This window comes from bacterium, from assembly GCA_020444065.1.
In the GTDB taxonomy this organism is placed as follows: Bacteria; Sumerlaeota; Sumerlaeia; order SLMS01; family JAHLLQ01; genus JAHLLQ01.
On record JAHLLQ010000005.1, the window covers coordinates 115,344 to 230,686 of the forward strand.

General features: G+C 60.3%; 84 protein-coding genes and 1 pseudogene (2 of these 85 cut by a window edge). 56 read left to right on the forward strand and 29 right to left on the reverse strand.

What is annotated here, in order from left to right; all coding sequences use genetic code 11:
* Nucleotides 1-1,924, forward strand: partial view of a right-handed parallel beta-helix repeat-containing protein gene (locus KQI84_13390; protein MCB2155870.1) — the 3' portion only. 332 nt of this gene lie to the left of the window's left edge; only the last 1,924 of its 2,256 coding nucleotides appear in the window; the start codon falls outside the window, past its left edge; its stop codon occupies nt 1,922-1,924.
* 14 nt (nt 1,925-1,938) lie between these two features.
* The gene (locus KQI84_13395) at nt 1,939-2,445 is read left to right on the forward strand and encodes a hypothetical protein (protein ID MCB2155871.1); all 507 of its coding nucleotides are present in this window, start codon (nt 1,939-1,941) and stop codon (nt 2,443-2,445) included.
* Between the two features lie 43 nt (nt 2,446-2,488).
* Here the strand turns inward: KQI84_13395 and KQI84_13400 are convergent, their stop codons facing one another.
* The 5 genes from KQI84_13400 to KQI84_13420 all read right to left on the reverse strand — a co-directional run bounded on the left by KQI84_13400 (nt 2,489) and on the right by KQI84_13420 (nt 10,449).
* Complete coding sequence (locus tag KQI84_13400) at nt 2,489-3,211, reverse strand: hypothetical protein (protein ID MCB2155872.1); 723 nt, start codon at nt 3,209-3,211, stop codon at nt 2,489-2,491.
* Nucleotides 3,208-5,265 (reverse strand): hypothetical protein, encoded by a 2,058-nt coding sequence (locus KQI84_13405; GenBank protein MCB2155873.1) that lies wholly within the window; start codon nt 5,263-5,265, stop codon nt 3,208-3,210. Before KQI84_13405 ends, KQI84_13400 begins: the two co-directional genes overlap by 4 nt.
* Entirely contained in the window at nt 5,262-5,849 is a 588-nt protein-coding gene (locus tag KQI84_13410; protein ID MCB2155874.1) for a hypothetical protein, read from the reverse strand. The genes KQI84_13405 and KQI84_13410 overlap by 4 nt, the downstream gene beginning before the upstream one ends.
* Complete coding sequence (locus KQI84_13415) at nt 5,846-9,961, reverse strand: tetratricopeptide repeat protein (GenBank protein ID MCB2155875.1); 4,116 nt, start codon at nt 9,959-9,961, stop codon at nt 5,846-5,848. Before KQI84_13415 ends, KQI84_13410 begins: the two co-directional genes overlap by 4 nt.
* Before the next feature lie 131 nt (nt 9,962-10,092).
* On the reverse strand, nt 10,093-10,449 hold the full coding sequence (locus tag KQI84_13420; GenBank protein MCB2155876.1) for a hypothetical protein: 357 nt from the start codon (nt 10,447-10,449) through the stop codon (nt 10,093-10,095).
* 230 nt (nt 10,450-10,679) lie between these two features.
* On the opposite strand from KQI84_13420, the gene KQI84_13425 reads away from it, so the two are divergent.
* Genes KQI84_13425 through KQI84_13440 form a run of 4 tightly spaced genes read left to right on the forward strand, consistent with a single transcriptional unit; the run spans nt 10,680 to nt 13,131 of the window.
* Complete coding sequence (locus KQI84_13425) at nt 10,680-11,027, forward strand: STAS domain-containing protein (GenBank protein ID MCB2155877.1); 348 nt, start codon at nt 10,680-10,682, stop codon at nt 11,025-11,027.
* Between the two features lie 19 nt (nt 11,028-11,046).
* The gene (locus KQI84_13430; GenBank protein ID MCB2155878.1) at nt 11,047-11,496 is read left to right on the forward strand and encodes an ATP-binding protein; all 450 of its coding nucleotides are present in this window, start codon (nt 11,047-11,049) and stop codon (nt 11,494-11,496) included.
* Between the two features lie 9 nt (nt 11,497-11,505).
* Nucleotides 11,506-11,814: an STAS domain-containing protein gene (locus KQI84_13435; protein MCB2155879.1), complete on the forward strand. Its 309-nt coding sequence runs from the start codon at nt 11,506-11,508 to the stop codon at nt 11,812-11,814.
* A gap of 3 nt (nt 11,815-11,817) precedes the next feature.
* The gene (locus tag KQI84_13440) at nt 11,818-13,131 is read left to right on the forward strand and encodes an HD domain-containing protein (GenBank protein MCB2155880.1); all 1,314 of its coding nucleotides are present in this window, start codon (nt 11,818-11,820) and stop codon (nt 13,129-13,131) included.
* A 496-nt stretch (nt 13,132-13,627) separates the two neighbouring features.
* Here the strand turns inward: KQI84_13440 and KQI84_13445 are convergent, their stop codons facing one another.
* The 3 genes from KQI84_13445 to KQI84_13455 are packed head-to-tail and all read right to left on the reverse strand — an operon-like array spanning nt 13,628 to nt 17,397.
* Nucleotides 13,628-14,077 (reverse strand): hypothetical protein, encoded by a 450-nt coding sequence (locus tag KQI84_13445; GenBank protein MCB2155881.1) that lies wholly within the window; start codon nt 14,075-14,077, stop codon nt 13,628-13,630.
* Entirely contained in the window at nt 14,074-16,779 is a 2,706-nt protein-coding gene (gene xdh / locus KQI84_13450) for a selenium-dependent xanthine dehydrogenase (protein MCB2155882.1), read from the reverse strand. The genes KQI84_13445 and xdh overlap by 4 nt, the downstream gene beginning before the upstream one ends.
* A 51-nt stretch (nt 16,780-16,830) precedes the next feature.
* A complete protein-coding gene (locus KQI84_13455) occupies nt 16,831-17,397 on the reverse strand; it encodes a DUF2752 domain-containing protein (GenBank protein MCB2155883.1) in 567 nt (188 codons plus the stop codon).
* A 321-nt stretch (nt 17,398-17,718) separates the two neighbouring features.
* On the opposite strand from KQI84_13455, the gene KQI84_13460 reads away from it, so the two are divergent.
* From KQI84_13460 to KQI84_13540, 17 genes are all read left to right on the forward strand, one after another.
* Nucleotides 17,719-18,126, forward strand: a complete 408-nt coding sequence (locus KQI84_13460; protein ID MCB2155884.1) for an NADH-quinone oxidoreductase subunit A — start codon at nt 17,719-17,721, stop codon at nt 18,124-18,126.
* Complete coding sequence (locus tag KQI84_13465; protein ID MCB2155885.1) at nt 18,117-18,629, forward strand: NADH-quinone oxidoreductase subunit B; 513 nt, start codon at nt 18,117-18,119, stop codon at nt 18,627-18,629. Before KQI84_13460 ends, KQI84_13465 begins: the two co-directional genes overlap by 10 nt.
* Before the next feature lie 12 nt (nt 18,630-18,641).
* Nucleotides 18,642-19,214: an NADH-quinone oxidoreductase subunit C gene (locus tag KQI84_13470; protein MCB2155886.1), complete on the forward strand. Its 573-nt coding sequence runs from the start codon at nt 18,642-18,644 to the stop codon at nt 19,212-19,214.
* Between the two features lie 41 nt (nt 19,215-19,255).
* A complete protein-coding gene (nuoD, locus tag KQI84_13475; GenBank protein MCB2155887.1) occupies nt 19,256-20,467 on the forward strand; it encodes an NADH dehydrogenase (quinone) subunit D in 1,212 nt (403 codons plus the stop codon).
* A gap of 21 nt (nt 20,468-20,488) precedes the next feature.
* On the forward strand, nt 20,489-20,827 hold the full coding sequence (locus tag KQI84_13480; GenBank protein ID MCB2155888.1) for a hypothetical protein: 339 nt from the start codon (nt 20,489-20,491) through the stop codon (nt 20,825-20,827).
* A 15-nt stretch (nt 20,828-20,842) separates the two neighbouring features.
* Nucleotides 20,843-21,313: an NADH-quinone oxidoreductase subunit NuoE gene (nuoE, locus tag KQI84_13485; GenBank protein MCB2155889.1), complete on the forward strand. Its 471-nt coding sequence runs from the start codon at nt 20,843-20,845 to the stop codon at nt 21,311-21,313.
* 44 nt (nt 21,314-21,357) lie between these two features.
* Entirely contained in the window at nt 21,358-22,710 is a 1,353-nt protein-coding gene (nuoF, locus tag KQI84_13490) for an NADH-quinone oxidoreductase subunit NuoF (protein MCB2155890.1), read from the forward strand.
* Between the two features lie 53 nt (nt 22,711-22,763).
* Nucleotides 22,764-25,472 carry an NADH-quinone oxidoreductase subunit NuoG gene (gene nuoG / locus KQI84_13495; GenBank protein ID MCB2155891.1) on the forward strand — a complete coding sequence of 903 codons (2,709 nt, stop codon included), beginning with the start codon at nt 22,764-22,766 and terminating at the stop codon, nt 25,470-25,472.
* Nucleotides 25,473-25,600: 128 nt separating this feature from the next.
* A complete protein-coding gene (gene nuoH / locus KQI84_13500) occupies nt 25,601-27,001 on the forward strand; it encodes an NADH-quinone oxidoreductase subunit NuoH (GenBank protein MCB2155892.1) in 1,401 nt (466 codons plus the stop codon).
* Nucleotides 27,002-27,106: 105 nt separating this feature from the next.
* Nucleotides 27,107-27,643 carry an NADH-quinone oxidoreductase subunit I gene (locus KQI84_13505; GenBank protein ID MCB2155893.1) on the forward strand — a complete coding sequence of 179 codons (537 nt, stop codon included), beginning with the start codon at nt 27,107-27,109 and terminating at the stop codon, nt 27,641-27,643.
* Nucleotides 27,625-28,176, forward strand: a complete 552-nt coding sequence (locus tag KQI84_13510; GenBank protein ID MCB2155894.1) for an NADH-quinone oxidoreductase subunit J — start codon at nt 27,625-27,627, stop codon at nt 28,174-28,176. Before KQI84_13505 ends, KQI84_13510 begins: the two co-directional genes overlap by 19 nt.
* A gap of 9 nt (nt 28,177-28,185) precedes the next feature.
* The gene (nuoK, locus tag KQI84_13515) at nt 28,186-28,491 is read left to right on the forward strand and encodes an NADH-quinone oxidoreductase subunit NuoK (protein ID MCB2155895.1); all 306 of its coding nucleotides are present in this window, start codon (nt 28,186-28,188) and stop codon (nt 28,489-28,491) included.
* 51 nt (nt 28,492-28,542) lie between these two features.
* Nucleotides 28,543-30,225: an NADH-quinone oxidoreductase subunit N gene (locus KQI84_13520; protein MCB2155896.1), complete on the forward strand. Its 1,683-nt coding sequence runs from the start codon at nt 28,543-28,545 to the stop codon at nt 30,223-30,225.
* Between the two features lie 9 nt (nt 30,226-30,234).
* On the forward strand, nt 30,235-30,555 hold the full coding sequence (locus KQI84_13525; GenBank protein ID MCB2155897.1) for a hypothetical protein: 321 nt from the start codon (nt 30,235-30,237) through the stop codon (nt 30,553-30,555).
* 28 nt (nt 30,556-30,583) lie between these two features.
* Entirely contained in the window at nt 30,584-32,815 is a 2,232-nt protein-coding gene (gene nuoL, locus KQI84_13530) for an NADH-quinone oxidoreductase subunit L (protein ID MCB2155898.1), read from the forward strand.
* 24 nt (nt 32,816-32,839) lie between these two features.
* On the forward strand, nt 32,840-34,549 hold the full coding sequence (locus tag KQI84_13535) for an NADH-quinone oxidoreductase subunit M (GenBank protein MCB2155899.1): 1,710 nt from the start codon (nt 32,840-32,842) through the stop codon (nt 34,547-34,549).
* An 86-nt stretch (nt 34,550-34,635) separates the two neighbouring features.
* On the forward strand, nt 34,636-34,929 hold the full coding sequence (locus KQI84_13540) for a DUF493 domain-containing protein (GenBank protein MCB2155900.1): 294 nt from the start codon (nt 34,636-34,638) through the stop codon (nt 34,927-34,929).
* A 10-nt stretch (nt 34,930-34,939) separates the two neighbouring features.
* Here the strand turns inward: KQI84_13540 and KQI84_13545 are convergent, their stop codons facing one another.
* Nucleotides 34,940-35,314, reverse strand: a complete 375-nt coding sequence (locus tag KQI84_13545; GenBank protein ID MCB2155901.1) for a cupin domain-containing protein — start codon at nt 35,312-35,314, stop codon at nt 34,940-34,942.
* A 160-nt stretch (nt 35,315-35,474) separates the two neighbouring features.
* On the opposite strand from KQI84_13545, the gene KQI84_13550 reads away from it, so the two are divergent.
* The 3 genes from KQI84_13550 to KQI84_13560 all read left to right on the forward strand — a co-directional run bounded on the left by KQI84_13550 (nt 35,475) and on the right by KQI84_13560 (nt 38,382).
* Nucleotides 35,475-36,788 (forward strand): hypothetical protein, encoded by a 1,314-nt coding sequence (locus KQI84_13550; protein MCB2155902.1) that lies wholly within the window; start codon nt 35,475-35,477, stop codon nt 36,786-36,788.
* A 129-nt stretch (nt 36,789-36,917) separates the two neighbouring features.
* A complete protein-coding gene (locus KQI84_13555; protein MCB2155903.1) occupies nt 36,918-37,358 on the forward strand; it encodes a DUF4870 domain-containing protein in 441 nt (146 codons plus the stop codon).
* Between the two features lie 4 nt (nt 37,359-37,362).
* On the forward strand, nt 37,363-38,382 hold the full coding sequence (locus KQI84_13560; GenBank protein ID MCB2155904.1) for a hypothetical protein: 1,020 nt from the start codon (nt 37,363-37,365) through the stop codon (nt 38,380-38,382).
* A gap of 4 nt (nt 38,383-38,386) precedes the next feature.
* Here KQI84_13560 and KQI84_13565 read toward each other — a convergent pair whose 3' ends face one another.
* Nucleotides 38,387-40,243 carry a tail fiber domain-containing protein gene (locus KQI84_13565; GenBank protein ID MCB2155905.1) on the reverse strand — a complete coding sequence of 619 codons (1,857 nt, stop codon included), beginning with the start codon at nt 40,241-40,243 and terminating at the stop codon, nt 38,387-38,389.
* Between the two features lie 143 nt (nt 40,244-40,386).
* On the opposite strand from KQI84_13565, the gene KQI84_13570 reads away from it, so the two are divergent.
* On the forward strand, nt 40,387-40,710 hold the full coding sequence (locus KQI84_13570; protein MCB2155906.1) for a hypothetical protein: 324 nt from the start codon (nt 40,387-40,389) through the stop codon (nt 40,708-40,710).
* A 3-nt stretch (nt 40,711-40,713) separates the two neighbouring features.
* Here KQI84_13570 and KQI84_13575 read toward each other — a convergent pair whose 3' ends face one another.
* Nucleotides 40,714-41,046, reverse strand: a complete 333-nt coding sequence (locus KQI84_13575) for a hypothetical protein (protein MCB2155907.1) — start codon at nt 41,044-41,046, stop codon at nt 40,714-40,716.
* Nucleotides 41,043-41,498: a hypothetical protein gene (locus tag KQI84_13580; protein ID MCB2155908.1), complete on the reverse strand. Its 456-nt coding sequence runs from the start codon at nt 41,496-41,498 to the stop codon at nt 41,043-41,045. The genes KQI84_13575 and KQI84_13580 overlap by 4 nt, the downstream gene beginning before the upstream one ends.
* Nucleotides 41,499-41,590: 92 nt before the next feature.
* Here KQI84_13580 and KQI84_13585 point away from each other — a divergent pair, with 92 nt between their 5' ends.
* The 6 genes from KQI84_13585 (at nt 41,591) to KQI84_13610 (ending at nt 46,925) form a co-directional block, all read left to right on the forward strand.
* Nucleotides 41,591-42,547, forward strand: coding sequence for a hypothetical protein (locus tag KQI84_13585; GenBank protein MCB2155909.1), 957 nt, complete (start codon nt 41,591-41,593; stop codon nt 42,545-42,547).
* 9 nt (nt 42,548-42,556) lie between these two features.
* Nucleotides 42,557-43,459: a hypothetical protein gene (locus KQI84_13590; protein ID MCB2155910.1), complete on the forward strand. Its 903-nt coding sequence runs from the start codon at nt 42,557-42,559 to the stop codon at nt 43,457-43,459.
* 17 nt (nt 43,460-43,476) lie between these two features.
* The gene (locus tag KQI84_13595) at nt 43,477-44,397 is read left to right on the forward strand and encodes a hypothetical protein (protein ID MCB2155911.1); all 921 of its coding nucleotides are present in this window, start codon (nt 43,477-43,479) and stop codon (nt 44,395-44,397) included.
* Nucleotides 44,394-44,792, forward strand: coding sequence for a hypothetical protein (locus KQI84_13600; protein MCB2155912.1), 399 nt, complete (start codon nt 44,394-44,396; stop codon nt 44,790-44,792). The genes KQI84_13595 and KQI84_13600 overlap by 4 nt, the downstream gene beginning before the upstream one ends.
* Nucleotides 44,793-44,929: 137 nt before the next feature.
* On the forward strand, nt 44,930-45,382 hold the full coding sequence (locus KQI84_13605) for an ABC transporter ATP-binding protein (protein MCB2155913.1): 453 nt from the start codon (nt 44,930-44,932) through the stop codon (nt 45,380-45,382).
* Nucleotides 45,383-45,455: 73 nt separating this feature from the next.
* Nucleotides 45,456-46,925 (forward strand): phospholipid carrier-dependent glycosyltransferase, encoded by a 1,470-nt coding sequence (locus tag KQI84_13610; protein ID MCB2155914.1) that lies wholly within the window; start codon nt 45,456-45,458, stop codon nt 46,923-46,925.
* 10 nt (nt 46,926-46,935) lie between these two features.
* Here KQI84_13610 and KQI84_13615 read toward each other — a convergent pair whose 3' ends face one another.
* Nucleotides 46,936-49,269 (reverse strand): hypothetical protein, encoded by a 2,334-nt coding sequence (locus KQI84_13615; GenBank protein ID MCB2155915.1) that lies wholly within the window; start codon nt 49,267-49,269, stop codon nt 46,936-46,938.
* Nucleotides 49,270-49,414: 145 nt separating this feature from the next.
* Between KQI84_13615 and KQI84_13620 the strand changes: the two genes are divergently transcribed.
* Nucleotides 49,415-50,017 (forward strand): hypothetical protein, encoded by a 603-nt coding sequence (locus KQI84_13620; protein ID MCB2155916.1) that lies wholly within the window; start codon nt 49,415-49,417, stop codon nt 50,015-50,017.
* 3 nt (nt 50,018-50,020) lie between these two features.
* Here KQI84_13620 and thiE read toward each other — a convergent pair whose 3' ends face one another.
* The 10 genes from thiE to KQI84_13670 all read right to left on the reverse strand — a co-directional run bounded on the left by thiE (nt 50,021) and on the right by KQI84_13670 (nt 66,096).
* Nucleotides 50,021-50,668, reverse strand: coding sequence for a thiamine phosphate synthase (gene thiE, locus KQI84_13625; protein MCB2155917.1), 648 nt, complete (start codon nt 50,666-50,668; stop codon nt 50,021-50,023).
* 81 nt (nt 50,669-50,749) lie between these two features.
* Nucleotides 50,750-52,813 (reverse strand): hypothetical protein, encoded by a 2,064-nt coding sequence (locus tag KQI84_13630; protein MCB2155918.1) that lies wholly within the window; start codon nt 52,811-52,813, stop codon nt 50,750-50,752.
* Between the two features lie 110 nt (nt 52,814-52,923).
* A complete protein-coding gene (locus KQI84_13635; GenBank protein ID MCB2155919.1) occupies nt 52,924-53,163 on the reverse strand; it encodes a hypothetical protein in 240 nt (79 codons plus the stop codon).
* 213 nt (nt 53,164-53,376) lie between these two features.
* Entirely contained in the window at nt 53,377-54,225 is an 849-nt protein-coding gene (gene nadC, locus KQI84_13640; protein ID MCB2155920.1) for a carboxylating nicotinate-nucleotide diphosphorylase, read from the reverse strand.
* A gap of 21 nt (nt 54,226-54,246) precedes the next feature.
* Nucleotides 54,247-54,897 carry a hypothetical protein gene (locus tag KQI84_13645; protein ID MCB2155921.1) on the reverse strand — a complete coding sequence of 217 codons (651 nt, stop codon included), beginning with the start codon at nt 54,895-54,897 and terminating at the stop codon, nt 54,247-54,249.
* A 12-nt stretch (nt 54,898-54,909) separates the two neighbouring features.
* A complete protein-coding gene (locus KQI84_13650; GenBank protein MCB2155922.1) occupies nt 54,910-56,154 on the reverse strand; it encodes an ABC transporter permease in 1,245 nt (414 codons plus the stop codon).
* A gap of 6 nt (nt 56,155-56,160) precedes the next feature.
* A complete protein-coding gene (locus tag KQI84_13655) occupies nt 56,161-57,099 on the reverse strand; it encodes an ATP-binding cassette domain-containing protein (protein MCB2155923.1) in 939 nt (312 codons plus the stop codon).
* A 29-nt stretch (nt 57,100-57,128) separates the two neighbouring features.
* Entirely contained in the window at nt 57,129-58,370 is a 1,242-nt protein-coding gene (tal, locus tag KQI84_13660; GenBank protein MCB2155924.1) for a transaldolase, read from the reverse strand.
* A gap of 440 nt (nt 58,371-58,810) precedes the next feature.
* Nucleotides 58,811-58,969, reverse strand: coding sequence for a hypothetical protein (locus KQI84_13665; protein ID MCB2155925.1), 159 nt, complete (start codon nt 58,967-58,969; stop codon nt 58,811-58,813).
* A 140-nt stretch (nt 58,970-59,109) separates the two neighbouring features.
* A complete protein-coding gene (locus KQI84_13670; protein ID MCB2155926.1) occupies nt 59,110-66,096 on the reverse strand; it encodes a hypothetical protein in 6,987 nt (2,328 codons plus the stop codon).
* Between the two features lie 263 nt (nt 66,097-66,359).
* On the opposite strand from KQI84_13670, the gene KQI84_13675 reads away from it, so the two are divergent.
* The 14 genes from KQI84_13675 to KQI84_13740 all read left to right on the forward strand — a co-directional run bounded on the left by KQI84_13675 (nt 66,360) and on the right by KQI84_13740 (nt 86,375).
* Nucleotides 66,360-71,489, forward strand: coding sequence for an FG-GAP repeat protein (locus KQI84_13675; GenBank protein ID MCB2155927.1), 5,130 nt, complete (start codon nt 66,360-66,362; stop codon nt 71,487-71,489).
* 241 nt (nt 71,490-71,730) lie between these two features.
* Nucleotides 71,731-72,696: a methionyl-tRNA formyltransferase gene (gene fmt / locus KQI84_13680; GenBank protein ID MCB2155928.1), complete on the forward strand. Its 966-nt coding sequence runs from the start codon at nt 71,731-71,733 to the stop codon at nt 72,694-72,696.
* A 33-nt stretch (nt 72,697-72,729) separates the two neighbouring features.
* Nucleotides 72,730-73,917, forward strand: a complete 1,188-nt coding sequence (locus tag KQI84_13685; GenBank protein ID MCB2155929.1) for a DUF1385 domain-containing protein — start codon at nt 72,730-72,732, stop codon at nt 73,915-73,917.
* On the forward strand, nt 73,914-74,321 hold the full coding sequence (locus tag KQI84_13690) for a DUF393 domain-containing protein (GenBank protein ID MCB2155930.1): 408 nt from the start codon (nt 73,914-73,916) through the stop codon (nt 74,319-74,321). The genes KQI84_13685 and KQI84_13690 overlap by 4 nt, the downstream gene beginning before the upstream one ends.
* Before the next feature lie 112 nt (nt 74,322-74,433).
* On the forward strand, nt 74,434-74,802 hold the full coding sequence (locus KQI84_13695; protein ID MCB2155931.1) for a LysR family transcriptional regulator: 369 nt from the start codon (nt 74,434-74,436) through the stop codon (nt 74,800-74,802).
* A gap of 78 nt (nt 74,803-74,880) precedes the next feature.
* The gene (modB, locus tag KQI84_13700; protein MCB2155932.1) at nt 74,881-75,561 is read left to right on the forward strand and encodes a molybdate ABC transporter permease subunit; all 681 of its coding nucleotides are present in this window, start codon (nt 74,881-74,883) and stop codon (nt 75,559-75,561) included.
* 213 nt (nt 75,562-75,774) lie between these two features.
* The gene (locus tag KQI84_13705) at nt 75,775-77,958 is read left to right on the forward strand and encodes an acyl-CoA/acyl-ACP dehydrogenase (GenBank protein MCB2155933.1); all 2,184 of its coding nucleotides are present in this window, start codon (nt 75,775-75,777) and stop codon (nt 77,956-77,958) included.
* Between the two features lie 162 nt (nt 77,959-78,120).
* On the forward strand, nt 78,121-79,950 hold the full coding sequence (locus tag KQI84_13710; GenBank protein ID MCB2155934.1) for a 4Fe-4S ferredoxin: 1,830 nt from the start codon (nt 78,121-78,123) through the stop codon (nt 79,948-79,950).
* Nucleotides 79,951-80,036: 86 nt separating this feature from the next.
* The gene (locus KQI84_13715; protein ID MCB2155935.1) at nt 80,037-80,843 is read left to right on the forward strand and encodes an electron transfer flavoprotein subunit beta; all 807 of its coding nucleotides are present in this window, start codon (nt 80,037-80,039) and stop codon (nt 80,841-80,843) included.
* 28 nt (nt 80,844-80,871) lie between these two features.
* Nucleotides 80,872-81,900 carry an electron transfer flavoprotein subunit alpha gene (locus KQI84_13720; protein MCB2155936.1) on the forward strand — a complete coding sequence of 343 codons (1,029 nt, stop codon included), beginning with the start codon at nt 80,872-80,874 and terminating at the stop codon, nt 81,898-81,900.
* Between the two features lie 154 nt (nt 81,901-82,054).
* Nucleotides 82,055-82,945, forward strand: coding sequence for a mechanosensitive ion channel family protein (locus tag KQI84_13725; protein ID MCB2155937.1), 891 nt, complete (start codon nt 82,055-82,057; stop codon nt 82,943-82,945).
* 60 nt (nt 82,946-83,005) lie between these two features.
* The gene (locus KQI84_13730; protein MCB2155938.1) at nt 83,006-83,695 is read left to right on the forward strand and encodes a PHP domain-containing protein; all 690 of its coding nucleotides are present in this window, start codon (nt 83,006-83,008) and stop codon (nt 83,693-83,695) included.
* 96 nt (nt 83,696-83,791) lie between these two features.
* Nucleotides 83,792-84,922, forward strand: coding sequence for a glycosyltransferase (locus KQI84_13735; protein MCB2155939.1), 1,131 nt, complete (start codon nt 83,792-83,794; stop codon nt 84,920-84,922).
* Nucleotides 84,923-84,962: 40 nt separating this feature from the next.
* A complete protein-coding gene (locus KQI84_13740) occupies nt 84,963-86,375 on the forward strand; it encodes an alkaline phosphatase family protein (protein ID MCB2155940.1) in 1,413 nt (470 codons plus the stop codon).
* Nucleotides 86,376-86,387: 12 nt separating this feature from the next.
* Here the strand turns inward: KQI84_13740 and msrP are convergent, their stop codons facing one another.
* Nucleotides 86,388-87,386, reverse strand: a complete 999-nt coding sequence (gene msrP / locus KQI84_13745; GenBank protein MCB2155941.1) for a protein-methionine-sulfoxide reductase catalytic subunit MsrP — start codon at nt 87,384-87,386, stop codon at nt 86,388-86,390.
* Nucleotides 87,387-87,811: 425 nt separating this feature from the next.
* Here msrP and KQI84_13750 point away from each other — a divergent pair.
* From KQI84_13750 to KQI84_13760, 3 genes and pseudogenes are all read left to right on the forward strand, one after another.
* Nucleotides 87,812-88,006 (forward strand): annotated as a pseudogene (locus tag KQI84_13750) (prepilin-type N-terminal cleavage/methylation domain-containing protein).
* Nucleotides 88,007-88,714: 708 nt separating this feature from the next.
* A complete protein-coding gene (locus KQI84_13755; protein MCB2155942.1) occupies nt 88,715-90,898 on the forward strand; it encodes a hypothetical protein in 2,184 nt (727 codons plus the stop codon).
* Nucleotides 90,899-90,995: 97 nt separating this feature from the next.
* Complete coding sequence (locus tag KQI84_13760; protein MCB2155943.1) at nt 90,996-92,609, forward strand: alpha-amylase; 1,614 nt, start codon at nt 90,996-90,998, stop codon at nt 92,607-92,609.
* A gap of 382 nt (nt 92,610-92,991) precedes the next feature.
* Here the strand turns inward: KQI84_13760 and KQI84_13765 are convergent, their stop codons facing one another.
* The 3 genes from KQI84_13765 to KQI84_13775 form a co-directional block, all read right to left on the reverse strand.
* Complete coding sequence (locus KQI84_13765; GenBank protein ID MCB2155944.1) at nt 92,992-93,966, reverse strand: S26 family signal peptidase; 975 nt, start codon at nt 93,964-93,966, stop codon at nt 92,992-92,994.
* 99 nt (nt 93,967-94,065) lie between these two features.
* Nucleotides 94,066-94,776: a class I SAM-dependent methyltransferase gene (locus KQI84_13770; protein ID MCB2155945.1), complete on the reverse strand. Its 711-nt coding sequence runs from the start codon at nt 94,774-94,776 to the stop codon at nt 94,066-94,068.
* Entirely contained in the window at nt 94,773-95,792 is a 1,020-nt protein-coding gene (locus KQI84_13775) for a GNAT family N-acetyltransferase (protein MCB2155946.1), read from the reverse strand. Before KQI84_13775 ends, KQI84_13770 begins: the two co-directional genes overlap by 4 nt.
* 140 nt (nt 95,793-95,932) lie before the next feature.
* Between KQI84_13775 and KQI84_13780 the strand changes: the two genes are divergently transcribed.
* From KQI84_13780 to KQI84_13790, 3 genes are all read left to right on the forward strand, one after another.
* On the forward strand, nt 95,933-96,484 hold the full coding sequence (locus KQI84_13780) for a dCTP deaminase (GenBank protein ID MCB2155947.1): 552 nt from the start codon (nt 95,933-95,935) through the stop codon (nt 96,482-96,484).
* On the forward strand, nt 96,481-97,509 hold the full coding sequence (locus KQI84_13785) for a phosphatase PAP2 family protein (protein MCB2155948.1): 1,029 nt from the start codon (nt 96,481-96,483) through the stop codon (nt 97,507-97,509). Before KQI84_13780 ends, KQI84_13785 begins: the two co-directional genes overlap by 4 nt.
* Before the next feature lie 136 nt (nt 97,510-97,645).
* Complete coding sequence (locus KQI84_13790) at nt 97,646-100,618, forward strand: tetratricopeptide repeat protein (protein ID MCB2155949.1); 2,973 nt, start codon at nt 97,646-97,648, stop codon at nt 100,616-100,618.
* 3 nt (nt 100,619-100,621) lie between these two features.
* Here the strand turns inward: KQI84_13790 and KQI84_13795 are convergent, their stop codons facing one another.
* Complete coding sequence (locus KQI84_13795; protein MCB2155950.1) at nt 100,622-103,459, reverse strand: hypothetical protein; 2,838 nt, start codon at nt 103,457-103,459, stop codon at nt 100,622-100,624.
* A gap of 112 nt (nt 103,460-103,571) precedes the next feature.
* Nucleotides 103,572-104,561, reverse strand: a complete 990-nt coding sequence (locus KQI84_13800) for a hypothetical protein (protein ID MCB2155951.1) — start codon at nt 104,559-104,561, stop codon at nt 103,572-103,574.
* A 144-nt stretch (nt 104,562-104,705) separates the two neighbouring features.
* On the opposite strand from KQI84_13800, the gene KQI84_13805 reads away from it, so the two are divergent.
* Together KQI84_13805 and KQI84_13810 are read left to right on the forward strand one after the other, a co-directional pair.
* Nucleotides 104,706-106,109 carry a sodium:solute symporter family protein gene (locus KQI84_13805; GenBank protein MCB2155952.1) on the forward strand — a complete coding sequence of 468 codons (1,404 nt, stop codon included), beginning with the start codon at nt 104,706-104,708 and terminating at the stop codon, nt 106,107-106,109.
* A 183-nt stretch (nt 106,110-106,292) separates the two neighbouring features.
* Nucleotides 106,293-115,343: the 5' portion of a hypothetical protein gene (locus tag KQI84_13810; GenBank protein MCB2155953.1), read on the forward strand. Its footprint extends 3,051 nt past the window's final position; the window shows 9,051 of its 12,102 coding nt (coding positions 1-9,051); it begins with the start codon at nt 106,293-106,295; the stop codon falls past the right edge of the window.

Below are 115,343 nucleotides of genomic sequence, written 5' to 3' on the forward strand. Positions count from 1 at the left end.
CGGCGGCAATGTCACCGTGAGAGGGGGGACCCTGACGCGTTGGGATGGCGATGGAATCGATGGTGCGTCCGATACGCTCGGCGCCCTGTATGTTCACGACGTCAGCGTTTCATCCTGCAAAGGCAACGGGATCTCGATCAGTTCCGGTGGTGTCTACGACTCCTCGGTGTCCTCCTGTGCAAGGAACGGCGTGTCGGTCGGCTGCCCCAGCGGCTCCTGCGGTGGCGGGGCCGTCTATCTCGAGGGCGTTCGCTCAACGGGCAATGGCTTCTCGGGCATCAGCAGTTCCAACGGCCCAGAACTGACTCTGGAACGTTGCGTCTCGAGTGGAAACGCCAGCCACGGCGTGTACATGTTCTACGATTCGACGCCGGCGCGCGCGCAGGATTATAACTCCTCGCGAAGCAATAACAGCAGCAGTATCGACAATGGTGGCGACGGCTGGTCGGTCGAAACCGTCGAAGGTGTCAGTGTGGCGTTGAGCTTCGACGGTTGCGTCTCCTCCGGAAATGTCGGGGCGGGCTTCCGCACCGTCTGCGAACCGCTCGACGACGTTTCCGTCAGTTTGCTGCGCTGTGAAGCTGACAAGAATGGCCAGGAAGGCGTTCGCGTTTCCGAGGCGGCACTGCGCATGGATGGCGGTTCCAGCAGCCGGAACGGCAGTCATGGCATTTGGATTTCATCTTCAGGTTCCGCGACCAAAGCCCAAGACTATAATTCATCTCGCAGCAATACGACCTCGGCTGTCGATGTCGGCGACAACAGTGGCGACGGCATCCTGCTTGAAGTCGCAGAGCCATTCCTCGATCCCGGTCTCGATCCGTTCGGCGTCGAGACACTTGATCTGAGCAGTTGCCGCCTGGTCCGCAACACCGGCAACGGACTGCGAATGAGCGGAAACGCAGTCGTTTCCTTCGATCGTTGTGTCGTGTCCGAGAATGACGGCGCAGGCCTTTCCGTTTCGACAACATCTTACAGCTCCGGCCTGTCTAAGGCCGACTCGAAGCGCAGCTTCTTCAGTTCCAATGGTGGCGGTGGCGCCGTTTGCCCCAGTGCCAGCGCAACCGTGGAATGGTCGTTCAGCGAAACGGAGTTCTCCCGCTGCGGCGCGGATGGCGTGCAACTCGCCGCCGGCCAGAACGCATCGGATCTTCGCCTCTCCCTGGACCGCTGCGTTGTCAGTCGTTGCGATGGAGATGGCGTTGCCTTGAATGCGAGCTACGGCGGCGGTCCCGCCTGCCCATCATCGCTCTTACTCAGCAGTTCCAGCCTTCGCGACAATGGCGGCGTTGGTGCGAGCTGCGTGTCTGAAACGGCCTCGGTCACGAGTTCGCGTTCCAGCGGCAACGGCGGTGGCGGCATGGTTTGCGGCACAACGAATCACTTCGTCGCCGGTGGCAGCGGCTTTGATGGAAACACGAGCCCTGGCCTTGTTGTCGTCAGTCCGGTCACCGTGCTGAATGACGTGCGATGCGTCGGAAACGGCGGCGACGGAGCGGATCTCACTTCCGATTCCTCCATGATCTCGTCTTGTGTGTTCAGCGACAACGACCTTCGGGGCATTCGCAGTCGCACGGGCGGTGGGCGCATCAGCTCCTGCGTCGTTTCCAGCAATGGCGACAGCGGAATCGTCGTCGAAGGCAGCGGCATGGACGTTTGCGAGAACGTCGTGTCTGGCCACCAGAACGCTGGAGCCACAGCCTCCGGCATCGATGTCGTCGGCACAGGGAATCGCGTTCGCGGCAATATGACGAGCAGCAACGACCGCGGTGTGTCGCTTCGCTCGAACGGCAATCCGGTTTACGAGGGAAGCAGCACGGGCGGTGAGAATCCGTTGTTTGAAGATGCCGGCGTCTCCGGCAATTCGAGCGGCAGCACGACGATCGATGCTGCCTCCAATCCATTCGACTTGATCACGCATTAAGAAAGGAGTCGGCCATGAAAGGCAGAACTTGCGCCGCAGTCGGACTGCTCGCGCTTCTTGCCGGCGGAGCGTTGGCTCAGTCCAACATCGATCCGAGCCACTCCTTCGCGTGGAGCGAGAACCTCGGCTGGATCACGCTCTATCCGTCGGCTCAATACGGCGTTGTTGTGACGGCCGATCACCTGAGCGGCCATGCATATGGAGAAAACGCCGGTTGGATCTGGTTCGGTGACGGACCGGATAACGGAACGACGTACACCAACGTCGGCACCGATCACGGCGTGAACGTCGATCCCAGCGGCGACCTTTCCGGATACGCCTGGGGAGAAAACATCGGCTGGATCAACTTCGATACGACTTCGGTCGGTGCCTCGCAGGTTTCGATCGACATGGGAACCGGCGAGTTCAGTGGCTTCGCCTGGTCGGAGAATTCCGGCTGGATTAACTTCGGCGATGGATACACGCAAGGACTCAGCTACTTGCCCAACACGGGCATCGATGACTGGGCGATTTACGAGTGAAATGAATCAACGGCCCGGAGCGGAAGAGCGCTCCGGGTCGATTCTATTTCGCGAGGCTCTCCCTGATTTTCTTCGCGTGCCGATGCACCGGACTCAATCCGCCTGTGTCCCAAAGCGCTTTGTACATCGGATCGTGCGAGGTCATGATTGTGACGAACAAATCGAAGTGCAACCGGTCAACCGGCTTGGCCTCGATGATCATGATGTGACGGCTCGATCGCCAAATGAAGACATCGTTTATCTGGCTGCCCGTGTTCGACGAAGTGACACTCGCAGATGGCGTTCGCCATGTACCTCTCACGCGCCCCATCAGTCTTGTTTGCGCGTCGTTGGGCAGATTTCGCCTGATCAGGTAGATCCGAGTCACGTTGCCGTCGTCATCTGTCTGGTACACTCCGCCAAGGCCCGATTGCTCATGGACGACCTCCGCGGGGCGTGGCGACTTCCAGTCGCGCGCCTGGGAGATGACATCCTTCTCGTTCGTGCCGGCCCGCAGGCCCGCGAAAGATACTGTTTGGCCCGACACCATTGTCGGTCCAATGTAGATGGCTCTCACGAATTCGTTCATGACCTGACGGTCCGCATAGGAGCCAGGTCTTCCCTTTGCGGCATAAACCCCCGCGCCCAGCAGCAACGTGATTCCCGTGGCCAATGCCCAGAGGACAATGGCAACGATCGACCACAGGACGATGCGCGTGAATCTCCGTACCAGGCGCCGGAAGAAGCCTGGTCCCTTTCGGCGTTGCACTGGCGACTTGCCGGTCATTCGTAGAGGCGCCGTTCTCGTTGATCAGGATCGAGCGGGATCAGAACCGGTGCGACATCGAATCCGGGCAGCAGACTCCCTTCGATGCCGATGGGAATGCGTTTTCGCGGCAGCGGTTCGTCGAGTTTCTCCAGCACTGCCGTCGAGTGCCGCAGAGGATAGAGCCACTGCATCGTGCGCTGCATTGCGCCGGGTTCCAGCGGTACGATCAAGCGATCGCCCGTTGCCGCGTCACGATATGCCATTCGTTCGCCGGTCAGCAACTCGACGCCCGGCTTCGCGATCTCGCCGTTGCCCTTGCGGCCATCGAGCAAACGGGGATCCAGGAACAGGCCCTGGCCGCGCCAAAGCTCCGGCCACGCTTTCAGTTCTTTCGGCGATATCGTGGCAAGTAACGACATATTGTCGCGTGCCTTCTCCAGCTTCTTCTCGACTTTCTCGCGGCGCCCGTACGTTGGATATCCATCGAGGATTCGTTTGTACAAGATCGATTGAGCGCGCGCTGACGGCGTACGATCGGCCTGGCGTTCCAATGTCCGTGCTGCCTTGTGGCGCATCTTCAATGCCTTCGCTGTTTCGCCCAGGCGATCCCATGCCTCTGCCGATTGGCCGAAGCGCTTGCGACTTGCATAGGCCTTCGCGACTCGCGCCAGCCAATCTTGCCCTGCATCGGTTTCGTAGAATTCCTCCGGCGCCGTCTCTGCCGCTTCGAACAACTCGTCCTTGGGGAATGCCGGCAACAGCGGCAGCGTGATTGTTCGTGAAATCACATCGAAGACGAACAACGAACGTGCGGCGCGAATCCAGTTCGCTTCCTCGATGCGGGCCTGCTCGGGCGAAAGCGATGCCGTCAGGATGCTCGGGTCTTCGCCATAGAGGAGATACTCCCAGCGCCGATCGGCGATGGCATCCATCGCCTGCTCAAAGGCGACTTCCGGATCGAAATCGGCCCGCGAGGCATACTGCGTTGCGCGATCGACCCATGGGCCGGTGCTTTTGCGTGCCAAATGCTCCAGACTGATACGAGCAATGCTGCGTTGGCCGCGTTGGCTGTAGTTTGCCGCTTCGGCTGCACGCACATCATCCGCCGCGGCAGAGATCGGATAGTTCGCCAGGAACTTATCGATTCGCTCTGGCAAATCCGCCGCGGCCGGATCGAGGACGAACGCGCGAAGCAACTCCGAATAGGCCTGAAAGTGCGCTGGCTCGCGCAACGCTGCGTCTCCATCGACGACGGACACCGCCTGGTTCTTGCGCGCCTGGCGAGCAGCCAACTCGCGCAGGACCTCGCGATGTTCCTCTCGAAACGGTTCCCGAGTGCCCGTCAGCATCACTTCTCGCTCGTACCACCAGGCCGATGCCTCGAGGCGATTCTGCTCGCGGGCGCGCTCTGCATTCTCCTGAGCCTGAAGTGCGGCCAGAGCCCTTCGCCTTGGAGCCAGTTTCTCCGCCGTCGCAATCGGCGCGAACGGTTTCTTTTCCAGCAGGGGATCTTCCGCGACTTTGCGGGCCGTCCAAAGCTCCTTGCGCTGTTCTGGCGTCAGGTACTTTCGCCCGACCAGCATGTACTCCGTCAGATCCAGCGGCGGTTGCAGCAGGCGAAAGAATTGCAGCGTGAGAACCCCATTGGCGGCATTGACCATAGAATTGAAGACACGACGCCACGACTCGTAGCGACGATCCGCGCGCGCCTGATAGTAGCGCTCACGCGGTTCCTGTCGAATCAGCAAGCGCATCACCGTTTCGACTTCAGCGTCGGAATCGAAGTCCTTCAGAATCGAGCGAGCTTCCTTGCGTGTCATCATCGGGCGCTTCGTTGCTGCCGCGAGGGCCGCAACATTCTCGCTCAACTTTGCCGCACCCGGCGTGTCGTGCTCGAATCGCTCTCGCAATCGCGCCAACGTTGTCAGTTGATCCGCATCGCCCAGCACGGCCGCACGGAGCGCCGCCTGTGTGACGCCGTCATCCGTCGTTACCGCTTCACCGAGATTCGTCTGGGCGAATGCGGACACGCAAAATAGAAGAATAAGAAAAGGAAGGACGAGGAGTCTCACTGGCCCACCTCCGCTGCGCGTGCCGCGCGGAGAAGCTCCACGTCGTCATCGCTCAGGAAACCGGCGTTCCGCATGTCTTCCCAGTCGGTTTCAGTCTTCTTGAGGAGGCTCTCCAAGCGCTCCGGAAGGCGGGGACGGGAAGGCGGGGGCGGTTCGCCGGGTGCATCAGGCGGGGGAGACTCCGGTATCTTCGGTTCGCTCTTCTTGGCGACGAGATCGGATTCCGCACGCTCTGCTTCCATTGCGAGCGCTTCAAGCGCAGAGAATCCCTTGCCGGTTTCTGCGGGTTTCGATGCCTCCGCCTGGCGCTCGACAAACTTGCGGGCCATCGCCTCGCGAACACGCTTCATCTCTTCTTCGGAGAGCAAGCCGCGCTTCTTCAACTGGCTCAACTCATCCAATCGCTCCTCCTCGCCTCGTAGACTGCTGCTGCGTTTCTGCACGGACTGGCGAATGAAGTGTTGAACGAACATCAGAATGATAATGCCTACGACGAAGGCGGCTCCCCATTTCAGGAAGTACTGATCGTTCGGATCGTTCAACGAGAACTGTCCGAGAAGCACTATGGGAACAAGCGTTGTCATTCCGTCGTTGAAGAGGAGGAGAATTTCTCGACGACATTGCGGGCGGTTTCGGCATTCAGCGGTTCTTCGCCGATCTCGTTTTGCAGCAGGAGCTGGTGGAACGCACCTTTCATTTCGCGAACATTGGAGTCGACGTGTTCTGCAATGACTTCCAGGGCATCCTCGGGAATCTCGCGATCGGGATGCTCCTTTGAAAGTTGGCGCAGAATCGCCATGCGGGTTTCGCGATCGGGCGATTGAATATCCACGATGACGCCGGCACCGAAACGTGACTTCAGGCGCTTCTCCAGATGGGCAATTTCCTTTGGCGGACGATCGGAGGTGACAATAATCTGTTTCTTCGATTGGTACAACGTGTTGAAGATGTGGAAGAATTCCTCCTGCGCGCGTTCTTTACCGGCCAGGAATTGCACGTCATCCAGCAGCAGCACATCGGTACTCTTGTGCCGCTGGCGGAACTTGATCACGGTGTTGTTCTGGATGGCGTCGATCAGTTCGGATGTGAAGTCCTCCGAGTTTGTATAAATCACCTTCAGCTTCGGGTGGTTCTCGAAAATGTAGTTCGCGACGGCGTGCAGGATGTGTGTCTTGCCGAGGCCGACATCGCTGTGAAGGAACAGCGGATTGTGCGGCGTGTGTCCCGGCTCTTTCGCCACCGCGATGGACGTGGCCCATGCGAAACGGTTGCGATCGCTGACAACGAAGCGATCGAAGTCGTATTCCGGCAGGACGTTCAGTTGGGTCGTTTCCACTTCAGGCGACGAAGGGCCGCGGCTCTGCGCTGTCTTCAGCAATGGAGCCAGCGCACGCCACTCTGTCAGCGCCTTCTTCTCGTCGCCGGACTCCTCGAAGAGCTGCGCCCGCAGCGTACGCGCTTCGACATGGTCGGCATCGAGCTCGACCACTTCGTCCAAGACGCCGAGCGACTCTTCTGCGCCTTCCGTTTCACGGAGACGCTCGGCCAGAAGCATTAACTCCGCGACAGCATCCTGTGTCCGATCGGCTTCCTGCAGTTCACTGATCAGGATGCGACGCAACTTCGTGTCGCCGGGTGTGAGTTCGATCGCTTCTCGGCGCGCCGACAGGCTTTCGTCTGTATTGCCCTTAGACTTGTAGGCGCGCGCCATCGCATCCAGCTCATCGAGCGCCATCTCGACGTCCTGATGATCTTCGTGCAGGCAAACATCAACGATCTGGCGACGAACGCCTGTGTCGTTCTCGTCGATTTCAAGGGCTTCATAAAGAGTCGTCAGTGAATCGTCGAATTCGCCCTTGCGCGCCTGGACGGCTGCCAACTGCCGCAGATGCGCGATCGCCTCCATAGGCTGTTCGCGAGCCAGTTCCAACTTCACGAGACCGCTGTAAGTCCCAACGTGCTCGGCGTCCAATTCGAGCGCTTCTTTGTAGACCTCTTCCGCTTCGTCGTAGCGTTGGGCGTCGGCGTGCGTTTCGCCAAGCGTCAGCAACTCCTCTAGGGCTTCCTCCGTGCGATCGTTCTTGCGCAGCGCCTCGATCAATCGCCTGCGCGAGTCTGCATCGTTGGATCGAATCTCCACCAACTTCTGCAGCAGCGTGATCGCTTCTTCTTCCTGGCCATTCTGCTCGTGGATCGCGATCAGCGTGCGCATCTGGTCGACCTGTTCATCGGCCTGGCCGATGGATTCGAACAGGCCGATCAACTTGTGATGAAGCCCAGCGTTCATCAGGTCCTTTTCGGTTAATCCGCGCAGCGTCTCGACGGCGCGTTCAACCACTTCGGCCTCGCGACAGGACTCAATGTACTCATCCAGCCGAATCTGCAACTCGCGCTGTTCGTTCGCTTCCTGCAGGAGATGCAGAAGTCGCTCGATTGCCTCGAAGTCATCGCTCTGACGCCGGATGAGCTCTTCGAGAACCTCGCGCTCGCCCTGCAGATCGCGGCCTTCGTGCAGCAGGTCGGCGAGCTTCCAGCTTTCCTCGCGTGCCCGATCATGCTGCTCGTTGATTGTGTAGAGCTCGATCAGCTCACGGCGCGCCGACGCATTGGCGGGACGGCGCTCCAGGAGTACAAGGCCTTCCTTGATCGCGTTGTCGTAGTCGCGACGGAGCTTGTAGAACTGCATGCGCCGCAGCCGCGCATCGATCAGGCCTTCCTCGTCTTCGAGCGCTTCGCAACAATCGCGCAACAGGTCCAGTGCGCCGAGATCGTTCGGATTTTCGTCGAGAAGATTCCCGAGCACTTCGCGGCACTTATCGTAATCTTCCGTATCGTGCAGAACCGCGGCAAGATTCCCCAGAAGCTGGCGAGCTTCATCCTTGCGTCCCTGGCGATTGAGCGTTTCGGCCAGTAACTCGATCGCTCGTGTCCGATGGTCGTCCAGTTCAAGAATGAAGCGAAGGTGCTTCTCTGCCGTTCCGAACTCGGAGCGTTCAATCAGCAGTTCGCACGCCTTGATGCGTTCGATGTAGGCTTCGCCCCACTTGCCGAGATGGTCGAGCGCCTCTGCGTGGTCCATCATCAGGTGCGGGTTGTCCGGCTCGATCTCGAACGCGTGCTCGATGTTCTTGACCAACGCCGGTACATTGCCACGTTCCTTCAGAATCGCGCACGTGCCGGTGATCACTTCCAGCGCCTCGTCGGGATGTCCTGTTCGTTCAAGCAGAACCCGCAAGTCTTCGCGCACGCCGAGGTCCTGCTCGTCGATGATCTGCATCTCGCGGTACAACTCAAGCGCCTGCTCTAATTCCTCCGCTCTTTCGTAGACGTTTGCGATCGTGCGCAGGCGTTCGATCGCTTCGGCCGAATCTTCCTCTTCCAGTGCGATGTCGGCGTACGTCCGCAGGGCCTTCAGATCCTCAGGGAACGACTCGAGAATCTCATCGAGCAGGAAACGAGCAGACATGAAGTCATCCGCTTCGCGATAGAGGTTGATCAGTTTGTATTGGAGATCGGCGACCATGTCGTGATTGCCGATCTGGCGATGTGCCGTGATCAGTCGCTCGATCAGCGCTGAACTGTCCGATTGCACATTCGCCAGGCTTTGCAGGCCCTCGACCGCTTCCTCGAACGCCTCGCGTCCCATCAATTCGTCGATCAACTCGACGGCTCGTGTGAAGTCCTCGTGCGGCAGACCGCGCTGGATAAACAGATCGATCATGTCCAACGCAACCTGATCGTTCTGTGGCTGGATCGCCAGAATCGCATCGAGTGTTTCGGCGGCGGCGACCAATTCTGCGTCGACAATCTGCTTCTTCGCGACCGCGCGCAAATCCGCGACGGCTTCATCGGGCCGTCCGAGCGTGATCAGCAACTGAGTGATGATCGGGCGGACCTCGACGCCTTCGGGCGCAATGGTTTCCACGTGGCGATAGGCTTCAAGAGCACGCTCGTACTCCTGGGCCATCTCCGCGGCATCTGCCAGCAGCATCAATTCCTCGAAGGCTCGCTCGTCGTGCCCTTCGGCTAGGTAGTGCCGCGCCATCATCTCGCGTACGGCGACGGACTCCGGATCGCGATCGAGTTGCTCCTGCGCCAGTTCCAGGAATTGCTCCGTGTTGCCGGCCTGGCGTTCCGCCTCGATCAGGCGGAGGCTGAATTCTTCCGTCTCGTTGCTACGACCGGTTTCCTCCAGCAGACGGATTTGCACACGCAGCGCTTTTGGATGATGCGGCTTGCTGTTCAGAATCCGCCGCAGCCTCTTTTCCGCTTCTTCGCGGTACATGCTGCGATGCTTGTCTTTCAGCGATAGGAGTTCGACGAAGTTCTCCGCCTCCTCGACCATCGCATCGATGTCTTCCGTTTCGGCGCCCAGCAGGATATCGATCTCGTACTCATCGACCAGGCGCTTCAGGGCCGCGTCGTAGTCCCAGCCGCGCGATCGCGCGACAAGGTCGATCAGATCTCCGCCGCCGGACCCGTCGCATTCCGCATAAGAGCACCGGTATGCCCGGCGCCCCTCATCCACCGTCAGCGTCCGGAACACCTGTTCTCCATGGATCGGACAGTAGCACCGAATCACGCCACCGCCGCGCTGGATCGACTCGGTGTGGTAGTCGACGAACTCCAGCACATCGAGCGCTTCCAGCTCGCTGAGGACCTTCTGAATGATGTTCTCTGGATAACCGCTGCTCATGGGTGCCAGACTCTCACGGCGACCGGCACATTCCCCCCCGGCAGCCGCGGCTTAGGATCGACTTCTAGGAGTACGCTGTGTGGGAAAACGTGTCAAAAGGAAGTGCGCTGGCGAGCGAGGCGATTATTGGTCTACGACATCAGCAACCCCAGCAGGATCAGCCCGATCACGGCGAACAGGGTCATTCCTGAGCAGCCCAGGCCGCACCCGCCGAGAGCCTTCTTTCGATTCTGCTGAAAAAGGGAGGCGACCCCCAGCAAGAACGCCACGATATCGATCATCATCAAGCCGATGATCGCCAGGCCGAGCAACATTGTCTGCGGCGTCTCGCCCTGCATGGAACCGGGAGAAGCCATCTCGGCCGCCGTTGCCACCGCAAAGACCAAGATAATCCCCAGCCCGGCAAGCAAGCTGATGACCAGCGACCAGATTCCAAAACCGGAGTGCTTTGGCTCCGGCGGATACTCCTGCCACCCCCACTGTTCCATGGCGACCTCCTTCATTTTCTACATAGACGGCTGGCAAAGTCAGGAGAAAGTGTGGGCCGTGCCCCGCAAGGGGAGCAAGCGCGAACGCGCAGATAGGAGAGACCCCGCAATCCGTGCGACTTCCCGCCGTGGGGGCCTGCCTGCTCAAAAACGGTTGCGATGCTCTCGTTGAGGGGCAGACAATGGCTAAACGGTAGGCCATCCAGTCTTTGCCAGGGAGAAGGCACACTATGGAGTTTCAAATCGACGAGAAAGGCGCCTGCGAGGTCATCCGCATGGAGGGCCGCCTCGACTTGGCCGGAGCGGAGGCCGCTGAGGGCTTCTTCAACGAGTTCCGATCCAAGCCCATGAAGGGGCGCCAACTGATCGTCAGCTTCAAAGACGTTCCGTACATCAGTTCCAGCGGCTTGCGGGTCCTTGTGGCTGCATTGAACGACATCCAGGAAAAGGGCGGCGCCATGGTCCTCTGCGACATGAACGTTGCTGTCGAGGAAGTTTTCCAATTCGCCGGCCTGGACACCGTCTTCCGCATCTATCGCGAGGAGGACGAGGCCTACTCGGAGTTGGCCAAATCCTGAGAAGGGCGGTCGCCAGGCCATGGGTCCTGACCGAAGTCTCAAAGTTGAGCTAAATGCCGACCCCTGCATGCTGGTGGTCGTCTGCTCCGCCGTGCGGCAGTTCGCGGAGGCTTGCGGCATGGACGAGCGAAACAGCCAGCGCCTCGAACTCGCGACCGACGAAATCTGCTCCAACATCATCTGCCACGCCTACGGCCAGGACCCCTCCGAGACCTTCCGCCTGGAGGCCGATGTCGAGGATGAGATCCTGGAGATCCGGATCTACGACCACGGCAAGGGCTTCGAACTCGAAGACGTGAAGAAGCCCGATATCACCTGCCCGCTGAATGAACGCCAGATCGGGGGCCTGGGGATCTTCCTGGTCCGCAAGGTTGTCGATTCTCTCAGTTACGGTTCCGTCGAAAGCGGCGAGAACTGCTTCCGATTTACCAAACGGATTGAAACCCTGCCCCACGCGGCGGAGGCCTGAGACTCAGCCATGAAATTCTGCCTCGAGTTCGAACAGGACACCGCCCACCTGCGCCTGATCGGGCGGTTCGATCTGGCGGCGGCCAAGCGCTTTCGTGGCCTGGCCCAGTGGATCGGCGACAGCGACGTGAGGTCGCTTGAAGTAGAACTGAGCCAACTGCAGTTCCTCGATTCCTCCGGCATCGGGGTACTCCTGCTGCTGCGGAACGGCATCGAGAAGAAACAGGGCCGTATGTCTCTGCGCAAGATTCCGCCGGCCATCAATGAAACCCTCTACAATGCCGGCCTGGAGGAAGTCTTTCGCCTTGCCGACCCGTGACCCATGGCCAGAGAAAAACTCTATCGCGATTCCGTACACGACCTGATCCTGCTCAATCTGGACGACCCCAGCGACCACTTGCTGGGGCGCCTGATCGATAGCCGGGAATTCCAACGACTCCGCCGCATCAAGCAGCTCGGCATGGCCCACATGGCCTTCCATGGCGCCGAGCATAGCCGCTTCTGCCACTCCTTCGGCGTGATGCACCTGACGCGGAGGCTGATCAACCGCCTGCGCCAGGACAACCCGATCGAGGACAGCGAAGCGCTGGCCGTGATGTGCGCCGGCTTGCTCCACGACCTCGGCCACGGGCCGTTCAGCCACGTGATCGAGAAGTACTTCCCCGAGGGGCACGAAACCTGGACCCAGCGGATTATTCTGCACCCCGATACGGAAGTGAACGCGATCCTGGAAAGCTACTCCCCCGGCTTCTCCGCGCATGTCGCCGCGGTGCTGCGCGGCGAGGCCGAACCGCGCTGGCTGAACTGGCTGATCTCCAGCCAGCTCGATGTCGATCGATTCGACTATCTGCTGCGCGACAGCCACATGACCGGTGTGAAGTACGGCGTGTTCGACCTCGAGCGCCTGATGCTGATGCTGCGCGTCAGCCCCGATGGCGACCGCATCGTCGTGTCGCCCAAGGGTGTCCTGCCGGTCGAGAAGTACCTGCAGTCGCGCTATCAGATGTACCGGCAGGTCTACTTCCACAAGACGGTGACGGCCGCCGAGGCGATGCTGATGGGAGTGCTTGGGCGCGCGAGCGAGCTGGCGCGCGAGAACGGCGCCTGTCCGGAGGTCGCAGCCGACTCACCGTTCGGCCGCATCCTGCGCGGCGAGCAGGATCTCGAAGTCGCCGACTACCTTCAGCTCGATGACTCCGTAATTCTCGGCGCGCTGAATCACTGGTCGCGGACGGACGATCCCATCCTGCGCGACTTGTCCTTCCGGCTGCTCAACCGGCGGCTCTTCAAGTCGCTGGAAATCGCCAATTTCGAAGAGCATGACCTTGAGATCAAAATGCGCATCGCCGAGGCGGAAAAGATCATCAGCGATGCCGGCCTGGATCCGCGATACAATCTTCTCTATTCGATGAGCGCCGACACGCCGTATCGCCCCTACAATCCGCGGACGGACAAGACTGGTGCGGTGATTTGGGTAGAAGATCCCGTCACCGGCCAGTTGCGCGACGTCAAAGACGTCTCGCCGACGATCCGCGCCTTCACCGAATCGCCCTACACGATCTGGCGCGTCTTTTTCCCCGAAGCCGCCAGCGACATCCGGGTGCGCGAGCGAATAACCGAAGCGTTTGTTGGGTGATGTGATCGATTGGTCGGGCCTTCAGCCCTCTGTGAGAATGACTCGCCGAAACCTGGCGCTGACGCGCCAGGCTGGAATTGGGCGCGCCGTTGGCGCTGAGTTTGGCGGCCCAATCGAAGAGGGGCAACGCCCCGGTCCATACCAGGCTTGGGCGACAGCCCAAGTACAGTGATTGATGAGTCAGAGGCAACATCAGGGCGGATGCAGATGGGCCGAACGAGACGAGAGGACCGTGCTTAGATTCGGAGCTGAATCGCAGAGGGGCAACGCCCCGGTCCATACCAGGCTTGGGCGACAGCCCAAGTACAGTGATTGATGAGTCAGAGGCAACATCAGGGCCGATGCAGATGGGCCGAACGAGACGAGAGGATCGTGCTAAGATTCGGAGCTGAATCGCAGAGGGGCAGCGCCCCGACCCATACCAGGCTTGGGCGACAGCCCAAGTACATGGAGCGACGAGAGTCCGAGCGCTGAAAGCGCGACCCACCGATTTCCCCTAAACCTGCGGCCTTCCCGAGAACATCGGTTCGCCTTTGAAGAACTGTGTGAACAGGACGCCCGCCAGCACGGGCACGCGGTAGATGCCCTTCTTGAAGAGGGCCGCCACGCCGCCGATCAAGACCCCGAGCGCGATAGCGCTCGTCGCCACCGCGGACCAGATGGGGTTTGCCCCGAAGCCTAGCATCAGGAACTGCCCCAGGAACCCCAGGACCAGCAGGCCGAGCTCGATCGCCGCCAGTTGCGTCGCCAGGAATCGTGTGCCGCCCGCCCGTGGCATCGAGATAGCCAGGAAAATGATTCCCGCTACCGGCGATAACGGCGCGATGCACAGCACTGGCATCAGAACCAGCGGCACCAGCGCCAGGTGCGCCGCCGCAAGCAGACCGCGATCATCGGAGTTGGACTCCAGATCGTCGATGGTTTCGTAGACTTCTTCTTCGCTCACTTTTTCTTCCCCAGAAGCGCCTTTGCCTGCGGACTATCGCTCATCGGCAGACGAATACGCAACTGTCCGTCGAAGCGGCGCATGGCCCCGGCGATGGCCGGCGCGGTCGGGACCAGCCCGATTTCGCCGACTCCCTTTGCGCCCCACGGCCCGTTGGGGTCCGGCTCCTCGATCAGGATCACATCGATATCCGGCGTCTGGTGCGCGCGCAGAACCCCGAAAGCGCGCAAGTCCTTCGCCTGAACGTGACCGCCTTCGGATGGGCAGTCCTCCGTCAGCGCATAACCAATGCCCATGTGGACGGAGCCCTCGATCTGGCCCTCGCACAGAATGCGGTTCATTACGCGCCCGACGTCGTGGACGGCGATCACCCGATCCAGGTTTCCGTCGTCGTCGAGGATCGCCACCTGCGTTGCATAGCTGAACGCGAGGTGCGTCTTCGGCGGGCCGCCATCTTTGCCGCGCCGCTGGCCGAGGGGAACGGTTTCGTCGTAGACATATTCGCCGCGGAAGATCCGGCCAACGAGGCCGGCAAGATCACTGGACTTCAGAGCCTCAGCGAGCTTCTCGCCGGCGAGCCGCACGGCGTGCCCGCCCAGGACCGTCGCGCGGCTGGCCGTCGTCATTCCGCACGGCGTGGGCCGGCTCGTATCGATGACGACGCGCACGCGGCGCGCTTCGACGGGTGCCGTCTCGCAGAGCGCCTGGATCAGAATCGTCAGCAGCCCCTGGCCCATCTCCGTGAAGCCCGTGAAGATCGCGAGGCCCGGCTGTCCGTCGGCCCATTGCTCGACGACAATCTCTGCCTCGCCGCTGTCCGGCATCCCATTTCCGATGCCCGTATTCTTGATACCACAGGCGATTCCGGCGTACCCAGCTGCAAAGTATTGAGACTTGACGGCTTCAAGCGTTTTCTTCAGCCCAACGCCGCCCTCCAGAACCTGGCCCGTGCAGAATGTGTCGCCGTCTTCGAGCGCATTCGCATACCGAATCGTCCACGGATCGGAGCCGACCTTGGCGGCCAGCAAATCGAGGCACTGCTCGATCCCCCATGCGACCTGATTGACGCCGAAGCCCCGCATCGCCCCGCACGGAACGTTATTCGTGTAGGCCGCGATAGCCTCGACATCCACGTTCGAGACTCGATACGGACCGCAGGCATGGCCCGCTGCGCGCTCCAGCACCTTAGATCCCACCGAGGCGTAAGCCCCTGAATCGCCAACGATCCGCGCCTTGACTGCTTGCAGATTTCCCACCGCATCGCAGCCCACCCAATACTCGATCGTCATCGGGTGGCGCTTCGGATGGAGCCGAATAGACTCGGCGCGCGAAAGCGTGATCTTCACCGGGCGCCCGGTTGCCACCGCCAGCAGAGCCGTTTGGCCCTGGACAGAGAGGTCCTCCTTGCCGCCGAACCCGCCCCCGTTGCTGATCAGTTCGACTTGAACCTCGTCTTCGGAGAGACCCAGGAGCGAAGCAATCTGGCGACGATCGTCGAAGACGCCCTGTCCTTGCGACAAGACATGTAGCTTGACAGAATCGCTGGTTGGCCCTTCGAAGTGTTCGTACGGTGGAGGCGTCTCATGCAGCCACTGCTCCGGCATGGCAAGGCAGGATTCGGGCTCGAGGAAAAGGTGCTCGATGCGCTGGGTCTCGAAGGACTCGTGAACGACGTGTTCGCAAGCGGCGAGGGCATCCTCGATCGGATCCCCCATGCGGACTGCGGACCGGCTGAGGACGTTGCCGTCCGGATGAATGTCCGGGTGGACGAGTGGCGCACCCGGAGCCAGGGCCTCCTCCGCAGACGTCACGGGATCCAGAATCTCGTACTCAACCACAATGGCATCAGCGGCCCGGCGTGCGGCGGCGGGGGAGTCCGCGGCCACCGCAGCCAGCACATCGCCGGCGCAACGCGTCACCTCGCCCTCAGCGATGAAGACCGGCCAATCCCGGTAGACGAGTCCCTGGCGCCGTTCGCCCGGAACATCGAGCCAGGTCACGATCTGGTGAACGCCGGGCATCAACTCCGCCGCGGCGGTGTCGATGCGTTTGATCACGGCTCGCGGGTGATCGGAGAATCGCAGCGCCCCGTGGAGCATCCCGGCGACCTTGATGTCGGCGATATAGCGCTTCTCGCCCAGAGCGAAGGCCTCGCCCTGGAAGCGCGGCAGCCCCGAACCGAGCTTGCCGGACCAGTCGGCCCCGGGGATGGACTTGCCCTGACAGGCATCCCGATACACCCCAATCGCGTCTTCGATCTTCTTGTAACCTGTGCAACGGCAGAGATGCATCATCAAGCCGCGGCGGATATCATCGAGATCTGCCTCCGGCTTCTTCTCGATGATTGCCTTGGCCCGCATCGCGATACCGGGGATGCAGAACCCGCATTGCAGGCCGCCGGTCACGTGAAATGCAGCCGCCAGTGCTCGGCGGTCCGCCTCGGGCAATCCCTCCAGCGTCGTCACAGCCTTTCCGGCCGCGCGAGAAGCTGGCATCACGCACGAGACCATCGGCCGCCCATCGACCAGAATCGTGCAACATCCGCACTGACCCATCGGCTGGCAGCCATTCTTGGGCGACACGATATCGAATCGTTCGCGGAGAACGTCGAGCAGCTTCTCGTCGGGTTCGATCTGGGTGGTGACTTCGCGTCCGTTGAGCAGGAAGGTCAGCGTTTCAGTTTCAGTCGTGGGTGGGTTCATGAAGGAATTTGCGTCAAGCAATAATGCTTGTCTAGATTTGGGCGAGCTACGCTATGGCGACGTGATGAATGGAGGATCCTGTGTGCCGCTGGTCAGCCACCACGCCAGCGGCGGATAGTGCATCGCGACAAGGATCAGCCGGATGATTCCGTAGGCCACCATGGCGATCAGCACGACCATAAAAATCCATGCCACGACAGCATCCCGCTTTTCGAGCCATTGCATGATCGGCTCGCGGTACCTCTTGGGGAGGACGGCCAGAATGGTCAGGAAGACAAAGAACAGCGCTATGATCGGCCCGAAGGGGTGATAGTGCCAGGCCCAACTGAAATGGCCGTGCAGAAAGCTGGTGACGCTGCGGGTCAGCCCGCACCCCGGGCAGGGCAGGCCGGTGGCGCGCTGGAGGGTGCACATGCTCGGGCCGGAGCCCGTCGGGCTCAGGATGAACGCGCCCAGGACGGTTCCGATAGCGCCGCCGATGGCAACCGGCCGCGAGAACAACGTCCTGGAGACTCCGCGGAATGAGTCGACAAAGCGCATCTTCGGGAGCGGCTCAAGGGGCCGCTCCTGGACGGGCGTTTCGGGGGATTCGGCGATGGATGGAGAATCTGGAGTCATCGGGTCCGATTCTTTCTAGTCAATCGGGTGGCAACATTGGTGCCGAGGGCATCCTCCACGCAACCCCGTTTCGCGGGTCGAAGGACCGAAAGGCGCCGCTTTCTTTGCCGCAAAAACCGTCCAGCCGACGAGGTTGGAACCGCTCAAATCGGACAATCCGGGACAAATATTAGCCGATTTGGCAAGAAACTGCCCCAACTATGGGCATACAACATCGGAAGTGGGGCTTTGAGATTGACGGCGCCCGCGGCTCTGGTCTGAAATGCGCGGCGTTTCAGAAGGGGCCTCTGCGCCCCACCCCCGAAGGCTTGATAGACGCTTATGAATCCAGCATTTACACTCGCCTACACGCCCGTCAACGCTGCGTACCTGCCCGTCCTGATTATGCTCGTCGTAGCCGTTGGTTTTGCGATCGGCAATCTGATCCTTTCATGGTTCCTTGGGAAGCGCCGTCCAACGGCTGTGAAACTGGAGCCCTATGAGTGCGGAGTGCCGACGGTCGGCAGCGCGCGCTCTCAGATTAACGTCCGATTCTACCTTGTCGCGCTGCTCTTTCTGCTGTTCGACATGGAAATCATCTACATCATCTCCTGGGCTCTCAGCGTGCGACAGCATGCCGCGGTTCCCGGCTATATGGGATTCGGGCTCGTGCTGATGGCGATCTACATGGTCATCCTGTTGGTCGGGCTTCTGTACGAGTGGAAGAAGGGGGCACTGACATGGAACTGAAAACGAATGAAGAGACTTCGGGCGAATTCCTGACAATCCAGGAGCCCGAGGGTGCACTGACGAAGACACTGAGCGAGGCGATCTCCTACTGCCGCCGCAACTCGATCTGGCCGGTGATGATGGGTCTGTCCTGCTGCGCCATCGAGATGATGGGTGCGGCCGGCTCCCGGTACGACCTTTCGCGCTTCGGCTCGGAAGTTTTCCGTCCGTCCCCTCGCCAGGCCGATCTGATGATCGTGGCCGGCACCGTTGTTAAGAAGATGTCGCCGGTTGTGCGCCGCGTTTACGACCAGATGAGCGATCCGAAGTGGGTGATCGCGATGGGCGCCTGCTCGTCCTGCGGTGGAATGTACAACGTCTACAGCGTGCTGCAGGGCGTCGACGAGATCGTGCCCGTGGACATTTATGTGCCCGGTTGCCCGCCGCGTCCCGAGGCGTTGATCTACGGAATTATGCAGCTTCAGAAGAAGCTCAAAAAAGAGCCCATCTACCTGTTCCAGTAAGGCATCGAGATCATGGCGTTCGATATTGGCAAGTTCAAGGAACTGCTGCAGAACAAACTACGTGAGCGTTTTGGCGAGAAGATCGTCGAGATCATTGAGGACCGCGGCGAACTGACGCTGGTCGTCGAGCGTTCGGCGGTGAAGGAAGTCGCGCGCGTCCTGCATGACGACGTGGACTTCCAGTTGAACTACCTCAGCCACGTCACTGCGGTGGACTACATGGCGCTCGGGCGCGACGTGCGCTTCGACGTCGTGTACCACATGGTGTCGGTTCCCCAGGGCCATCGCCTGCGCATGCGCGCCGCGGTGCCGGAGGACGATCCGACGATCGATTCCGTCTGTGAAGTGTGGAAGGCTGCGAACTTCCACGAGCGCGAGACCTTCGACATGTTCGGCATCATCTTCCAGGGGCACCCGGATCTGCGGCGCATCCTGATGGCCGACGACTGGGAAGGTCATCCGCTGCGCAAGGATTTCCCGCTCGGTGGCGTGAAGAGCTTCTACTTCAAGCGTGAGACGGATCCGCATGCGGGCGAGCCGGAAGACCTGGTGCCGCGCATTCGCGTGCAGCGCTCCGATATCTGAGAACCGAAGACCACCGAGGGAAGGAAAAGGACTCGAATCATATGGCGACCCGCCGCGTAGTCGAGAAAACCTACTCAAATCTCGAGTCGATGACTCTGAACATGGGCCCCCAGCACCCGTCGACGCACGGCGTGCTGCGCGTGATTCTGGAGTTGGACGGCGAGAACGTCCTGAAGACCACGCCCGTCGTGGGCTATCTGCATCGTGCGAAGGAAAAGCACGCCGAGTTCAAGACCTATCACCAGTTTATTCCCTACACGGATCGGTTGGATTACATCTCACCGATGAGTAATAACGTCGCCTACGTTTCGACGGTGGAGAAGGCGCTTGAGATTGAGATCACGCCGCGCTGCCGCTACCTGCGGACGCTGCTGTGTGAACTGGCGCGCATTTCGTCTCACCTGCTGGCCATCGGAACGGGCGGGCTCGAACTGGGCGCGATGACCATCTTCATGTGGACGTTCACCCAGCGCGAGAAGCTGTACGACATCTTCGAGTACATCTCGGGTGCGCGCTTCACCGTTTCATACATGCGCGTTGGTGGTGTCGCACGAGCGGATTATCCGGAATGGCACCGCCGCGTGCGCGAGTTCCTGGACGGCATCATCGAAGTGATCGAAGAAGTCGAGACGATGCTGAACGAGAACGAGATCTTCCTGCAGCGCACGGTCGATGTCGGCTACATCTCCGGCGAGGACGCAATCAACTACGGCCTCACCGGCCCGAACCTGCGCGGTTCCGGCGTCGATTGGGATCTGCGTCGCGACAATCCGTATTTGGCTTACGAAGAACTGGACTGGGAAGTTGCGCTGGAGACGAAGGGCGACTGCTATGCGCGCTACCTGGTTCGTATGAAGGAAATGCGGGAAGCCTGGCGCATCTGCAACCAGGCGCTCGATCTGCTCGAGAAGCACAGCAACGAGCCGATGAACATCGACAACCCGAAGGTTGTCTTCCCGCCGAAGGAAAACGTGAAGCGCTCGATGGAAGACTTGATCCATCACTTCCTGCTCGCGTCGGAAGGCATCAAGGTTCCGCCGACGGAAGTGTACAACGCCATCGAAGCGCCGAAGGGCGAGCTTGGTTTCTATCTGAAGTCGACGGGCGGGCCGAAGGCCTATCGCCTCGGGATTCGGAGCCCAAGCTTCTGTAATTTGCAGGCCCTCGACCAGATGTGTAAGGGCGCGTTGCTGGCCGACGTCGTGGCTATCATCGCCAGCCTGGATCCCGTGCTGGGCGAGGTGGATAGATAATTTCGGATAGGGACGCCGCGTTTGTCCTGGATCATCGCCATACTGGCCTTTGGGCTGTTCTTTCACCAGGTGATCGAGTCAATCGTGTGTTCCTCCGGAAACCGGGGACGGAGAAAGTGGATCAGTGATCTGATTACGTCGGCGGTGTTTCTGCTGGCGCTGGCCGTTGGTTGGGGACTCGCCCTGGCGCGGCCGGAGTTTCGGGTCCAATTCGGTGCCCTGGTGTTTTTTGGAACGCCGTTCGTACTGTTGGCAGTCGGGGCGTTCCTGTTGATGAGCCGCCGGGCTTACGAGGAGGGGGACTTCGACGAGATGTTCTCCGATTCCGACGAGGCCGACGGCCCTCAAAATCACGAGTAAGGAATTCGACCGTTCATGTCTGCGATCTTGAGCGATTCTCAGCAGGAAATCGATAAGGTACTTGCCCGCTACCCGTCGCGGCGTTCCGGTATGCTGCCGGTCCTCTGGATGGTCCAGAAGAAGACCGGCTGGGTATCGCAGGAAGCCATGGCGGAGGTGGCCGAGATCATCGGCTGCACCACCGCGGAAGTGTATGAAGTCGTTTCCTTCTACACGATGTTCCAGCAGAAGCCCACCGGCCGTCATCACATCGCGCTGTGCGACACGCTGGCCTGTGCGATTTGCGGCACTTTCGAAATCGTCGAGTACCTGAAAGAGAAGCACGGCATCGAGAAGAACAAGGTAACCGAAGACGGCCGGTTCTCGCTCGAGTTGGTTGAGTGCATTGGCGCCTGCAATTTCGCGCCGGCGATGTTGCTGGGCGAAGACCTTTACGGCGAGCTGACGCCCGAGAAAATCGATAAGCTGCTGGACGAGCGCAAGTAACACGAACGCGGAAGACTGACAGGAGTTCCTCCCCTATGCCGGCAATGGCAGAAAACGAAAGAGTCCTTCTCCCGAACATCGAGAAAGACGAAACGGAATGGATCGACGCCTACGAGAAGCAGGGCGGGTACGACATGGCCCGCAAGTCTCTCGAGATGGAACCGGAGAAGATCATTGAGATCGTTAAAGATTCCGGTTTGCGCGGCCGCGGCGGCGCCGGTTTCCCCACGGGCATGAAGTGGGGCTTCCTGCCGAAGGGTGTCTTCCCCCGTTACCTGACCGTCAACGCGGACGAGTCCGAGCCGGGTACGTGCAAGGATCGCCCCTTGATGGAGCAGCGTCCGCACTCGCTGATCGAGGGCATCATCTGCTCTTGTCGCGCGATCGAGTCGGAGCAGGCCTTCATCTATATCCGTGGCGAGTATTACAAGTCTGCGAAGATCATGCAGAAGGCCGTCGATGAGGCCTACGAGAAGGGCTATCTGGGCAAGAATATCTTCGGCAAGTCCGGCGTGAACCTGGACCTGGCTGTGCATCGTGGCGGCGGCGCGTACGTCTGCGGCGAGGAGACCGCGCTGCTGACGAGCCTGGAAGGCTATCGCGGCTATCCGAAGCTGAAGCCGCCCTTCCCGGCGGTTGCGGGCCTCTACAACAAGCCGACCATTATTAACAACGTCGAGACGATCGTGGACGTGCCGCATATTCTGCGCAAAGGCGCAGAGTGGTTCAAGAAGATCGTCCACGAGCGCACCACCGGTCCGCGCTTGTACTCGGTCTCTGGCCATGTGAAGAAGCCGGGCGTGTACGAGTTGCCTCCGACGGTGACGTTGCGTGAGTTGATCTACGACATCTGCGGCGGCATCCGCGCCGACCACGATCTAAAGTTCGTGATCCCGGGCGGGTCGTCGGTGCCCTGGCTGAAGCCGGATCAGATCGATATTCCGATGAGCCATGAAGGCGTGCAGGCCGCGGGCTCGATGCTCGGTTCCTCCGCCGTCATGGTCTGCGATCAGACCGTATGCCCCGTTTGGGCGCTCTCGAATCTTTCGCACTTCTACCACCACGAATCCTGCGGCCAGTGTACTCCCTGCCGCGAGGGCTCGGGTTGGATGCACAAGATCGTGCGACGTATCGAGCAGGGCGGCGGTCAGCCCGGCGACCTGGAGACGTTGCGTTCGATCGCGGGCGAAGGAAAGCCCGGATCCGGCATGATCAGCGGCAAGTCGATTTGTGCTCTCGGCGATGCGGCGGCCTGGCCCGTCGGCAGTGCGCTGACACAGTTCTGGGATGAGTTCGTGGAACACATCGAGAAGAAGGCTTGCCCGTATGGGAATAAGCGCTTTTGGATGGCCGACGGCAAGTTCGTGAACGAGTCCTTCAAAGCACCGACGATCTGACAGGTTGTCTGAACACTGAAACAACACGCGTTAGGACGATTGGAACGACGACTATGGCGAAAGTAACCAAGGGACAGGCACCGGGGACGGGGGCGACGGTCGCTTATCCGGAACCAGCCGGCAAAGTCCGCGAGGCGCTCAAGAGCGCCTCGGAAGAAGACATTCTAACGCTGACTCTGAACGGCCGCGAAGTGAAGGCCGTGAAGGGTGAGACGATCATCGAGGTCTGCCATCGCGAGGACGTTTATGTGCCGCACTATTGCTGGCACCCCTCGCTGAGCATCGCCGGCAACTGCCGTCTTTGCCTCGTCCACGTCGAGAAGGTTCCGAAGCCCGTCATCGCGTGCCAGACGACCGTCGGCCCGGGCATGGTAGTGAACACCGAGGGCGCCGAGGCCAAAGACGCGCGCAGTTGGATGATGGAGTTCCTGCTAATCAACCATCCGCTCGATTGCCCGATTTGCGATCGCGGTGGCGAGTGCCAGCTTCAGCGCTACAGCGTGGATTACGGTATTCCACACGCCCGCATGCGGGACAAGAAGCGCAAGTTCGTCAAGCCGCAGGCGGATCCGCTCATCGATATCGAGCGCAATCGCTGCATCATGTGCACGCGTTGCGTTCGCTTCACCGAGCAGGTCGGCGGTGAGCGTACGATGGGTGTGTTCGACCGCGGGGATGGCAACTACATCGGCACGTTCGGCCAGGGCCCAGTGTCGAACCTGTTCTCCGGCAACGTGATCGATCTTTGCCCGGTGGGCTGTCTGACCAATCGGCCGTTCCGTTTCAAAGCCCGTCCGTGGGAACTGCGCCAGACGCAGTCGACCTGCGATCAGTGCTCCGCAGGCTGCAAGGTGACGAGTTGGACGCGCAACGATCGCTTGTATCGCACGACGCCGCCATCCCGGAAGCGCCACACGCATTTCACGATCAACGAAGATACCGAAGAGTTTCTCTGCAACCAGGGCCGGTTCGGCAGCGACTATGGCCAGCACGAATCGCGTCTCGATGAGTCGACGATTCGCAAGGCCGATCGCCTGACGCCGGCTGCGTTCGATGAAGCCATCGAGGCCGCCGCAAGCGGATTGAAGAAGGCTGTCGATGGCGCGAGTTCCGACGCCGTGGCAATGCTTCTGAACCCACGCCTGACGATTGAAGAAGGCTACCTGGCGCGTCGCCTGGCCGGCGAAGTACTGCACACGCCGTCCATCGATTGGCGCCTCGGCCGCGCAACGGCGCAGATCGCCGACGCGATTTCGCAAGCTCTCGATGCAGCAGACGGCGACCTGGAGAAGGACCCCGACGTCATCGTCGTGCTGAACGGCGAGATCTACTCGCAGTCGCCGGTGTTGGCGCTGCGGATCCAGGAACTCGGGCGGCGACTTGGCAAGAAGATCGTCATGCTGGGTCACCATCACGATCACTATATCGGCAAGCACGCCGATGGTCAGTACCACAACCTGCCCGGCAAGACGGCCGACGCGCTGAGCGATCTCGCAAAGCTGGTCGGAACGACGACGCCGGATGCGGAGACGCTGGTTCACCTGGCGCACAAGCTGAATACGACCGGCGACGCGCTGAAAGCGTTGATGTCGGTGTTGAAGGGCGCCGAGCGCGGTCTGCTCGTTCATGGTCTCGAGGACTTCGGCGGGCTCTACGCACCGCAGGAAGTTCCCGCGGCCATCGGACTGCGCAAGGCTCTCGGCGATAAGTGGAGCTACCTGCCCGTCGTGACGGATCGTAACGCTGTCGGTCTGCATGCAGTCGGTGCAGAACCCGGCGCCGAAGGCGTGGCCGCGGCGGATCTGATCAAGGCGATCGAAGACGGCAAAATCCGCAGCCTGCTGGCGCTTGGCGCCGACGGGCTGGCTGCCGTGCGCGACGACGCGCGCGTGCTGGCGGCGCTGGACAAGTTGGACTTCTTCGTTCTCGCCGATCACTTCCAGAGCCCCTTTGCCGAAAAGGCGGACGTCTTCCTGGCGCTGGCGACGAACCTCGAACGCACCGGCGTTTACGCAGACATCGAGGGCAACCTTGCCGTGCTGAAGCAGGCCGTCAGCAAGCCGTCGGGCGATGCCCGTGGCGCTAGCGAAGTGCTCACGGCTCTTGGGCGGGCGCTTGGCGACGCGACGTTCGGCGCGGACACGCCGGAAGAAGCCTGGCAAGATGTGCTGGCGCAGTTGGCGCCCGAGTCCAAGGTCACGTTGAAGGACCTGGAACTTGAAGGCGGCTTCAACAACGCGCATTACGTGAACATTCGCCCGCAGGGCGGCGCGCGCAATCGCTCCGCCGAGTACAACCCGGGCAACTACCGCACGGATGGTCTTCATCTGCGCGGTTCATCGTCGGATGTTTCCACGACGGCGGCCGGCGCGGTGGAGGAACTGCCCGCGGGCGACGGTCCGTTGCTCGTCTGGGGCGGTCACGTCTCGGGCAGCAACTACATCACGCACCGGGCGGAGATCTTCAAGATCCTCCAGCCGAAGCCCTTCCTGGAAGTGCATCCATTCGACGCCGAGAAGTTGGGCGTGGAGCACCACCAGTTTGCGGTGCTGCATGTGGAAGGCAAGAAGACGAAGGTTGGAATCAAGATGAACTACGCTCCCGCGCCGGGTACGGTGTACCTGCCCGCGGGTGCTGCAGGCGCGATCGATCCGGCGGAATTCGCGAAGCCCGTTCGTGTGAAGATCGAGCCTTTGGATGAGCGCGTTCCCAGCCAGGGCGAGGCCTTTGCGGAGGCTGACGCTACGGGGGATACGCGTTGACGTAGGTTCCGGGGCTGGGAAGACTCCCGGCCCTTTGAGCCCGTTTGTGCATTTTTTCTCAAAGTAGGCAGAACGGCTACGAGAGGCGACGAATGACCCTGATTAACTTACAGCCCTTGTTCGACTTCATGGGCCAATTTGTGGGTGGTCCCCAGAACGCGTTGATCATCGTGGGAGCGATCATCAAGATCCTCGCAGCGATCGGCAGTGTGATGGGGGCGGTTCCCTTCATTGTTCTCGCCGAGCGCAAGGTCATCGGCTACGTGCAGGACCGACCCGGTCCGAACCGCGCCGGCCCCTGGGGCATTGTCCAGGGCATCGTCGACGGTCTGAAGCTGCTGGTGAAGGAAGATTTCATTCCCGGCGGCGCGGATCGCGTGCTCTACCTGCTTGGGCCCACGCTCGTCACCATCCCTGCCTTCCTCGCGATGTGCATTATTCCCTTCGGCCCGATCATCGAGGGCCAGGCGCTGCTTGACTGGCTGACGCTTTGGGGACTGCAGGGACTCTACACACCGTCCAGCCAACTTGCGCTGGCAATCACGAATCCGAACATCGGCATTCTGTACGTTTTCGCCATCACGTCGGTTGGCGTTTATGGTATCACGCTGGCGGGTTGGTCATCCGAGAACAAGTGGTCGCTGCTCGGCGGCATCCGCGCTTCTGCCCAGATGATCAGCTACGAACTCAGCCTGTCGCTCTCGATCATCGGCGTGCTGCTGATTGCCGGCGATTTGAATCTCTACTCGATTCTCGACTCCCAGAGCGGCTGGTTCTGGCATTGGAACGTGTTCGCACAGCCTGTCGCCTTCCTGCTTTTCCTGACTTCGATGTTTGCGGAGACGAACCGTCTGCCGTTCGACCTTGCGGAAGGCGAATCGGAACTGACCGGCGGCTTCCACACCGAGTATTCCTCGATGAAGTTCGCGCTGTTCTTCATGTCTGAGTACATCAACATGGTCACGGTTGCGGCGGTCTGTACGACGCTGTTCCTCGGCGGCTACTTTCTCGTGCCGGAATCGTGGGCCGTCGGCGCGTTCGATTGGGTCTACGCGGCGATCGCCGATGGCGCGGGCATGACGTTGCCGAGCACCTTGGGAGTCATCACCGCCTCGTTGCTGGCCCCGATGGGATTGGCGATCAAGCTCGCCGGCTTCATTTTCTTCTACATTTTCGTTCGCGCCTGCTGGCCGCGTTTCCGTTACGACCAGGTGATGAACCTGGGCTGGAAGGTCCTGCTACCGGTCGGCCTGATCAACCTCGTCGTGACGGCCGTTGGCGTTGCCATTATCTCTGGTATCGCCGGCCAGTCCGCTGCTGCTGCGGGCGCCTCGCAGTCTGAAATCCAGGCCGCGATCACCGAGGGAATCAAGAACTACAAGATCCTCATCGGCGTTGTGACGTTTGGTCTGCTGGTCGTGGTGGAAGTGATCGTCACGGCTCGCCGGCGCAAGATGCTGAAGCGGGACTACCGCAATGTGTACTACGAGAAGCAACCGGCCCGTAAGGCCCGGGCCGTACCGACTTGAGAATTGTCATGGAGAGGACTCGAGGGAGCCGAACGAATCGACTGCAAGGCAAGCGTTGACGGTCAGTCAGACGGGTAAACTCCCCCGGGAAGGAAGTAACCAACCATGTTAGTGGAACTGCTCAAAGGATTCGCCGTCGCCGGCAAGCACATCGCGCGCTATGCGGCTGGCAAGGGCAAGGTGACCGTCGAGTATCCGGAAGTGCGGCGCGAACAGCCGCTGTTCTTCCGCGGTCGGCATCGGTTGCAGCGTTACTCCGACGGACTGGAGCGCTGCGTCGGCTGCGCGCTTTGTGCCGCCGTTTGCCCGAGCGAGGCGATTTACCTCGAAGCGAAGGAAAACAACCCGAACAACCGGGTTTCGGCGGGCGAACGCTACGCCGAGATTTACCAGATCCATTTGCTGCGCTGCATCTTCTGCGGATTCTGCGAAGAGGCATGTCCGGAGAATGCGATCGTGATGGGGCCGACCTACGAGTTGGCGAATCACCGTCGCACAGACTTCATTGCGCAGAAGCAGGATATGCTGGACGCGCCGGAGAAGGGCTTCGGCGACTATCACGAATACGATCCGTACGTTTCGCACGTAACACCCGAATCGGACAAGGAAGCGAAGGCCGACCCATGGGCGCTGAATTCCTGATCTACGCAATCTTGTACCTGGTAACGATTGGCGGCGCCGTGATGGTGATCGCCAGTCGTGACACGGTGCGCTCCGCCATGGCGCTGGTGCTCGTGATGCTCAGCCTGGCGGCACATTACTTCTACCTGGGCCAGGAATTCGTTGGCGCGATTCAGATCATCGTGTACGCTGGCGCGATCATGGTTCTGTTCCTCTTCGTGATCATGTTGCTGAACGTGCGCGAACGCGAAGTGGCTCCTTGGTACATGCGCAGCCCCAGGTTCTGGGGCGGGGCGCTCGCGCTGTTATTCTTCGCCCTTCTGGCCATTGGCATCAACATCTTCGCTGCCAGTTCGATGACGACGTCCGCCCACTCCGGTGAGGCGCCGACGATCGTCGACCTGGTGACCTTGCTGATGACGAAGTACAGCCTGCCGTTCCTTCTGACATCGATCCTGCTGCTGGTGGCGGTGATCGGGGCGGTTGTGATGGGACGCCGGGTCGACCCGGAAACGGGCGAGGAATACATTCCCGATGAATCCGAGATTGCTTGAGGCGATTGAATGGAACCGACATTTATTTACACGCTGATTCTAGCCGGGTCCGTCTTCACGTTGGGTGTTCTCGGCGTTATGTGGAAGCGCCACGCCGTTTCGCTGCTGATGTGCGTGGAGATGATGCTGAACGCAGGTAACCTGGCGTTCGTGGCATTTGCGCAGGAGTACGGCCTGATGCAGGGCGGACTTCTCGTTTTGTTTGTGATGACCGTTGCCGCGGCGGAAGCCGCTGTCGGTCTGGCGATCTTTATCGCGATATTCCGGGCACGGCGCCATATACGCGTCGACGAACTGGATATGATGCGGGGTTGATCCCGCCACCCCAGGTCCCTCGAGGTCTTCCAAACGCTGATGATTTCACAAGTGACTGCTTACGTTCCGCAAATCAGCATCGACCAGGTCGCTCCTTTCCTGATCCTGGCCGTTGCAGCGCTGTTGGTCCTGGCGCTCGATGCGCTGCTTGATATTCTGGTAAAGGGCATCACGCGCGAACGGCGCGACATGGTGCTGGCGATTGTCGCCGGCGCGGCCCTGGTTGTGACCGGCTTCACCTTCTATGTGGATGTGCTGGGTGCGACCGGCCGGCCGTTCTTCGAAGGTGCGTTGCGCGCCGACGAATTCGGCAACCTGGGTGCGCTGACGATTCTCTTCTCCGCGCTCGTCTTCCTGATCATGGCGCCGCGCTTCGTGAAGAAGTACACCCTGCCCGCGGGCGAACTCTACGCGCTGCTTCTCTTTGCCGTCTTCGGCATGACGATGCTGGCCGTGGCGAATGAATTGATTACCGCCTTCATCTGCATCGAGATCCTCTCCCTTTCGCTCTACGTGATGGCCGGCATCAATCGCCGCAGCCCGAAGGCCATCGAGGCCTCTTTCAAGTATTTCATCCTTGGCGCATTCGCATCGGCTTTCCTGGTGCTCGGCATCGCGTTCATCTTTGGCGCGACCGGAACCACACAGATGTTCGGTGAGAACAGCGTGATGGAGTCCCTCCAGGCGCAGCGCGCGGCTGGACAGGTTGTGCAATTGCCCTCGGATGTGGCGACTTATAACCTCGGCATCAACGATGTGCTGTACGCCGGCGAACGCCTCGCGAATGCAGTCGTTCCGGCCGCATCGGTTGTCGACGGGCAGGTCCTTGCGACGCCGAACCCCGAGTTGGTTTCACTGCCGATCAATCCGATGTGGGTTTACCTTGGCTTTACGCTGATGCTGGTTGGGATCGGCTTCAAGCTCTCCCTCGCGCCGTTCCACATGTGGGCGCCGGATGTTTACGAGGGAGCGCCGACGATCACGGCGATGTTTATCGCCACCGCCTCGAAGGTTGCGGCGTTCGCGTTCCTTGTCCACTTCGTCGAAGCGATGTCCTTCTGGCGTTACTTCCCCGTCGGGACCTCGTTCGTGATTGGCGCGATCGCGTTGATCTCCATGCTCTGGGGCAATCTCGCCGCGCTGGTGCAGACAAACATCAAGCGCATGCTTGCGTACTCGTCGGTTGCCCACGGCGGCTATATGGCTGTCGGCGTGACGACGTTGCTGACGCAGAGTGTGTTCTCCGATCCGCTGCGCCAGGCCGATGTGCGCAACTCGATCATCCTTTACCTGTTTGCATACACACTGATGAACGTCGTGGCGTTCGGTATCGTTGCCTATCTTGGCAAAGAAGGCGAATCGGACATCGCGAACTATCGCGGTCTTTCGAAGCGCCGCCCCGGCCTCGCGGCTGCGATGGCCATCACGATGATCAGCCTGACCGGCATTCCGCCCACGGTTGGTTTTGCTGGGAAGTTCTTCATTTTCAAGGAAGCGATTTCGGCGGGCCTGATTGAATTGGCCGTCGTTGCGATGATCGCCAGTGCCATCTCCGCGTTCTACTATCTGCGCGTGGTCGTGGCGATGTACATGCAGGACGAAGAGGAAGAGGCAACGATCGCCGGCGGTGTGTTGCAGACTGCCGGTGGCTATCAGTTTGTTGTTGGGCTGAGCACGACGATGATCTTCGTGTTCGGCATTCTGCCGGCGCTGTTCCTGGCGCTGGGACGGTAAGGACGACGTATGAACGCCAAGTGCCTCTGCACACCGGAAGCGGCACGAGCGCTCTGTCAGGCGATGGGGTTGCCCGCCGCCGATGTTGTCGAAGCAGAGATCGAGTTTCGCGAACTTCCGTACTGCATCGTCTCGCGCTCGCGCGAGCAGTGGACGGAAGCCCGCGGCGACATCACCGCCTTGCAGGTTGTCGCGATCGGCGATCGCGGCCTGGTGCTTGATCCGGGCAGCACGACGTCTGATGGACAAGATTCCGCCCGGCGCACGCTGATCCCGTGGACGAATATCCTCAGCCTCACGGTCGCTCCGGCGTCCGCGGCTGCGCAGTAAACCTTAGAGTTCGGAGACGAGTGTCCCGATGATTGCCTATGTCTGGTTGATACCGCTGGTCATGCTCCTGGCCGCCTTCATTAATGGCTTGGGAGTACGCCGGCTTGGCCGCTTTGCCGGCCACATTGCCTGGATTGCGATGGCCATCGCATGTGCGACGGCGTTCGCGATTCTCTTCCAAGTGATTGGGCTCGCCCATGACCCGCATTGGCACGGCGAGACCGTGCGGCTGTGGAACTGGTTCCACATCCCCAATGCGTTCGGCAGCGACCGGACCTTCAACATCGACATGGCCTTCCATGTCGACCAGCTCACCGCCATTTACCTCTGCTTCGTCTCGTTCATTGGCCTGCTCGTGTTCATCTACGCGACCGGCTACATGAAGGAGAAGCACCACGGGCACCTGGAGCTCGATCCGGGATACGCGCGCTTCTTCGCTTATCTGCCGCTGTTCGCCGCGTCGATGTTCACGCTCGTGCTCGGAGACAATCTGGCCGTGATGTTCATCGGTTGGGAAGGCGTGGGCCTGTGCTCCTACCTCCTGATCGGCTACTACTTCGATCGCCCCTTCAGTGAAATCCTCTCCTGCGCCGACGCCGGTCGTAAGGCGTTCGTGATGAACCGCATCGGCGACGCCGGAATGATCGTCGGTATCGGCCTCGTCTTCTGGGGCCTCGGCACAGTGAACTTCCAGGACATCAACCACGTTCTCGAAACCGGCAAGCTGCTGAACGGCAATCCGATCCCGGCGTCGTTCAAGTACGGCGGCATTCTGGTGACGGTCGCTGCCCTTGCGATGTTCCTCGGAGCCACTGGCAAATCTGCGCAGATTCCCCTGTTCACCTGGCTGCCGGACGCCATGGCAGGCCCCACACCGGTGTCTGCCCTGATCCACGCCGCCACGATGGTGACCGCAGGCATTTACATGGTGGCGCGTTTGAACGTGCTCTACTTCCTTTCGCCGGCGGCGATGGCAGTGGTTGCGATCATTGGTGCGCTGACGGCCTTTGCCGCAGCGACGATGGGTCTGACGCAGCGCGGTATCAAGAAGGCGCTGGCTTACTCAACGGTTTCACAGCTCGGCTACATGTTCCTGGCGCTTGGCGTCGGATCGATGGCGGCCGGTATTTTCCACGTTTTCACACACGCGTTCTTCAAAGGCTGTCTCTTCCTTTGCGCCGGCTCTGTGATTCACGCGATGCACCACGAAGAAGACATGTTCAAGATGGGCGGCCTGAAGAAGTACATGCCGTCGACGCGCTGGACTTACCTGTTCGCGACGCTGGCGATTTCCGGCTTCCCCCTGACGAGCGGTTTCTTCTCGAAGGACGAAATCCTCTACAGTTCCTTCATCTCGTCGGGCGACGGCTTCCCGTTCCTGTGGGTGATCGGCGTGATTACCGCGCTGTTGACCGCCATCTATATGGGCCGCACCTACTTCTTGACGTTCGAAGGGCCGGAGCGCTTTGACGAGCACACGCGTGAGCATCTGCACGAGTCGCCCGCGAATATGACCGGGCCGCTTTGGATACTCGCCATCGGCGCGCTGGTGTTGGGTTTTCTGAACGTGCCGGCGGCGATGGGGAAATTCATCCCGGTTCCGAGCGGCATGTTCCACCACTTCCTGGCCCCGGTCGTTGACCGCGGTGCGGAACTGGTCGCGGCACACAACATGGGCGTTCACGTCGACCACGCTGCCGGCGAAGCGATCAATGGTTCGCTGGTCGTTGCCGGCGCGACTGCAGAGCAGATGGCCGAAGAGCACGGAGGCCAGGAACTCCTGCTGGCGCTGCTCTCCATCGTTGTTGCGCTGATTGGTTTGGGCATTTCGTGGGTGCTGTATGTCAGTGGTATTTCGGAGAAGGCCAAGGCCCTCGGCCGCAGCCTGCGCCCACTGTGGAGCGTCTCCTTCTACCGCTGGTACTGGGACGATTTCTATAACAAGGTCTTCCGCGATGGAACGTGGAATGCCTCGAAGGCCGTGTGGCAGTTCGACGCGAACATCATCGATGGAATCGTAGTTGGTTCCGGTCGAGCGGCGCGGCGAATCGGTCGCGCATTGCGCACGCTGCAGACGGGACAGGTTCAGGTCTATGGCCTGGTGATGTTCTTGGGAATCTGCATGTTCCTTCTCTATTACGTGGTCGGAATGTCGGACTTCCTGCAGAAGTACTATCCGCGCACGGAAGAACAATCCAAGCAGGTGAGAGTGGAGGCGCGGCCGCATCACGAACCGCCCATCCAGATTGCTACTCACTAACGAGCGACGACGAGGTCTGATTGCATGTTACTGACGTTGATGATTCTGACTCCGCTGGTTCTTGGCCTGCTTGCCTTGTTGGTTGTGCCGCGCCAGCAGATGAAGTTCGCCGCTCTGGCGATCACAGTGCTCGACCTGCTGCTCTCCATCGTGGCGGCGTTCAGCTTTGAATGGGCCGGCAAGACCGAACAGGTCGCCTTGTTCGGCAAGATGGTGACAACGCACTTCCAGTTGGCCGTGCGCCAGCCCTGGCCGCTGCTTGAGCAATTTGGCATCAGCTTCGCCGTCGGCGTGGACCACCTCAGCATGCTGATGGTCCTGCTGACGACGGCGCTTGGCGTGATTGCGATTCTCTGCTCTTTCTCTGCGATCACCGAGCGCCAGAAGGAATACTACTTCTTCCTGCTGATTCTTCAGACTGGTATTCTTGGTACATTCTGTTCGCTCGATATGTTCCTGTTCTACATTTCATGGGAACTGATGGTGATTCCGCTGTACTTCCTGATCGGCATCTGGGGCTCGAAGAACCGCGTGTACGCGACGATGAAGTTCGTCATCTACACGCTGGTCGGTTCTCTGATGATGCTGCTGGCCATTCTGTGGATGTACTACAACGGACCGCACACGTACTCCTACGAGCGCATCCTTGACGAAGTTCAGAACGCGCACATCTGGCGTGGAGCGATGTGGCCCTTCCTCGGGCTGATCCTCGCCTTCCTGATCAAGGTGCCGTTGTGGCCGCTGCATACATGGTTGCCCGATGCGCACACCGAGGCCCCGACGGCCGGCTCCGTGATTCTTGCCGGCGTGCTGCTGAAGACCGGCGTGTACGGCATCTTGCGCTTCTGCATTCCGCTGTTCCCGCACGCGGCAGTCAGCTTTGCGCCTCTGCTGACGTGGCTCTCCGTGATCGCGATCATCTACGGCGCGATGACCGCCATGGTACAGACGGACATGAAGCGCCTCGTCGCCTACTCCTCCGTCAGCCACATGGGATTCATCGTCCTCGGTATATTCAGCTTCAATGGCCCCGGCATCAGCGGCGCCATTGTTCAGATGATCAACCACGGTATCTCGACCGGCGGACTCTTCCTCGCGGTCGGCATGATTTACGAACGCCGTCACACACGCGCGATGGCCGACTTCGGCGGCCTGGCCCACACGGTTCCCGTGTACGCGGCATTGACGATGATTATGGTTCTCTCGTCCGTCGGCCTGCCCGGTCTGAATGGCTTCGTCGGCGAGTTCCCGATCCTGATTGGCGCAATGCAGAACGTGCCGATTCAAGAACTGGCTCGCGAGTCCGGAACGATCTCGGCCTTCCTGCACCAGGCGAACTACACGTGGGTTGTTGCGGGGCTCGCTGCCACCGGTGTGATCCTCGGCGCGGTCTACCTGCTGCTGATGTACCAGAAGGTCTTCTACGGCAAGGTCACGAAAGAAGAGAATAAGACCCTTACGGACCTGAACTTCCGCGAGATCTTCCAGCTCTCCGTGCTCGCCATTGCGGCGCTTGTCATCGGCCTGTTCCCGCGCGTGGTCTTCACGCCGGTGAACCACAATACCGAGATGATCCTGGCCGCCGTTCAGGAGCCCCTTGGCCTGCAAAAGAACGAAGAATCGGAAACGGCTCCCGTGCAGCACGAAATGCACGAAGAACACGCTCCGGCGGGGGAGGAACACCACGCCGCAGTCGCGACAGATGACGTCGACCTGGCCGAAGTGGTGGACTGATCGCGTTCGTTGAATTGAGCCTTGCCAGAAACGTCCCTGCGCCCGACACTCTCCATTGAGACGTGTCGGGCGAAAGGTTTTTAGCCGTGGAAGAGAAGTCCGTTTTCAAAAACCCGGAGCAGATGAAGGAGCAACTGAATCTGCCTGCAGTTGTGGCCTACAGCTTCGTCGGTCCCTCGACGCCGCAGTACCACGCGCGCGTCGAAGGTATTGTAACGCAAATCGTCGGCGAAGAAAACATCCGCAAACGCACCTTCCGTGAAAGCGCAGGCGGCAAGTACACGGCCTACAAGTTTGAGATCTACCACACCGAATTCGAAGACGTCGAAACGATGTACCGCGAGGTTATGGCCCTCGAGGGCACTCGATTTGTCTTGTAGCGCAGCGACGTTATTTCGCGCAGTTTTCCAGTGACGGAATCAGGCAGATGAACTTCAGCGTGCCGCCGCCAGTGTTGCGGAACTGGTGCAACGAGTTCGCCGGCACGTAGAGCGCATCGCCCGCCTTGATATTGCGCGGACCTTCGCTGGTTTCGATCTCCGCTTCGCCTTCCAACACATACACCTCGTGCTCGTAGTTGTGATGATGCAGCGGCGTGTGCCCGGCGGGTTCGACTTCGAAGATCCGCATGGCGAAGTTCGGCGCTCCATCGCGCGACGTGATCACCTCGCGGATCGTGGCGCCCTTCACACCGTCCATCTCGACGGGCTTGGCGGGAAAGGCCTTCGTGTCGATGATCTTTGGGACCAATGTGCGGTCGAGCATGGAATCGGGCATGGCGGGGCTCCTGAGATTGATGATGGGCGGACTTTCCAATTCCCGTGGCCTTCCGGTCAAGAGAAGCCCCATTCGATTTGCCGATTCGTCCCATTGACCCGAGAGCCTCCCTCGGGCTTACTGGAGCGGAATCTCGCAGGAGCCCTTCATGCGCCCGCCCTCTCAACATAATCTGGACACCATCTGGGGCCACGAGCCTTTGCGCAAGCTGGTTCGTCGGCTGGTCGAGACGGACCGCGTGCCGCACGCGATGCTGCTGCATGGGCCCGACGCGGTGGGGAAACGATCGCTGGCGTTCGGCATCGCGAAGCTGATCCTCTCCTCCGGTTTGCCCATCGAGGATTCGAGTATTCAAGCGCCTGACGCGGCACCAATGCGCGTCCGCGGCTTCGAGCCAGATCGCAGCCCCGACGACGATCTCTTCGGCGGGATGGACGACATGTTCGGGGAAGAAGCGCCTGACATGTTCGGCGACGCTCCCGAAGAACCAGCCCCACCAGCCGCGGAGCCAGAACCGCCGCCCCCCGAGCCCGAACCTGCTCCCGCGCCCGTCGCGAAGAAGAAGAAAGCGAAGCCAAAGACTGCCCCCGCGCCCGAACCTGTGCGCCGTGGGCCCGTGGAGATCGATCGGCGTGTCGACAAACTGGTCGCGAAGTCCTATCCGGTGAACTACGATTCTTCCGGCCGGCCGATTATGGAGGGCTTCGTCGATCTGAACATCATCGAGCCTGCGGACAACTCCAAGGTTATCAAAGTCGAGCAGATTCGCACGTTCCAGGACGTCGCGGCGCTGCCGCCGATCGAAGGCCGGTATCGCGTGATCATGGTGTTCGGCGCCGACACCATCAGCGTCAGCGCCGCGAATTCGCTGCTGAAGTGGCTGGAAGAGCCGCCGTCGTACCTCGTGATGATTCTCGTCACGAATCACTACTACCGCGTGCTGGAGACGATCCGATCGCGATGCGCGTCGCTGCTTTGCCATCCCGTGGAGCGCGAAGCGCTTGCCCAGCGCTTGATCGAGGACGAAAGCGCCGAGCCAGAGTTGGCGCACGTGGCGGCCGCTCTCTCCGAAGGCCGACCCGGGCTGGCCGTCGAAATTCTGTCCGGCGCGTTCTTGAAGAAACGTCGTGACGTGTTCGAAGCACGCCTCGCGATCGATCGCCACGGGGCCGTAGCCTTGCCGATGGCCGTGGATCGCGCGCTGGCAAGCGGGGACTCGATCAGCCAGGCGGCCGTAATGCTGCTCTCAATGGCGCGCGATCGCATGGTCAGGCGACTGGCACCGGGCGACGACCGATTGCTCGTGAACGGCGATCTGGCGACCATGCTGGATGAAGTCGAACTGGAACCCGAGCACCTCTTCGCAGAGGCGGAACGGCTGTTGGATGCTATGCGCGCGGACGACCACCCGGCTGTTCCGGCAAGCCAACTGCCGCTTGAACTGGCGCTCTGGCCGGAGTGAAGGCCTTCTACCAGCCAGACACATCGGCAGTCCGACTCTTCAATTCCCCCAAGGCCCGAAAACCATTGACAGCAGGCGGCTCCGTCCCTGCCATAGGTCAACGGATATCTATAGTAATCCGAGGCATTCATGGCTCGAAATGAGGTTGAGCAGTACGTTCTGGTTCGCGAGGAGGAGCGAGGCTTTGCGGCCTTGATTCATCTGCTGAACGCCGTCCCGCTTTGGGGCGTCGTCTTCATCACGGTGATCTGGATCTACTTCCGCGAACGCAGTCGCGAGCTAATTTTCCATGCACAGCAGGCGATGGTCTTCCACATCGTCTCGCTGGTGATCTTGTTGGTGTGGCTGATCATTGGGATGATTACGCTGCCCGTGCGTGTGTTAAGCGAGAACGTCGCCTCGGTGATCGAGACGGCGAATCTGGCGGTTCTGATTGTCTGTTTGTCGATTTACGGAGTGGTGTGTCTGGCCGGGGTGGGTTTGACTCTCGCGGGGCGTCCGTTCTTGTACCCGGTTCTGGGTCGGCGTGTGCTGCGGGGGAGTGTACGCAAAACTTCCACGGAGGAATGATCGCATGGGAAGAGATGAGCTGAGTACCCAAGAGCAACACGCCGTCGATACGATCGTGCGGCACATGCAGGAGTACATGGACATGCGCTTTGCGCAGTCCTGTCGAGTGAATCCGCGATTCGAGCAGATCTGGCCCGACCTGGCGTGGCAGCAGATGCGCCAGCTCCGCAACACGCTGGAGAACAAGAAAGCGTGGGGCCCGACCCGCTTCTGCATTGGCGCATTGTTGGCGAGTGACGACTACGCCAGAATCCACGACATCTTCAACCCAACGCACCAGTCCTCGATCCAGGTCGAGATCGTCGAGCAGCAGGAAGACACCTCGAAGGGCCGTCGTGCGGAGGTGCTCGAGATCCACGACTTCCGCACGCTCTACTCAAACATCGACAAGGCGGTCGCCACGATCGCCATGGTGATGCAGATCTTCCTGTGGTGGGACTTGCCGGACGCCGCGGATCTCGCCCGCTTCGATCTCAAGATGGAACGCCTGAGGAAGCTGGAGCAAGGCATCAGCGACGAGATGCGGTCGTCCTACGCCGAGATTATGAAGGACCTGGATCATGTTCCGACCGACGATGATATTCTGACCTTCGAACTGCGTTTGCTGAAGAAGGCCGTCGATCGTTTTGTGGGTCGACGCGAGAACGAGCCGGGTTACAAGGTGATCATCGCACGCAAGCCCTCCGAAGGCATGGACGCGGTGGATCGTCTGATCGGAGCGATTGCGCGCGAGCAGATTCTCCTGCGCAACCTGGAACACGGCCAGGAACTGGACGAGAATCTGAAGCAGCAATTCTCGAAAGCTCTCGGCGTTCCGGCGGAATCTCTCAGCACAAACATGGAAGCGGACTACATCCATCGCATGATCGCGGAGCACAAGAAGAAGCTGCGCGGCGCGATGACTGGCGAGATTTCCGGCGAACCCTACGACTACAAGATCGCACAGCGCGACGCAATCTTGCGCAAGAGCACCGCTCTCATCGGCGATCGCGATCTGTCAGTGAAGGAAGTGAAGGAGGAGTAATCCTCTACTTCGCCAGCTTTTCTTCGAGCGCCGCCAACCGATTCTGGAGGGCGGCGTTCGTTTCTTTCAGGTCATCGATTTCGCGCTGCAACTGTTCGATCGTCTTTTGCTGTTCCTGGACACCTTTGACCAGGTGCGGTTCAACAGCGCTCGGATCGAGGAACAGAAAGCCTGTCTGCGGATCTTCGATCACATCCTCGGGCAGAATCGTCTGATACTCCTGCGCGCGGTAACCGAAATAGCGTTTCTCTCTGGCTTTGCCGTACAGTTCATCATGCAGAGTGTTGTACTTCCATGACACGGGGTGCAGTCTCTTGAGGAACGAGAGACCGGAATCGATTGGTTCGATGTCATCCTTCAACCGCTCATCAGAAAGACCCGCCCATTCACCCGCAGTGGACTTCGCAGCATCGCCGTTGACTGCCAGTAGAAATGGAGCTGGCACATCATCGCGCCCGACAGCGACCTTGCCTGCGGAAATCGTCGGATCCGAAACGTCGCCACCGCCGACCGAATCCTTGAAGAAGAACGTGTTGTTCTTGTACCCGATAAAGTCCTCGCTCGAGCCGGAATGGGCAAAGCTGATGTAATTTCCAGCAAGGCCGACATACGTGTTGTTAATCGGGAACGATCCCGGAAATTCGATCCCGACGGGATGCAGGACACTCGTGAGATTCGCGGAACCGTCAATGGTGACACTGCCATCGATCGTCGAGCCCACGCTGAGATGTCCGTTCGTCAGATTGACTGAAATCGGAGTGACATCGGAGCCCTCGATGAAAACACGGAACGGCGAATCCCAACCCGTGCCGATGCTGGATCGTCCGTCGGCGTAGGGGTTTGTGGACGTGGTCCACCAGTGCGTGTTGTTGTCATCGAGACTCTGCAAACGGATCGTATAGAGTTGCCCCGCGGTGATCGGAATGCTTTCTGGGAAAATGGCAGTCTCCCATCCCGCTGGATAGTCCATGCTGGTCTGCGAGAGCAGTGTTCCGTCCGTTCCTTCGCCTTCGTACAAATAGACGCGCAGATGATCCTGGATCGTGTAACGCCGATTGATCTGCACGGCGACGAGGTTGCCCGTGTTGATGGCCGTGAAGCTCTGCCAACTATCCTTCACGGAGTTCAGCGTAGCGCCCAGCGATTCATTCGACGCGTCGAGAGTCAGTAGGTTCGTTTGAAGCAGAAGCGATTGATCGATGATTTCCAGCGATGCCGCATCGCCGAGACGAACGCCTTGGTATCCGGCGCGAATCGCTCCCTCGGGGACGAGAACCTCGCCATAGTCGGTGGTCTGAAGCGCCACCGCTGGATCGCCGTCGGGGGAACTTAGCGCAGTGAGTCGAACAGTCCCACCGCCATCCGAGAGCGTGACGCTGCCGGCCCCGCCGCTCAAAGTCTGCAGTTCATTAGTTGCACTGGCATCCCCCACGTCATCAGTGCCATCGGCAAAGCCCGCCGGCACGTTTGAGAGGCCGTCCCAATTGGCCTTCTCCGAGTACAACGAGTACGGCGCGGGAAGCATCGGGATGCGGTTGTTTAGAGTCTGGAAGTTGTCGGTCCCGCCATTGGAATCCACGGAGATCTCGAGCCAGCGAGATGAACCATCGAACACGTCACCGAAGTCGAGGATTTCCTCGACCACACCGCCCTGAATGATCCGATCGACCACCTGAAGCGTTCCCGTAACTGGGTTGTCTCCAGCAGAAGTGCTGTGAAGTTCAAAATGGAAGCTGCAAAGCCCATCGATCGGCGCACCGCTTTCGGTCAGGCGACCCTGGTACGTGAAAGCCGTCCCCGGGTCGGCCCAGGCGGCGGATACAGTCACGACCATGGCGGCGACAAGTGTGCATCGGCGCATGGCAACGTTCTCCTGTAGGATGATCCAATAGCCGGGCAAATTCCACGCCATGTGCTTGTAGCGTCCCTATCGCCTCGGAAAGCCAATCGCTCCCACTTCCAGGAATCACCAGAATCTGAAAGTAAATGCCCTGGGAGACTGGGATGTCCGAGAGATGTCTTCGTTTTCGATCGTCGAAGTTCCCCGCCTGCGAGGACAGGGAGGAGACCATCAATCCGAACCGGTGGGGGAGACGGCTGGCAGAGCACCTGGCGGCGGAGATCGATGTGCAGAAGCTCTGGGTATGCTGTGGAAATGCCGATGGGGAGGACGACGGTTTCGTCTGCTCTGTTGCGCCGCGTTTCTCAGCCCGGGGCCTTTTCCGGAAACAGGCTCGGGCGGACGCGGCGGCACGCGTTTTGGAGACGATCCAAGAGATTCTCGCCGCCGATCCGGATGTTCACGATATCTGTTTGGAAGAGGAGTAGCGCTTACTCTGTCGCCACGTAGAAGCCCGCAATCAAGACGGCCGCCACGAGCGTGCTCCCGACCAGGAGGCGCATAGCGGCCGTGTTTGTCTTTACCCAGCGGGCAGGGAATGGAGTCCGTGGCAGGGCAATGGCTCCGACGAAGAAGACCGCCGCAACAATCGCCACGTGTGCCGGCCAATGGTGGCCACCCAGCGAAGCCATGGCGCTCTTCAGCGGATCGATGACTTCCTTGGCAATCGTCAGGACAGCGTTCAGCAGCGCGGCTGCCGAGAACGCCAGTACAAGGGCTCCCGCGGCAGGTTGGATGGCATTCTTGGACTCGTGATCGGTCATTGGCTTAGCCCCAGTCGAATTCCGTAGGAAAGGATGGCACCGAAGCCTTCCATTGCCAAGCCAAGAAAGACGATCAGGCCCGCCATCGCTCGCGCAACGCGCAGATTGCCGGGCGACGTGCGGAGGGCCTTTTCCGCGACGACGAGCGGCAATGCAGACGCAAGCAGCGGCAGCAGAATCGCCCAATGCTCCTTAGTCTCCATGACCACTTTATGCGCCCATGGCCACGGACCATCTAGAATAATCGCCTTGTCCGGTCCGTAGAGAGTTACGTAGAAGGCACCACCGGCAAGGAAAGCCAGCCAGATCAGCAGCGCCGTCGCGGCGGAAAACAGGCGCAGGCGCCGGCCGTCGGGATCGGAGCCGAGCGTCTCGATATAGACGGCAAACGCGGCAAACGTTCCCAGAACGCCAAACACGACATGAGGACTGCTGAGGACTTCCGGTAACACGAGGCAAAACCCTCCGGACAACGTTGTACGACCGCGATTCGAGCGGTCCCGGGGGAAGAGCAAGAACGGTTCCGGCGACAGGAGACGCGAGTATGGCGACCAGGAAAGCCGACAAGACATCCGCAGCGAAGGCCGGCGGATGCTTCATGATCGTATTCGGCCTGCCGTTCCTGATCGCCGGCGCCATTGTCTTCACACAGGCGCTACGGATACTCCTCGGTTTCAAGCCTGCGACCGAGGGGATCGGCGGGCTGATCATGATGATGTTCGTTGCGTTGATCTTTGGCGGCGCGGGCGGCGTCTTCATCTACATCGGCATCAGGGGCGTGCGCGGACAGTGGAACGTCGGCTCGCGGCCGAAGGGGAAGATCCAGGAGACCAACTGGCAGAAGAGCAAACTCTTCCCGCAGCAAAAGAAGCGAACCTTCGGCCCGCGCCGCGGGATCGCTCTGAAGCCTGAATCCACGGCGATCAGTTCGTTCTTCGTCCTCGCGTTCATCTCTGTGTTCTGGAACGGAATCTCTTGGACGGCGGTAGTCGTTATTCTTCGCGAGAACGACGGCCTCGCTAAGTGGGGGCCTCTGATCTTTCTCAGCATCTTTGTGCTCGTGGGGCTGATCCTCGTCTATGCGGTCTTTCACAAGTTCTTCCGTGTCGTCCTCGTCGGAACCTCGATCGTCGAAATCGACATCGAACCGATGGCACCCGGCGACCGAGCGCGGCTGCGCGTTTACCAGAAAGGCGACTTCGAGATTACAAGCGCGCGCCTGGAGCTGGCCTTTCGCGAGCGGGTTACCTATCGCCAGGGTACAAGAACCGTGACGTCCGACCGGGATGTGCACACCGAGACTCTGGCGGAAGTCGGCTCCTGCCGCGCGTCGCGATCGGTGCCGATTATGGAAACCGAACTCGTCATCCCCGAATGGGCGCCACACAGTTTCGAAGCCAACAGCAACAAACTGCAATGGGGCGTGCGCCTGCACATGGACATCCCCAATCGCCCCGATGTGAAAGACCTTTTCTTCTTCAGAGTGAAACCCGGGAGGTGAGGGAGGGACATGAATTTCAGCCTCGATGATATTCGAGAGTACTGGGCAACTTCGAAGAGCTTCTTGGGAATCTCTCCGTCTTGGATTCTGGGTGCTCTTGTGCTTCTTGTCTTGTTAAAGATTCTCTTCGGTATTCTTGGCCGATACACCAAACGGCGAACAAGGAGGACGCGACTGGATGCAAGACAGGGCAGTTGGGTAGGGTGTTCGACGCAGAGGAATCGCTTCTTTCCGAAGCGTCCGGCGCTTTGGCCAAACCGTGGGGGACGGATCGAACTCCTGCGTCATCCTCTGGAACTGATCGCAGATCTTGGCAAGTCCGGCTTCCTGCTGATATTCGTACTTATTGTACTCTTTCTGATGAACCCACTTGGCGATGGAGTCGTTTCAGGCAATGAGTTCCTTTCGCTCCCAATCGTTGGCATCTTCCTTCTCGTTGGTTACTACAGCATCAAGCCAGTTGTCGTCGGATTGCAGAGAAATCTCTGGAAAGTTGAACTTGAGGCGGAGCCGCTCGAGGTTGGAGGCTCGACCGCCTACAGCATTTCGCAGAGACTTCCATTCGAATGCGGATTCCTCTCGGCGCATCTCGTTCTGTTCGAGCAAGTGATGTCGGATCTCTGGCCGGGATTTGTGCCTGACGAGACGGGTCGAGTCGCAGTCGTCTACAAGAAGAAACTCGGTGAGTGTAGAGAGTTTCGTGGAACCCGTGGTACCCCGATACTTCAGGGCACACTCGAGATTCCCGAATGGGCGGCGCATAGTTTCGCGGCGGCCGGCAACCGACTGACTTGGGCCATTCAAATCGATCTCGAATTGGATCATGCCTCACCATTGATCGACGATACGCCGTTGATCTTCCCCATTCGAGTCGCTCCGTCATCCTCCGCAGAGGAGGTTCAAAGAGTATGAATCTCCTCATCGCCACATTGACCGGCGGCGATATCATTGGCATCACGCTGGCGCTGCTGAGCCTTGGCGTTATGCTCACTCTCACTGTTCGATTCCTCCTACCCCCAGGCACAGAAGCGTATCAAACAGGCCGATCGAAGTCCCTGGAACTGACAGGAGCGCAGAAGCTTCGAAAGCGAATTCGGGGCAGGAAGTCGGGTCGAAGGATACTGCACTGGAAACCTCGCATGTGGGGAGAGGGCTGGTGGAGCAATGACTTCTTTCCTCGGCTGGGCCTCAGGCGCAGCGGGCGAGATGGCTCGTGGATACTGCCATCTGAAAATCGCGATGAAATTGAAGGAAAAGGATGCGGATTCATCAGCCTGGCATTTGCAATTGGGTCGATCGGCGCGCTGCTGACATTGCTGACAAATCACACCCCACTCGGAGAAGACGCCAAACTGGCAGCAGCCACAGTGGCGTATGCAATCCTTGCGTGGCTTTCTTTTCTCCTTACTCGGGCCATCCGCAACGACTTCGATCGGAAGAAAGGGACGATCGTCGAGCTGAGCGATGAACCCCTGCTTCCCGGTCAGGAAGCGGAACTGCGCGTCTACAGAAATGAGAAGTTCCCCTTCAAAGGCATGGCCGTCTACCTTGTGCTATACGAGGAAACACGAGAGGAACGAGACAACCAATCAGCTGCGACCAAGAAGAAGATCGTCTTAAAGAAACGAATCGCACGATTCAAATACAGACAATGCCAAAGCGATGAGCCAATACACCGCTCCTCCTTCTCCATTCCAGACAGAGCGATGCACAGCCTCGAATCCCGCCACAGCAAATTGTCTTGGAAGATCATCCTGAGAATTAAAGAATCCAACAAGAGAACATATACGATGGCCTATAACTTCAGAGTCGCACCCCAACTACTTCCCGATACCGAGGACGTCGCATGAGCAACCTCAAAGTCAACATTGAGCTCGACAACGAGCAGACCACCTTTCGGCCCGGTGAGCGCATCAGTGGCCGCGTGAGTGTGGAGGCGCCTTCGATGTGGGAGGCGGATTTCCTGGAGCTCATCATTTTCTGGCGCACGGAGGGACGCGGGACCGAAGATACCGCGAGCATTCTGCACGAGAAATACCACGATGGGATGCAGAACGTCTCACCGCAGTTCCAGCAGTCGTTTGCGGTGCAATTGCCCGACATGCCGTGGACCTACTACGGCGATCTGATCAAGATTCACTGGTACGTTGGCCTTTACGCAAAGGAGAAGGGCGAAAGCGAAGAGTACCTGGAGGTCAACTTCGTCCTGCATCCGAATCCCGAGTTGCTCTCCGTTCGCAAATGAGCCCATTTGGATGTGCGCATAATCCGTTTTCTACTCGGCACACGGGGCCGGATGGTACGTCATATCTTTTTCCACCGGGACAGACAATCGAGGCGTTTGCCGACGCGATTGCTGCGGAGGAATGGCGCGCGGAGTTGGTGGGTCCCCACGGAGCAGGGAAATCGACTCTGCTTCGGACTCTCTTTGCAGAAGTCGAGCGGCGAGACCTTCCGACTGTGCTTTTCTCCTTCAACGACCAGCGGCGGCGTCTGCCGTTCGGTTGGAGAAGGTGCATTGCGCGCGGCGGGGTCTGCTTTCTCGACGGAGGCGAAGTTCTGCCAGCGTTTGCGCTGCGGCGATTGGACCGTGCAACGCATCGCCACGGGTGTGGACTGATTGTCACAACACATGCTCCGTTGGGCATCGCCCCGGCTCATCAGGTCACGCCCGATCCCGAGACGTTCGCGCTCCTCGTCAGCAACCTGCTAATTGACACTCAGTATGTCGTTTCGGACGAGCATGCCATGCAGATTCTGCTGGCTCACGGCGGGGATGCTCGGGAAGCATTGTGGGCCCTGTACGACGAGTTCGAGTCTTTTGCCGTCGAATAGATTCTGGCATACGTTATGCACCGGCTGGACCGTCTTTGTGCTTCGCCTTGCGGAGCATTGGAGGAGACAGCGAATGATTGAACAGTTCCGCAACGAAAACGACCGCTCGCGCCATTGGCTGACGGCCGGGGCATTGATTTTTTTCCTGGTCGTATCCTTTTTTTTCTGGGGCCAGCGTGCTCTGTGGGAATCCAGCGAGGGGCGCTACGGCGAAGTCGGGCGCGAGATGCTGGCATCCGGCGACTGGCTGGTTCCCACAATCGCCGGACACATTCACGTCACAAAACCTCCGTTCACGTACTGGATGATCGCCGGCGGGATGAAGATCTTTGGCATGAACGAGTGGGGCGCGCGGTTCTTTCTCTGCTTTGCATTCCTGGGGACGGCCCTTTGCGTTGGTGAACTGGCCTGGACGGCCGGTTTCAAGAGGCGCGACGCGCTTCTTGCCGCTGTCATTTATGCAACGGGAGCAATGACCTTTGCTGCCGGCAGGGTGTTGACTACCGACGGCTTCCTCGTCTTCTGGGAGACGCTTGGCATACTGGGGGCATGGAAAGTCTGGTGGGGTGCAGAGGAAACGCGATCGCGCTGGCGGTGGGTTTTCTGGCTGGCGTTCGGAATGGCGTTCCTGACGAAGGGACCTCCAGGGTGGTTGCCGTTTCTAGCGATCGCGGCGTTCGCAGCGATGCGCCGCGGACAGAAGCGCCCGAAGCTGTTCGCGATCCTTCCGTTCATCGCCTTCCTGGCCGTCTCACTCTCATGGTATCTGATCCTGATCGCCCACCGGCCGGAATTGCTCGAGTACTTCCTGAAGGACGAGCTGATCGATCGCGTTGCCACAACCGAGCACCATCGGAACGCGCCCTTCTACATCTACTTCCCGATCCTTCTGGCGGGGCTTGGTCCTTGGATTATTCTGTGGCCGGGTGTATTTCGGCGAGCACGTTCCTCGTGGCAGGCGGCGCGTACACAAATGGAAGACTGGAAGCTTTTTCTTGTGCTTTGGATCCTGCTTCCCCTGGTCGTCTTCGTTCTCGCAAAGTCGCGTTTGCCACTCTACGTGCTTCCGTTATTTGTCCCTATCGCGCTCGCCTTTGGACGTGTCGCCATCACAGACATCGGGAAGTTGCTGGATAAGTCGCGCAGTTGGCGGATTGGCCTCACGGCGCTTGCCAGTATCTGGGTGCTCCTCATGGCGATCATGTGCGTCGCCCCGGACAATTTGCCCAATTCCAAGAGCGAGCGACCAGAAGGCCGCATGCTTCGCGAAGCGATCGCCCAGGTATCCGGCCCGAAGACTATCTACTTCTTTGAGATGCGGCCTCATCACTCGCTGGCCTACTACATGAGACATCGAGTTCTCGACATCGGTCTCATCGACGATGAAGCCAAGGATCTGATATCCAAAGAAACTAACAAGCCTGGTCATTTGCTCTTCGTCTCAAAGACAGATAAGGTCGATCATCTGACGCATCGCCAGATTCCCTTCAAAGTCTTGAAGGAAGCCGGTGAGTACTCGCTGGTGGAGATTCCGAAGAGCTGATTCGGATCGGCTATTGGTTTGCTTCGTAAATCCATGTCGGTCGCACCGTGGCGCCGGTTTGGGGCATCATCAACTCGGGGTGCTTGTCGGGTGGCAGCACGGGGCCGAGTTTGTGGTAATTGCTCTGCATGACACGCTGGAAGTCGCCGGTCATCCATTCGTACTGCAGGTCCATCATTGTAATGATGTAGCGCGGTTTCTTGTTCTTGATGCGATCGAGCAGTTTCTGCGGCGTCGGCTTCGGATAATACGTTACGTCGCGAATCGAATCGATGCTGGGGCCGGGTTTGGCGCCGGCCAGGACAGCCACGAAGTTCTGGTGGGGCAGGTAAACGCCACCATCCTTATTCAGTTCTGCGACCTTGTCGACGAATGCCTGCCACGCTTCGCGAGCCCCTTCCGGCGGCATCTGCTTGCCGTACGGTTTCGCGACAGGCTCCGGCCACCAGGGGCGAGCGGGATAGTGATAGCGTAGACCATCCGTTTCGAACGCTGGGAATTCCTCATTCGGTCGGCGGTCCCACAGCGGATAACCGATCTCCGTCGCGACGTTGTAGTAGCGCCGCACATCCAGTTGATACTCGCCATCCTGCAGTTGCTTCTGTTGGCGTTCGAGGTCGTCGAGACGACGTTCAGCGTTCTGGATCTGATTCTCGAGCGTCATCGTGCGGGTGGAATCGCCCTCCAAGTCGGCCAGTTCCGATTTCAGATCGGCCAATCTGTTGCGCGAACCTTCCAGGTTCTTCGTTAGTTCTTCTGCCTTCTTATCCTTGTCCTCCTCGAGAGCCACCTTCAGGGCTGGCTTCACGTGGAATGGCACCATCGTGCCGTTCCATGTCAGCCACGTCATAGCAATCAATCCGAGCGTCACGATGTGGCGCGTCCACGAACGACGTGTCGACTGGTACAGCCAGGCCACGGCCAGTCCGGCGGCGACGCCCTGGATGACGAACAGCGGCAGGAAGTTGTTGATGTAGCCGCCGATCTTGACCCATGTGACCGCGGCGATGTGCTGGGCGATGAAGAGGAACGCAAGCCAATGCACGCCGCGCAGCGGCGTCTTCGCGGTCAGCCAACGCACAATCCAGACTGCCAGACCGCCAACCGTCAGTCCGAACGCCCAACGAATCGGCAGCGTCCATGTGCCGGCGACAAACTGCATCGCGGTCGGCGAGATCATACCGGGCTTGTGTGCTCCCCAGTGCGCGTGGCCGGGATGCGGCAGATCCACTCCGCCGCGCACCCACATCACTGCAATGATCGATGCCAGCAAGCCGATTCCGATTGCCATCACACGCATTGTCCACGGCTTCCAGCGGCGCGTCAGGGCAGACACCCACAGTGCTACCGGAATCAGCCACACGGAGAATGCGTAGTACTGCCACAATTCCTGCGTCCCGCGATTGCGAATCGTGTCCCAGTAGATCACGTGCTTCGACGGCACCTCGTACAGGTAGAAGAGGAAGTTGCTGTACGCAGGAAGACGCAGAAGATAGATCGCATTTCCGACCAGCAACAGGAACGGCGCGAGGACGATGATCGTGTGGCGCGGCTTCGGCAGGAAGCGGTGATACTTGCCGACCAGCGACTCCGTCGGGTCGGAGCGTTTCGTCAGTGCGGAGGCGATCGTGAACGTGATGCGCATCATCACTGCGCCGGCGGGAATGAAGACGGCGGTTTGCTTCGTGAATTGCGCCAGGAATCCCAGCGCCAATCCAATGGCGAGCTGCCACCATCGCCCGGGACGAGCAAGGATGAAATACCCCGCCCACAGTGCCAGGCAGTACGCGAAGCTGTCCACACGATACAGATCGTACCAGTAGCCCGATGGCTTGAAGAACATCGGATACGTCAACGCCGCAACCAGCGCGGCGAACCACTGGCGCGTGTGGTTGTGGACGATCGCCGCCATGGCCAACATGATGCCTAATGTCGACAGGATCGAAACCAGTCGGCCCCAACCGAGATTCATCGAATCGAAGATCGCAAAGAACGGCGCGACTGCGATCTGGTAAAGCGGTGGGTAGAGGTGGGGAACGTACTGACCGTTCTCGTATGGCGGATAAAGATGCGCCAGGCTGGGTTCATCGAGGAACCGGACCGTATACATGGCCAGTTCTCCTTCGAGCCACTCGGACTCAAAGGGATACGTGACGCGGCTGTGGGCGACTTTGAAGAAGTGAATCGTCGGGATGGCGAGCAGAAGCAGGAGCAGGCACCGCAGCACGAGCCCGATTGCCAGGTTCACGCGATCCGAAGTCGAGCGCCTGGGAGCGGCCTGTGCAGGCGTCGCTTCCTCGATGCGAGGCTCTTCAGCAGGAATCTGTTCGTCCGCTACGGACACGAAAAGGGCTCCCATTCGACGATGAAAACCAGTCTCAGTGCCTCCGGCGCAGAGTCAACGGGAAGGACGGTAACCAACGACGAAGAGCTTGCAGCCTGGAGCACAGAGGCGAGAGCCTTGTGCGACCAAACTGGGAGACACTTGTATGGATGCTTCCGAACCCATCACCGATCGGCGCATGACAGGTCGCGAAGTCCTCCACCGCGACGGCATCCCCCTGGAGGACGCTCCGAGGCTTATCGACTTCTGGAGTTGGTCGTCCTCTCAATTGGTGGGCAATGCGCTGCGCGGGATTCTGGCCGAGTTCATCGTTGCGAGCGCCTTGGGTTGCGCAGAAGGAGTTCGCAGGGAATGGGATGCCTATGATATTCTCACTCATGATGGCCTCAAGATTGAGGTGAAGTCCTCAGCATACATACAGAGTTGGTCACAACCTCGCCTCAGCACCATTTCCTTCGATATCTCCCCCAAGAGAGCATGGGATGGGAAGAGCAATACAACGGCGAGCATCCCGGTCAGATCCGCCGACGTGTACATCTTCTGTCTCTTGAATCACAAAGACCGGATGAGTATTGACCCATTGAACCTTTCCCAATGGAGGTTTCACGTCCTCTCCCGGCAAGTGCTTGACTCAAAGGGCCCCGGTCAAAAGACGATCACACTCTCATCTCTGACCAAGTTGAATCCCCAGGCGGTCCAGTATGAGGAGATCGCGGGAGCCGTTCGCGATGAGGCGAATCGTATATAGAGATCAATCGTCGACAGAATGGTCGCGCCGCAGAGCTTCCAGTTCTCGCAAGGCCGCGCCGATCTCCGGTGCCTTCATAATAGCGCCGATCACCGCGGGGATCACGCCTGGGGCGACGGCCATCAACCGCGCCAGGTTGCCGGCGTCGATTCCGCCGATCGCGACCAGTGGCATACGCCCGTCGAGGCGTTCCCAGGCCTCGGCCACGAACTCCAGCCCGGTCTCTGGATCCGCATTGTCCTTTGTTGTCGTTCCAAACACGGGCCCGACGGCGATGTAGTCCACCGGCTCATCGAGCGCTGCGAGAAACTGCTCCACGTTGTGCGTCGACACGCCGACGATGCGATCCGGACCGACAATGCGGCGCGCTTCGGCGGGGGAGAGATCGCCCTGGCCGACGTGCACGCCGTCGACATTTGCTTCGACGGCCAGTTCCGGATCATCATTCAGGATCAACGTGGCGCCCACCGCGCGGCATCGTTTCGCCGCCAGGCGCGCCTGAACGAGGAGCTCTCCGGCAGGCAAGGACTTCTCGCGAATCTGGATCAGTCGAGCCCCAGCAGAGATGAGGCGATCCACCTGCTCCACGTGTGAGAGGCCGGAAAACTCGCGGTGCGTGATGGCGTAAATCGAGTGAGGAATCGTTGGCATTGGCGACGTCCTTGATGGGCCCAAAAGGAAACCCGGGGCAGTTTGCGCCCCGGGCTTGGTTTCTTGGCTTTCGTGTGCAGCTCAGTAGCGCGTCTCGCTCGGCGGTGTGTCGCTCGGAGGCGAAGGTGGCGTGTCTCTGTCTCCGCCGCCGCTGCTTCCCCCGCCGGTCGATCCCGATCCGCCGATCATCTGGCGGGTCCAACTGGAATCGCGCGGCTTGCGCGGGTTCTTCGTCGGGGCGCCCTGTTCACGCATCAGATCTTCGATCTCTCCCGCGGCGTCCCCGCTGGTCGAGAGCAGGTCTTCTTCGCTGACGCTGCCTTCTTCCTGGAACTCTGCCTCATTGTCCAGGTCATAGGAGCCCGGAACGCGCTCGTAACCAGTAATGAGCCGGCCGCGGCGACCATCCTCGTTCAGGTTCCGCGGAATCACGTCCTCGACGATCGTCGGGGTGATGAACATCTGCAGGTTGCGGCGATCGTCGCTGCTCGTCTTACGGCCGAAGATGGCGCCGAGGTAGGGCAGGTTTGCCAGGAACGGCAGGCCCGAATTGCCCTTTACGCCGGTATCGCTCAGCAGACCGCCGATCACGCGCGTCTGGCCGGACGGCATGGTCAGCACCGTCTCGATGCTCTGGCGTTCGCGAGCAACAAGGTCCGTCGTTGTGCCCTGCGATGTCACCGGTTCGCGGTTGGCGTTGTCGTTGTCGATTTCGATCTCCATCTCGATCAGGTAGCTGTTCGAGATACTCGGTGTGATCTGGAAGTCGAGACCGTCGCTGACCGTACTTTGCGTGGTAGAGCGAATCGTGTTGTCGCCTTCATCGTCGTAGATCGTGGTCAGGAACGGAACTTCCGAACCGACGAAGATGCGCGACGTTTCCTGGTTCTTGACCAGCAAACGCGGCTGCAGCAGGACCTTCGTGTCCTTGTTGCTGAACGTTGCCTGATAGGAGGCGAACGCCTTCTGACCCAGGTACGCGCCGGAAATGACCGGAGGCGAGGCCGTGAAGAAAGGGTACTCTGCCGTAAGGTTGGTAATGCCGAGAACGCTTTGGGCACCGGGGACCGTTGCGAATCCGTCGTCGGCGTACGCGAAGGAATTCAATCCGTAGTCGAAAGTGTGCTCGAAGGTGGTCGAGAGAATCTCGCCCTGGATCAGCACCTGCTTCACTGGCTGGTCGAAGCCTTCGAGGATCTGCTCGACGCGCTCGTGAACTTCCGGAACGTCTTCGAGAATGAACACGCCCTGCTTCTCGTTGACCTCGAACAGCAGGTCCTTCGTGCGGATTTCTTCAATAATCGTCTGCAGGTCTTCCAGGTCCTCGCCATCGAGGCCGATGTTATTCACGTCGTAGATGACGATCTCCGGCCCGATGTCGAGAATATCGATCAGCAGTTCCATCTTCTTAATGTTCGCCAGCAGATCCGTCACGATGATCTGGTGCGTTTTCTCGTCGACTTCGATGGTGCCTGGGTCGCTCTTATAGGTTTCGATCTTTGCGGCGATGTCGGCCACGTCGGCATGGCGAATGTAGAAGACGCGCGTGAAGAGCTGCACGTCGATCTCGCGGATCAGTCGCTCGATGCGCTCGATCACGTCGGGCAGGTCCGTCACGATCAGTTTGTTCGTTCGATCGTCGGCGGTGACGCTGCTGATTCCGGAGGTCAACATGGGGCGAATCGCACGCTCCAACTCTGAGGCTTGAACGTGATCCGGCCGGAAAGTCTTCGTGATGACGAGACTGGGAAGGATGTTCGCCTTGTACCACGCCTCGTCGGCTACGCCATAGCCACCGTCGTCCTGCTTGAACCAGATCCAGCCCTTTGGCTGGGTGATCGCGCTCAGGACTTCCTCGAGTGGCTTGTCCTTCATGACGACCGAAACACGCTGACCGGGGACTTTGCCGAATGGTGTGACGGCAATGCCGGTCGAATTTCCGATCACCTGCAGGACCTGCTCGACCTTGGCTTCCTGGAAGATGGCGGTCACCAGGTGCTCGTTGCCGGCATCCTTCGCGGCATCGTCACCGGCATCCTGCGCCGGCACGACGCTCGGCAGAGCGGTCAAGACGCTCAAGACCATCAACATTCCAGCGAGCGCCCACTGGCGCACATTCGCCACAGAGGACCGTTCGATTCTCATCCCAATACTCCGGCTGGCAGGTTGCATCCCCCCGAAACGGCAAGCCGCCCCCCGGGAAGAGTCATTCCCGCAACCCTTGTCGTTGATCGGTGAGGGTGTCACGCGAAAAGTCACTGGGCGGATTTCTCATCCGCGGGCGCCGGAGCCTGCGCGACTTCGGCGATGGGAAGCGCGGTTTCGTCAGTGCTCGGAGCTGTGGCCGGAGCCGCCACCGGCAGCACCGGCGGTGTCTCCTCGATCGCCGCAGGGCCCTGGATTGCCAGCACCCCGAATATCCCTACCGCACCCGCCAGCAATGCGACCGATCCCATCATGTACGGCTTCTTTCGGCGATTCTGAAACAAGGCCATTCGCTGGACTCCCCAGATGGATTGTGGGGGACCGCCGCGACGGGACAGGGCCATTGAACCCGCCGGCGGCAAGCGTCCCCCATCAGCCCCTAATGCGAGAGCCGGGCCACAGATTTGCATCTGGCTATAGAATTGAAAATAGATGACTTAGATGGTTGGTGTGACGAGGAGGCTCGATTCGCCAATCGTGACTTCGCGGTTCGCTTCGTGGGATTACGATCCCAGATCGATCCGCATCGAGAAATCCAGGGCCACGGCCGAGTGCGTCAGCGCGCCGATGCTGACCCGCTCAACGCCGAATTCAGCCAGTCGGCCGATCGTCTGCAGGTTCACACCCCCGGTGATCTCGATCGGCACCTGACCGGCAATCAGGGCCACGGCCTCGCCGAGTGCCTCATCGCTCATGTTATCGAGCATCAGCAGGTCGACCTTCGCGGCCAGTGCCGCGTGGACCTCCTTCATATCGCGCGCCTCCGCGGCGACCTTGAGGCCCGGGCGCAGCGGCTCCACGCGGCGGAGCGCCTCGGCGAGTCCCCCTGCGCCGTCAGCATGCGTGTCCTTCAGCATCACCATGTCGAACAGACCGAACCGGTGGTTCGTTCCGCCCCCGCAGGCCACGGCATACTTCTCCAGATCGCGCCAGAGGGGAGTTGTCTTGCGGGTGTCGCACACGGCGACCCGACCGCCGCTGGCTTCGACGAAGGCCGCGGTCAGAGTCGCCACGCCGCTCAGGCGCTGGAGGAAATTCAGCGCGAGACGCTCGCCGGAGAGGAGCGAACGGGTTGTTCCCTCCAGCCTGATTGCCAAGTCGCCTGGCTTGACTTTTTTTGCATCCTCAATCAGCCGCTCAACCTTCACATCCGGATCGTGCAAGCCAAACACGGCTTCCACAATCGGTCCGCCAGCCATGATGCCGTCGGCCTTCGCAACAATCCGGGCGTGCGAGCGATGTTCGGCGGGGAAAACCGCATTGGTTGTCACGTCGCCGGCTTCACCGAGGTCCTCGGCCAATGCGAGAGTCAGGCGGTCGCGCAGATCGTCGAGAGTCGGGCAGGCTGTCATGAATTTCCCCTCCAGGGCGGGTTAGCGACTGGGCAGTTGCCCAAGAACCCATTCGGTAAACCCCGGGCGGGCGGCGCGGTCAACCAGTTCGGTCAGCGGCACGCGCGGCAGCAGCGCCTTCAGCACGGCCCGGTACTCCGGATAGTGGCCGCGCGCTTCGGCTTGCACAATCTCGCGCATGCGCTCCGGCGAAAGCGTCGGGGTGGTATCCGCAAACTGATCGACCGCCGTGATGGCGAAGGCTTCGAAGAACCAGATCGGTCCCATCGCATCCTCATCGCCATCCAGAATCCGGATGTGCAGACGATGGGCGATTTCATGGGCGAGGAGCTTGGCGAAGGCCCCCGGTTCGTCTCCGGCGGGGTAGAGCTTGCGATAGATTTCCGGTGCGACGGCCATCAGACGGCGCTCTTCCAGCGCTCCCGTGTGGGTCGGGTGCACCGGCTGATCGGGCGGAATGTCGAAGATCGCCCGAATCTCTGCGTCGAAGGCGTCCTTGGAATCATAGATGTGCGCGCTGTCGGCGAACGGCTCGCGAATCAGGTCTTCCCAGCCGTGTTCCGCTGCGAACCGAGCGATGATCGATTGGGCCTCGCGCAGGGTGCCCTCGAATTCCGCGCGGCGATGTTCGAGGGACGCTGGCAGTTCGAGTGGAATGGCCTGCTGCTCCATCCGGTATCTCTTTCAGTCGAATCGGAATCGCCACCAGCCGATGACGAAGGAGACGGCAGCGAAAATGGCCAGCACACCGACTTCCGGCAGAATTGCGGTGAATGGTTGATTGTACCAGAGCAGATCCTTGAACCCGCTCATGCCCCACGCTGTGATGCTGACGAAGTAGGCGAGCTTCTGCATGAACGGCGGCGTCATTTCAAGCGGCCACCAACTGCCGCCGATCGCCGACATGAACAGGATCATCAGCGTTGAGATTCCACTCAGTTGACCTTCGGACTTCACAAAGGCTGCCATCAGGATGCCCAGGCTTGTCACCGTGAAGGCGACGGCGGCGCTCAGGAGGATCAGTCCCGGAATCGAACTGCCCAAATCGATCCCGAAGACAAGGCGCCCGAACGCGAAGAAGACGAAGAATTGAGTCATCGCCAGCGCAAATACGGCGAGGAGTTTCCCGGCTAGAATCTGCGCGCGCCTGATCGGAGCGGCCAACAATCGCCGGAACGTTCCCCAGTCCTTTTCCTTCAGCAGTGACACGCCGCCGAGTTGCATCGTGAACAGCGCGAACATGATCGCGTAGCCCGGCACGGTTTGCTTGACCATATCGATCTTCGGAGCCTCATCGCCCTCGATCTTCAGATCGACGGTCTCCACTCCGACGGGAGGATTGTTCCACATCTCGTCGGAGTTCTCCATGATGCCGCGGGCGATTTCCTCGGGGTCGCCTTTGCCGCGAGTCACAACCATTCCGAAGATCACGCCGACCTGCACACGCTGCAGATCGGCAGAAAGGCGCGTTGCGACACCATTCAGAATGCCCTGTGCGACACCGGGTGTGACCCTCTGGCCGGGATCGCGTAGCAGGCGGAACTTCGTTGGTTCGCCATTCAAGATCGCGTCTCCGAAACCTTCTGGGATCACGATCACGGCAGAGCGATATCCCTTCTCGATCCACTCGGTGGCGATCTCTTCGGTGAAGGACGTCAGCTTGTCATCTTCGCGAATCGAGGTTTCGACCTTCAATCCATCCAACCCCGTCAGCGCACGAACGATTTCTCCGGAGATTTTGCTGCGATCCTGGTCGACGATCGGAATGCGAATCTGCGGCCCCCCGCCCCCGCCTCCGAACAGGTTGCCAAACGCAGCCACCACAATGGCAATCACCACCATGGGGACGATAAATGCGTGAACCAGCGCCGTGCGGTCGCCGAAGTAGATCCGCAGGTCCTTCATCATGACTGTCAGCATTGTTTGCATGATTTGTCAGTCCCGCAGCGACTTTCCGGTAAGGTGGAGGAACACGCTCTCAAGATTCGGTTCGCGAATAGCAAGCGACTCGATCGCGACGCCGGCCTGCTCCAGCGCGGGCAAGACTTCCAGCAGGGCATGGTTCGCACTCGGCGATTCCACACGCAGCGTCTCGCCGTTTCTGCGCGCACCCCGCACGGTTTCTAACGACTCGATGCGAGCCAGCGTTTCATCGCTTACCTCGCGCACGCCAAACTCAATGATCCCCTCGCCGTGCTGTCGGATCAGGCTTTCCGGAGCATCCATCGCGATGACTTCGCCCTGATCGACGATCGCCACGCGCTCGCACAGAGACTGTGCTTCTTCCATGTAGTGCGTTGTGTAGAGAATCGTCATGCCGTCGTCTTGAAGGCGACGGATGTTCTCGAAAATATGATTTCGCGACTGCGGGTCGACGCCGACGGTCGGTTCATCGAGGAACAGAATCTTCGGCCGATGCAGCAAGCCCGCGGCGAGATTCAGACGGCGCTTCATTCCGCCGGAGAAGCTCTCGGCCTTGTCCTTCGCGCGATCCTTCAGGCCGACGATTTCCAGCGCGTGATCGATGCGTTCGTTGAGTTCCTTGCCGTGCAAACCGTAGATGCTTCCGAAGAAGCGCAGGTTCTGAATCGCCGGAAGCATCGGGTAGATCGCCAGGTCCTGGGGGACGATTCCAATCAGGCGCTTCACTGCCATGGCATTGCGACCGACATCGTATCCGCCGATTCGCGCAGACCCGCCATCGATATCGAGCAGACACGACAGCATCGAGATCGTTGTGGTTTTGCCGGCGCCATTTGGCCCCAGCAGCCCGAAGATCTCGCCTTCACCGATCTCGAACGATACGCCATTCACGGCAAGCAGATCGCCGAAGCGCTTCGTGAGGTTGTCGACTTGAACAAAGGGTTCAGGCATGAGGATTCCTGGCTCGCCGGACGTGGCCACTAGCCACTCGTCAGTTCTTTCCCAATCGTCTCAAACAACGAATCGAAGCTGTCTGCGAAGGCCTTCAGTCCATCGTCCTGCAACTTCTGGCAGATCGCCTTCAGGTCGATTCCGTAAACTTCGAGGCCGCGCAGCAGATCGTCCGCTTCTTCCAGTCCTTCGGAGACGGCGTTCATTCGAACCTGGCCGTGATCCATCAATCCATCCAATGTGGACCGAGGGATCGTGTTGACCGTATAGGGCGCAACCAACTCTTCGACATATAGTACGTCGCGCAGTTTCGGATCCTTCACGCCGGTGCTTGCCCAAAGTGGCCGCTGAACGCCCGCGCCGGCGCGGGCCAGATCCTGGAAGGGTTCGCCGAAGAACAGCTCTCGGAATTCCGCGTAGACTTGCTTCGTGTTTGCGATGGCAACCCGATCGCGGGCGGCCTGGAGGAACTCGCGCTCCTCGTCATCCTTTGCAATTGCCAGCTTCGCATCGATCTCCTTGTTCACTGCCACGTCGATCCGGCTGATGAACATACTGGCGACGCTGCGGACGTCGTGGGTCGGATTCCCGGCGGCAAGGCGCGCGCGCAGGCCGCGAACGTAGGCCGCCGCGACATCGCGATAGTGCTCCAGCGAGAACATCAGCGTCACATTCACGTTCACACCCAGCGCCGTCAGTCGCTCGAAGGCCGCGATTCCTGCCGGCGTCGATGGCACCTTGATCATCAGGTTTGGACGGTCGATTTTCTCGAACAGGCGAACGGCTTCTTCGACGGTCCCTTCCTCGTCGTGGCCGAACCGCGGCGGGACTTCCAGAGACACGAAGCCATCATCGCCACCCGTGCGATTGTAAACCGGACGCAGGATATCGAGAGCACGCTGGATGTCGTTCAGCACCATCTCCTCGTACGCATCTTCGACGGAGGCACCGCGTCCGCGCAGCGATGCCAACTGCTTCGGATAGCTGCCTACGCCATGGCCGATGGACTTGTTGAAGATCGTCGGGTTGCTGGTCATGCCGCGGATGTTCCACTCATTTGCCAGCCGCTCGAGTTCACCGCTTGCGATCATGCGATCGTTAATGTCGTCGAGCCATGGGCTTTGCCCGAAACGAACAAGGCGTGCGGTGGGGAGATTGCTGACGGTCAGTCGATCCAGCCCATCGATCAAGTCCACGCGCCGTGCATGGCGGCCACCACCGAACGTGGCATCCAACCACGCCAGAACGACCTCGCCGATCTCGTCAATCATGTGGTCCGCCGCTAGGACGAGAACATTGGCGCAGTTGTGTTCGCGAGCCAACTGAGCCGTAGCTTTCTTCATCGCCAGCGCTGCACGAACGCCCGGATAGCGGTTCGCCACCATCATCATTCCGTTTCCGGAACGACACAGAATCACGCCAAGATCCGCAGCGCCGGTGGAAACGGCCTGCGCCACGCGCCCGGCGAAAATCGGATAGTCCGTCGACTCCGGCGTGTACGTGCCGCAATCGATCGGCGCGTAGCCTCGCTCCACCAGGAATTTCCCGAGTGCGTTCTTCTCCTCGAAGCCGCCATGATCTGTTCCGATGGCAATGCGAAGAGCCATTGTTCGATACTCCCTGAATCAGTGAATCGTCGTTATCCAGCCCAATGGACCTAACGAATCGGGCTGGGCGGTGTCGAGCCTGTTTGGGTGGCTTTCGCCAGACCTCACGCTCGCGGCGGAGATTCCATCTGAACGGCCATGGCGCTCAGGCTTTCCACTTCATCGCGCTGCGAGGTGACGACACTGTACACTTTGTAGAGGATGAACGCTGCGACGATCAGCCCCAGGATCGCTGCCAGAACATAGAGGTGAGTGCGTCGCATGGCGGTTCTCCCTTGCGGATGACCGTATGCGAACACCTCGGCGGCACAAGTGCAAGGATCAACCCAAGACAGAGCCCGGCGCCAGGGGAGGTCCCAGCGCCGGGCAATGGTGGGGAAGGGGGACTACCCCGGGCCAAGCGTCAGCGCAGCATCCACATCGGGTTGCCGGCGGGATCGCTCTGCGCTTCTATCGTCATGTGCTGATCGATTGTCACATCGATCGGGTTTGTCAATTCACCGCCCGCGGGCACGTCGCCAATCCAGCCGATGAACTCCCAGTTGGGATCCATTACTGCTTCCAGGCGAACCGTCTCACCATAATCGTACAACGACTTGTCCGGCTGGCGCGTGACCTGGCCATTTGTTGTGGATGTCAGCAGCGTGTACGTGTTGATGGCGAACAGCGCCGTCAGGCTCTTGTTCCCATCCATCAGCAACGGCAATGGATTCGTGGACTCGGAGCCCGGTGGCACATCGCCGGTCCAATTCGTGAAGTGGAACCCGTCGGCTCCCTTCGCGTTCAGTTGCACGGTGCTCGCTGGGGCGTAACCGGGCTGACTTGGATCGGTCGAAACCGTACCGTTTGTCGCTTGCACATCCAGCGAGTAGTAGTTTGTCGGAGTCGGCGTGGGTGTCTCTGTTGGACCAGGAGTTGGTGATGGCGTCGGAGAAGGCGTTGGCGGAATGATCGTCCACAACTCGAACGCCATATCCATGTCCTGACCATCCAGTCGATGACCCGACGGCCATGTCATTGGTGACCATCCGCCGCCGATATCGATCATGGCTGCTGCCATGTGCCCATCATCGCTGTTCAGCCAACCCCAGCCGTGCTGAATCAAGCCATCCCCGTAGACGGCTTGGATGGACAGGAAGTAGCGCTCGTTCGGCGCAACCTCCCACGGGGAATTGAATGTAGCTTGGTAAAGGTACTCATGCTCGTAGGAGCCGGGGTATTGCCATTGCTCGACCGCGCCGGCCCACGTTTCGGTGTAATTGCGCACCTGCTCCTGGATCAGCAACTCGCCCGGATGCGGCGCTGGATCCTCATTTGACGAATAGACCTGGACCTCGAAATACAGTGGCCGCTCGACCGGCCAGGGATCTCCAGGCGAAGCGTTCGGATCGATCCACGCCGGAGAGTTCACCTCATCCGATGTCGCGGTCTGCCAGCTTGCGTAGGAACCCCACCACTTGAGCGCCTGAACTGTCGAGTCGGGCGGAATGGCGAAGTCGTCTGCAACCACCTGGCTGAACGTATTTCCAACATCACGATAGGACTGCACGTCATAGCCATCAGTCATGTTGGGAGCCTGTTCTCCCTGCAGATCGTAGACATACGGCGTCGGCGTTGCAGATGGAGTCGGCGAGGGCGTTTCGGTTGGCGTTGGCGTCGGAGCCGGCGCGGAGAACTGGAACGCCATGTCGACTGCCTGACCCTCCTGCGGGTGGCCGGGTGGCCAGACTTGTTCTGTCCACTCTCCACCGTCAACTTGCTGCACCGACGCGGCATTCCACCGCGAGTCGCTCGTGTACCAGCCCCACTGATAGTCGGGGAAGGCCGTGCTATACAGCGCACGGACCGAGAAGAATCCCACTGCACCTGCCGGCGGAACGAATGGCGTTGTCAGTTGGCATTCATACCGGAAGACATGCAGATACTGTCCAGGCTGATCCCAGATGGAATAGCTGGCAACATAGGTCTCATTGTAGACGGCCGAGAGTGCTGCATGCGTCACCGGCCCAGGCACGGGCAATCCTGCTGCAGTCGTGAATTCCATCCACTGAAGTTGGAACTGCTCCGGCCGCATCGTGGGCGCAATCACAGGCCCGGCGAATCCGGACAGATAGCCTTGGTAGCCACCGTAGAACGTCACTGTCCCGATCGCCTGTCCGGATCCCGAGTCTTCCCAGTCGTCCGCCGTCGAGTACATCGGCAGCGAGCGGGGCGAGACCTCTCCCCACGAGAGTACTAGCTCGCCGTCTTCTTCCGACGGGGGTTGATTCCAGGACATGTTGTCCGGTGTCGGTGATGGGGACGGGGTGGGTGTGTCGCTCGGAGTTGGGGACGGAGTCGCCGACGGGGTTGGACTCGGAGAAGGAGATGGCGTCGGGGAAACCGTAGGAGTCGGGACATTCTGGAAGTGCATAGCGAATGAGGCGTCGATCGGCTGGCTCTCCAATCGGTGGCCCGGCGGGTAGTTCAACTCGGTGAAGAAACCGCTCGTCTCACGCAGGGCCGCACTTCCCCACTCGTGCTCAGAGGTCAGCCATCCCCATGGGTACGTGATCATGCTATCATCGAAGATGGCCTCGATCGAGAGGAAGTACTTCTGGCCGGCGGATTGTGTGATCGTTGTGGGCAGGCTGGCCTCATAGCGATACTCGTGCTCGTAGGTTCCAGGCATGGATCCGGATCGAACCGCGTAGCCACCGGATTCGCTCCATGATTCAAGGACCTGGGTTGTGAGCAGAGAGCCCGGACGCGGTGAACCTCCTGAATCCGACCACTCGTACGCGCGAATCAGGAACTGCCGGGGTCTGTTTGCCGGAGGAGGAATCGTTGCGGGATCATCCATTCCGTAGTTCAAGTAAGACCCCCACCATTCCAGTTTCACGATGGGCGAACCGTCCGTGCATTCCCAGTCGTCGTAGATCTTCTCGCCCATCGTTCCGGCGAAGTCCTTGTACGAAGCCATATCGTAGCCATCGATGAAGTTCGGCAATTGTGTCCATTTTGAGTCCGGATACGGCGTCGGCGTCGGTGAAGGTGTTGGAGCAACCGGCGGTACACGATCGCCGAGAATCTCGAATGCCATATTGAACGGATGGCCGTAGAGACGGTGTCCGACCGGCCATGCGAGTTCGACAGCCGGTCCGCCGCTGACGGACTGTTGCGGCGCCACGTTTTCGTCCTCATCGCTGTTCAGCCAACCCCACTCCTCCGAAGGCGCTGAGCCGCCATAGTGCGCCTGGATTGCCAGCCAGTACATCTCTCCATCTACAGGTTGCCATGTTCCGGGCAAAGCCGCCGTGTACACGAACTCATGCTCGTAAGTGCCAGAACTGCTGCTGTAGATGGAATCATCCCAATCCTCGCTGTACGAGTAGATGGTGTATTTGCCTTGCTGCGCACCAATCGTCGGGGGCGTTCCATCGATGTACGAGTACCACGCGATATCGAAACTGGAGGGACGAGTTTCAGGCGCGCTGACCGGACCCGCTTCGCCGGTCCGCCAGTTTGCGTACGATCCCCACCAGCGTATGGCACGCACTTCCGATCCATTGGATCCCCAGTTATCGATAATGATTGTCTGTCCGCTTGTGTCGACGTATGCTGACGTATCGTAGCCGTCCGTCAGATTCGGCGGCTGCGACCAACTGGAGTGCATCACATAGCCTTCATCGCCATTGCTGTACTTGCTGGGGCACTGGCCATCGTATGTACGAGATGCCTGCACCCAGTAGTAGTAGGACATATTCGGCTGCGCGGTGGTGTCCTCGTAGCTGATGCCCTCAAACCAGCCGCTCAGATCGGTCTTCTCACCGAGCAGCGAGACCGATCGCGAAACACGGTAGTAACGCGTTTCGGCGCTGGGACTCCAGGAGATGACAACCTTATCGGTGTATGTACCATCTGTAGCCTCGACGGGGGATGGGCCGTTTTCCGCTCTGTATCCCATTACCGGTTCGCTGTAACCATTTGCGCAACCGCCAGAGCTATTTCCAGCCGAGCGCACCCAGTAGTAGTACGGAAGGCCTGCAGTCAGAGAGAAATCTTCATCCACATATCGTGTTTCCGTGTCCCAGGAAGTGATCGCGATTCGCGCGACGCCCGCAATGTTGTCGGCGCGATACACCTGGTAGTAACTTGTCTCGAAGACGATCGGCCACTCCACGACAATGGAATCCAGATAGGTTCCCTGAGACGCAGAAACCGAATGAGGTGGCGGCGTGTTGTAGGAGCCTGCGCTGGGGCCGCCGCGCTCGCTTGAACCATTGGATGTGTGGGCACTGACCCAATAGTAGTAATTCTGGCACAAGTACCCTGTTCGATCGACCACTTGGTTACCGCTGACATGTTCCATAATCAGAGATGGAAGAGGATCCAATGGATTGACCGACCGCCATACTCTGTAGAACTCGGCACCGTAGACGGTATCCCAGGTGATCTCCACGCCGCCCGTATATGTCCCAAGGGTAGCATCTACGTTATACGGTGCCTGCAGACCCGTCCATCCCGCAAATGGGCCGGCCTGCGAACTCTTGTAGACCCCGCTCGAGCGCGTTCCACATGCGATCCAGAAGTTGTAGGTCCTTCCAAAGACACTGGGCGTGTACTCGAACGATGTCGACGTCATCGCCGATGATTCCCAGCAATCGTCGCACGTTTCGCCTTCTGAGACATAGACCCAGTAGTAACTTGCCCCTGGTACGGCATCCCAGGTCACGACGATCTTATCCGGATACCCTCCTTGTGTTGCAGCCCCATTGCTTGGGCCGGGCAGAGTACGCCAGCCGGCATTGCGGACTGACAGTTCGCTTTCTCTCGTGCCGCTACTATCTGCCGCCGCACTGACCAGGTAATAGTACGTCGTCATCGCTTCCGCCGTGGTGTCGGTGAACGTGTCGTCATTGATCCAGCCACTGAGCGGAACTGCTGTGTCCGACGTGGTGGCCTGGCGATAGACACGATAGGCACCAGCGCCTGCGACTTCGAGCCACTCGACCTTGACACCGTTCTGGTATTCTCCGTCGGAGGCTGTGACATTCGCAGGTGGCGACAACTTCCGCCATCCCGATGTTGGAGTCGTATACAGACTCATCGCGGTCTCAGATGCATCCGTCGCCCGCCGCAGGCTGTACCAATAGGTTGCGCCTGGAACTGCAGTCTGGTCGCGCCAGTAGGACTGTTGGATCCAATCGCTGATCGGCGCGGCCGGAGCTTCGTAATCGTCCGCCCGGAAGACTCGATAGTAATCCCCATCATTGTCCCATGTGACGTTGACGTAGTCCGCGCTTGTGCCGTCGCTGGCCGAGACACCGGTTGGCACAGGAAGTCGTGCCCACCCCGTATCTTCCATCGCGTAGCTTTCTCGCGTGCCGCTTGGGCTGGCGGCGGCGTAGACACGGAATCTGTAATCTTCACCTGCAACAAGGTTATTGGAATAGCGGAATTCGCGCTCGGTCCGCCAACCCGTCAGGTCAGTATAGTCAGATTCCCCGGGGCGCATCACCATCAACTTGTAGTGCGTTGCTCCAGTAACGGCGGTCCACGTAATGCGAATCTCGTTCGTATACCACCCATCGGAGGCCACAATGCTGGATGGCGGAACGAGTCGATCCAGAACGGGCCATCCGCGAATGTAAACATCGTCGATGTACGCACCCTCTCCAACGGTCGAGTCGCTGTCGCTGTGGAAAAGAAACGCTAACCACACCTGCGGTTTATTGATGTAGTTGTTAAGCGAGAGCGACTTGCGAGTCCAATCGCCGCCGGTTTGTCCCAGCTTCACGGGGGCGAAGTCTGTTCCGTTCGTCGAACCTGCGATCGCAACATAATCATCCGCCGCATCGTTTGTTTGGAAGAAGTACCAGAATGCCATATCGCCCTTCGTCCAACCCAGCGTGCTGAAGGGGCCGTAAACGATGTAGGTATGCACATTCTTGGGATACGGACCAGGTGCGGCCCAATGATCGCCTACACAGTAAAGCGAGTAGTCGTTGTCTCCGCCGGGTGGCCTCGGGTCGTCTGCCGGACCGTGAGCGCGTGCTTGCGTCTCGCCCCAGTATTGTGTACTGCTGCCAGTGCTCAGACCCGTCCACGGGCCTCCCCACAGGCCAGACTCGAAATCATCCGACCAGAGACACTCGTAGGGATCGTCGTACGGGATCACCTTCTGGATCGATTCATTATCCGCGGGCACATTGTCCCAAGCCAGTTCAAATGGTGTATCCTGGTAACGGTCGTTTTTGTAAATTCGATAGTTGTGGTGCAAAAGGAGAATCTTGTTATTGTAGTCCCATTCATCATACCCGGCGGCCGTCGTCGAGTGTGCCCACTCGGGGTACTCGTCCTCGTCGTAGTTCGAATAGACCAGAGGTCGGCCGGCAAGAAGTTCTGCCTTTAGGTCATTCTCCCAACCCAGATACTCGCCCTCGTCTCCCTGTTTGTCCGAAACTCCGATCGGCGTGTTGTTGTTATAGAAGTCGTCGCGCAGGAACTTGCGCAGGCCTGGCGCCATGGCATAATCCCAAGTGCCATTCTCGGGAGAGTAACTCAGCGCGCGCATGAGACGATATACGGCTTCATCTTCATGGCCTGTCTGTGACGAGCCATTGTCGATCAGATTCCCAAAGCCATGATCGTCCCAGTAGCCCATGACCTGTGCACTGGCATTCTCAGCGCAGCAGTTAGCACCATAATCATCCTGGTGGTAGTAGGGAACATCGTTGATATGGAAATAGGATGGATCGGAACGCTGCACATTTGGTGACGGCGGGGGAGAGCCGGTTGCCTTGAAGGCCGCCCAGATATCTTGCGGTGGCGGCATATTCTTGTCTTTCCTCACCGACGGCAATCTTCCGGAACGGAGCGCACGTCCGGACATTTCGAAGACCTTCGAAGCCCACGTGTCGACGAGCCACGCCGGCGCATCGGAATCGGAACGACGGCTGCCGTCGTTCGGCTCATGAAAGACTGCCAGTGCCCCGAGATAGTACGATCGCTCGATCGCGTCTTCGCCGCGCGCAGAGATCTTCGCCAGATCGGCGACGCGATCACCTTGCAGCGTATGAGGCGCTGGACCGACAAACCGCTCCAGCATTGGATAGACGTCCGAGTGTCCTGCCACAAGTACTGTCCCGACGATTCCCGGATCATCGCCTTCTGCGAACTCGACAGCCCAGGCGTTTACTGAACCATCCAGTGCATAGTAGGGCGTAATTGTCGCGACCTGGGCATCGGACCAGCGCTGGTGCGCATAGTACGTTGCCGCCGTCTTGGCGAGATCCGTCGGGATGTCGTCCGATGCCGCAAGCGCTGGACTTGGCAAAATCGACAATGCAAATAGTAGAGCGCCCAGTGCCCCAACAGCACTGCGCACCCGCGCATGAAAAGTACTCATGACGAGATACCTCCTCCAATCCGCAGCGAATGCGGAACATGCTGGCTTTTCTGGTGCATTCAATTGGCTATTCCCGAGTCTCGCAGGAGTCAATCTGCATTAGAGGTGTATCTACACCCGACCATGAGTGGTTTGGCCTTGCCTCGGGCGTTTTTTCCTTTCATGCCCGGAGTGCTTCCTCCTATAAAAACTTCACCATCGAGAAGAATACCCCACCATCGGAGAGTTGCCGCTCCGCGCGCTCTCCGTGAAGGACGCATACCATGAAGCGCTGGTTCGTTTTGCTCCTGGTGGGGGCGGTGGGGGGAATTTGCGCCGCGGCGGAGGCCGCGGAACGCACGAAGGTTGACGGAAGTCTGCTCGTTCTCTTCGACGCAGTTGAGCGCGGCAGGTCGCTCCGGGAATTGGGATCCGAGGCACCCAGCCTCTATCGGAGCGACGGACGCGTCAGCGTCACGATCCGATTCGACAAACCGCTGACGGATCTGGAAGCCGATGCCTACGAGAAGAAACTCGGCATCGAGTGGATGCGCCTTCCGAATTCCAGCCAGATCGCGAACTACGACCGATTCTATCCGGCGTGGATTACCAACGATCAACTTGGCGCTTTGCGGTCAGACACTCGGATCGAATTCATCGAGCCGGGAAAAGGTCTGCACGAGGTTTCAACGCTCGATGTTTCCGTCCCGGAGATCCAGGCCGACATTCGTCATCAGTGGCCGACTGGCACAAACGCATTCGGCAATACGGGTCAAGGCATCCGCGTAGCGGATTGGGACAGCGGAGTCGACGTCACGCATCCCTTCTTCTTCCGCGCGGAGCCATACATTCGTTACGATCTTGTCGATGCCGATAACAACGGCTTCTTCACTCCCGGCGTCGACGGAGTGGACCTCGACGGAAGTGGTGTGTTGGAGTCGGATGAGTACCTCGACTTTGTCGATTCCTTCGCACTTCCGGGCGTCTACGATACGCACACCGATTGGCTGTACAATGATGCGAACCGGAATGGCGAACGCGACACAGGATCAGCGGCAGGTTTCTCCGAATCGGATGCGGCCTATGGCGAGCTCGTCTTCTATGTCGAGGACACAAACGGAAATCACATCCTTGAAGTCGGCGAGAAACTCGCACCATTCAAGGAAAGCAAAATCTACAAAGCGCTCGGCGCGGGTTACATCGAGTATACTCGCGGCTCGAATCTGATCGATACTCCGCCGGACCCTGGTGGTCACGGCACCAGTGTGCTCGGAATTGTTGCGGGGCAGGAACTTGGGTTCGGCCGTGCCTACGTTGGCGTTGCGCCAGGCGCCGAGTTGCTCCCCATCGACAGGAAGAGTAACCCCAATCATATTTCGACGCTCACTTGGGCGCTCACAAATGGAGCTGACGTCTGCCTGTGGGAATTCGGCGGTTGGACCGGCCAATACCTGGATGGGTCCTCCTCACTCGAGATGGCCATTACCCAGGAGATGGAGGGCACTCGTTCCGTCCATGTGATTCCCAACGGAAACCTCGGAACCTCCGATCGGCACGCGCAGCAAGACTTCACCGGCGCGATCACCGAGATGAAGACGCAGACATTGGACATTCCTGCCGATCCCGGAATCAAGTACCTGGCCTTCTCGCTTCTCTACACGGGCGAACTGTCCGACTTCCGTTACGAGATTCGCCAGGGTACATCAGGCGATTGGACTTCCATCAATCCAAACGTTTTGCCAAGAGACGTCGCGATCGGCGACGACCATACAGCCTACGGCGTCATAGAGACCGGCCCCACGGTTCGTGGGACCGTTCGATACGACATGCAGCTTGCTCGAAATGACCGGGCCGCGATGTCGGGCAATTGGCAGTTGCGCTTGGCGAAGTACACCAATTCCGACCGGCGCGTGCATTTCTACGTTGCCGACGATGCCACCTCCTGGAGCGGAGGCGCCTACTGGGTCGACAATTCCACGCCGGCCAGCACGATCACCTGGCCTTCAACGGCAGACAAAGGCATCAATGTCGGCAGCTACAGTGTTGACATCCTCGAAGGCCCCATCAGCGGCTTCAGCGGACGTGGACCGCGCATTGATGGATGGGCGAACGTTCTGGATATCGCGGCCCCCGGCGACTACGACATTCTCACATGCATCAGCACCGCGCAGTTGGGCGACTGGGGTTACTACACGAACTTCGGAGGAACCAGTGCTGCTGGACCGCATGTTGCTGCGGCTTGTGCCTTGTTGTGGGAGGCCGTGCCTTCCTCCACGCCCGCTGACCTCGCCGCTGCAATCAACGACTCCGCACACACCGATTCAGACACCGGAGCCGTCTACAACGACCAGTGGGGCTGGGGGAAACTTCGGATTCACGACGCGTTCTTTGAGCTGGCTGGAAACAAGTGCTCGGCGATCTCCGGAATCAACAACATCTCCCCATCGAACAACGCAACGAACGTCGACTCGACGGGAACGACATTGTCTTGGAGCGACGATCCCGACGCGCAGTTGTTCGATCTCCACTTCGGAACGACGAACCCACCGGAGCTCTTCGTTCCCGGCCTGACCGGTAACTCAATGCCGATCACGGACTCACAACTGGCGGCAAACACAACCTACTACTGGCGGCTCTACGCGCGGAACACTTGCGGCTCTGTTTACGAGACGCCTGTCTGGTCGTTCACAACCGGCGCAGGACCGGAGCCCGACATTGAACTCATTCGCTTCGACGAGAGCTTCAACCGCTACCCCATTCCGTTGAATGGCACTGTTGCTTTCCCGGACACCGCGGTGGGCGACAGCAACAACATCGTTATGCTCGTCAAGAACAATGGGGCGGCGGACCTGCACCTGACGGGAACGCCGACGGTGCAATTCTCTGGTCTCAGCCCATACGACTTCACGGCGACACCGCCGAATCCGCTCGTCTACGCGGGTGGAGCGGAGAACGCCTTCACCATGACATTCGAGCCCTTCGTCGGCGGCCATCGGATGGCGACCGTTTCGATTCCGAACGACGACCCGGATGAGTCGCCTTACACCTTCTACGTCACGGGCATCGGCATCGCGCCCACGCCGACTCCTTCACCAACGCCAACCGCATCTCCTACGCCATCCCCGACCCCCACTGGGACGGCACCACCAACGATTCCTCCGATGCCGACGGCGATCGATCTCTCTCAATCGCCGGGTCAGGAGGGACATCCTCTCACGCGCATCTACGGCGAGTCGGATAATGATGCATTGGGTGGCGACTATCGCAGTACCATTGCCATGGGCGACTTCAATGGCGATGGCTACGATGACCTTTTGATTGGTGCCACTGGGAACGCCTCTGACATTGCGAACCGTCCTGGGCGAGCATTCCTGATCGCCGGCGATGGAACCTTGCCGCTGCTCGATGAACTCAGCCTCCACACGGTTGGAAACAGCCCGCCCTCGAACATTACGGTCATCGAAGGCGACGCGAACAACGCCCGGTGCGGCACCTCCGTCGCCACAGGCGACTTTAACGGCGACGGCTACGATGATGCTCTCGTCGGCGTTCCCGGTTACGACCCCGTGCGGCGATCCAGCGAACTCGGCGGAGCGTTCCTTCTCTTCGGCAACGCGAATGTCTTTGGCCAGAAAGTCACCGCCGCACCCGGACAGGCAGCGGATTCGGTGATGCTTACGACTGGTATCACTAATGGAGAGACCGGCAATACGGTCGCTGCGGGCGACATAAACGGCGATGGTTTCACCGATGCCATCTACGCATCGCGCACTGCGCCATCGGCCGATGGGTCGGTCATTTTCACCGGCGCCATTCAGGTCGAATTTGGTTCTGCGACCTTCCCCTCCCGTCGCCGTGGGACCGTCGACAACACGGCCATCATCCACGGCGACGATCAGAATGACCAGTTAGGCTTCGCGCTGGCCACAGGCGATGTGGATGGCGATGGCTACGATGATCTGATCCTCACATCGCGCAACGGGGAATTCACCGCGATCGTCTTCGGAGACACAATCACGCCCGGGGCCAAGATCGACTTGAATACGGATGATACGATCAGCGCTCTTGGTGAAACGCGCATTTTCGGCGACGACTTCCAGGACAAGTTCGGGTACTCCGCCGCCACCGGCGATCTGGATGGAGACGGCCTGGCCGATGTCATCGTTGGGGCGCCGGAAGCACGTGGACCGACCAACAGCTTCTCCGATGATAATTCCGGCGAGGTATACGTCTTCTGGGGCGACCAGATCCAGCGCGCCACCGCCTACAGCATGGACACCGATGGTGCCATTTCGACGATGAAGGAAACGCGGATCTTTGGCGACGATGGCGGCTTCATGGCCGGCGTCTCCGTTGCCGCCGGTGACATCACAGGCGATGGGCTTTCGGATCTCGTTGTCGGTTCTCCTGGCACCACCGGGAATCAATCATCGATTCTCTATGGTGACCAGCTTCCGAAGAACACAACCGTTCTTCTGAGTTCCGTCGACCACCCCGATGTGGAGGTGTTTGGTGCGGAAGCACTCGATCATTTCGGCGCTTCCTCCAACGCGGCAGGCGACATGAATGGCGACGGAATTGCCGACGCGGCAATCGGTTCACATGCAGGCGTGAATCCAAATCTGACCTCCGGGATGGATGAATCCGGGTACGCGGCGCTGCTCTATGGCGGCGGCGACGCGGTCTCTGCCACTGTCATTGGTCACATCAAAGACGGCGCCGTGCCGCGGCGAGGAATCGGAGGTCATCTCGCTCCGGTCAGCCGAGCGCTTGTCGGGTTCCTTGGCGGTACTGGAACGGGCGTGACAACTCTTATCCACCGTGGCGATGGGGATCTCTCCGGACTGGGCGTCGGTCCCGAAGATACGGCCGACGTGTACTGGCACATTCAGGCGGAACGCCAGAACGCCGGCCAGATGCTCGTTGAGTTCTCTTACCGTGATGTTGAGATTCAGGATCAGGAAGAACTTCTGCTCAACCTGTTCTTTGCCCCCAGTGTCGAGGGGCCCTGGTTCCCTGTCGGCAATCAGTATCAGAACATGAATCGCAACACGATCGGCGGCGAGGTTTCGTTGCTCGATGCGTACTTCGCCCTGTCGGACGCACAACCTGAACCTCTCGATCTGACCGACAGCGACGGCGATGGATTCAGCGATGCCATCGAGAAGTCAAAGGGCACAGATCCGGACGACCCGACCTCCAGGCCCGACTTCGGCGATTATAACACCGATGGCATCGTCAACACTGGCGACGCCGTTGCCTTCTATCGGGCGTTGTCGAAAAACGGAGGCACGCTGGCGTACGACGTGAACCTGGACATCGTTGTCGACCTGGAAGTCAATTACGACGATGCGCAGGCGCTGTACGATTGGGCGATCGGAGGTTCGCCTGAAACCATACCAATCTCCCCGTGATTCTAGGCGGAATGCCCTCGCGGGTATCCCCAGGACCCACGTGCTCATGCTCAGCGCAGCGGTGCTCGTAATCGAGACCGCCCTGCAACGAAACTCGATTACGAGCACGAGCACGGCGAACTCCGACCTGGGTGTTTTCCCGTCGGGCGCATGAGCCGCGACCTACCCCTTGCCTCCCCAGGGCCGGGCAGCTTAGGCTGCTTGCCGGCTCGCAGCCGGACTTTGCCCTGACGGAGATGCAATGAAAGTCGCCTTTTTCGGAACCCCTGATTTCGCCGTGATCACGCTGGAGCGCCTGCTCGCCTCGAGCCACGAGGTCGTGGCCGTTGTGACCCAGCCCGACAAACCTGCCGGGCGTGGGCGCAAGTTGACCCCGCCGCCCGTCAAGGTCCTGGCCGAGCAGTCCGGCCTGCCCGTGCATCAGCCAAAGTCCGTCCGCGGCGAGGAGTTCCGCCGTCAGCTCGCCGATCTCAGCGTGGATGTCGCCGTGGTGGTTGCCTACGGCAAGATCCTGCCCAAGGAGCTCCTCGAAGTTCCCAGGCACGGGTTCCTGAACGTTCACGCATCGCTGTTGCCCAAATACCGCGGGGCGGCGCCGATCCAGTGGGCGCTCGTCAACGGCGAGGAAACCACCGGCGTTTCGATCATGCAGATCGACGAGGGACTCGACACGGGCCCGGTGCTGGCGCGCCATTCTGTCGACATTCTAGAAGATGACGACGCGCGCAGCATGATGGAGACGCTGAGCGTCTACGGCGCCGATCTGATGATTACGGTCCTCGACATGATCGAGGAGCACGGCCATGCGCACGCCGAGGCTCAGGATGACTCCAAGGCCACAATGGCGCCGCTCATCCACCGCGAAGATGCGCACATCGATTGGTCGAAGCCGGCCGAATCGATCATCTGGATGGTGCGCGGGTTCCAGCTCTGGCCCGGCGCCCATACGACGTTCAACAAGGGTCAGGCGCTGAAGATCACCGGCATGGAAGCCGTCGATCCGACCTGGGTGTCGACCGACTGGCAAGACAAGGCCGTTCCGGAAGGCACGGTCGTGGAGACCTTGCGTAACCGAGGGTTCGTCGTGAAGACCGGCCACGGCGGACTGGTACTGGTCACGCGGGCCCAGCCCGCCGGAAAGAAGGAAATGGACGCCCATGCCCTCGTAAATGGCGGCGTCATCGATGTTGGCACGCAGTTTGTCTGAGAAGGGACCAGAACGGGAAGGAAACGGAGTCGAATGCCTCAAAGCGCACCTCATGAAAACGTCAGCGGCACGCCAATCCTTGAGATGGGAGGGCAGGCTGTTATCGAAGGCGTGCTGATGCGCTCGCGCACCGGCTACGCCGTTGGGCTGCGCCGCAGCACCGGCGCCATCATCGTGCGCCAAGTCCCCTACCAGCCGCTGGCCCGGAAATGGGCCTTCCTGAAGCTGCCGATCATCCGCGGTGCCGTCGCGCTGGTGGAGATGATGGCCATCGGCACGCGATCGCTGCGCTGGTCAGCCGAGGAATTCGAGAAAGATCTGGCCCGACAGGAAGCCAACCACGCCGGCACCGACCCGCACGGCGAAGGAGAGGCCGAGGAGAAACCGGCGACGAATCTTCCCACTTCTGCAAAGGACGCCTACAAGCACGCGGGATTCGTCGGGATGATTCTGCTGAGTCTCGCGATCGTTGTCCTGATGGTCGTCATTGCGCCGAACGTCCTGACCACTCTCGTCGGCAAACTCCCCGTTATTGGCCCCTGGCTGGACAGTCTGCACCCGATGGGTTTCGCGGAAGAGAACACGCCGATTGTCTACAACTTGATCGCCGGCTCGTTCCGCGCGATGATCCTGTTTCTGTACGTCTGGGTGATTTCCTGGAACAGCGATATCAAGCGCGTCTTCGAGTACCACGGCGCCGAGCACAAGGCCGTGTTGGCACTCGAGGAAGGGCGCGAAGTCACCGTCGCTCGAGCGCAGGCACACGACACGCTGCATCCGCGTTGCGGCACGACCTTCATCGCCGTCGTCGTGTTCGTTTCGATCGTCTTCTTTGCACTGATTGCCGCGTTCCTCTCTACCCGAATCAGCGGCTTCCCCGATTTCCCGTACTGGGAGAAGAAGCTCATCACCTTTGGCAGCCACATACTCGCCTTGCCGTTGGTCGCAGGGACGGCGTTTGAGTTGATGAAGTTCTGCGCCCGTCGACCGAAGAACCCGATCTGCGCCGCGTTCCTTTGGCCCGGATACAAGTTCCAGCGCATCACGACGCGCCCGCCCGACGACACGCAGGTCGAAGTCGCGATCGTGGCGATGCTGGCGGCGCTTGCGATTCCGACAGACATGAAGGACCCCGCCGAGTATGTTGTCCGCGGCCTCGAAGACGACGAATCGTCTCCCGCTTACAAATCGAAGGCATCCCTCCAGGAGGCAGCCATATGACCGACAGCAAGAAGCTTCTCGCCAAGCCCGTGGTGCTCTACGATGGATCGTGCAAATTCTGCAGCAAGTCCACCGACCAGCTAATGGCTTTGGACAAAGATGGCTGCATCGATTGGCTCGATTTACACGACGAGAAGGTCCAGAAACGATTCGCCGGCATCGATTGGGAGCGCGCGCACGAAGAGATTCACCTGATCCACCGGGACGGAAGAGTCCACACCGGCGTCGGCGCTCTACGCGACATCGCCGAGATGATCGGCGGCGAAGCAGGAAAGGCCATGTCTCGCGCCATGGACATCCCAGGAATTCGGGAGTCCGCCGACCTGATCTACAAAGTCATCTCCGAGAATCGCCATCGCATCTGGGGCGAAGAAAAGCCCGAGCCGCCCATTAAGGATGTATAATTCCCGGCAAGAGAGCGGCCAACTGAACCCACAGGACGTCCCTGATATGGACTCGCCACTCGTCACTCGCCACTTGTCACTCCCCTGTGCCGAGAAGGGTGGCTTCTGAAATATGCCTCGCGATCCATTCGCCGTGCGTCTTCGCCTATACGCCGGGCCCGAAATCGCCATCGGGCCGGGGAAGGCAGATCTGCTTGAGCTGATCGAAGAAACGGGTTCGATCGCGGAATCGGCCCGCGAGATGGACATGTCCTACAAACGCGCCTGGTCCTTGGTGAAGGCCATGAACGAGTCCTTCGCAGAGCCACTCGTTGAGCGCGAGGTCGGAGGGCGCAAGGGCGGTGGCGCGCAGCTGACCGATCTCGGGCGCGAAATCGTGACCGCCTACCGGGCCGCCGAGCGCGCTGCCCACGCCGCAGCCGCCCCCCACATCGAACTCATCAAGAGCCGCCTGGCGCCCTCCGAACCCGATCCACATTGACAGGCCCCCGACCCGTTATGTTTCGTCAAACATAACGCTTCGGCGCCCCGAGCGCCTCCCCGCCCACGAGGACCCCACTTGGATTGGCTTGAACTTCTTCGCCAGGTCGACTGGCACCCCGTCTGGATTTCGCTCAAAGTCGGCATCTCCGCGACCGTGATCTCGGTCGTGCTGGGATCGCTGATCGGTTATGCGCTGGCCCATGCGAAGTTCCCAGGCCGCCGGTGGGTGGAGGCCCTGGTTCTGCTGCCGCTCGTCCTGCCTCCCACGGTTCTTGGCTACTACCTGCTCGTTATCATTGGCCGGCGGGGTCCGATCGGACAGGTTTGGGAGGCCGCATTCGGGTCGCCCCTGGTGTTCACTCTCAAGGCCGCTGTTCTCGCCGCCAGCGCCGCCACCGTTCCGATCGTGACCCGCCAACTGGCCGCGGCTTTCTCGCAGACCGATCCAGAAGTCGTGGAGGCCGCCCGCATCGATGGGGCCAGCGGTTGGAGCCTCTTGATTCACGTCCAGCTTCCCCAAATCCGCACGCCGTTGATCGCCGCGGCGACGATCGCCTTCGCCCGAGCTATCGGCGATTTCGGGGCGACGCTCATGGTTGCCGGCAACCTGCCCAAGCGCACGCAGACCGCCGCCATTGCGATCTGGGACCTGATGAACGCCGGCCGCGACGGCCAAGCCTTCATCCTGGTGCTCATCATCTCGGCGGTTTCGCTCGTGGTGCTGGCTTTCACGACCGGAAAGATGGCCAAAGAGTAGCTGCCCGGATGACTTTGCGTTTACACCGGTAATTATCCAATTCGACACCGGGAATCCGTTTTTTGGGTTGCCTTTGCCCCGGAGCTTGGGACGTATCTAGCCAAACAAAGCGGCCAACCCGGACTATATTTGTCCACTATCAAAGAACCGCAATTATAAGCATGAGGGAATAAGATAATGGCAACGACCTCAGAAAAGGCCCCGAGGGCCGCGATGAGTACCCTGCCCGGCGACGATCTGCGCCAGGTCATGTGGAGCTTTGCCGACCGCTTCGAACTGCACATGCTCGTGCAGGCGGTCCGCTCCGTGGCCCGCGGCCCAGTGGCTCATCTCGTCGCCAATGGCGCCCGAAACAGCCACGAGTGGACGCCCGAGAAGAATGAGCTGCTGAAGGCGTTCGACGAGTCGGGCATCACGGCAGCATTCATGGACACCGAGTACGGCGGATACATCGACGGTCCGAAGAATCTTGTGCTCGCGCTGATCGCGTTCGAGCTGGCCTGGGTCGATGCTGGCGCTGCGACCGGAAGTCTCGCGGGCAATCTGGGTCTGTCGCCCATTCACGAGTGCGGCACCCCCGAGCAGCGTAGCGAGTATCTCAACCGCTGCATCCCGCCGCAGCCCGGCGAAGATCGCAAAGCCGAGCGCGCCGCGTTTGCGCTGACCGAGCCCCTTCCCTACGTCGGTGTTGATACCGGCGTCCTGAGTGGCAAGGTCCGCATCGACAAGTGGGAAGACGGCGCCGAGCCGATGCTCCACGTCGAGAAGCGCGGCCGTTTCATTACCAACATGGACTTCGCGAATATCGTGACCGCCGCCGTCGATTCCGACGACGAACGCATCAAGGGCAGTTGCATGGTGATCCTTGAAGAGGGCGACGAGGGCACGTTCGATCGCGGAGCACCGACGTTGAAGATGGTGCACCAGCTTTCTTCGACGCGCGACCCGATGTTCAACATGAAGGTTCCCGCCAGCCGGATCATCGGCGGCTACGAAATCAAGGACGGCGTCATCGTTCCGAATCTGAATCACAGCCAGGTGATCGAATCCGTCTTCAAGCGCACCCGCGTGACTGTCGGCCTGATGACCGCGGCCAAGCTGCTGTCGGCGATCGAGCCGGTTATGCGCTATCAGCGTCAGCGTTTCCGTGGCGGCTCCAGCGGCCAGCCCGGCTCGCCGCGCTATGAACTCGGCATCCAGATGAAGGAAGATGCGCTGCATCGCCTCGTCGACGTTTGGGCGACCGGCGAAGCAGCCGCGGCCCTCGGCTTCGAAGCCGCCCGCGTCTTCGACGAGTTCGATCCCATCGAACGCGAGAAGGAAGCGTACTTCAAAGAGAACGGCATCGAAGGCCGCCGCGCTGTCATGAAGGAACTGAAAGCCGCGGAAAAGAAGGCGCTCGAGTATCTCGAAGCGTGCGACAAGGGCGATGCCGCGCCGGCCGAGCCGGATCTGATGACGCGCTACTCGCTGACCGAGGCGGTCGCGAACGTCCTTTGCCCAGGCACGAAGTTGTGGAACACGGGCCATGGCGCGCGCGTTCTTCGCGAAGCGATCAGCCTGATGGGCGGCTACGGTATCACCGAGGACTGCCCCGGCTTCCTCTTCCAGAAGTGGATGGACTCGCAGCTTGAAGCAACCTATGAAGGCCCCGAAGCCGTGCAGCGTCGCCAGCTCAGCGTCACCATGCTGTCGCCGGTTTTCATCGCGCAGTTCAAGCGCTGGACGCGCGACATGCGTCGCATCTCCGCGGCCCGTCCGGGCACCGGCGCCTGCACCCTGGCCTCGGCCATGGATATGTGGCTGTGGACGTTGGATCACTTGCAGACAGCGAAGGACGCCGACGGCAACAAGCTGTACCACGGCTCTCGCCAGGGCGTGACGTTCCCGCTGGCCGATGCGTTGTGCTGGCTTCTTGCCGCGCGTCAGTTGGTCCTCGACACAATGAAGGTTGAAGACCAGGGCGGTATGAACCCGGTGCTGGCAGAAGGTCTCGAAGGCATCGTGAACTTCTACCAGGATCTCTGCCACGTTCAGTGCGGCGCCGCCGCGGGTGAAGTCGGCCGCATCTGCGCCGAGCTGATCCACGGTTACAACCGCCATCCCGCGTGGGACGACCAGGGGCACTGCTGCTTCACGGACAGCGAAGTCGAAGCGATTGGCGCCGTGGTGCCGGGCTTTGGCGGTGGAGCAGGAATCGACGATGTTGAAGGCGACGACGGAAGCCACCCGATGAAGGCCGGCCCGTGCGTAACCTGCAACCGCGACATCCGCCCGTTCCTGCGTCTTCGCGTGAAGCTCGACGGCTGCCTGACCGGCTGCCGCCTGGCAAAGGACAATGCCGCGCACGCACTGACCCAGATCATGATCCCCGAGGCGTTGGACTACCCGCTGTAAGAACACTCGCTGGTGACCGCCGAGCCCAACTCAGCCAATCGGCCGAGTTGAAGTTCGGCGGTCCCATCGCTTTTCACCCCGTCCACAATCTCTTCGCACACAGGACGTTTTTGCATGGAAGCATCTGCACCTGAACAAGCTCCCTCCATCGAACGCCAGAGCATGGATCTGGATATCGTCTGTGTTGGATTCGGTCCGGCCATGGGCGGCTTTCTCACGACTCTTTCGAAGGGCCTGGTGAACGAGGACGGTACACCCGCCGTCGATAGCAAAGTCATGCCCGGCATGCCGCCGCAGGTAATCTGCTACGAGCGCGCCGACGACCTTGGCTTCGGCGTGTCCGGCGTGGTGACTCGCGGTCGCGCAATCAAGGGCTCCTTCCCCGAGTTGAATCTCGATGAAATCCCGATGGCCGCGCCCGTGAAGGAAGAGCAGTTGCTCTACCTGATGGATCCGATCGGTGCCAGCCGCCGTCCGCTTTCGATGCGGCTCGCGGATGGAACGCTGAAGGCCCTCAAGTGGATGCTGCCCGTGAAGGATCATGCCTTCAAAGTGCCTTACATTCCGGCATTCATGGAAAAGCACGACGGTTTCCTCGCATCTCTCGGCCAGTTCAACCAGTGGGTCGGCGGTCAACTGATGGCCTCCGGCGCCGTGCAGATCTGGCCCGGTACGCCCGTCGAGAAACCCTTGATCGAAAACGGCGCCGTGACCGGCGTGCAGTTGATCGACCAGGGCGTCGATAAGAAGGGCGAACCGGATGCCGGCTTCATGCCCGGCATGGAGATCAAAGCGCCCCTGACCGTCATCGCGGACGGCCCGATCGGTCCGGTCGGGCGACAGATCGACGAAGCGCTTGGAATGCCCGAAGGCCACCATCATCACGACTGGGCCGTTGGCATGAAGATGGTCATCGACTTGCCGGAAACGTGCGAGTTGGAAGTGGGGACGGTGATCCATACGCTCGGATTCCCCGAGCCGGAGATCTTCGGTTTCCTCTACGTCTATCCGGGCAAGGTCGCATCGGCCGGCATCTTTGTGCCGTCCTGGTTCGACAATCCCGTGCGCAGCACCTATCGCTACCTGCAGCACTGGTTGCAGCATCCCGCGCTTTGGAAACACCTCAAGGGCGGCACGATGCGCAGTTGGGGCGCGAAGACGATTCAGGAATCCGGTCGTCGTGGCGAACCGCATCTTGTCGGCAACGGCTTTGCCCGCATCGGCGAAGGTAGCGGCTCGACGAACGTGCTGACGAACTCCGGCGTCGACGAAGCGTGGATGACCGGCGTACAGTTGGCCGACGGCGTTCTCGAACTGATGAAAGAGGGCAAGGAATTCACGAAGGAAAACCTTGAGGCGACCTACGTGAAACGTCGCCGCGAGAGTTGGCTCGAAGAAGAAAGCCGCATGGCCGAGAAAGCGCGCGATGGATTCCAACGCAGTTTCCTGCGTGGCATGATCGGCATGGCGATGTCCGGTTTCACAAAGGGCAAGATGAACATGTCGGGCGACGGACGTTCGCCTTACCAGCGCGTTCCGACGCCGGAAGAGTACTACAAGGGCCGCATCTCGCCGGACGGCATTGCGAACCTTCGCGCCGATTGCCAGAAGGCCGGCAAGTCGCTGCACGATGAACTCATGAATCGCGTCGGTTGGCCGGAGATCGAATACGACGGCCAGATCCTGATGTCGCACCAGGACGCACTGCTGAAGGGCGGCAAAGTTCAGGCGCCCGGCGGTTACGCCGACCACGTCGTGTTCCTGTATCCGAGCGAATGCGAGAAGTGCGGGACGCAGGTGTGCGTCGAGATTTGTTCCGGCCAGGCGATCACGACGAACCCGGACGGCGGCGTGCCGCTGTTCGACCGCGAGAAATGCGTCCACTGCGGCGCGTGCCTGTGGAACTGCGCCACGCACGATCCGGCCAACCCGGAGAAGGGCGGAATCCAGTTCAAAGCCGGCGCCGGCGGATTGCACTCGGCGGAGAACTGAGAAGGACAAATCGGAAGACAAGCCCCTCGTATGTGAACACCGCGCGAGGGATATCGAACTAACTGAGAATAAAGGGAGCACACACGATGAGCGAACTCCAGATCGTTGTCTGCGGCGGGATCGTTCCCGATCCGTTGCAGACGCTGGCGCCGCAGATGGGACCAACCGGTCCGGCGCTGAAGAATGAAATGATGCTGCCCGCGGTCCTTGATCCGTGGGCGTGGCACTCACTGAACGAAGCTGCCAACCTCGCTAAGAAGAACCCCGGCAGCAAAGTCACCCTCGTTAGCCTCGGGCCAAAGGCCAAGCTGCAGCAGGTCATGATGACCATGGCGCAGAAGGTGCCGTTTGAACTCGTTGCGCTCGACGGCCCCGCCAGCGGCTTCACGGAGTCGGCCGAAGTGGCTGCGCTTCTCGCCGAAGCGATCGAAGGCATTCCCGGCCTCGACAAGAGCAAACTGCTTGTCTTCGGCGGTTGGGAGTCGGCCAGCCGCGGCGCCGGCACGACCATGCAGGTCGTCGGCGAGATCCTCGGTATCGCCGACCAGTTCCTGGCCGTCGACCAGATCGACGTGCAGGCCGATGGGTCCTTCAAGGTCTACGAACGCGTTGAAGGCGGAAAGCACCAGGTCAGCGTCTGCGCCGGTGCCCCGGCGGTTCTTGGTTGGGCCACGGGCAACCTCCCCGAGCCTCCGAACAACCCGCAGATCGGCATGATGAACATGCGCACGATCATGCCGTCGCTGCAGAAGGCCAAGCCGACCCAGGTGAAGTCCGAAGGACTGAAGTTCGCCAGCGTCGAGCAGCCGCAGCAGCGTCGCGACACGAAGATCGTGAAGGACATGCCGGCCGATCAGATCGCCGCCGAAATCGTGGAATGGATCCGCAAGTAATCCCGACGAATTCCTGGAGGAATGACCGATGAGTAAGGTTCTCGTACTACTGCACAGCGAGCAGGATGGCTCGCTGGCCAAGTCCGGCCTGGAAGCCGTCGGGGCTGCGAAGTCTCTGGCGGAGGGCCTGGGCGGCTCTCTTGTCGTCGGCGTGTTCGGCGGCGAGATCGCATCCGCGGCCAATGCCGTTGCCGGTTGCGGTGCAGAGAAGATTCTGGGCGTTGCCGGTGCGGACTTCGCCGCGTCGCGCTACGCAACCGATGCCGCGGCGGCGGAAGCCATCGCGAAGGCCGCCGGCGCCGACTACATCGTCGCGCCCGGTACCATGCGGATGAACCGCGTGCTGGCCGGCGTCGCCTATCGCCTAGGCGGTCGTGTCGATTCGCACGTGACCGGCCTCGCCGTCGAAGGCGGCGCGCCGGTTGTGAATCGCTGGTACTATCGCCAGCGCATGATGGGTCGCGTGCAGCGCGACGTTCGCCCTTGGGTCATCGCAATCGACCCGGGCGCATTCGCTCCGTTGACCGGCACCGAAGGCACCGCCTCGATCGAAAATGTTGCAGTCGCTTTGGCCGATGGCTCGAAGCGCACCAGCGTCGAGGGCATCGTTGCGCCCGCCGCCGACGCGCAGACGATTCGCCCCGACGCCGATTTGCTGTTTGTGGCCGGCGCCGGTTGGACGAAGAAACAGGCCGATGGCCAGTCCCACGTCAAGGAAGCGGAAGAGACGATCCTCGGCTTTGTGAAGGGCGCCGGCGCATCGCTCGGCAGCAGCAAGTCGCTCGTCGACCAGTCCGGCGAAGGCGAAGCAGTTCTGTCCTTCCTGACCCACCTGAACCAGGTTGGTCAGACCGGCGCCACGCCGCGCCACCCGAAGGGACTCGCGTCATGTTGTCACGGCGAAGAGCCCCACGCCGTCGGCTGGCGCTTCATCACCGAGCGCCGCGCCATCAACCTGGACGCCAACTGCGGCTGGGCCCAGGGTAAAGCAGACGTGCTCTACGTCGCCGACGCGTTTGCGGTGATGAAGAAGGTCAACGAGCTGCTGACCTCGTAAACAGTTCCAAAACCTGGACAAAACTACGAGCCCCCGGCCAATACCGGGGGCTCTTTGTGTAATATAGCCCATTTAGAGCGCCAATATCTGGGGCTCGGAACCTATCTTGCAATTGCGGTGACCATTCACAAACTGGCTGAAAGGACTCCACGAAATGGATAATATTGGAGAGATGATTTCGACGTTCTTTGAAAGGCTGATGCTGGGTGCACCGAAGTTCGCCCTCAGCCTGATCTTCCTGCTCGTCCTGCACATCCTGCTGGGCCTCATCCTGACGCGCTTCGAGCATTACCTGAAAAGCACGCTGGAAAAGAAAGCCCCTGGCAACAACGAGATCGAGAAGCGCATCAACACGCTGAAGAAGCTCGTCCGCAAAGTCGCGTTCATTGCGTTGTGGTTCATGGGCGCGCTGATGCTGTTGAAGCAGGTCGGCGTCGATATTGCGCCGCTGCTCGCCACTGCCGGCGTCTTTGGACTGGCGATTGGCTTTGGCGCAAAGGACCTGGCCCGCGACCTGATTGCCGGTGCCTTCCTGCTGATCGAAAACCAGATTCGGGTCGGTGACGTTGCGTTGGTCAATGGCACCGGCGGTGTGGTGGAGGACATCAACGTCCGGACGGTAGTCCTGCGCGATGGTACCGGCACGCTGCACGTCTTTCCCAACGGCACGATCTCGAAGCTGAGCAACATGACGAAGGACTGGAGCGCATTCATGCTCGAGATGGGCGTTGCTTATAAAGAGGATCTGGATCACGTCATGGAAGTCATGAAGCGCGTCGATGCAGAGATGCAGTCCGAAGAGGAATGGAAGGCGAAGTGCCTGGAGCCGATGGAAATGATGGGCGTCGACAGTTTCGGCGATTCCTCCATCGTCATCAAGTGCCGCATCAAGACGAAGCCGATTCTCCAGTGGGGCGTCGGCCGCGAGTACCGCCGCCGCCTGAAGAAGGCCTTCGACGAGGAAGGGATCGAGATTCCGTTCCCGCACATGAGCCTCTATTTCGGCGAAGCCAGCAAGGCGTTCGACGTTGCGATGGCGAAGTAAGCCACAGAATCGGCTGGATTTCCAAGCATGCTCGTGCTCGGATTGTCTCCAAGCACGAGCATGCTTTTTTTCTTAGAGGACCGCGCCGTGGATCCGATCCTGTTCGACTTGCATTGCCATACCCAGGAGCACAGTTACGACGGGCATCTGCCGGCCGTCCAACTGCTGCAGGGCTCCGTCGAGGCGGGATTCTCCGGCGTCGTCATTACGGATCACAATACGGTCTGGACGGCGGACGAGCTGGCCGACCTGCGTCGTGAAGCCGGCGTGCCGGAGGACTTCTTCCTGGCCTCCGGACAGGAAATCCGCACGGCGGTCGACGGGATCATTTGCGGCGATCTGCTCGCCTACGGATTGACCGAGAACATCGCCGACGGCATCGACCCGGCCGAGGTGCTTCGGATGCTGGATGAAGCCGGTGGTTTCTGCCTCGCCGCTCACGTTGGCCAACCGCGCTGGGGCTTCTGCGAGAAGATCGCCGATTATCCGATTCGCGTCGCGGAAACATGGAACGGGCGCTATGGAAACAGCCATGAATCCCGAGCCGTGCCGCTCGCCGAGGACTACGGCTTGATCCAGACGGGCGGGTCCGACGCCCACAACCCAGACCAGGTCGCCGGGGGCGGGACCATTCTGGAGGAGCGCCCGGCCGATCTGGCCGACTTGGGGCGCATCCTGCTCGCCGGCAAGTGCAAGCCCTGGAAGCCCAACGTCATGAAGCGGACTTTGCGCTGGCTGAAACGTAGCTAAGAACACCCTCTTTCGACAGATTCCATTGCCCACCCGAATCCGATCCGTCAGGCTCTCTCTGTAGAGTCACACTCAGGCATTGGCTGACGACTTCCCATGGCCCGTCCGATCCCCAAAGTCATGCACCTCGACACGGAGAAGGGTTTCCGTGGTGGGGAGAATCAGGTCATGCTGCTGCTGGATGGATTGCGGCGGCGAGGGATCGAACAGATTGTCGTGGCGCGTACCGGGTGCGAGTTCGGCCGTCGCGCGCGCGAGGCGGGCTACTCCGTCCATGAAGTTCCCCCCGGGCCGTTTTGGGCTCCGCAGCCCGTGCGGATCGTTCGGCAATTGATCGACGATGAAGACATTGGAATTCTGCATGCGCACACCGGCAATGCGCACGGGCTTGCACTCCGGGCTGCCGGGCGGCGCCCACCGCCGCATATTGTCGTGACCCGGCGCGTGGATTTCGCCATCAAGTCCAACCCGTTCAGCCGGATGAAGTACACCGCGCCTTGCATTCGCTTCATCGCGATCTCGAGTGGCGTTCGCGACGTGCTTGTCGCCGGCGGCGTCGCGGCGAAGCGCATCGACATAGTGCCGAGCGGCATCGATCTCAGTCGCTTCGATGGAGCCGCAGCGCGTCGTGAAGAATGGCGCAGCCAATGGAACGCCTCCGCCGACACCCCTGCAATCGGAACCGTCGGCGCATACGTGGATCACAAGGATCCGCTGAACCTGATCGAAGCCGCGCCGCGTGTGCTTGAGAAACTACCCGATGCGAAGATTGTCTTCGTCGGGGAGGGCGAGTTGCGCCCCGCGATGGAAGAGCGCCTGGAGGCTCTCGGGATTGCCGATCGCGTTGTCCTGACCGGCTGGCAGGAAGACGTGCCCGGCTGTCTCGCTGCGCTCGATCTGTTCTGCATGCCGAGCAAGCTCGAAGGGCTCGGCACGTCGCTGATCGATGCGCTGGCGATGGGGTTGCCGGCGGTTGGGTGTCGGACCGGCGGGATTCCGGATGTCATCGAGGATGGACACAACGGCGTCCTTGTTCCGCCGCAGGATTCCGAAGCCCTCGCCGCCGCGATTGTTGATTTGTGGGGAGACGAAGAACGCCGCACGCGTTTTGCCGAGGCCGGCCCCCAGACTGTTGCCGAGCGCTTCACCGCTGATCGCATGGTCGATGGAACCCTTGCCACTTATGAGAATGTCTTGCCCACCGAGTCGCTGTTCGGTTCCGATTAACAATTGGTTGCAGGATAATCCGCTCGATTGGACCAAGACGATGATGCGAGTAGCTCGCCTCTGCTTTGTGCTGACATTGATTGCCATTCTGGCCGGCTGCGCCGGTGGGCAAAACACCGGCCGAATGCCAACGATGGGTCCGGCGATCGAATCGATCATCATCGGTTCCACCACCTGGAGCACGGCAGCGGTCGCGATTCGGACGGATGAACCGGGCATCGGGCAGATCACTTTGATCAGCGATGACGATTCCTACGCGCAGCGTCGCACCTTCGAGACGACTCGCGAGGGCGGACGCTTCGCCATCGTTGAATTCGATGTTCTGCAACCGCGCGAGAAGTACATCCTCTACGATATTCGCGGAGAGATCGGATCCTTCCGCACGATGCCGCGTCCGGGCGAGCGCGTTCCGATGCGATTCGCAGTCGGGTCCTGCTTCAACTTCAAGAGCGACGAGATCACCGAGTACGCGGGCGGCGAAAAGAACGTCGTCGCAAACCACCAGGTATGGAAGCGCCTCAACAAGCAGAAGAAGCTCGATGCCTTCTTCATGATCGGCGACCGCTTTTATCTCCCCGGGAAATACTCCGACTACGATGGAATGACGGACGAGCAGGTGCTCGAGCTCTTCCGCGAGTACTACGACGGGATGATCTCCGTCCCCGGCGTGGAGGAGCGTTTCTCGACCGTTCCAGTCTACTGCATCTGGGACGATCACGACTTCGGGCCAAACGACAGCGGCGGGAACTTCGCTTTCAAAGACATCGCACTGATCGCCCTGGGGGAATCGTTCGCCAATCCTCCCATGGGCGAGCCGGACAACCCCGGGTGCTACTTCAGGGCGACCTTCGGGGCCGTGGATGCATTCTTCCTGGATGACCGTTACTACCGGGACTGCGGCGGGGGAGAGAACTGCAACCCGAAGAAGCGTCAGCTTTCAGACGGGACTTACACCTCCGATCCGCCATTGGATCACATGTTGGGGCGCCAGCAGTTCGAATGGCTGAAGAGGGGCCTCGCATCCAGCACCGCGCCCGTGAAACTCGTCATCGACGGCAATCAGATGCTTTCCAACATCCACAAGTACGAGCACTGGGGCCTGTTCCAGGAGCGCGAGGAATTCTTCGATTGGCTCAACCAGGAGAAGATTCCGGGGATCGTCTTCATCGCCGGCGACCGCCACACGGGCGAGATCGGCGTTATCCACCGCGGCGTGCCCTATCCGCTGTACGAATTGACGGCGTCCGGTATGGGCGTGAACGTCTATGGTGCGGACGAGGACACCCCGGAGAGCCCGTACGATACGATCGGCCCGGTTGCGGACGTTCACCATTTCGGGCTGATTGAGTACGACCCCAGCGGCAGTGGCAGCGTCACCCTCAGCCTCGTTTCGCGCACCGGCAAGACGATCAACAAGGTGAAGATCCCTCTGACGGAGCTGCAGGCGAACTGACCGCCCCTGCCGTCAGGAGTAAAGCCCCGCCACGTACTCACCGTAGCCATTATATGGTTGTGTGTCGACCATGCGGTTGTCCTGGCCGATCAGCCGCTCGCGGGCCTGACTCCACCGCGGGTGTGGCACCTTCGGGTTCACATTCGACAGGAAGCTGTACTCGTTCGGCGCCAGATCGTTCCAGAACGTGTGCGGCTGCTTATCCGTGAACTCGATGCGGGCGATGTACTTCGGGCTCTTGTAGCCGTACTTCCAGGGCGTCACGACCCGGATCGGTCCGCCGTTCTGTGGTGACAGCTCCTTCCCGTACATCCCAACAACCAGCATCGTCAGCTCGTTCATCGCTTCATCCAGACGCAAGGCTTCGTAGTACGGCCAGTTGTACCACGTTTGCGTCCTCTGGCCCACCATTTCGCTCGGGCGCTTGATGGATATGAAGCGCACGTACTTGGCTTGCGGCATTGGCTTCGCCCACTCGATGAACTTGCGCAGCGGGTATCCGACCCACGGAACCGTCATCGCCCAGGCCTCGACGCAGCGGTGGCGATAGCGCCGCTCCTCCAGCGCCTTCATGTCCACGATGTCCGTATACTCGAAAGTTCCCTTTCGCTCACAGAGGCCGCCGACTTCGACCTGCCAGGGCTTCATTGTGAAGTCCTTCGCGAGTTTCCAGACCTTCTCTTTGTCCGTCGTGAACTCGTAAGCATTATTGTAGCGTGTTGAGAATTCCGGGGATGTGATCGCTCTGCCAGCCTGATACTTCGAATTGGTCTGATTGGGAAGATCCGCGAATTGGCCCAGGAAAGCGGCAATCTTCTGATCCATGTCGAAGGAACCGGGCGGCTGGGCTTGCACGCAGGCGGAGAGTCCGCCGCCGATTGCAAGAGCCGAAAGGCCTGCAAACGCGAGCCCGGACCGCTTCAAGAACTGCCTCCGGGACAGAAAATCGGCCTCGGGGGTGACATTCTTCTCGGGAAGTTGCCACTCGGGCGGGATTATGACATTGGCCATCGTGTTGCCTCCAGGGGGGAATCGCTCCAAGCTGAAACAGAGCAAAGGGAGGGCCGAGTGGCGAAAAAGGGCCAAAAACCGGACAAAGGTGGCTGTGAGCCTTGCCAAAGACCGGTGTAAATGTTAAATATTCAGGTTGAAATGAAGATTGGGTTTGCCGAGCGAGGACGGTCTTTTTATAAAGCGTTTAGTTGCAGGCGCGCCCCATGCGCTTTCTTGATTGGACAATGGACTTGACGCATGATGGAACGGTCTAGTCTCCTTACTGTCGACCTGTGGGAAATCTGCCAAAGAGAGGATCGGGAAACCGCCGGACACATTCGCAGCCACTTGCGACAGGGGAAACCGGTACCGGCGATTCATTTGACTTCTCGAGGCGTTTGCCAATCAGGGGACTAAACCACTGCACACGAGGTGTTGCGTCTATGAAACTTTCATCTGTGAAGAAGAACAAAAAGGGATTCACGCTGATCGAGCTACTGATCGTTGTGGCCATCATCGCGATCCTGGCGGCTATCGCCGTCCCGAACTTCCTCGAGGCTCAGACACGCTCGAAGGTGTCCCGCCTGCTGGCCGACATGCGCTCCATGAAGACCGCTATCGAGTCCTATCGCGTCGACACCAACAAGTATCCCGAGACCGACTTCGGTATCGAGTCGTTCACAAACGGCGTTCCCAGTGCCGGCGCCGGTCTCATCCGCATCACGACGCCGATTTCCTACATGACCACCATTCCAAGATCCCCCTTTATGGAGCTCAAGCTTGGCGGTACCGCGCCCCTCAATGCCCCCTCCACTGACCCGGCGGATCCGGATACTCGCCACTGCCACGCCTGGAACTCGGTTCTCTGGGTTCGCGCCGCCATTCCGGCCCCGCTGACCATTGGCCCATACACAGTTAGCGACGACGATCCGGGTGATGACGGTATCGATGACTCCTACCAGAAAGACCGCGTCACCTACTTGTTGGGCGACGCATCGATCAATGCAGGCAACAGGGGATTCTCCCGTCAGGGCTTCTATATGATGAAGTCCGTCGGCCCGGACAATATCGATAACCGCAATGCTGATCAGGTTTCACCCATGGCAGAAACCGATGCCCGTATCTATGATCCGACGAATGGAACGGTGAGTTACGGCGACATCGTGACATTCCAGGACACAAGCATCCTCGCCGCGGGCGGCTGATCCTTGAAGTCGTTTGATTGGGGGCTGGGCGCAGAGTCCCGCCCCCAATCACGTACTTATATCACCAGGAACAAGAACCAAAAACCCTCGACCGCAGTTTGATTGACCAACCAAATTCCCCTCTTTCAGGAGGACCTTTCAATGAGGAAAGCTCTTTTGCGTGGATTGACCGCTGCGGGCGCCCTTTGCCTTTTGGCGGGCGTTTCCTACGCACAACCTACCATCGACGGTGACATGCAACTCGGCACCGAGTGGGTCGATGCCACTGATCAGACCGATGTCTGCAACGCTCCTAAGGCTTGGGGCGATGCACAGCAGTTTGAGGCCATGTACGTTAAGTGGGACCTCGACTATCTCTACATCGGCATCTCCGGCAATCACACCGACGGCCGCGTCTTTGTGTTCGTTGATGGCAATGCCAACGGCACAGTCAACAATGGCTGGCTGAATACGACTGGAGACATGCAGGACTTCAGCGATCCCTTCGACTTGCGCATGTCCAATCTGGACATCGAGTTCCCCGAAGGATTCAAGCCAGAGATCTGCGCCAGCGCTCCCGCCAGTGTCTTCAACGCTGGTCTCGAGAATGGCGGCTGGCCGAACAACGGCGGCGTCCGCACCTGGAATGGCGGCGCGGCTGACAACTTTGGCTGGGACCAGAGCGCGACTGCTCTCCCCGCCGGCAATATGGTTGTCAATGGCAATGCAGGCGCCACCAGCCAGAGCCTTGAAATCGCCATCCGGTGGGATCGCGTCTTCAATGCCCAGTCTGACAATGGCGACTACGTCCCCGGCACCGGCGCTCTTCCCGCCTCCATCGACGGCCAGATCGGCATCCTCGCTCTGCACACCAGCAACGACGATAACCCCTGGGTCTCCCGCATGTTCCTGCCGTCTCTCCTCGAGACTGGCGACGTCGCACCGACAGGCGATCCCGGCAATGGTGACCTGGTCTCCACAATCAGCACCCCGCGTTATCTGTCCGGCGTCCGCCTGATCGACGTCGATCTGACCGACGACGGCGTTCTTGACTCCGGCAACGCGACCGATGTTGGCCGCTTGAGCCTCGACACCGACCCACCGGTCGCGATCGTCGTCGCAGGAGCGGAGACGTTCTTCGACAACGACATGATCCAGGTGACTTTCAACAACGATCCGTTCCTTGGCACTGGCGCCGAAGCTGGCAGCGCCCTGAACCCGGCGAACTACACGCTTGGCTCCGGCACGATCAGCTCTATCGAAGCAGGCACAGGCGACCGTTCCAACCAGGTCTTCCTGACGCTTGACGCTGCGATCGCCGGCGACGTGACCATCGATGTCGCGAACGTTGAAGACGCTGGCCAGACGGGCACCGCTCCGGCCGCCCAGTTCACCGTTTCACCCAAGGACATCATCCAGGTGACCCTGAACTCGACTGGCACCAATGGCTTCCTTCCCGATCCGTACATCCGCGGCACGTGGGACAACTGGGGCGAGACGGGCTGGCCGCTGGCCAACGGAACCGACCCCTATCCGGACGTTCCGGGCGACCAGACCGAGTCCGACGACACCGTTGATGCCATCTATCGTGGACGCATCTTCACCGATGGTGGCCTGGTCACCGGTGGTGGCGGCGCCCATCAGTTCGCTATCCGCTCGATGTACGACTTCGGCGGAGCCATCCTGAATACCAATGTCGACCAGCTTCGCGGCCTTGGTGCTGGATACTGGTTGCCCAACAACTTCAACCGCACTTCCAGCTCCAACACGATCGTTGTCGACGACCTGACGGATAATCGCCTGACGGCGAACACCCTTGCCGTGACGATCCGCGCACTCGTGGAAACGAGTGAAGGCTGGCTTCCCACTCTGTCCGAGGCCGAGAATGCCATCATGTATGTCCAGGCAGGCCCGACCTACGGCGGCGAAGGTGCCATTCCTGACGTCGACGGCGACCTGCTTGGTGAGGCCGACGTCATTGGCGCCAAGACCCTGACCTATGTTGGCGTTGAGGGCAACTACTACGTCTACTCTGGTACCGTCAACTACGCTGCTGGTCTGCCGGATGTCTCCGAGTATCGTCTCGGCTTCACGATCACCGCTGGTGGAAACGCGGGCGACTACCGTGAGGCGGAAGCCGAGTTCACTCCGAGTGACTTCTCTCCGGCTCCCACGGGTGTTATCACAACCACCGTCCACGGCCACGTTGCCCGGCTTCAGTCGGACGACGGCACGAAGGCCCTTGGTCGCAGCATCGACCTGATCTACAACTTGGCTTCGTTCGATGTTCCGGCTCCTCCGACGGGTGCTCCGGCTAACGTCAGCAGCTGGGAACTGTACAACTAATCAAACCACACATGCGGGCCCGCCCGCAGTGAGCACTTGACCCCTTCGCCCCTGTCGCTCTTGACAGGGGCGAAGGTTTTTTCCGCTGAGGGTGACAATGAGACGATTCGAGAATTCGCTGGACCGAGCAGGCGCGAAGCCCCCCGATTGGACACGCGAGGCCGTCTGGTACCAGATCATGGTGGAGCGTTTCCGCGACGGCGATCCGTCGAACAATCCGCCCGACAGCGTTGCATGGACGGCAGACTGGGAGAGCATCCCGGCACCCGAATTTCGCCGCCGCTATGGGGGCGATCTGCAGGGCGTGATTGAGAAGCTCGACTACCTTGCCGAGCTCGGCGTCACGGCCCTCTATCTCAATCCGATCTTTCACTCGCCATCGCACCACAAGTACGACGCCATCGACTATCGCCATGTGGACGATTGCCTTGGCGTGGCGGGGGAGTACGAACGTACCGCCTCGGCGGAGGATCTGCTCGATCCGGACACATGGCTGTTCAACGCCTCGGATCGTGTGCTGCTCGAGTTGATCCGCGAGGTTCACGCATGCGGCATGCGGATCGTGCTCGACGTCTCTTTCAATCACGTTTCTCCGCGCCACCCGGCGTTCCAGGATGTGCGGGCTCACGGTCGCCAGTCCCGTTTCGCGGATTGGTTCGAGGTCGTCGGTTGGGAGCCATTCGAGTATGAGGGCTGGGCCGGATTCGGCGGAATGCCGGTGTTCCGAAAGACGGCTGCGGGCTTCGCGAGCCCGACGCTGCGCGATCACATCTTCGCCGTCACACGACGCTGGATGGCGCCGGGCGGCGACCCATCGGCCGGGATCGATGGCTGGCGCCTGGATGTGGCAAACGAGATTCCACCCGGCTTCTGGCGCGAGTGGAGTGCCCTCGTGAAGTCCATCAATCCCGAGGCCATCATGATCGGCGAGATCTGGGACCAGGCCGATGATTGGGTCGACGAGGGGTACTTCGACCTCGTGATGAACTACGAGTTCGCAAAGGCCTCGGTGGAGTTCTTCGTCGACGGCCGCCCGACGGCGAAATTCGCGCAACGACTCCAATCGCTGCGTCACCGGTACTCTTGGCCGGTTACGCTCGGGCTGCAGAACCTGTACGACAGCCACGACACCGACCGCATCGTCTCGCGCCTCCGCAATCCCGGGTTGCCCTACGACAGCATGAATACGCCCGCGCGCAACCCAGATTACGACGTCGCCAAGCCGACTCCGGACGATTATCGGCGGCTTCTCCAGATGGCGCTATTCCAGGCGACCTACCCTGGTGCGCCGATGATCTGGTACGGCACCGAGGTCGGAATATGGGGTGCCGATGATCCGCATACCCGGAAGCCGATGCTCTGGCAGGACCTCGAGCCCTGCGAACGCCCGGAAGCGAACCGTGTCGAGAAGGACCTTCTGGCTGCCTATCGCGAGATTCTCGCGCTTCGCAAGCTTCCCGTCTTCCGGGAAGGCGACTACGTTCAGCTCGTTGCGGATGGGCCGCTGTTCGTGTACGCCCGAATCCTGGATGGGGTGACGGCGGTTGTTGTTCTCAATCGCAGCGACAAGCCGGCCTCTATCCCGATGATCGCCCTCCCGAATGGCGAATCGATCAGTCCCGACTGGCAGACGATCTATGGATTGCCTGGATCTAACCAGGAGCAATTGGAGGCCCACGGCGGCGTTGTTCTTCTCCGCGAAGGGGGCTAAAAAAGGGGCGGACGCCGGATCGGGGGAGAGTCCGGCGCCCAGGTGGGAGAAAGGGGGACATTGAGATGGTTCACGCAGCCCATACTCTGGTCGTCGGTGGGGGAAACCGGTGTGTGACCTTTGGGCAACGTCCCGCTTTCATGAAAGAGCGTGTTTGATACCAGATTTCGGAGAAATCGGACGGAAATTCCCAGCGGGCTCCCTCAATCACTTGCAAAAGCCTAAAAATGCAAGGGTTGCAGCACGCACTCCTCAATCCGAAACGTCACAGGACGCCTGTAGAAATTCGGCACGGCAGATGTGCAACACAGTTCTCCGGGTAATTCGCTACACGAAGAATGTGCTGAATCGTGCACGAAAGCGTGTAAGGAATGCTTGACCGCTACTGGTCCAGGAATCCCAGTTTCCGGAACGGCCAGTAGCGCAGGATGGCCTTGCCGCGCAGGTGAGAAGTCGGGACCCCACCCCAGTAGCGACTGTCACTGGAGCTCAACTGGTTGTCGCCGAACATGTAGACCTCATCATCGCCGGCCTGGATCACGGTGGGTTCCTGATTAGGCGAGGGCAGAAACGTCGATGTCGATCGAGGAAAGTGATGCAGCCGCGGGAACGGTTCCTCGGTGACAGGCTCGCCGTTTATGAGTACCGGGCGGGTATTGAGGACCTTCTCCATCCCACCGTATTCGGGCGGGGAGATCCGGCCGGACACATTTGGCGGGTGCATATCGTATTGATCGACCGGCTGGAGCGTAATCTCCTCACCGGGCAGACCGACCGCGCGTTTGATGTAAACCGGCTTGTCCGGATCAAACGGGTGACCGCTTTCTGGGCGGTCCGGAACTTTGAAGACCACGATGTCGCCACGATCCGGCGGCGAGAACCAGTATGCGAACTTGTTGACCAGGATCATATCGCTGCGGCCCTTGCCGGGGAGATTGGGCTGTCGGAGTCGATCTCTCAGGCCGTAGTCCGGTGCCTCGAGCACCAGTTCCGTGTCGAATTCGCCCTCCGCGTTCCGCAGGTGAACCTGAACCATGCTGGGCTGGGTTGGGTGATTCAGGACGATGATATCCTGATCGCCGTCCTGATCCCAATCAAGCTCGCCGACCAGGTGTGCATCGTCGCCGATCAGCGCCGGCGTCATGGAGCCCGTCGGGATCATGAAGAGCTCAAAGACATACGTCCGGATGAACATGGCCAGCAGAAAGGCGAAGAACAGCGCATCGGCCCAGCCGCGCAGGTCGCGCATCACGGCGTGCATCATGCCGCCGGGCGTCTTCTTGGCGCTCTCCGTGCGACGTTCGCGCACGCGCTCCGGAGTCGTTGTCTGCTGGGTCGTTTTCTTTTTCTTCGCCATTGAGCCTCGTCCCGAGCCTGAGTCCGTTGTGGTTGTCACAGAAGAGGACTCAGGCGCAAGGGAAGTGGTTGGTTCCGCATTCGCCCTGTGAACTGCGGGTCATTTCTTCTGCAGGAGGATCTGGTAATTCGACTCGTGGAAAAGGTCGATTCCGACCGCTCGCATGGCCTTCAGCACGCCGACAAACGGTTTTCGTGCCCAGCGCAGCTTTGGGTGCTCCATCCAGAGGAATGACGCATCGAGGAAATGCCACCCGACGGCACGAAGGCGGGTGCCTTCCTCTGTCAGTTGGCGGAAGTTAGTAAAGGTGAAGCGCTGGATGTGCGGGCCGCGCTTGCTGCCCGCGATTCGCGTCGCCAGGCGGAACAGGCGATCTTCCAGCGATCGGTGGTGGGGGATTGCCACGTAGCACCATCCGCCGGGCCGCAGGACGCGCTCGGCCTCGCGTAGAAAAACGAGCGGTTCTGGCACATGCTCCAGAATGAACCCCAGCACCACGGCGTCGGCGGATTCGTCTTCGAGGGGAAACGTTTCCAGGCGCCCAAGGCGAAACTCATCTACCGGCTTCATGCCCTCGCGAGAATCCGGCTCGAACATGTCAAAGGCAATGAACTGTGGGGCGAAACGGTGGTACTCGAATGGCCCGGTCCCGCAACCGACGTCGACGACGACCTGTTCAGTGCCGAGATTCGCGTAGAGGAGTTCCTTGAGGTTCGGGTGCCCGGCTTCGCCCTGCGGAGGAAACGGGGCGTCGCGATCGAGAGGCGGCCGATAAGCAGGATCGCGCGGATCATCGATGGGACGCGTCATGATTGATCTCTTAATCCCAGCATCCCGCGAATAACATTGATCAGGTAGATCCTGTTCGTCGCGTACATGGAGGAGACATATGTCTCCAGTCGAGGGCGGAACTTCTTCTTGAACTGCGCGATAGAAGGCGTATTGGCCCCCACCCAATCATAACAATGCGGGAGGCCCCGCCGATCGATTTCCGCAAGTGCTTCGAAGTGCAGCAAAGTCGACCCACCTGAACCCAGTTCTTCTGGCTCCGATGCGCCAGCGAAGTAGTAGACGCGGTGCTTATCGTACCCAAAGAGACCAGCAGCATGGGGCTTTCCCGTCCCATCTCGGATAACGATCAAGAAGCCAGAATCTGTCGATTCAAGCCATGGGCCCAGGTTGGAGAGGTTGTCCGCTAATTGTGGAGGCAGCCCTTGACGTTTTGAATTTCGTCTCCAGAGCTCCTCCAGTTCTGCAGTTTGGCCGGCAGGGAGCACGTCGCCGGCGAGACCAGCCTCGCGGGCCTTGCGGGCCTGGCGACGGACTGATGACTCCGGCTGCGCTTCCCAACTCCCCGGTTCATCCCAACACGTGACGTAGTTGTAGTGTAGAGTGTTTGTCCAGCGCTTCCACGCGAGCCCTCGCGCATCCTGCACCCCTGGAGGGAAGACGATGTTCACGATTTCGGCGACTTTAGGGATCGCCATTGGCACTACGCCCAGGCAATCGCGCCAAAAGCTCTCGGAATCTGGATGGTCGGCTGCAATCATGGGCCCGGCGAAAGGCGCAAAGAGGGGTGAGTACCAGTATTGGGCGTGGCGGCCGTCCAGTCGCCAGAGACGACTGAATGACCGGCTGAAAGGAATCGCCATCACCAGCTTCTTACTTTGAATGATGCCGATGAAGCGAGCCTCACCTGGCAGTGTTGCATGCTCCGCAAACGCCGGGCATTGAACCAGGTAGCGATTGGCCGTGCTCTCCCACAGCGCATCGAGCGCAGGGCGGTCGCTGGGGGTCAGGAGTCGGGCTGTGGGTCTCGCGGCCATGGCGTTTGTCTACGGGCCGCGGCCGGTCGGGGCGATGGAAAAGTGGCCTCGCAGATTTCCGATTGAGCCCACCGCCTGCCGGGCGGGATGGGTTTGACCTTTCGGCGAGAGACCGAGAACTCCCCGCGAAGGCGCCCCTCATGATTCTGTCCGGCAAACAAATCGAGCAATTGCTCGGCACCAAGATCTTCATCGAGCCCTACGAGCCGCACCTGTTGAACCCGAACAGCTACAACCTGCGGCTGCACGATGAGCTGATGGTGTACGAGGACGAAGTGCTGGACATGAAGAAGCCGCCGAAGATCAAGCGACTGGTGATTCCACCCGAGGGCCTGGTGCTGGAGCCCGGGCGGCTTTATCTTGGCCGGACGATCGAGCACACGCGCACCGAGGGGCTGGTTCCGATGCTGGAGGGGCGATCCTCGATCGGCCGCCTTGGAATGTTCGTCCACATCACGGCCGGATTCGGGGATGTCGGATTCTCGGGCTTCTGGACGCTCGAGATTGCTGCGCTCCAGCCGATTCGCATCTATGCCGGCGTTTCCATCTGCCAGATTTTCTACCACCAGATCGAAGGCGACTTCGAGACTTACAAGAGCGGCAAGTACCAGGATAACCACGACATCCAGCCGTCGATGCTTTATCGGGATTTCAATCGCAACGCGGCGCCGGGAGCGGACGAGGCCAAGTGACTTCTTCGAAGGCAGCACTGGGGCCCGAAGGCTCGACCGGGGCCTTCGGGACCGATCTGACGCGCTATCCCTGGCTGCGCCACGTGCGAGTCTGCGATTGGCTGTTCATCGCGTACATGGTCGCGACGGGAGTGCTGATCCTATTCTCGGTCGATCGCCTGGAGCTCTGGTGGGCGATGCTGGGTGGGCGCATCCTGACAATCGGGATTGTGCTTCTGGCCGTGCGTCGAGCCGCGGAAACGAAGCATTGGGCATGGCGATTCGTCCGAGACGCCTACATGCCGATCATCATGGCCTGGCTGTACGTCGAGACAGGTTCGCTCAACAGCCTGATCATTCACGATCCGGTGGATGAACTGCTTTCGCACGCTGACGAGGTGATCTTCGGCTTCCAGCCCGCGAAGCAATTCTATCTGGCGTTCCCACAGGCGTGGCTGAGCGAGATTCTGAACTTCTGTTACTTCTCCTATTACTTCATCTTCATCGGGGCCTTCGTGCTGTTCTGGTTCCGCACATCGCACCGAAGCCAGTTTTCGTACCAGCGCTACCTCTTCCTGACGGCGCTGGTGATGGTGCCATGCTACGCGTGGTACACGATGGTGCCGACGTGGGGGCCGCAGTACGTGTGGCACGAACTGCACTCGCGCGATAACTTCGCCGGCTACATATTCAAATGGGCGCTCGACTACGTGCTGGCCCGGGGCGAGCGCCCTACCGGTGCGTTCCCGAGCAGCCACACTGCCCTGTCGGCGGGGTTCCTCGTTCTTCTCTGGCGAGAGAGCAGGCCTTGGTTCTGGGCGGCCTTGCCCACATTCATCGGCCTCTGGTTCTCCACCGTTTACATCCAGGCGCACTTCGCCATCGACATCATCGTTGGCATTCCGCTTGGCCTGGCGGCCGGGTTTGCCGCACGTCCGCTCCAGCGACGCTGGACAGATCCGGGGTTGGAGCAGGAGATCCTCGCCCTGCCGGACGATCCGCTGGTGAAGAACCCATACCCACCGCCGGGACAGACGGCCGCGTAGTCGAACCGTTCCACGTTGCAAAAGAAACGATTGCCCATTGGCCCAAGGTCTGTTTGTCATAAGGACAAGCGCAACATTCGGCGGCCGGGGGGTAGTACCAATCGCCGGGGCGCATCGACCACTGGGGGCTGTGGCGATGGATAAGCACACGGGCTCGGAGTCGGATGGCGGGATTCCGCCGCACCTTCCCGCGAATCCGGCTGAATCATACGATCCGGAGAAGACCACGCCGGCCTACTACGACGACTTCCCCGAAGTCGATAATCGGCGCATCGATCCGTCTCCTTCACCGTGGATCCTCGAAACACAACTCGATGTGGGCGAAGGAACGCCGGTCGAGAGTGCCAAGCCAGATTCAGAACATGCCCCGCCGGGCTACCGTCTTCGCCGAGTGATTGGAATCGGCGGAATCGGCGAGGTGTGGGAGGCCACGCAGCCATCGCTGGGTCGCGTGATCGCCGTGAAGCGACTGCGCGGCGACATTTACGAAGGCGGAGCGACCTTCGGGCGCACGCCACACATGTTCGAGCACGCCTTTCGCCAGGAAGCGCTGACCACCGGCAGTCTCGAGCACCCGAACATCGTTCCCGTCTACGACTTTGGCTTGGATTCGGATGGGCGGCCGCTGCTCGCGATGAAACTCGTCCGCGGCGAGCCGTGGGATCAGATGATCGCCGTCGATTTTGAATCGCTCGACGTCATGGATTTTCTGGCGCGGCACATCCCTACGTTGATCGACGTTGGAAACGCCGTGGCCTACGCGCATTCGCGCGGGATCGTGCATCGCGACATCAAGCCGTCGCAGGTGATGGTTGGCGAGTTCGGTGAAGTCGTTCTGATGGACTGGGGACTGGCTGTGCGATTCATCTTCGATGAATCCGAACCCAAAACGAGGGACGGAGAAGAGCTATGGCCGTCTCGGATGATCCCGACGACTGCGACGGCATCGAACCCAAGCGGTACACCCGCCTACATGGCGCCAGAGCAAACAGAAAAGGATGCGACATCGATCGGGCCATGGACCGACGTGTACTTGATGGGCGGTGCACTGTACGCGCTGCTGACGGGTTCGCCTCCGCATCGCGCGGAAACGTCTGCGGACGCGTTTGCGCTGGCACGAATGGGAATCATCGAACGCCCCGAGGACCGCGCGCCGGACCGCACCGTGCCGAAGGAGCTCGCAGACCTTTGCATGCAGGCGATGGCAAAAGACCCGCAGGATCGCATTGCTTCTGCAAAGGAGTTCGTCGCCGCGCTGCAGGATTTCCTGACGGGCGCGAATCGCCGCCACGAATCGATCGCATTGATGCGGCGCGTCGTCGATCGTTTGCAGGAGATCGAGGACGATTATCACGCGCTTGCGGATGCATTGAACCAGTTAGAACGCGCTCTTTTCCTGTGGGATGGAAACACAGAGGCAGCGACCTGGCGACAGCATGTTCTCGCCGCGTATGCACGCGCCGCAATTGGTAGCAAGGATTTGCGATTGGCGCGCGTGCAAGCGGAACGCCTGGATGAGACGGACGAACGCGCAAGGCTGTTGGAAGAAATCGCCGTGCTGGAGGCGGAACAGCGTCGGGCGGAAGAGCGTCTCGCCGAAGCATTCCGACAGGCGCAGGAAGAACGCGATCGCGCGCGCAGCGCACGAGCGCGCGCAGAAGACCTGGTTGGCTTCATGTTGCTCGATTTGCACACGGGGTTGCGACGTATTGGGAAATTGGACGTTCTGCAGAAAATCGCGGAGAAGGCGTACGAGTACTACGAGTCCTTTCCGATCGACGAGCAGGGCGTCGAGTCGTTGCACAAGCGCGCTCTCTCCCTGCACCACATCGGTGAAGTCCTGCGCGAACAGGGAAACCTGGAGCAGGCGCTTCGGACCTTTACTGAGTTCAAGGGGCTTGCGAAACAATTGATCGAGCGCGATCCCGAGAACGACCGATGGGCGCAGGACCTGGCCGAGGCCTACAGCAAGATGGGTGAGGTCTTGTACGAGCAGCGCGATCTGGAGGGAACGTTGCGGGCGTACTCGTCAGCGCTGGAAGTGCGTATCCCTCTGGCGGCGAAGTATCCGGACGATTTCGAAATCCAGAATAAGCTGGCATGGGTGTATGGTGGCATGGGCACCGTTCGCTGGCGCCTGGATCGTATCGAGAAAGCGCTCGATGATCTGCACAAGTCGATCGAAATCCGCGAGAAGCTGATCGAACGCGAACCGGACAATCCAGCGTGGAAGGATCACCTGGCCTGGAGCATGAACTGCATCGGGCCGATCTACATGGCAGCGGGGGAGAAGTCGAAGGCTGTTGCCGCGTATGATCGCGCGATCCAGTTGCGGAAAGACGTCCTGCATGTCGACCCAACGTTCGCGAGCGCCCAGCGCGGACTGGCATGGAGCTACGGCTGCATCGGCTACTTGCACCAGCAACTCGCCGACTATCGAAAAGCTGAACGCGCGTACCAGGGCGCGCTCGACATTCTGCGGCGCCAGGCCGAACAGGATCCGACCAATGATCGTCTGAGGCGCGACATCGCGTGGAGCCTCGGTGCACTGGGGAATACCCTGCAGTTGCAAGGGAATCTCGAAGCTGCCTGCGCGGTTCTCGAAGACTCTGTCGAGATGCAGACCCGGCTTCTGCAGAAAGATCCGAGCTACGTCAGCCTTCAGAAGGAACTTGGTTGGAGCAATTACTTCCTTGGGGACGTGTACGCGAAACTCAATGACATGCCGTCGGCGCTCGAGTCATTCCTGCGATCGCTCGACATGCGCGAAAAGACGCGACAGCAGAAATCCGGCAACCCGCTGAACCACCGCGATTCCATTCGGTCCCTGCTGCGCATCGGCGATGTGCAAGCCGAGACCGGCGAATCCAAGACGGCAGAGGACACCTGGAAGCGAGCGCGTAGCATCTTCGAGGAAAACGGTTCGGAACTCGAAGAACTGGAGCGCGTGGTGCTGCAGGCCGAGATTGCCCTGCGCCAAGGACGCTTCGACGATGCCCGGCCGCTGATCCAGCGACTGCGCGAGCTGGACGACATGAAGCTTCTCGAACACTACGCCACGTCTTCGCCAACTCTGCGGGGCGCGCTTGAAAAAGTGGAGACGGAGTAGCGCCTACTCCGCCCCTGCTTTGATCAACTCTGTCTTTGCTCGCAGTCCATCCTGCTCAAACGTCAGGCCAAGGCGGCCGTGTGCGAATTCGCAGAGCGGCAACGCATCCTCTGGCGCTTTCTCCGGATGAATGGCTGGGCATCCCAGGACGGTCGATTCGTACGTCTGGAACTCCTCGTTCCAGATGAAATCTCCACCACCGGGACAAATCGGGCGTACGCCCCACCACAATTCCATGAATGCGATCGAGTCTTGCGCTCCGAACTCGCGATGCCATTCATTCAGGATCGCCAGGTTTCTCCAAGATGACTGCTGGATCTGAAGCAGAAGCTCGTTGGACGTCAGGCGCTGGAACGACCGATAGGCATCCTGGGTCGCTTCGAAGACCATGCTCTTCCCTGGAAGCGACTCGACCACTGCCTTCGGTGTTTCTTTCTCGCCTTCGGCGGGCGAGGCCTGGCGCTTCAGCGCCTTCTGAATCTGCTGCTCGTTCAGGGAGAGTATCAGGGCTTTGCCTGTCGGTGCGTAGTACAGCGCGAAGTCATCGATGTCGTCGCCCATGCTGCTGCGGCCTTGTTCTGTCGCGCCGATTCGGACGTAGCTCATGCCAGCATACTCCAGCGATTCCCACGCGGTCATCCCCGGAGCTGTCTGCTCGATCCAGGCGCGCAACGCGGCCATGAACGCAGCGAGCTTCAGCCCGTTGACGGATTCGATCTCGATCACGACGGGAAGGCGCGGCCAATTGCTCTCCAGGAAATCCTCCACGCCGTTCTCACCATTTTCTTCTGCGGCCTTTTGCATGTCATCCCAGAACGGATCCTCATCCGCGTAGATTGCCATCCAACGTCCCACCCAGTTCAACGGGTTCGTTCCAATGTTCGGCGCCATCTGCGCGGCGAAGTTGGTGACCTGGCGAACGGGCCGGGAATTCGGGTCCATCGCCATTGTGAAATGCACCAGCGATCCCGCGTGCGGATCGCCATCGCCCGGTTGCAACTGCGTGTCGCCGCAGATCTGCATGAATTCGCGATAGTTCGAACGCGTGATCAACGGACGCACTGTGAGATCCGTTGCCAACAGATCTTCCCGCAACGTCAGGCGCACGGCGATCGGATCGAAGCGGCGCGTCCAGTTGCGTTGGTATCCATCGCGCCACCACTCGTAGGCTCGCTTCTCATCGGCCGTCACGCGCTCGATGTCGAGGTGGAGAATTGGTGTCAGAAAGCCGATCGACCCGTAGCGCGAGGACTCGACTCCCTGCGGTGTCAGTGTCACTTCACCAAGTCCCGTCAGAAGCTCTTCATTCTTCAGCACTCGCGGCTTTTCAACCTCGCCGGCGACCAACTCGCGCAGGTGTGCTGCCTGAAGCTCTGCCATGGCTGCCATCGCGCGTGTTCGGCGCGATGCGCCGATGCGCCACGCCGGACTGCAGATCTTGCGAATCGCGGCATCCGTCAGCACCACAAAGCCCGACTCGTCGGCATCGCCCAGCGTGTAGCGATCGCGGAAGAATGTGAACTCCGGCGCCGAAGCCACCGATCCGTCGGGGAACTGGGACGTCTCGATGATCTTGTGCAGCAGTTCTACTGAATTGGAGAGCACGACCACGCCATCCAATTCAGCCACGTATGCCGAGATGCGCCAATCGCCCGACGTTGCGCCGTGGATCGACACGCCCTCGAAGTCTTCCTTCACTTCCTTCACGCTCGGCTTCATCAGTTGCGTCCCAAGCGCTGCGCGGAAGGGAGCGGGTGATTTCGTTTCGAACAAGACGGCCATCGCCGTGCCGGTGCGCACGTACGGATCGGATGCCACGACGGCCACGCTCTTCACGAACTGATCGCCCATCGCCGCGGTCGCATCGTTCAATGGCATGCCGAGTTGTTGCTCGTAGCGCGACAGCGTCTGCGCATCTTCGGCTCGCATTTGCGCCAGCGACATTGCCGCCCCGCCGCGATGCAGGCCCTCGTCGATGCATTGCTTCATCGCGCGCAGCGATGGGAAGAACGCCGCCACGTCATCAGCCGGAATATAGGAGGCCAACGCATCCTTCTTCGGCGTCTTGCCTTCGATTTCCTTGGTCCAGTCGTAGTCCTCGACCGTAATGCCTCGCAGCGATGAGATCGGCGATGTTCCCTCATCCGTCTCGCGCACGAAGAGATCGCGATCGAGCTGCAGATTCTCGCTCAATGCCCGCCCACCCGTGAACAGGTCGAACGTCCGTGTCATGTCGTTGCCGAGGTTCCTCGCTCGGCCGGAATCGACAACCTCATCCTCGCGGCCCAACTCGTGAAGAGTCTCCCGAACCTGGTGGCGGAACCACGCCGTGCCCGAGCCGCCGGAGCGCATCAGCCGGCGATAGTGATCCAGCTTCGCCTCGAGCACATCCTCGCGATTCGCCGCCGAATCGGTCGGCGGCTCCGTGATCTTGAAACGAATCGCCTGCATGCCCGACCAATCTGCCTTCGGGCAGAACAACGTGCCGACCAGCGGCGGTTCCCCCGACGCGCGCACGGCAAGGAAAGCGGTCTCCGGATGCATCGGTCGCCTCGGCAGCCACATCTGCCCCGTGCCGTAACTCAACCACGCGTCCGCATCCTCGGCTTCCATCGCGACATAGGGATGCATCTCCGAACCGATGGCGCGCTGGCGCTGCCACGACATGTCCTCCACGCCCGTATCCGTCACGGGAAGAGCGCCCTCGGTGATGGTCAGCTTATCGAGCGAGATATAGTAGTAGACGACTTCCGCCGTCCCGATCGCCGGCAGCAGCCAGCAGACCAGGGCAAGAATCCCAACCCATCGAGCCACCCTCGCGCTTCGACTGTTCGTTATCATGAGAGGCCTCCCGGCGTTTCTTTGTAAGTAATTGATTACTAACTAAACTCGGTGGCCGCGGCAAGCGAAATCTGCCAGGGCAAAGGACTGGAGGGGATGTGCATCCGAGGGCCTAATCCTCCATCCACTTGCCGTACACGATGTACTTGAAATCCTCCAGAACCCACCGATCCTCTTGGGCGCAATTGGCCTCCAATTCCTCGATGTATGGCCGCCACTCCTCGATGTTCTTCGCAATCTCAAACTCCATGTAGTTGTCGAAATCACAGTCAACATCGGCTGACCTGTACTTGGTTGAACCATGCCATCGCTTGTAATCCAGGAGCATCTGCAATTCGCGTTTGCCGGGTGAGTACGCAATGACTTGGCTGATTCCGCGGGCGTTTTCGAGCAGCGCGTCGGGGGCGTACCCGCCGCAGTCTTGTGAGACTCTGCAGAGATAGAGAAAGAGCGTGGGAAACTCCCTTGGATCCACGCTCAAGCCTCTCGTCCCATCCTGGCGGTAATGCCAAATGGCAAAACTCCGACCTCTCACTTGTCCCTCGTCTGGTTGATGGGGCCTCAGCAGCACATACTCCATCGGTAATCGCCACTCTTGTTTGCGAGGCGTCTCATTGATCTCGGAGTAGATGTCTCCGCAGTGCACTTCGTGGCCGTGCGTTCGACGAAGCTTCTTCTCCAACTTGCGATAGCGCCGCGGATGATCCTGCTGGTCCCTCGCCATCACCAGCAGCTTTGCAGCAATGTCATGCCCTTCGTTCTCCAAGGCCCTCGAGTGCTGCGCTTCCGTCATTGTCGCGGCCAGGACATCAAAGCCATCCTCGAATGCCTGAAGATGTACCGCATACTTCTCTTTCTCGTTTCTGTCCCATCTCCAAGTCGCCGGCCGCGCAGCCTCGTGGATGATCGTCTTGATGGCCGCAATCTGCACAGCCGTCAGAGAATACGTCGTCTTCGCATCTTCTCCGACAGTGATCAGCGCGCCGTCATCAACGTACCCGTCTTGCGCCTGCAGAAGCCGTGCAGCCTTGAGTTCCGTGCTCTCTGAGCACCCGCTCAGGAAGATGAGCGCCATCAAGCCCAGCATCGAAATCGATCTCACGTGGCCTCTCCTCCCCCCCGGAAATTCGATCAGGTGTGAATCTGCCACGTCGGATCGGCTTGGGCAATCGGGATTGCGGACGTATCCCTTGCGCCTGGCCCGCGGCGTTGGGTTTGCTCCGGGGCGCTGCGGAGGCGTGACGCGATGTTGCAGGTTTTTCCCGTTCTGTACCTGGTGGCGGTGATGGCCGTGGGGCTGTCGTACCGTCGGCGGATGACGGACGAGGCGACGTTCTTCCTCGCCCGGCGATCGGGCAATGTCCTGATGCTGACCGGATCGCTGTTGGCGACGATCCTGGGTTCGTTCGGCGTGCTCGGGATCTCGGGGCTGGCATACCGCATGGGGTTCGTGGCGGGGTGGTATCTCTGGGGCGGCGTCGTCGGGCTGGCCGTTCTCGGATTCTGGGGGATCGGGCGGCTCAAGATCACCGACGTTTACACGCTGCCGGAGTTGCTCGGCCGCACGTATGGCCGGCCGGTGCGCGTGATCTCGGCTGCGCTGATCGTGTTCGCGTGGCTCAGCATAGTCGCCGCGCAGTTGATCGCCGCCGGCAAGATCGTTCACTTCCTCGGCGAGGCCTCCGGGTGGCAGATTGCAGCCTGGGGCGTGCGTCCATTCGTGGCGGGCGTGGCGGTGGTCTTCATCGCCTACACGTGCCTGGGTGGACAGCACTCGATCCTAAGGACGGACCTGTTCCAGGCGGTCTTATTGGTGGCCGCGCTTGCAGCACTCCTGGCGGCGGGATTCGCCCGGCCAGAGCCGCTGGCCGCGGTGGATCCGGCCCTGATGCGGTTTCCATTCAGCGATTCCATGACTCCGATGAAGTGGCTGGCACTCATGCTGACCTTCGGCGTGCCATTCCTTGTGGGGCCGGACATCTACTCGCGGCTGTTCTCGGGCAGAAGCGCTTCTACAGGCCGCATCTCGGTTCTGCTGGCGGCGGGACTGATGATCCCCATCGTGCTGGCGGTGGTTCTGGGGGGGATGCTGGCGCGCGGAATCCTGGGCGGGGGAGCGACAGACTGCGACACGATCCTGCTCCAGTCCGCATCGTTGATCTTGTCGCCGATCTGGGGCGGCCTGCTGGTGGCGGCGCTCCTTGCGGCGGTGATGAGCTCCGCAGACACCTGCCTGCTGACGATCTCCACGCTCGTCAGCCGCGATTTGCTGGGAGCATTGAACTTACGCCGCGGCGAGGGCGCCTCCATCGTCGTCCAGGCGCGCTGGATCGTGCTGGTGGCCGGGCTGGCATCGCTGGCCGTTGCGCTGTATAACCCCAGTATTGTCAAGGCTCTAATGGTCTGTTATAAGCTCTACTCGCCAGCCGTGCTGTGCCCGTTCCTGGCAATCCTTCTGTGGCCCGGACGGAAGTTTCCAGCGTGGACAGGTGCCGCGGCGGTCCTGCTCGGCGGGGGAACGGCGGGGCTGGGTTTGATCCTGCAAAGCGAAGCGCTTCAACTGGCTGCATTCGGGGTTTCGGCTCTGCCAATAGCAGCGGGACTACCTTGGAGTGCGTTACAAAAGCCAAATGTAACGCAATCGACATGATATTGTCGCAAAGTAATTTTGCGGCATTCTTTGCGAAATCGTTTCCGATCAGATAAAACACTTCAGAAGAAACCGCCCCACATTTGGAGCGGTCTGGCAAATCCAGCTTGGCTTTCGGCCTACAGCATGGGACTTGTCTCCTCATCATCCCCCGTTTTGTAGGGTATTTTGAGGAGACCCCTTATGAGGAACCGAGCTTTGAAGCGCCTTCCGATACTTGGCGCGCTCTTCCTTTTTGGCGCGTTGGTGTCGATGGCCAGCGCCCAAAACACGAGGCCCAAGGTGAGCTGGCACTGGCACATGCACCAGCCCATCTATTGGAACGACCAGTTGGAGAGTGGGACGGACCGTTATGAATACGCCTGGGATTCGATCCAGGCCAAGAACGGCGGCCGTGTCCATCCAACGGACAACCTGAATGAGATCTTCGGCAAGGACGATCGCGTTGCGGCCTATCAGTACCGCATGCGGAACGCGTTGGCGAACATCTCCGGCCATACAAACTCCGGTGCGGCGGTCAGCTACTCCGGCGCGTTGATGGAAAACATCAACAGCCTCGGCGACGCGGGCCAGTTTGGGTACGGCAGCAACTGGAACTCGTGGATGAACGAGGCCAACGAGTGGGACACGAGCGGCGGCAAGCCGCGCATGGACATCGTGAACTTCTCGTTCCACCACGCACTGGTCGGGCTCCATAACCCCGAGACGGTTTACATGGAGATCAAGTTGCACCAGGAGAAGGTGAAAGAGGAGTTCGGGACGGATGCTCTGTCCCGCGGCTACTTCCCGACGGAAATGGCATTCTCCACGCGCCTGATCCCGGTGCTCGATCAATTGGGCATCGAGTGGTCGATCGTCTCCGGTTCGCACATCGCGCGCGCCTGCCCGGACTTCCCGATTGCTGTGGGAAGCGGCGGCGAGAACTGCGATCTGCCGAACGCGGCCGATCAGATCAACCCGAACGGCAACAACTTCATCCGCGTCTCCATCGATCGCGGATGTTCGCCGTCGAATGCCAACCCGCTTTCTTACCAGCCCGCCTACGTCAAGTACGTCGACCCGGAAACGGGCGCCGAGACGAAGATTATCGCCGTTCCGGCGGACCAGGCTTACGGTTGGAAGGACGGCTACAGTTGCCTCGGGGCGGGATACCTGGGGGATCTTGAGGCGCTGAACGATCCGTCGCAGCCCTCGCTGTCGCTGCTTGTGCACGACGGCGACAACGCGTTTGGCGGTGGCTACAGCTACTACAATGAATGCGTTCCGAACATGGCAAACGGCGCAGCCGGCCAAGGCAACGAGGTTACCTCGATCGAGCAGTACCTGGCCGAATTCCCGCCCGATACGAATAACGTCATCCATGTCGAGGACGGCGGTTGGGTGAACGCCGATTCGGACTTCGGTTCGCCGACCTATATTAACTGGAACTATCCGCTTCTCGATTCCACCGGCCAGATCGATCCGGTCAACGGTTGGCACGAGAAGGCACGCGACATGGCGATCTTCACGGCCGCCCTGAACCGCGTGCTGACCGCTCAGCAGATCAGCGGTCACTCGCCGGACTACGCGAAGATCCTGCACCCCGACGGATCGACGCACGAGGTCGATCGCGCATGGCACTACTACCTCGGGTCGCTCGACTCCGGGAATGTCTACTACGGCCCGGCACAGGACCTTGAAGTGAAGGCCACCCTCGGCTGCAACGAAGCCGTTGAGCACGCCGATCCCATCATCGGCGACGCGTCCTCGGATACAACGCCACCGACGATCTGGCTGCCCCAGCGTCATCCGTACAACCCCGGCAGCCGCAACTTTGGCGTGCAGTACGGCTACAAAGAGTACTTCGACGACGGCGACTTCCATATCTGGACGTTCATCTCCGACGCCAGCGGCCCGGTCGACGCCGTGCTGAAGTACCGCGTCGACGTCGACGGCTCGAACCCGTTGTCTTCGAACCAGAACGAAACTTACGCTGGTGGCTCCGAAGTCGGCACCTGGGTTGAATTGCCCATGAACCGCCGCGAGTTCCCGAAGGGCAACATCTACGGCAATCCGAACATTGATTTCTTCGAACTGCCGACGCACATCGCGGATCACTACTCGGTGGAAGTTACCGGGCTGCGTGAGAAGCTGATCGACTACTACGTTGAAGCGACGGACGCGAAGGGCATTGTTTCGCGCTCGCCGATCCAGCACGTTTACATTGGCGATGGCAGCGGAGCCACTGGGGCCCGCGTCGTGGTCGCGCCGAAGCCGCCCGTTCGCGGCCAGCAGGTCACGGTCACTTACGATCAGACCGAAGGCCCGCTCAGTGGCGCTTCGCAAATCTACATTCACCTTGGCAAGAACGCGTGGGACGCGACCGTTGCACCCGATCCCGCCATGACCGATGCCGGCAACGGCACCTGGACCTACACCTACACCGTCGACCTCGACGCGCTTCAGGTCGATTACGTCTTCAACGACGGTGCAGGTAACTGGGACAACAACAGCGGCAGCGACTGGCACTTCACGACGACCGACGACAACGGCTTCACGCCGACTCCGTCGCCGACTCCTTCGCCCACCCCGACGGTTTCCCCAACGCCTTCGCCGACTCCGATCGTCGGCCAGGTTGTCACCGATCCGGCTCCGCCGGTCGCGGGCCAGTTGGTCACGGTCACCTACGATGCAAGCGCCGGCCCGCTGGCCAGCGCGACCCTCGTCTACATTCACAAGGGCATCAACGCCTGGAGCACCACGGATCCGACCGACACCTTGATGTCGAAGGATCTCGCGACGGGCTTCTGGGAAATCACATACACTGTTCCCTCCACCGCCACTGAATTGAACATGGTCTTCAACGATGGCGATACGATTTGGGACAACAACGGCGGCAGCGATTGGACCATCGCCGTGACGGGCGGCCCGACGCCGACTCCGTCCCTGACGCCTTCGCCCACGCCGACCACGACGCCGTCGCCGACGGCTTCGCCGACGCCGGGCTACACGCCCGATCCGACGTTGGACATCGCTGGCATCCCGGGCCAGGCGCCCATGATCATCCAGTACTTCGGCGCCACCTGGGAGTCGATTGCACGCCGCATGACCGACGCGTTCACGATTGGCTACGGTGGCATCTGGGTTCCGCCTCCGACACGCGGCGGCTCCGGCTTCAGCGTTGGCTACGACCTGTTCGACCGCTTCGACTACGGTTCGATGCTGGGCGAGTGGACGCGTTACGGCCACCTGGATACGATGAGTGCGATGCTCGATAATGGCGATCGCGCCGACATCGATATCATCCCCGACACGATCCTTAATCACAACTCCTTCGGCACGAAAGCCGACACGACGTTCGCCGATCTCGGCGGCTATCCCGGATTCGCTTTTGAAGTAAACGGCGAAAACGGCAACGGCTACGACGCCGACGGCGACTTCCACCCATCCGGCCAGTCCGGCGAGTGGGAGATGTACCTGGCGGGTCTGATCGACATCGCCCAGGAGAAGAATCACCAATTCATCCGTCAGCCCGTCGATGCGGGCGACTCGCGCAACATTCCGGGCGCCGGCAAGTTGCTGAAGCCCATTACCGAGAACAACCGCCGCTTCTATCCGGACCTCGATCCGGCACCGGGCGACGTGTTGACGCCTTCCGGCTTCAACCTGACGAACCCGCTGGGCGGCGACCCGGTTGAAGAGAACGCAACCGGCCTGCTGCTGCGCTTTGTGCGTTATGCAAACGAAGTCCTTGGCTTCGACGGCTACCGCATCGACGCCACGAAGCACATGCCCGATTGGTTCTTCAACTTCTACGACGATGCCGTCTTTGGTAACGGCAAGGTCCTGCTCGACGGATCTCGCGAAACGCCGTTCAGCTTCAACGAGATCTTCGATGGCGATTACGGCAAGCTGAACCTGTATCGCCGTCGCGACGGCTACGGCAACCGCGACAACCTTGACTTCCCGTTCTTCTTCAAGGCCACCGACGTTCTGAATCAGCATGGCCTTGGCGATCTTCGCGAACTGGTTTGGGGAACCTACGACAATACCGACGGCAGCGCAATCGACGGCTCCGCCGGCGTCCGGTTCATTTCCAGCCATGACAAGGACGGCGCCGGCTGGTCAAACATCGGCCACGCCTTCATCATTCTGCGCAACGGCTACAGCATCGTTTATCACAACGCTCTGGAGTTCGGTCCGCAGGAACCCGACAACGAAGGTCACCCGTTCCCGAAGGAAGCCAACGCTCGCGGCGACGCCATGGGCGACTACAGCAGCATCATCACGACGCTCGTGAATATCCGCCGCATCTATGGCCGCGGCGTGATGTACGAGCGCTGGATCGATGCCGATTACCTCATCTACGAACACGACGCCCGCCTGCTGTGGGGCATCTGCGACAGCGAAAACACCGGCTACGTCGCGCAGACCGTGACGACGAACTTCTCGGCCGGCACGATCCTGCACGAGCTCACCGGCAACCATTCCATGTACGCCGACATTCCGGAAAGTATCACCGTCGGCTTCGGCGGCGAAGTGAACCTGCGCATCCCGACCAACGTCGATCAGTTCGGCTACGTCGCTTACGCGCCGGCTACTCCGGAGATGACGAGCGTGTCGCTCTCCAATGCGACCGACGTTCCGCCCGACGATGACGGCGCCGATCCCACCTATGTGGACAAGGCACGTCATCGCAACTACTCGATCTGGTCGACGACGGCTGCGAGCTCGCTGCTCGAGCTGCAGACCGACGGCACCGAAGACATCGCGTTGGTGAAGGTGGATGCCGGCGTCGATATCAATGGCAGCGGCGGCGTCGACTACACCAGCGGAGGCCTTGCCGGCTTCGAGCGCTTCAGCTTCGAAGACGTCGGCGCCCAGGGCGGTTCCGGTCTTTATAACGTGACGCTCGATTGGACGCAGCTCGGTGAAGGTTACCACTTCATCGAAGTGATCGCGGTCAACTGGGGCGCCGGCGAACATGCGCCGATCTGGTCCAGCCATCGCGAAGCCGTCTACGTCAACAATACGCGCCCGGTCGCGACGATTCGCTACCCGGCCGAAAATCAGGTCATCTCCGGCAGCGAAGTCGAAGTTTGGATCGCTACCGACAATACTGAAAACAACGCGCTCGTGAACGTCGCCAGCGCATTCGACGCGAACCGGCCGACGGATCAGTTCGCTCAGATGAACGACCCGGGTCCGGGCGAGTGGCGCCTGACGGTGCCGGTGACCTCCACCGACCGCGTGATCACCGTTCGCCTGTATGAAGAGACGGGCGATTCCATCGACTACCACATCAATTTCCTGCAGAGCGGCGATCCCACGCCGACTCCGACGGATACGCCGACACCGACTCCGACGCCGGATCCGAATGGTGTGACCGTGGATCCGAATCCGCCGGTTGCCGGTTCCGATGTCCTGATCACGTATAACCCGACGGGTGGCCCACTTGCCTCCGCGTCTGCCGTCTACATCCACGTTGGCATCAACGACTGGGCTGAAGTGGCAGATCCGGACGAGGCAATGACGTCTTCCGGCGGCAACTGGACCTACACTTACTCCGTGCCGGCTCACGCCGAGCAGATCGACATCGTCTTCAACGATGGCGCAGGCACGTGGGATAACAACAACGACTCCGATTGGCACTTCGCGACCACTGGTTCCGTGACGCCGACGGTGACTCCGTCCCCGACGCCGTGCGACACTGTCGCCTACGGTGGCGATCGCGTTGCCGTCGATCCGTCGACCCCGGTTGCGAACCAGATCGTGACCGTCTACTACGACAAGGCCTCCGGGCCGCTGTCCGGTGCCGGCCAGATCTTCCTGCACAAGGGAATCAACGGTTGGGCAGACGTGGATGCAGTCGACGTCGAGATGTTCGATGATGGCTGCGGAAACTGGACGGTTTCCTACACGGTTCCGTCGACAGCACAGCAGGTCGACTACGCCCTCAACGACGGCGTAGGTAACTGGGACAGCAACGGCGGTGCGGATTGGCACTTCGCCACATCCGGCTTTGAAACGCCGACGCCTACTCCGACCCCGATCCCGGGTCGCGCAGCCATCAGCCCGGATCCCGCCTCCGCGGGCCAGCCGGTGACGGTGCTGTACGATCAGGCTGGCGGACCGCTGGCCGGTGCATCCGCCATCTACATCCATAAGGGCATCAACAACTGGGGCACCGTCGATGCGACCGACACGGCAATGACGAAGGACGCCGCGACGGGCTTCTGGAAGCTGACCTACACCGTTCCGGCCGACGCGACCGAACTGAACATGGTCTTCAATGACGGCGCAGGAACGTGGGACAACAACGACTCCGCGAACTGGACCTTCACCGTTACCTCCGGCCCGACGCCGACTCCGACGCCGACGCCGATCCCCGGCCGCGTCGCAGTCGACCCGAACCCACCGGTGACGAACCAGTCTGTGACGGTGTTCTACGACAAGGCCGGCGGACCGCTGGCTGGTGCTGCCGAAATCTGGCTGCACAAGGGCATCGACGGCTGGGCGGCGGTGGATTCGCCGGACGTCCAGATGACGCTCAACGCAAGCACCGGCTTCTACGAGTTCACCTACACGGTGCCTGACGGTGCGACGCAGCTCGACTTCGTCTTCTGGGATGGTCAGTCGACGTGGGACAACAACGACAGCGCCGACTGGAGCTTCTCGACGAACTCCGGCCCGACGCCGACACCGTCCGACACGCCGACGCCGACACCGACGACGACGGCTACCGAAACTCCAACCGAGACACCGACGGCAACGCCGACCCCGACGCCCACCGATCGCGCAATCACGATTGGCCAGGGCCCGATGCTCGGCACGACCGCCGGCCAGACCTACTACGAAGAGTTCCAGGACTGGGCGACGGACGACTGCCGTGCGCTTGACCCGTACAACGATCGTGTTTCGATCGACAGTGGATCCGATAATGCTCGCGACATCGTCGCCTTCTACACGTTCGACGATCCTGGCGCCGGTGCCTTCTACATGCGCGCCGACTTCCTCGACCTCTACGAGCAAGCCGAGAACAGCCAGCTTGACCTGTACGTGCTGCTGGACTTCACGTCCGGTGGCGCAACGGGCTTCCCGGATGGTCTTGGTGGTTCGACTGGTCAGTGGGATCTCGCTGTTGCGGTTTACAGCGCAGCCTACTGGAACATCTACGACACCACGCTGACATCGCTCAGCAGTGCCAGTTCCAACCCGGGTCTGTTCGCCGGCGCTTACTTCCGCGCGGACCTCGACTCGGTCGAGTTCGGCATCGATCGTTCGCTGCTCACTGACCGCGGCTGGGACGGCTCGTCGCCAATCGGCGTCGAGGTCTGCACCGCGCAGGACATGAACGCGACCATCGCCGACCGTCTGCCCGACAGCGGTCAGACGGCGACCGACTCGCACTGCCCGACGGCCAAGTATGCCTTCATTCTGCACGGCAACCAGGCCATCAGCGACTCCGAGTATATCCAGCAACTCGTCTACAACAATGTTGTAACGACTCCGAACGGCAACCCGACCGGTTATCACCGTGCACTCGATACGGCGCGTATCTTCAACGTGCCGCCGAATATCCACATCTCTGCAACGCTCGTTGCTTCGTTGATGTGGGCGGACAAGCCCGGCACCACCGATCCCGCCGACGGTCCGAACTTCGTCGACTACCTGTCCGACTTTGTGGATGGATACGATGGAAACGGCGAAGGCGAGATCGTCTGGGGCGTGTTCAGCGAACACATCATGCCCTTCTGGGAAGGCGTGGTGAACCAGGACTCGATCGACCGCAACGAGCAGTACCTGATGGACGTCCTTGGTCTGCCCGCGCCGGATGCGAATTCGACGTTCTGGATTCCGGAACGCGTCGTCCGCGGCGCCACGTTCGCCGATCTTGTCGCGACGGGTTACAACTACACCGTTCTCGACCAGATCAATCACCTGCGGCACTGGTTCGGTGAGAATGGCCAGGCACACAAGGTCCACCGCATCAATGGCGTGAACGCGTTCATGATCAACGATGAGCCGGATCGTTTCAAGTTCGCCAACACCGATGACGGCTTGTGGTTCGATACGCGCGAGCACCTGATCGACATGGCCCGCGCCACGGACCAGGAACAGCTCACGCTCGTCTTCGACGACTGGGAGGCCTATGCCGGCCGCTCCTTCACGAGCTTCAACGTTGGTACGGATAACCCGGACAACTTCAACACCAACATCCGTTGGCTGGCCAACCACCAGTGGGTCCAGGTCGTCTCGCTCGAGGAAGTCGCTTCCTGGGGCTGGACGCCGGTTGACCACGGCACCGATACGACGCTGCCGTTCCAGACCTACGACTGGCTGGATCACGCCACCGAGCACAGCTACGAAAACTGGTACCTCGGTTCGAGCATCGAAGAGGACTTCGACGACTTCGCGCCTCCGATCCGCAAGGACCTGAGCCAGTGGATGACCAAGCCCTTCGGCGGTCTGTCCACTTACGTTCCGACTTCCGGTTCGGCCACGAAGGGCCCGGGCACGATCGCTCAGGATGTCTACGACGCAACGTTCGGTTCGCCGACCAATGCGCTTGGCAACCTGGCGCGCCTGGCCTACTCGACGGCCATCTTCGAAACCGCCTGGCACGACGAGGATAACTCGGCCCGTTGCCCGGACGGCTCCTTCGATTGCTACGACGACGATACATACGATGCGATCGCCAACTTCGCCCGCCAGTTGCAGTTCCTCAACCTGCGCCGCAGCGGCTTCATCGCTGCCGCCGCCGATTGGGCTGCGACAGGAAACAGCGGAGTGACTAGCGCCGTTGCGGTCGACCTCGACCAGGACGGCGAGAACGAGTACGTGATCAAGAACGATAACGTGTTCGCGGTCTTCGAGAACGATGGCGGTCGCCTGATCACTGCGTTTGCGCGCGATGCCGGTTCCGGCAACGCCGTGTCGGTGATCGGCAACCTGCTTGGCTTCCCCGATGACGACGATGAAACCGAAGCGTCGGCAAACGGCGGCACACGTACTTCCGGCTTGTCAGACTGGTGGGCGTCCGGTGTCGAAGCCGGCTACGTCAACGACGTCTATACGGCCAGCGTGCTGAGCAACGGCGTGCAACTCACTTCCGCCGACGGCAAGATCAGCAAGACGATCACGCTGGGCGATTCGAGCAGCACGCTGGAAGTCAGCTACGCGCTGACCGGTGGCGCGACGCGTCTGTACGTTCGCAACGGCCTTGCGCCGGATATCGCGAATCTGTTGGAGACG

Excerpts from the sequence above, each read along its gene's own strand:
- KQI84_13560 (MCB2155904.1), top strand. The coding sequence starts at position 37,363 with ATGGGAAGAGATGAGCTGAGTACCCAAGAGCAACACGCCGTCGATACG.
- KQI84_13670 (MCB2155926.1), bottom strand. The coding sequence starts at position 66,096 with ATGAGTACTTTTCATGCGCGGGTGCGCAGTGCTGTTGGGGCACTGGGC.
- KQI84_13675 (MCB2155927.1), top strand. The coding sequence starts at position 66,360 with ATGAAGCGCTGGTTCGTTTTGCTCCTGGTGGGGGCGGTGGGGGGAATT.
- KQI84_13720 (MCB2155936.1), top strand. The coding sequence starts at position 80,872 with ATGAGTAAGGTTCTCGTACTACTGCACAGCGAGCAGGATGGCTCGCTG.
- KQI84_13415 (MCB2155875.1), bottom strand. The coding sequence starts at position 9,961 with ATGAGCAGCGGTTATCCAGAGAACATCATTCAGAAGGTCCTCAGCGAG.
- KQI84_13740 (MCB2155940.1), top strand. The coding sequence starts at position 84,963 with ATGATGCGAGTAGCTCGCCTCTGCTTTGTGCTGACATTGATTGCCATT.
- nuoD (MCB2155887.1), top strand. The coding sequence starts at position 19,256 with ATGGCGACCCGCCGCGTAGTCGAGAAAACCTACTCAAATCTCGAGTCG.
- KQI84_13525 (MCB2155897.1), top strand. The coding sequence starts at position 30,235 with ATGAACGCCAAGTGCCTCTGCACACCGGAAGCGGCACGAGCGCTCTGT.
- thiE (MCB2155917.1), bottom strand. The coding sequence starts at position 50,668 with ATGCCAACGATTCCTCACTCGATTTACGCCATCACGCACCGCGAGTTT.
- nadC (MCB2155920.1), bottom strand. The coding sequence starts at position 54,225 with ATGACAGCCTGCCCGACTCTCGACGATCTGCGCGACCGCCTGACTCTC.
- msrP (MCB2155941.1), bottom strand. The coding sequence starts at position 87,386 with ATGGCCAATGTCATAATCCCGCCCGAGTGGCAACTTCCCGAGAAGAAT.
- KQI84_13690 (MCB2155930.1), top strand. The coding sequence starts at position 73,914 with ATGACCGACAGCAAGAAGCTTCTCGCCAAGCCCGTGGTGCTCTACGAT.
- KQI84_13465 (MCB2155885.1), top strand. The coding sequence starts at position 18,117 with ATGGAACTGAAAACGAATGAAGAGACTTCGGGCGAATTCCTGACAATC.
- xdh (MCB2155882.1), bottom strand. The coding sequence starts at position 16,779 with ATGAACCCACCCACGACTGAAACTGAAACGCTGACCTTCCTGCTCAAC.
- KQI84_13420 (MCB2155876.1), bottom strand. The coding sequence starts at position 10,449 with ATGGAACAGTGGGGGTGGCAGGAGTATCCGCCGGAGCCAAAGCACTCC.
- KQI84_13775 (MCB2155946.1), bottom strand. The coding sequence starts at position 95,792 with ATGGCCGCGAGACCCACAGCCCGACTCCTGACCCCCAGCGACCGCCCT.
- KQI84_13645 (MCB2155921.1), bottom strand. The coding sequence starts at position 54,897 with ATGGAGCAGCAGGCCATTCCACTCGAACTGCCAGCGTCCCTCGAACAT.
- tal (MCB2155924.1), bottom strand. The coding sequence starts at position 58,370 with ATGATTGACGAGATCGGCGAGGTCGTTCTGGCGTGGTTGGATGCCACG.
- KQI84_13735 (MCB2155939.1), top strand. The coding sequence starts at position 83,792 with ATGGCCCGTCCGATCCCCAAAGTCATGCACCTCGACACGGAGAAGGGT.
- KQI84_13585 (MCB2155909.1), top strand. The coding sequence starts at position 41,591 with ATGGCGACCAGGAAAGCCGACAAGACATCCGCAGCGAAGGCCGGCGGA.
- KQI84_13665 (MCB2155925.1), bottom strand. The coding sequence starts at position 58,969 with ATGCGACGCACTCACCTCTATGTTCTGGCAGCGATCCTGGGGCTGATC.
- nuoG (MCB2155891.1), top strand. The coding sequence starts at position 22,764 with ATGGCGAAAGTAACCAAGGGACAGGCACCGGGGACGGGGGCGACGGTC.
- KQI84_13650 (MCB2155922.1), bottom strand. The coding sequence starts at position 56,154 with ATGCAAACAATGCTGACAGTCATGATGAAGGACCTGCGGATCTACTTC.
- KQI84_13790 (MCB2155949.1), top strand. The coding sequence starts at position 97,646 with ATGGATAAGCACACGGGCTCGGAGTCGGATGGCGGGATTCCGCCGCAC.
- KQI84_13550 (MCB2155902.1), top strand. The coding sequence starts at position 35,475 with ATGCGCCCGCCCTCTCAACATAATCTGGACACCATCTGGGGCCACGAG.
- KQI84_13400 (MCB2155872.1), bottom strand. The coding sequence starts at position 3,211 with ATGACCGGCAAGTCGCCAGTGCAACGCCGAAAGGGACCAGGCTTCTTC.
- KQI84_13755 (MCB2155942.1), top strand. The coding sequence starts at position 88,715 with ATGAGGAAAGCTCTTTTGCGTGGATTGACCGCTGCGGGCGCCCTTTGC.
- KQI84_13780 (MCB2155947.1), top strand. The coding sequence starts at position 95,933 with ATGATTCTGTCCGGCAAACAAATCGAGCAATTGCTCGGCACCAAGATC.
- KQI84_13570 (MCB2155906.1), top strand. The coding sequence starts at position 40,387 with ATGTCCGAGAGATGTCTTCGTTTTCGATCGTCGAAGTTCCCCGCCTGC.
- KQI84_13455 (MCB2155883.1), bottom strand. The coding sequence starts at position 17,397 with ATGACTCCAGATTCTCCATCCATCGCCGAATCCCCCGAAACGCCCGTC.
- KQI84_13410 (MCB2155874.1), bottom strand. The coding sequence starts at position 5,849 with ATGACAACGCTTGTTCCCATAGTGCTTCTCGGACAGTTCTCGTTGAAC.
- KQI84_13695 (MCB2155931.1), top strand. The coding sequence starts at position 74,434 with ATGCCTCGCGATCCATTCGCCGTGCGTCTTCGCCTATACGCCGGGCCC.
- KQI84_13655 (MCB2155923.1), bottom strand. The coding sequence starts at position 57,099 with ATGCCTGAACCCTTTGTTCAAGTCGACAACCTCACGAAGCGCTTCGGC.
- KQI84_13725 (MCB2155937.1), top strand. The coding sequence starts at position 82,055 with ATGGATAATATTGGAGAGATGATTTCGACGTTCTTTGAAAGGCTGATG.
- KQI84_13565 (MCB2155905.1), bottom strand. The coding sequence starts at position 40,243 with ATGCGCCGATGCACACTTGTCGCCGCCATGGTCGTGACTGTATCCGCC.
- nuoE (MCB2155889.1), top strand. The coding sequence starts at position 20,843 with ATGTCTGCGATCTTGAGCGATTCTCAGCAGGAAATCGATAAGGTACTT.
- KQI84_13555 (MCB2155903.1), top strand. The coding sequence starts at position 36,918 with ATGGCTCGAAATGAGGTTGAGCAGTACGTTCTGGTTCGCGAGGAGGAG.
- KQI84_13620 (MCB2155916.1), top strand. The coding sequence starts at position 49,415 with ATGGATGCTTCCGAACCCATCACCGATCGGCGCATGACAGGTCGCGAA.
- KQI84_13610 (MCB2155914.1), top strand. The coding sequence starts at position 45,456 with ATGATTGAACAGTTCCGCAACGAAAACGACCGCTCGCGCCATTGGCTG.
- KQI84_13765 (MCB2155944.1), bottom strand. The coding sequence starts at position 93,966 with ATGGCGAAGAAAAAGAAAACGACCCAGCAGACAACGACTCCGGAGCGC.
- KQI84_13460 (MCB2155884.1), top strand. The coding sequence starts at position 17,719 with ATGAATCCAGCATTTACACTCGCCTACACGCCCGTCAACGCTGCGTAC.
- KQI84_13470 (MCB2155886.1), top strand. The coding sequence starts at position 18,642 with ATGGCGTTCGATATTGGCAAGTTCAAGGAACTGCTGCAGAACAAACTA.
- KQI84_13545 (MCB2155901.1), bottom strand. The coding sequence starts at position 35,314 with ATGCTCGACCGCACATTGGTCCCAAAGATCATCGACACGAAGGCCTTT.
- KQI84_13430 (MCB2155878.1), top strand. The coding sequence starts at position 11,047 with ATGGGTCCTGACCGAAGTCTCAAAGTTGAGCTAAATGCCGACCCCTGC.
- KQI84_13630 (MCB2155918.1), bottom strand. The coding sequence starts at position 52,813 with ATGAGAATCGAACGGTCCTCTGTGGCGAATGTGCGCCAGTGGGCGCTC.
- KQI84_13730 (MCB2155938.1), top strand. The coding sequence starts at position 83,006 with ATGCTTTTTTTCTTAGAGGACCGCGCCGTGGATCCGATCCTGTTCGAC.
- nuoK (MCB2155895.1), top strand. The coding sequence starts at position 28,186 with ATGGAACCGACATTTATTTACACGCTGATTCTAGCCGGGTCCGTCTTC.
- nuoF (MCB2155890.1), top strand. The coding sequence starts at position 21,358 with ATGGCAGAAAACGAAAGAGTCCTTCTCCCGAACATCGAGAAAGACGAA.
- KQI84_13760 (MCB2155943.1), top strand. The coding sequence starts at position 90,996 with ATGAGACGATTCGAGAATTCGCTGGACCGAGCAGGCGCGAAGCCCCCC.
- KQI84_13425 (MCB2155877.1), top strand. The coding sequence starts at position 10,680 with ATGGAGTTTCAAATCGACGAGAAAGGCGCCTGCGAGGTCATCCGCATG.
- KQI84_13715 (MCB2155935.1), top strand. The coding sequence starts at position 80,037 with ATGAGCGAACTCCAGATCGTTGTCTGCGGCGGGATCGTTCCCGATCCG.
- KQI84_13505 (MCB2155893.1), top strand. The coding sequence starts at position 27,107 with ATGTTAGTGGAACTGCTCAAAGGATTCGCCGTCGCCGGCAAGCACATC.
- KQI84_13590 (MCB2155910.1), top strand. The coding sequence starts at position 42,557 with ATGAATTTCAGCCTCGATGATATTCGAGAGTACTGGGCAACTTCGAAG.
- KQI84_13510 (MCB2155894.1), top strand. The coding sequence starts at position 27,625 with ATGGGCGCTGAATTCCTGATCTACGCAATCTTGTACCTGGTAACGATT.
- KQI84_13795 (MCB2155950.1), bottom strand. The coding sequence starts at position 103,459 with ATGATAACGAACAGTCGAAGCGCGAGGGTGGCTCGATGGGTTGGGATT.
- KQI84_13685 (MCB2155929.1), top strand. The coding sequence starts at position 72,730 with ATGCCTCAAAGCGCACCTCATGAAAACGTCAGCGGCACGCCAATCCTT.
- KQI84_13440 (MCB2155880.1), top strand. The coding sequence starts at position 11,818 with ATGGCCAGAGAAAAACTCTATCGCGATTCCGTACACGACCTGATCCTG.
- fmt (MCB2155928.1), top strand. The coding sequence starts at position 71,731 with ATGAAAGTCGCCTTTTTCGGAACCCCTGATTTCGCCGTGATCACGCTG.
- KQI84_13805 (MCB2155952.1), top strand. The coding sequence starts at position 104,706 with ATGTTGCAGGTTTTTCCCGTTCTGTACCTGGTGGCGGTGATGGCCGTG.
- nuoH (MCB2155892.1), top strand. The coding sequence starts at position 25,601 with ATGGGCCAATTTGTGGGTGGTCCCCAGAACGCGTTGATCATCGTGGGA.
- KQI84_13635 (MCB2155919.1), bottom strand. The coding sequence starts at position 53,163 with ATGGCCTTGTTTCAGAATCGCCGAAAGAAGCCGTACATGATGGGATCG.
- KQI84_13395 (MCB2155871.1), top strand. The coding sequence starts at position 1,939 with ATGAAAGGCAGAACTTGCGCCGCAGTCGGACTGCTCGCGCTTCTTGCC.
- KQI84_13535 (MCB2155899.1), top strand. The coding sequence starts at position 32,840 with ATGTTACTGACGTTGATGATTCTGACTCCGCTGGTTCTTGGCCTGCTT.
- KQI84_13770 (MCB2155945.1), bottom strand. The coding sequence starts at position 94,776 with ATGACGCGTCCCATCGATGATCCGCGCGATCCTGCTTATCGGCCGCCT.
- KQI84_13575 (MCB2155907.1), bottom strand. The coding sequence starts at position 41,046 with ATGACCGATCACGAGTCCAAGAATGCCATCCAACCTGCCGCGGGAGCC.
- KQI84_13600 (MCB2155912.1), top strand. The coding sequence starts at position 44,394 with ATGAGCAACCTCAAAGTCAACATTGAGCTCGACAACGAGCAGACCACC.
- nuoL (MCB2155898.1), top strand. The coding sequence starts at position 30,584 with ATGATTGCCTATGTCTGGTTGATACCGCTGGTCATGCTCCTGGCCGCC.
- KQI84_13435 (MCB2155879.1), top strand. The coding sequence starts at position 11,506 with ATGAAATTCTGCCTCGAGTTCGAACAGGACACCGCCCACCTGCGCCTG.
- KQI84_13705 (MCB2155933.1), top strand. The coding sequence starts at position 75,775 with ATGAGTACCCTGCCCGGCGACGATCTGCGCCAGGTCATGTGGAGCTTT.
- KQI84_13710 (MCB2155934.1), top strand. The coding sequence starts at position 78,121 with ATGGATCTGGATATCGTCTGTGTTGGATTCGGTCCGGCCATGGGCGGC.